This window comes from Lachnotalea sp. AF33-28 (genome assembly GCF_003477885.1).
Taxonomy (GTDB): Bacteria; Bacillota; Clostridia; order Lachnospirales; family Lachnospiraceae; genus AF33-28.
The window spans coordinates 288,358-403,700 of record NZ_QUEE01000003.1 but is presented as its reverse complement, the minus strand read 5'-3'; the positions used below and the strand labels follow the sequence as shown (position 1 = coordinate 403,700).

Sequence of the window (115,343 nt, the reverse complement as noted above, 5' to 3'; positions counted from 1 at the left end):
TGTGGCATCCCGCGGCTTCGCAGCGCACAGCTCGGGAGGAGGGACATCTCCCTCGCTTGGGGCTGTCGCCCCATGGCCCAACATTCACAAGCACTCTCCGATGAGCAAGCTCCCCGGAGAGTGCTTGTGAATGTTGGGCCGCGCTGCTCTCAGGAATACAAAAAAACTTCTTTCTCTTTTTGGTTATTTATAATATAATAGAGGATAAAGAATAGAGGGCTTGCTTCGGGGTGTGAAGCGGGCCTGATTAAGCAGGAGGATTGTTTATGGATTACAGGAATTTGTATGAAGAATGGCTTTCCAATGAATATTTCGACCAGGCTACCAGAGATGAACTCTTGAGTATCAAAGATGATGAGAATGAGATAAAAGAAAGATTTTACACAGAGCTTGAATTCGGCACGGCCGGCCTTCGCGGCGTGATCGGTGCCGGTTTAAACCGAATGAATATCTATACTGTGCGCAAGGCTACACAGGGTCTTGCGAATTATATCCTGAAGGTGGGCAAAGCGGAAAAGGGCGTTGCTATCGCATATGACTCCAGACGTATGTCGCCGGAGTTTGCGGATGAAGCTGCGCTGTGCCTGGGAGCTAACGGCATCAAGGCATATGTGTTTGAAAGCTTGCGCCCTACACCGGAGCTTTCCTATGCGGTCAGAAAGCTTGGCTGCATCGCCGGCATCAATATCACTGCCAGCCATAATCCGCCGGAATATAACGGATATAAGGTTTACTGGGAGGACGGCGCGCAGATCACCCCTCCTCATGATACGGGAATTATGGCAGAGGTGAAGGCTGTTACCGATTTTAATACCGTTAAGACGATGGACAAGCAGGCTGCGGTGGCCGCGGGACTCTACCAGGTGATCGGAGCGGAAATCGACGATGCTTATATCGCAGAACTGAAGAAACAGGTAAAGAATCCGGAAGCGATTAAGGCAATGGGTAAAGAGCTTAAGATCGTTTATACCCCCCTTCACGGAACCGGCAATATCCCTGCCAGAAGGGTGCTGAAAGAAATCGGGTTTGAAAACGTCTATGTGGTGCCGGAGCAGGAGCTTCCTGACGGTGAATTCCCCACAGTCAGCTATCCGAATCCGGAGGCGGCGGAGGCCTTTACTCTGGCTCTTGCTCTGGCCAAAGAAAAGGATGCGGACCTGGTGCTGGCCACCGATCCGGATGCGGACCGTCTAGGCGTATATGTAAAGGATACAAAGAGCGGTGAATATATCACCCTGACAGGCAACATGTCCGGCTGTCTGCTGGCGGAGTACGAAATCAGCCAGATCAAGGAAAAACAAGGCCTGCCTTCAGACGGCGCTCTGATTAAGACCATCGTTACTTCCAACCTGGCGGATGCGATTGCCAGCCACTATAATATACGTCTGATTGAAGTTCTGACCGGATTTAAATTTATCGGGCAGCAGATCCTGAATTTCGAGACTACAGGAAAGGGCACCTATTTGTTCGGATTCGAAGAAAGCTACGGCTGTCTGATTGGCACACATGCCAGGGATAAGGATGCCATCGTAGCGACTATGGCGCTGTGCGAAGCTGCTGCTTATTACAGGACACAGGGCAAGACTCTGTGGGATGCCATGATCGATATGTATGAGAAATACGGCTATTATAAGGATGCCGTTAAGTCCATCACCCTTAAAGGCATTGAAGGGCTGGCGAAGATCCAGGAAATCATGGAGACCTTAAGAAATAATACGCCTGAGCAGATCGGTTCCTATAAGGTGCTGTCCGCAAGGGATTATAAGAAAGACACGGTCCGCAACATGGAGACCGGCGAAGTGACCTCTACCGGCCTTCCCAGCTCCAATGTGCTCTACTATGACCTGCCGGACAATGCATGGCTGTGCGTAAGACCGTCCGGTACCGAGCCCAAGATTAAGCTGTATTACGGTGTAAAGGGAACCTCACTGGAGGATGCCGAGAAAAAATCCGACGAGCTGGGCGAAATGGTGGAAGCGCTGATCAAATAAGGGCGTTTTGAATTTCCTGTTTTATATGAATTATTGCATAAATAAAAAGCGTCGGCCGGATTCTCTTTTGATCCGGCTGACTTTGCGTCGCATGAAATATGCTGCTGCGCCTGTTTAATATAAAATAAAAGAAAACGGGTATCGTTACTGTTCACACGCTGCCGATAAAGCAGCGTATGAACAGTAACCGGGTATCAAAGAGGTGAAAGACGGTATTTACATGCGGATTCAGACATGTTATAATACATCACTGCATCCCATATGGCAGATGGACCGCAATTGGTTCGTATGCTAACAGATTTTATAACGATAGGAAGAGTGATACCGATGAGTAAAATTGAAAAGAATCTAACGGAAGGCAGTGTGGTGAAGCAGCTGATCCTGTTCGCGCTGCCTTTTATGCTGTCCAATCTGATCCAGTCCCTCTATAATGTGGCGGATATGTTGATCGTAGGCCGTTTCTGCGGCCCGGTGGGGATATCAGGCGTCAATATTGGGGGACAAGTCACGTTTCTGATGACCAATCTGGTGATTGGCCTCAGCGTGGGAGGCACGGTGGTGATCGCGCAGTTTTTAGGGTGCGGGGACCGCAAGGCGGTCCGGGAGTGCATCGGAACGCTGCTGACCTCCCTGATCGCGGCCGCAGTGCTGATGACCACTGTGATGCTTCTTGTTTCCGACCAGATCTTAAAGCTGATCCAGACGCCAGCGGAGTCCTTTGCCCAGGCCAGAAGCTATCTGGATATCACGATCATGGGAACTGTGTTCATCTTCGGCTACAATGCTTTAAGCGCGATTATGAGAGGCATGGGAGACAGCAAACGGCCGCTGTATTTCGTGGCCATCGCCTGTGTCTGCAACATATTTCTGGATCTGCTTCTGGTAGGTGTTTTCCGAATGGAAGCAAAAGGAGCGGCAATCGCGACCGTGGTCTCACAGGCCATCAGCATGCTTTTATGCATCCTGTACCTTAAGAAGGCGGACTTCATCTTCGACTTTAAGATCAGTTCCTTCTGCTTTAAAAAGGACAGGTTTGCAACTCTTATGAAAGTGGGGATTCCCACTTCTATCCAGAACATGATCACCAATGTATCCTTCCTGGTGCTGACCACACTGGTGAACGGATTTGGAGTGAGTGCCAGCGCAGCGGTGGGCGTGGTCGGCAAATTCAACAGCTTCGCGATACTTCCGGCTATCGCGGTGGGCTCCTCCATCTCAGCCGTAGCGGCGCAGAACATAGGCGCGGGAGAGGTGGAACGGGCCAGAAAGACCTTTCATATCGGCACTGCGCTGGCGATGGCAATCAGCCTGCCGATCTTTGTGCTCGCCAGGATATTTCCTGCGCAGATCATCGAACTGTTTGACAAGGACCCGGAGATGATAGCCTGCGGCGTCACCTATATGAAGAGCTTTACCTTTGACTACATCATAGCGCCCTTTGTATTCTGCTTAAACGGCCTGATCACTGGCGCGGGGCACACGACCTTCGCATCGGTCAACGGTATTCTGTCCGCACTGGGATTTCGTATTCCCTTCGCGCTGCTTTTTGGCATGGCGCTTGATATGGGCCTTTTAGGGATCGGCCTTGGTGCGCCCTTAGGCAGCCTCGGCGCCGCAGTCATTGCGGTGATCTATTATTTAAGCGGTAAATGGAAAACAAGCACCGTGGTGTAACGGACGCTCTATAGTTTGCCGCCCGGCCCGGCAGGCTTCGGGGCGGTAAGGTTTACGATGAAAATGCCCAGACATACGCAGATCAGGGCGGTCAGATTGGCCGGCGTCAGCACATTTTCATGAAGAAAAATGCCGGAGAGCAGCGTCCCGAACACAGGTGTCAGGAAGTTGAAGATCGATATGCTGCCCACAGGATGATACGTGATCAGCAGGTACCAGAGCGTAAATGCCGTGGCTGAGATAAATACCATATAAGCCAGCAGGAGTACGCCGAAGGGAGAGGTCAAGCGGAGGCGTCCTCCTCCCGCAAGGCCGGTCAGGATCAGGAGCAGCCCGCCTATGGACAGCTGCCAGCCGTTTAAAGAGACCGGCTCCATGCTCCCTTTCAGCTTTTTACAGATCACATTTCCGGCGGCATAGAGTCCGGCGGACAGAATCATGAAGCCTTCTCCGGAAAGGGTAAAGGAGAGGGCAAGTCCTCCTCTGGACAGATTCACCAGGATGACGCCGGCAAAGCCCACCGCACAGCCTATGAATTTGCGCAGCGTTACCTTGTCATCCGCAAAACAGAAATGAGACAGGATGACTGCGAAAAATATGTTCGTGGAGTTTAGAATCGCTCCCTTGGCGCCGGTCAGATGCGCGAGGCTGATGTAGTATAAAAAGTAAGAGGAGAAAGTCTGAAACAGGGACAGCAGGAGAACCCCCTTCAGATTGCTGCGGTCCGGCTGGATGAGCCTGCGGTTTAAAATGCGGGATACGCAGAGGGTGAGAAGACCGGCCAGAAAGAAACGGCATCCGGCAAACAGCAGTATGGAGAAGGTATCGGAGCTTTCGATGGAGAACATGGCATAGCCTGTTTTAACACAGGGAAAGGCGCTCCCCCAGAGCAGAGTGCATAAAATTGCGGCGGGGATGACAGCCTTTTTGCTGGTGAAAATTGTTTCAACTTTCCTGTTCATAACTTTTCTGCCTCCGTGACATAGGATATATCCCATTATTATAGCACCTGTATATCAGGCGGGCAAGCAGCACATAAATACTGTTTAAGGGTTATACGCAAGCAGGATGGCGCATACAATAGGTAATAAACATAAGTCAGGAAAATGCCTATGTATCGAAAAATAATGGTTCTTATTCTGGCCGTTATCCTGTGTCTGACCGGCTGCAGCAGCGCCGATAAGCCGGAGAAAACAGAAGATCTGGAATTTACGGTGGTGGCGGAGGAAGAAATCCCGCAGGAGCTGCGGACGCTGATTGACAGCAAGAAACAGTCGGAATTCCGGCTGACCTATTCCGACGCGGAATTCCTTTATCTCGTGGCGGGATACGGGGAACAGGCTACCGGAGGCTACAGCATCCAGGTGAAGGATATGTATCTGACAAAGGACGCGATCTACATAGATACGGAGCTTCTGGGGCCGAAGAAGGGCGAGGACGTATCGGCCACACCCTCCTATCCGTTTATCGTGATCAAGATACCGTACAGGGAGGAACAGGTCATCTTCGACTGAGCACATCAGCAACGGTGAAAGAGAGGGCAGCAGTGAATGCCGGAAACGGTAATCACTGCTGCCCTTTTACGTCCACCTGCCGGCCTGTGCCTGGCGGCAGGATGTGTCCAAATGTGTGCCGGGCGCACATCGCTTTTTCGGAAACGCTGTTTACAGATCGTCTTTCAATGCGCCGCTTTTGGCATAGGCCGTGCTTTTTGCCTCAAAGAAATCGGTCTTAATCAGGTTGGCATTGCTGTATTGGCTGACCCAGCGCATATTTTCCGGTTCATTGAGATTGCGTTCATAAATCGGCTCCAGATGCAGATTGCGGCAGCGCAGGTTGCCCAGATACTGTATATAGTCCGTCAGCATGCCGCGGGTCAGGCCCGGTATGGAGTCGCCTATGACATACTGCCCCCAGGCGATTTCCTGGCGGCAGCCTTCCGCGATCATGTCCCGGTAGAGGGACTCCTTATCCGGTGTGAACAGGGAAGGCTCTTCCCTGCGCAGTTCCGACAGGATATTGGAGAACAGCCACAGATGGGTGTTCTCATCCCGGTTGATATAGCGGATTTCCTGAACGGAGCCCGGCATCCTGCGGTTTCGGGCCAAGTTGTAAAAGAACATGAAGCCGCTGTAGAAATAGATGCCCTCCAGGATGTAATTGGCCACCAGCACCTTCGCGAGTGTCTCGGCTGAATGGTGTTCCTGGAATTCATTGTAGAGGCTGCCGATGAACGTGTTGCGCGCGAGCAGATGTTCATCCTCTTTCCACTGGTAGAGCACCTCCATGCGTTTCTGGGGCTCACAGATCGTATCCAGCATATAGCTGTAGCTCTGGCTGTGGACCGCTTCCTGAAAGGCCTGAATGGTCAGACAGAGATTGACCTCATTCGCCGTGATATAGCCTCCGATGGAAGGCAGGTTGGCGGTCTGGATGCTGTCGAGAAAGACGAGAAAGGACAGGATCTTATCATAAGCCCTGCGCTCATCCGCCGACAGGAGCATATAATCCTTTACATCCGCGCCCAGATTGATTTCTTCCGGTATCCAGAAATTGTTCATGGCCTGGCGGTACCAGCCTGAGGCCCATTGATATTTCATATTATTAAAATCGTTCAGATTGGTGGTGTTGCCGCCGATGATCCGGCGGCTGCCCGGATCGGTGTCCCCGTCCGGGTTGAATAAGAGCTTCTTTTTCAGTTCCATAACTCCTTCTTCTCCTGTTCCTGGTATATTTCCTGACTCACTTCCATCAGCTGGAGCATACTTCGCATTCCTCCACTTCCAGGCTTCTGGAACGGATATAGTAGACTGTTTTAACGCCCAGCTCCCAGGCCATCAGATATAGGTCCAGTATGCGCCGGAAGGTGTAGTCGTTGGTGATGTACAGATTCATGCTCTGCGCCTGATCGATGTGGCGCTGCCGCACGGCGCAGGCGCGCAAAGACCAGGTCTGATCGATGTAATGTGCATTTTTATATAGCCAGAAGGTGGACATGGACAGATCCGGCGCCACCCTGGGGAACAGGCCGTCTTTTTTCTCCTCCAGATAAAAGCGCTGCAGGACAGGATCGATGCCCGCGGTGGTTCCGGCGATTACGCTGGTGCTGCTTGTGGGCGCTACGGCCAGCAGATAGCCGTTGCGCATTCCGCGGGCCGCCACATCCTCTCTTAGGGCTGCCCAGCGGCCCGATGCATATCCCCTTTTGATAAAATAAGCGCCGGTCCGCCAGTCGCTGCCCTCAAAATACGGATAGCAGCCCTTTTCCGCCGCAAATTCACAGCTGGAGCGGATGGCGGCATAGTTGATTTCCTCCAGGACGCGGTCAGCAAACGCAAGATGCGCTTCCGACTCCCAGGCGATGCCCTGTTTAGCCAGCATGTGATGATAGCCGCTGATGCCCAGACCCACCGGCCGGTAGGCATGGCTGGTGAGCTTAGCATAAGGCAGGGGGAAAAAATTAAGATCGATCACATTGTCCAGCGCTCGTACCGCCAGGCGGGTGACGTCATGCAGCTCCTTAACATCGTTTACATCGATCTGGCCGAGACAGAGGCTGGCCAGGTTGCAGACTACGAAATCCCCCGGCCGGACAGCGGTGATGACTACGGTCTCGCCATCCGCGGTCTGTACGGTTTGAGAGATCTGCTCCATGGCGGAAGTATTCTGTGCGATTTCCGTGCACAGATTGCTGCAGTAGATGATCCCCTGATGGCCATTGGGGTTCATGCGGTTGACCGTGTCCCTGTTAAATGCGAAGGGCGTACCGGTCTCCGCAGCACTTTTTATGATCAGCCGTATCAGATCCTTTATGGGGATTACGCGTTTTTCGATGGCAGGGTCCTGCACGCATTCCAGATATCTTTTCTCCCATTCTTCCCCGAAGCTATCCTCCAGCGCATAACCTCTGGCTTTCAGGATCTCATGGGGACACATGAGGTACCAGTCACCCCCGATATTTTCTCTGGCCATTTTCCAGAAATAATCCGGATAGCAGACGGCAGGGAATACATCGTGGGCCTTCATACGGTCGTCACCGTTGTTGGTCCGAAGCATCAGAAATTCCGGCAGATCCCGGTGCCAGGCGTCCAGATAGACAGCCACGGCTCCCTGCCGCATGCCCAGCTGGTCTACGGCCACGGCGGTATCGTTGGCGAGCTTGATCCAGCGCAGCACGCCTCCTGCAGCCCCTGAAAAACCGCGTATATCGCTGCCGCTGGCGCGGACTTTGCCGAAATAGAGTCCCATGCCGCCTCCAAATTTGCTGACCTGGGCAAAATTGCCGATGCTTTGATAGATGCCGGTCAGGCTGTCGGGAACTGTATCGATGAAACAGGAGGACAGCTGATGATAGGGCTTGCGGGCGTTGGACAGGGTGGGCGTGGCCATAGTCACCTTCAGGGTGCTTAACATGTCATAAAATCCCCGCACCCATTCCAGACGGCGGTCAGTCTCCTGCATGGCCAGGTGCAGCGCGATACCCAGAAACATTTCCTGCACGGTTTCCAGGGGCTGATGGCCGTGGTCCTGTATGACATAGCGCTTCAGAAGAAGATCCAGTGAAGAATAGGTGAGCAGTTCGTCCCTGCTCTCCTCGATAAAGCCAAAGCTTGTATCGAGTTCTTCCGGAGTATAATTCTCCAGTATATACTGTCCGTAAAGGCCCTCTTTGGCCAGATAGCGAAGCTTGTCACTGAAGCGGCAGATGCCAAGGGCTTTTAGAACAGGCTGAAGCTCTGTTTTAAACTGCAGCATGCGAAAACGCGCCGCTATGAATTCCCAGCCCGGTGCCTCCTGGGTGGTAAGTTCTGCGGCGGCCTGCGCGAACAGCGCCGCCTGCCTTTCAGGCTCCCGTACTCCTTTGGCAAAGCTTTGCTGTTTTTCAAGCAGCTGACTTAGAGGGTAAAGGGACTGATCGAAGTCCCGTGATATTTTATTCAGCGTACACTCAATTGATAATTCCATATAAGTTCCTTTCACTGTTCAGCACACAGAGTATGCCTGCATGGCAATAGATACAGGGTATGACAGATCTCAAACCACTAAATATAGTGTTAGGAATTAAGAATAACACAATTAATAGTATTGTGCAACATTTTTTCAATATTATACCGGATGATCCGGCACAAGGTGTTACTGTTTTCAGCTGCCGTAAACCTCCCGCTGTCAGTACTGTTAAAATTTTACCGGATCTGATAGAATGAATACAGAACACTGCATGGAATTACAGCGCCGTTTATAAATTTTTGATGAGGAGGTATAAAATGAGAGACAGAGAACGTGCAAAGGCTGCCGCCAGGGAACTGGTGGCCAAAATGACACTGGAGGAACGGGCATCCCAATTGAGATATGATGCGCCTCCAATTAAGAGGCTGGGCATACCGGCCTATAATTGGTGGAACGAAGCGCTTCACGGAGTCGCAAGGGCCGGTGTGGCGACCAGCTTTCCCCAGGCCATCGGCATGGCGGCCGCATTTGATGAGGGGCTGCTTGAAAAAGTTGGGGACGCGGTATCCACGGAAGCCAGGGCGAAGTACAATGAATCCTCCAGGAGAGGGGACCGGGATATCTATAAGGGGCTGACCTTCTGGTCCCCCAATATCAATATCTTCCGGGATCCGAGATGGGGGCGCGGCCATGAAACCTACGGAGAAGACCCGTATCTGACCTCCAGGCTGGGCGTGGCTTATGTCAAAGGGCTGCAGGGGAACGGGGAGTACTTAAAAACAGCTGCCTGTGCCAAACATTATGCGGTTCATTCGGGGCCGGAGGGCCTGCGCCATCAGTTTGACGCAAGGGCCGGTAAAAAGGACCTCTATGAAACTTATCTGCCGGCTTTTGAAGCCTGCGTGAAAGAGGCCGGTGTGGAAGCGGTGATGGGGGCTTATAACAGGACTAACGGAGAGCCCTGCTGCGGCAGCAAAACGCTGATTCAGGATATCTTAAGAGGGGACTGGCGGTTCGAAGGACATTTCGTTTCGGACTGCTGGGCCATCAAGGATTTCCATATGAACCACGGGGTGACCGATACGGCGGAGGAATCTGCGGCCATGGCCCTGAAGGCAGGATGCGATGTGAACTGCGGCAGCACGTATCTGCATATCCTGAAAGCATATCAGGACGGGCTGGTGACGGAAGAGGACATTACCCGTGCGGCTCAACGGCTCTTTACCACCCGGTTTCTTCTGGGATGTTTTGATGAGACGGAATTTGACCGCATTCCCTATGAAGCGGTTGAGTGCCCGGAACATCTTAAACTGGCGCAGAAAATGGCAGAGGAAAGCATGGTGCTGCTTAAGAATGACGGAATCCTGCCGCTTAAAAAGGACGAGATCCGGACAATCGGCGTCATTGGGCCTAATGCGGACAGCCGGGCCGCTCTGATCGGGAATTACCATGGCACATCCTCCCGCTATATCACACTGCTGGAAGGCATCCAGGATGAGGTGGGGAGCGATATCCGCGTTTATTATTCCGAGGGCTGTCACCTGTTTCGCGACAGGGTGGAATCCCTGGCGTGGCCGCAGGACAGGATTTCGGAGGCGCTTACTGTGGCGGAGCACAGCGATGTGGTGGTTCTGTGCCTGGGGCTGGATGAGACATTGGAAGGCGAGGAAATGGACGGTGCAAACAGCAGTATGTGCGGGGATAAACCGGATCTTTATCTGCCCGGTCCGCAGCGTGAGCTTCTTGAGGCCGTATGCGGCTGCGGCAGACCGGTGGTGCTGTGCCTGATGAGCGGCAGTGCCATAGACTTAAACTATGCGGACAGCCATGCAAATGCGGTTCTGCAGCTGTGGTATCCCGGCGCGAGAGGAGGCAGGGCGGCCGCTGATATCCTGTTTGGAAACAGCTCGCCCTCCGGCAAGCTGCCCGTCACATTTTACCGCAGTCTGGAAGGTTTCCCTGATTTTGAAGATTACTCCATGAAGGGGAGGACTTATCGATACCTGGAGAAAGAGCCGCTCTATCCCTTTGGTTATGGATTAACCTATGGCAGGACTGAGATCCGGGACGTCCGTCCTGACGGGGAAGCATCGGAAACGGACGGACTGACGGTGCGGGGGGTGGCAGTTAACACCGGAAGATACGGAACGGATGATGTGATTCAGGCGTACATAAAGAATGAAGAGTCCGCATACGCGGTGCCAAACCACAGCCTTTGCGCATTTGTCAGAATCCATCTGGAACCGGGGGAAAGCAAACGCTTTGAGCTGCAGGTCCCTCCGACCGCATTTACGGTTGTCGATGAAGACGGCAGGCGGTTCGTGGACAGCCGCAGATTCCTGCTGTATGTCGGCACAGGCCAGCCCGACAGCCGGACGGAGGCGCTGACAGGGCAGAAAGCGTGTGCGCTTACGGTGCAGCTGCGCTGAAAATCCGCATAATCTCCTGTTTTTTGGCGCTGTAAACAGCGGGTCCGTTCAGATTCATGCATGGCTAACAAACAGGCAACATATATTAATAATAGCAAGCGTGACGAAACGGACATATAGGAGGTTAGAATGGAGCTAATAAAAAAGAATATTTACATGAATAAACTAAAGGGCAAAACAGTGACACAGATTACGCTGGATGACGATTTCAATGTACCCGACAGCAAGATGGATATGGAACAGATCATACTGGACCGGGGGGAACTGCAGCTGGACGAATCCAGACCGATGAACGATAAGGTGAGCCTGTCCGGAAAGCTGAAATTTGACGTGCTCTACAGCACGCCCGCATCCGGCAGCCTGGAGAGCATGAGCGGTGAGATCCCTTTTGACGAGCTGGTGAATATGGAGGAGCTGGAGGAGCGGGACCGCCTGCAGACGCAGTGGGAGATGGAGGATCTGACGGTGGAGATGATCCATTCCAGAAAATTAAGCGTCAAGGCCATCATCACATTTACATTGACAGCGGAACAGCTGTATGAAGAGGAGACCGCGGTGGAGGCCAGGGACATCGGTGAATTTGATTCGCTCAATAAAGAGCTGGATGTAACTCAGATCGCGATGCAGAAGCACGATACGTACCGGTTGAAGGAAGAGATTGAGCTGCCCGGAAGCAAGCCCAACATCAATCAGCTTTTGTGGAATCATGTGGAACTTAGAGGCATGGAGTGCCGGCCGCTGGACGGAAAGTTAAGCCTGCGCGGGGAGCTTTTGTTCTTTACGATCTATAATGGGGAAGAAGAGCATATACCGATACAGTGGCTGGAGAAGAGCATCGCTTTTTCCGGCGTGCTGGAGCTGCCGGACTGTGTGGAAGAGATGATCCCGGCCATCGATGTGAGGCTGGCTCACAGAGAGGTTACGGCCATTCCGGACTTTGACGGGGAAAATCGGGTGATCTCCCTGGAAGCCGTATTGGATCTGGATATCCGGCTCTATGAGGAAGTGCGCATCGAAATACTCAATGATGTGTATTCCCCGGTAAAGGAGCTGATCCCCACAGTCGGAACAGCATTTTTTGAATCCCTGTTGATGAAGAACACTTCCAAGAATAAACTTGTGGATAAACTTAAAATCAAAGGCGGGGATAAAGTCCTGCAGATCTGCCACAGCAACGGCAGTGTGAAGATCGATGATATCAGGGTGGTGGAAGACGGCATCGCCATAGAGGGGGCGCTCTGCGTCAGCCTGCTGTACATATCCAGCGATGACAGGGAGCCGATGCGTTCACTTAGGGGAGCAATCCCGTTTAACTACACGGTGGAAGCAAAGGGTGTAGAGGAATCCTGTGTATTCCAGCTCAAGCCCGGCCTCGAACAGCTCAATGCGCTGATGCTGGGCGGCGATGAAGTGGAGATAAAAGCGGTGATCACATTTGACGCGCTGGTATTGAAAAAAGTTGCGGAAGAGGTTATAACTGATGTGCGGGAAGAGGATCTGGATCTGGATAAGCTGGAGCGCATGCCTGGAATCGTGGGATATATCGTACAGCCCGGAGACAGCCTGTGGAAGATCGCTAAGCGCTTCTATACGACGATTAATTCCCTGAAAGCCACTAATGGGCTGACGGCTGATGAAGTTAAGCCCGGAGACCGGCTTCTGGTGATCAAACAGGTGGAGCAGCTTTGATCCGATTTATGACCAGCTGTTTATGTAAAGAGGCCTGGGAGCGGTATCACTGCTTCCAGCAGCCTCTCTCTATCATAAAGCACCGAAAGAAATCAGGCAGGCCGGCACTGCCAGTGTCAGGATAGAGAAGCTAAAGGAGACGTCAAACGTCTGAAATGGTATAAGAAATTTCGGTGCGGATTATCCGGCTTAAACAGACAGGCAGGATTTATCAGGCGATGTTTTGCTCTGATAATATAATATATGCGGGAGAACAAAAGAGTGAACTATACGTACATCCTAAAATGCAGCGATAAAAGCCTGTACACGGGCTGGACAAACAATCTGGACAAGCGGGTGGAAGACCACAACAGCGGAAAAGGCGCGAAATATACCAGATCCCGCCGGCCCGTTGTGCTGGCATATTATGAGCAGTTTGATACCAAAGAGGAAGCGATGCGCCGCGAGTGGGAGATTAAGAGGCTCACCAGGAAAAAGAAGCTGGCGCTGATTCAAAGTGCAATGTAAAGCGGGCGAAAGCATAAACTGCTTCCGCCCGCCTGGCTTACATCCGAATATTATATCTTTTCTACCGGTATCCAGATTTCACTGTAGTCATCCTCCGGATTTTCGTGTAATGGGGTATACAACTCGATATTGTAGTTGCCTGCAAACTTATACGCTTTGCAGGAAGGCAGCCATTCGCTCCAAATCTTTGTGTTCACTTCCTGCAGCGCTTTTGGCAGCGCGCCGCGGCAGGGAAATACGGCCCATGTGCCCTGCGGGAACACTCTGGTTTCATAGCCTTCCGGAACCTCATTCCACGGAAGATAGTTATCGGCAATCAGGTAATCAAAGTTTTTGCCGTCACTGTCCACACAAATCCCATACATGCCGCACACAGTCTTGTTTTCGCCGCTTGCAATGTGTTCCTTCCAGAACTTCGGGATTTCCTCATATGATGTTTCTGTGTTGAATCTGCGGGATCTTCCCATTACTGTAAACTGTGCCTTCTCTACGATCTTATACTCTAACATAGTTCCGCCCTCCAGCGTGAGTTTTATTTTCAGCGGTGCAAAAGAATTCAGCTTACTGCCTTTTTCTCTTGCTGCAGAAGGACTTATCCCATGAAACTTCGTGAATGCCCTGGTAAAACTGTCCGGCGAATCATAGCCATATTTCAGCGCCGCATCGATCACTTTTATATCGGTGGAACAAAGCTCCTGCGCAGCAAGTGTCAGACGCCGGTTCCTGATATACTCACCCACCGTAAATCCGCACAGCACATTAAATATTTTCTGAAAGTAAAAGCTTGATACATAAGCCTGATCAGCTATCTTATTAATGTCAATATCTTCTGTCAGATGCTCTTCAATGTATGCGACCGCATTGGTTATGCCTTCGTTCCAACCGTTCATGGGAGACCTCCTTCTTTGTCTGCTGTAAGTATATTATAGTGCCGGGAGCATATCACTGCCCGACAATGAGTGTCTTGTTGTGTCGGGTGTACGGCACGGTCCGCACCTTAGCTTCTGCGATAAATTATACTATATGTATGGATTAAATACCATCACTGCTTACAGTTGACGAAAATTTCCGCCATGGCAATCCGATATTATTAAAAAATGACTCCTCACTGCATACCGGCGGTGAGGAGCCTTACATTGTACAAAGACAGGTCTTTTACTGAGCAGTTACAGCGGCATATTGGCCACAAAACTGTACATAAGGATGAAATGGCATATGCTGCCGGCCATTACAAACAGATGAAAGATTTCGTGGGAGCCGAAGTTCTTATGCTTCCGGTCAAAGATGGGAACCTTAAGCGCGTAGATCACTCCTCCTACCGTATATATGATGCCTCCTGCCAGCAGCCAGCCGAAAGCCGCCGGAGACAGGGAATTTAAGATCTGCGTAAATGCCAGTACACAGACCCAGCCCATGCCGATGTAGAGCACGGAGGAGAACCACTTGGGACAGGTGATCCAGAAGGCTTTCACCAGGATTCCGGCCAGGGCGATTCCCCACACCAGAGCCAGCATGAGGGTTCCCATGCGGCCGGGGATAGCGATCAGGCAGATCGGGGTATAGGTCCCGGCAATCAGGATGAAGATCATCATATGATCCATTTTGCGAAGTCTGCGGTTCACTTTTTCAGAAATATCCAGAGTGTGGTAGATGGTGCTGGCTCCGTAAAGCAGAATCATGCTGATAATAAATACGGCCAGGCTTATCATGTGTATTTTGTCAGGATTCCCCGCTGCTTTTATCAGCAGCGGCGTGGCGGCAAAGATGGCCATAAGCCAGCCGATAAAATGAGTGATTGCGCTGCCCGGGTCCTTAATTTTTATTTTTGTGTTCATAGCTAAGCCTCCTTAAACAAGCCAAATTTCTGTCCATCTAAAGTTACCATATGGTAATAGATAGATAATACGACAAGTGGTTTTTAAAACTACATTTAAGATATAGATATATTACAATATATTGATATAAAAATCAATACCTGGTTTTATGATATATAAAATTTTATATTTTATTCCATGTTTGGAAGGGGAATTTATGGTATAATATTGACAGATATTATACCCGCGCTGATTTCCGTCTGCGAAGCAGACAATTTCCAAAGGAAATCATGCGCATCCCCCCGGAGGGGCCGTGCCAGCCTGCTGGCATGATTTAATATCGATGAACGCGGATTTATTTCGTATGATACAGCATCAGTCAGAAAGGAAGTGTTTTCCCATTGATTATTCAAAGTAAGAAAGTCTGGGTAATGGGTCAGTTCATCCCAGCTCAGATCAAAATAACAGAAGACAAAATAGAACGCATACAGCCTTATGCCACTGAACCTGCGGACAAGGATTACCAATCGCTGCGCCTGGTGCCGGGTTTTATAGATGTACATACCCACGGAGCATACGGCTATGATACCAACGAGCCTGACCCTGAAGGCTTAAGAAACTGGATGCGCCGCATCCCGGAAGAAGGGGTGACTTCAATCCTGCCCACCACAGTGACCCAGAGCCCGGTCGTGCTCACCGGCGCGCTGATGAACGTGGCTAAAGTTGTAGAAGAAGGCTATGAGGGAGCGCAGATATTGGGAATCCATTTTGAAGGGCCGTTTCTGTCCATGGAATATAAAGGCGCTCAGCCTCCCGAACATATCGCGGAGGGGACGCCTGCGGCGTTTGACCAGTACCAGAAGGCTGCCAGAGGCCTTATAAAGTATATAACGCTGGCGCCAGAGGAAGATGAAGACCTGGCTCTGACCCGATACTGCGCGCAGCACGGTGTGGTGGTAAGCGTGGGGCATTCCGGAGCGGACTATGACACCGCGGTCATGGCTATAGCAAATGGCGCAACCTCCATGACCCATGTGTTTAACGGCATGACCGGACTGCATCACAGGAAACCGGGCATTACAGGAGCTGCGATGCGCTGCCGGGATGTGTACGGAGAGATCATATGCGACGGCTGCCATATAGAGCTGCCGGTATTAAATACTTATTTTGCGGTGAAAGGCCGGGATTACGGCATCATGATCACCGATTCACTCTGCGCTAAGAACGGACCTAAAAAGGATTATGAGATAGGCGGACATCCCTATACGCTCTACGAGGACGGAAGCGCCCATCTGTCGGACGGCACCTTGGCGGGCAGCACGCTGATGATGAATCAGGGCTTAAGGATACTGGCAGAAGAGGCCATGGTGCCCTTTGATACGGCGCTGAACGCATGCACGATCAATCCGGCCAGATGCTTAAGGGTGGATGACAGAAAAGGCAAACTGTCCGCAGGATACGATGCGGATATCGTTGTGCTGCGGGATGATTACAGCGTAGAGCAGACTTACTGCCGGGGAAAGGCAATGCTGCGGCAGTAGAAACGGAGAAATAAATAAGGCGAAGGTCCCGAAACGCGAGGGACCTTCGCCTTTTGCTTATCCGGTTTGTGCAATCTAAAGAGCTTTTGCCGGACGTAAATTAATGTGTGTATGCAGTTTACCGGCGGTCCGGTTCGATCCGCACGGTCCGAATCTCCCAGGGTCTGAAATCCATGAGGATGCGGTTTCCGTCTGTCTCAATAGGCTCATTTACAGGACACTCCATAAAGTCCACGGCCGCCGCGGATTTCACGGAAAAATTCATGGTCAGAGCCGCCTTTTGGAATTCCTGGCTGTAGTTGATGAGCCGGATGTAAAGGAAGCCGTCCTGCATAAAATGGGTGGAGACCGCCACTGCGTTGTTTTCCTTTTCATATAAGGAAGCATAATGTATGTCATCAGCCGGCCGTCCGCAGATCGTAGTATTATAGTCTTTAAACAGCTTTAAGCTCTCCAGCGGACCGCCGGTAAAAAAGCGCAGGACAAAATTCCACTCGTAATCCTGAAATAGCTTTTTGCGGGCGATGCAGTGGGAGATGCTGCCGCCTTCACTGTCCCGCTTCAGCGTGATCCTTTGGGTACCGAAATTTAAAATGGTAAATCCGCTGCGGCCTTCACCGTCCGTCGTGCGCAGATAGGAGTTGGCGTAGATATCATCCAGCTTAGTTTGTTCCTCGCCGAAAGGATAATCCCGGAAGTAGCATGCCTCTTTAAGATTATGCCGGAATACGCAGTCCGCATTGACATTGAGCGCAGCTCCGGCAAAGAGATGCAGCTGAATCCGGATATCATCCGTGCGGTGATTGAGTGTGAGATCAGCCTCACAGAAAGCGGCAGGTGTTTCTGTAGTGTAGAGCTTAACCAGTCTGCAGCTTAGGCGCATACGGCTCTCATAGGCAGTTTGAAACAGCACTTCTCCGGTGATGCGCATCTGGGAACGCTGATCGGGACAGTGGCGGTTGCCGTCAAAGGCGAAGGTAAAGATCTGGTGGGCCGGGCTTAAGGCCGGGTAGAGCATGTCGTGCTCATTTTCCTTTCCGATGCTGCCGGAGAACGGCAGACAGGAGACAGTGACCCCGCCGACCTTATCTTTTATAATCACTTCCCAGCTTCCCGGCATCCACTCGATTGAGATCCGTTCGCTGCAGATCGAAACGGAACCGCTTTGTATGGTTGCAGGCTTCTGGAAAATGAGGTTGAGCCTGTAATCCTTATATCCGAAAGGAGGCAGTTCGTCCGTAAAGCTCACCGTACAGAAGGTTTGATCCGGGCTCTGACAGGTTACACAGTCCGGCTTAAATCCGTCCGGGTCGACGGCTTCAAGGCGCATTCCGTCCGGGCAGGTACCCTCCAACCGGATTTCAATGGGCTTTTGTCCCTTATAGCCGGAGAAGTTGTACACCCGTACCCAGGTGCTCTCTTCGGGCATACCGATCCTGCCGCCGAGCAGTTCACCGCATTGGCAGTCGATATCCGCATATTTTTTTACAACCAGCGAACCGGCGGTAGTCTGGATGCCGTTTTCATCAAACGCGCGGTATGCCCGGGCGCAGGAAGAGTCATGATTCTGCAGAATCAGTATGTCTTTCCAGCATTGCAGCAGCCGGTCTCCGTAGCCGTTTTGGTTCTGCGGATCCAGAAACCATTGCAGATTTTCCGCAGCCATTACATGTTTTTCAGTTCTGCGGTTGCAGGTCATAACGCGGTCGCCGTCGAACCCCCAGCCGCCTCCCTGATACCAGTCGTTGGCGTAATTGGACTCATCCAGCGGTATAAAAACCTCCTCGGGATGCATGCCGGGCAGCGCTTTTTCAAAGTACTCTCCGAGTGAAACGGGCTGCGCCCCCCATTTTGCAGCCTGCGCTATGGCTTTTTCAAACGGAAGCACGCCCGCGCCCCAGTCCATGCCGGGAACCCATATTTCCACCCATTGGAACAGAAGCGGATTTTCATACTGATTGGTCAGCCGGTTCTCATATTCGCTGTAATCCGCATATTGGCGGACACAGGAGACCATGATATCGTTGGCCGGAATCGTGGGCAGGCTGCTTCCGTCCAAACCCTTCCAGAGGATCATGGAACAGTTCATGGGCATGACCTGTCCGGAATTCTGGTTCTGCAGAGAAGCATACTGAAAGCCGCTTTTAAGCAGCAGCTGCGGCATTTGGGGATGAAACCACTGTTCTTCCACCAGGAAAGCCCTCACATCCGTATCCAGATATTTCTGAATGGTTTTTCTGCCAAGCGTCAGCTGACGGATGTTAAATTCCCATCCGTAATCCTGTCCCAGAGGCTGACCGTAGGTACCGCCTTCCACGGACGCCTTCCCTGCCGCAATATATTCCTTCAGACGGGCGACAGTCTCCGGCGCAATGCGGCTTAACACTTCATAAGTATAGGCATCCAATTCCATGGATGCTTTGACGGTCGGATATTCATCCGCCGCATCCAGCATTTTTTCAACGGTGTAAACGCTGGAAAACCCCTTTTCATATTTTTTCCCTGCATACCACCCCACCGGAAATGCGTATCCGATGCCGCCTTCTGTCCAGTGGTTGCAGAGAAAATAATAAAGTCTGTTGTCGTTTTTCATGGCCCCTCCAAATAAGTAATGCATAATTAATCCGAAATGTACTCGTGTAACATTTCCATTATATTGCACTGTCTCAGAAAAAACAATATACAAATTTTAGAGTTACCAATAAAGCAGCATATGACGGGCCAGAGTACGGTCCTCATCGGGATCCCTTGAAGCCCGCCGGTTCTTTTGCTGCGTAGTTTGCAGCATTAGAACCGCTGCGCGCTTCACGGAGCGAGAGCGTGTCCCGATGAGGACCGTACTCTGGCCCGTCATATGCGGTATGTTTACGGCAACTGTGAACTTGTAACCTGTTTTCTGCGCCGTTACGCTGTTTTGCAGTTCACACTTGCGCGCAGATCCCTCTTAAGCTATGATAAATGCAGGAAAGCCAGAGGAAAGGACAGGATACGAGTGAATACTGAGAAATTGGCCAAGCTGCTTGGAATATCCAGAGGAACTGTCAGCAGGGTGCTGAACAATCATCCCAATGTGAAGGAAGAAACCAGAAGGAGGGTGCTTCAGGCACTGGAACAGTACGACTACACACCCAATGAGACAGCCAGATCCCTGGTTATGAAGAAGGACTACCGCATCGCGGTAGCCGTATACTCGGAACCGGAGTTTTTCTGGAAACAGGTGGAATACGGAGTATCCGCAGCAGCCTGGGAGCTGAAGGTCAGAGGCGTGACGGTGGACTTTCTGAAGACCGATATAGAAAAACCGCAGGAACAGCTTGAGCTGCTCAAATCACTGCGGGAAAGAGGCTATCACGGTCTGGCGGTGGCGCCGAATGTGCCCGGGGTCATCGCAGACGAGGTGGAGCGCATGGGAGAAGACGGTTTTCCGGTGGCGGTGATCAATGCGCCTCTGCCGGGGGTGAGACAGCTCTGCTATATTGGCTGCGATTTCCTGCGTTCCGGAAGACTGGCCGGCGAACTCTTTCTGAAGATGATGGGAGGACAGGGACGGCTGGCCGCTCTGACGCTGAAAGAGCCGGTGGACGCCATAGAGCGGAGAATGGAAGGGCTGCAGCAGGCCCTTTCAAACCAGGATGCAGTAAAACTCACCCGGATTCTGAAGTTTGACAGAAGGCCGGAGAATGTATATGAAGAGGTGATGGAGCTGCAAAACGGTTCCGCACCTGCGGACGGCATCTTTGTCAGCATCGGAGCCCTGGAGCAGACCGCCAGAGCGGTGCGTGATTCCTGTACGGGTGGGGTGCCCTGTGTGATCGGATATGATCTGAATGAGGAGATAAGCGGATATATGGAGCAGGGACTGATTGCGGCATCGATTGGGCATGAGCCGTTCCAGCAGGGGTATTATGCGGTAAAGGTGCTTTATCAATATCTCAACAGCGGGACAGCTCCGGCTAAACCGGCACTGTATACCAAAAGCGAGGCAATATTTGCTGCCAATGCCGGCTGTTATCTCCAGAAACCGCTGGATATGGAGCTATAAAATAGAGTACTGACACAGTATCGCTATAACAAAACTGATATAAAAGCATGAATGCAAAAACATAAATGCAAAAAATAAATGCAAAAGCAAAACAGGCATGGCTCTGAGAGTGACAAAGCCATGCCTGTTTTATAGCGCGCCCGGTGGACGCACGTTTTTATTTTTAGTAGTTTTCTACCTTGCGTTCAAAATAAGCCTTGGGATGTGCACAGCAGGGGCATACCTCCGGAGCTTCCTCACCGTAGTGAATATATCCGCAGTTGCGGCATTTCCATCCCTTAGGAGCATCGCCCTTGAAGGTCTTGTCTTCCTGCAGGCTGGACAGAAGTTTCAGGTAACGCTGCTCGTGAGCCGCTTCCACCTTGGCAACCAGTTCGAATTTTAAAGCCAGATCCTCGAAGCCCTCTGCTCTGGCATCTTCCGCCATGCGCTTGTACATCTCGGTCCACTCGCCATTCTCACCGGCAGCAGCGTCCGCCAGATTTTCTTCAGGAGTTCCGATGCCGTGGATCTCTTTAAACCACATCTTTGCATGCTCCTTCTCCTGATCGGCCGTCTCCAGAAAGAGAGCGGACATCTGCTCGAAACCCGCTTTTTTAGCAGCAGATGCGTAATATGTATACTTGTTTCTGGCCTGAGATTCACCGGCAAATGCTTCCCATAAATTTTTTTCTGTTTTAGAACCTTCGTATTTGTTTGCCATAACTGTAACCCTCCAATATTTCAATTCATATTATGAGCTCATAGATCGCTCATAACGACACCGCGCAGCTGGACACATCATCCTGTGTATATGGGATTCCGGAATGCCTGTGTGCAGGCATTCCGAATAAGTAAATGATAAGACCGAATAGGATAAAAATTAACCGAAATATCTTTCAAGCAGGCCCTTGAAAGCTTTACCGTGGCGAGCTTCATCCCTTGCCATCTCATGAACGGTGTCATGGATCGCATCCAGATTGGCAGCTTTCGCGCGCTTAGCCAGATCCACCTTGCCTGCGGTAGCGCCGTTTTCTGCAGCAACTCTTAACTCCAGGTTCTTCTTGGTGCTGTCTGTAACGACTTCACCCAGCAGCTCTGCAAATTTAGCGGCATGCTCTGCCTCTTCGTAAGCAGCTTTTTCATAATATAAACCAACTTCCGGATATCCCTCTCTGTGAGCAACTCTTGCCATCGCCAGATACATGCCTACTTCAGAGCATTCTCCTTCAAAGTTCGCTCTTAAGTCTTTAATGATATCTTCGCTGACACCCTGTGCTACACCTACCACATGCTCAGCCGCCCAGCTCATATCACCGGCCTGCTCTGTAAATTTTTCCTTCGGTGCCTTGCAGATAGGGCAGAAATCAGGTGCAGAATCTCCTTCATGAACATAACCACATACAGAACATACAAATTTTTTCATTTTCGTTTTCTCCTTTACTTGATCCTCTTTTTTTATTTTGGGTGGCCGCCTGCCGGATGGCCTCCGGCGGCCGTCCACCTGTTTGCTTGGTTGTTAAAAATCAGTAATGATTACTGTTTTAATGTACCACACATGATCTGCAATGTCAAGCGTTTTTTTGGATATTTTTACTATTTACGCAATCAACACATTTTCCGTAAAATAGTGTGCTGTGACCTTGGATCTCACCATCATAAAACTTACCGGCCAGGTCATTCAGGCTGTCTACTGTATCCATGGGAATGTCGTCCACACGTCCACACTCTGAACAGATAAAGTGGTAATGCGGCCTAGTATCAGCGTCAAAACGGTCAACGCCGTCCCCGCAGCACAGTCTCTGGATCTCTCCGATGGAGGAGAGCAGCGACAGATTCCGGTACACGGTTCCCAGGCTGATATTAGGATATTGCTCCCGGATGGCCATATATACAGTGTCGGCAGTCGGATGGTCTTTGCGGGTCATTAAAAAGTTTTTAATCGACTCACGTTGTCGACTGTATTTCAGCATGGCACCCTCCTTATTAAAATAGTAATGATTATTGTTTCTGAAATTATAATAGCAGAGCAGGGGACGGATGTCAAGATTAAAAACAAAATTTTTAGTCAGCCGGTGCTGATGAGGAAAAGCAGACATCCGGCAGAACTTATTCCTAATCCAATCAGCCCCTGGGTAAGGGCCCGATTTTGGATTTCGTATTTCGCGCATCCGGATATCAGTATGCCAATTCCTGCGAATGTCAGTGAAATTCCGATCACTTTGAGCAATACTTTCCGCTGCGTATAGCGTTTCATTCTCAATTCGGCCTCCGCCGTTTCCGGACCGGCGGCCATCATTTTTATGAGCAGTTTATCTTTCAAATAATCATCTCTGGTATACGGCATATTCCATTTCCCTTCAAAAAGTGTACCTTTTGAACAGGATCTAACGGCGGACGATTTTTTCTTTGAAAAGCACAGAAAGTATAAACTATGCCTGAAATTCATTGCGGATCCGCTATTTATTTGATATAACGTACATAGAAAAGCAGCTGTCAAAAGGTACACCTTTTGACAGCTGCTTTTCTATGTATAGATATTATAACCGGTTTCAGCCGACTGCTGCACTGACGTCAGCGGTATTAAGCGGCCGTGCGGATGACGGCCGAAAAGGCGGAGGGTTCTGTCAGATTTTGTCTGCTCCGCGCGCGAGTATCTTGCGGAAATTGACGGCGAAGAGCACCACCGTGGTGAGCACCGCCAGGATATCCGAAATCGGTTCCGCGATGAACAGGCCGTTCGTTCCCAGACCTCCGATCATGGGCAGGATGATTGCCAGGGGGATCAGCAGTATGATCTTTCTAAGCAGCGCCAGGAACATGGAGATCTTAGCCTGACCCAGCGCGATAAAAGTCTGCTGGCAGGCCAGCTGAGCTCCCATGATCAGAAATCCGACCATATAAATCCTAAGCCCGTAGGTGCCGATGCGTATGATTTCCGCATCATTGCTGAAGAGCCTGATAAACGGTTCAGGAAACAGGATCAGTATGCCGGTGGCTATGACGGAAAAGGCGAGAGACGTCTTGAACATCAGGGAAAATGCCTTTTTCACACGGCCGTTGTTGCCGGCGCCGAAGTTGTAGCTTATGATAGGCTGTGCGCCCTGTGCGAGACCCTGCATGGGAAGAAACAGCATCTGGCTCACGCTGAAAAGGATGGTCATGGCCCCTACATAGAAGTCATTGCCGTATTTCTGCATGCCCGAATTAAAAGTGAGCTGTACGAGACATTCCGTGGCCTGCATGATGAAAGGAGCAATTCCCAGCGCGATGACGGGAAGGAGCACTCTTTTGGCTATATGCAGATGTTTCCTTCTTACGCGCAGGATACTTTTGCCGCTGCATAAAAAGGCGAGCACCCATACTGCTGAAACAGTCTGGCTTATGATTGTCGCGAGCGCGGCGCCGGCTACCCCCATATTCAGCACATATATGAAAATAGGATCCAGTATGATGTTGAGCACCGCGCCGATCAGTACCGTCATCATGCTGGTCTTGGCAAAGCCCTGGCAGGAAATAAACTGGTTCAGGCCCAGCGCGATCTGTACGGAGAGCGTACCGGCCAGATAGATGCCAAGATACTGGCTTGCATAAGGAAGGGTCTGGCTGCTGGCTCCAAACAGCATCAGGATAGGGTCCTTGGTAAAGTAAAATACGGCGCAGAGCACAATGGACAGGAGAAACAGGAAGAAAACAGAATTGCCCAGAACTTCTTCCGCTCCGTCATTATCCTTCTTGCCCATCAGGATAGCGGCCCGCGGCGCGCCTCCCATGCCTACCAGGCTGGCAAAGGCGGATATCAAAATAATGATGGGAAATGCGACTCCCAGACCGGCTAATGCGAGTGGGCCTGCCTCCGGTATCCTCCCGACATAGATTCTGTCCACCATGTTATAGAGAAGATTGACAATTTGTGCAAATACTGTGGGCAAAGCGAGTTCAAAAAGCAGTTTCCCAAGAGGCGCACTGCCCAGACGGTTGTTATCAGGTGACATAGTATACTACTTCCTTTCTTAATTAACCGGAGGAAATGATTGTTTCCGGCCCTTTTATTGCTTGTCCGCGCTTCATTCTAAAAGCGCATGATTATAATTATAGGTTTAAAAATTGGGCCTGTAAAGCGGTAAAAGCGGAAATGAAAATGAATATTATATGAAATTAAAAAAAATATATTAAATAGGTCCCCTCACGGGAAAATAAAATTATGTAACAAAATTGTGGCGGATTCGGGAAAAAGGTATTGACCTTCACGTATCGTGATAGTGTACAGTATAGTTAAGGGTTGACACAGACATCCCAAGCCGGCAGGAGGATATCGACAAAGCCCGGTACTGCTTTCCGTTTCGGATGCCGTACTTATAATATATAGAAAGTGGTGATGCAGAATGATGACTGTGAAACAGGTTTCTTCGTTGACGGGCGTCAGTGCGAGGACTCTTCAGTTTTACGATGAGATAGGCTTGTTTAAGCCGACACAGGTAACGGACGCAGGTTACCGCCTGTATGATGAGAGCGCTCTTGAAGAGCTCCAGCAGATACTGTTTTTTAAGGAGCTTGATTTTACACTGAAAGAGATAAAGATAATTATGGACGATCCGCAGTTTAATAAGGCTGCTGCATTTGAAAAGCAGCGGGAGCTGATCCGTATAAAACGCGATCGGTTAAATGCCTTGCTGGGGCTGCTGGATAAACTTTTAAAAGGAGAAAAGTGTATGGAGTTTAAGGATTTTGATATGAGTGAATATTTCCGCGTCTTAGCGGATTTCAAAAACACCCACACGGATGAAATCGTAAAACAGCTTGGTGACATGGAAAGCTTTGACAGGATGGTTGACGGCATGAAAAACCGTGAAAGCGAAATCGCCGAAATGGCTGTCAGGCAGTATGGAAGCATTGATAATTTTACACGGGCTATGGAAAATAATTTTGGAAATTTTCTGAAGAATGGCCCTGCAGTGGACAAAGCTCTGGTGGACAGCCTCATCAGAAGAACCGATGAGCTCACGAAAACGCTTACCTCTGATCTGACCTGTGATCCAGCATCCCCAAAAGTGCAGGAAGCGGTGGAAGAGCTGATCAATTTTACCAATGAAAGCAACAGGGGCATGGACATGGGGGCCGGTTACTGGCCGGCTATAGCGGATTCCTATATGACCAACCCTGCCTATATGCAGGTCAACGATCAGAAATACGGGGACGGCGCATCGCGGTTTATCGGACTCGCAATTAAAGCTTACCTGGAGAGGCAGTAGATCTGTGATATGACGGAAAGGCAGGGGTGGAGACATGTTTAAAATCGCGTTTAAAACAACGGCGGTGCAGCTTTTTCATAATCTTAGGGGGCTTACGCTGGTGCTGACCGTTCTGGTACTGGCGCTTTCCTTTCTGGGTATAAACGGTTTGGAGGTTCCGATCTGGGGCGGTTATTTCACTCTGTATGCCGTGAAATATATAAACCGTTATGAGGACCGGATCTGTTATATTCTGCCTGGATTTGACGGGCAGTACGGACGGTTCCTGAAATATAAGTATTGCAGCATCATGCTGATGAACCTGTTTATTTTGGCCCTGTTTTATCTCATCAGCTATCTCTTTCTTAACTGGGAGCCGGAGTCAAAATGGATATTCTGGAATCTGTTTTACTTCTATATGATGTTGATGGGTGTATACGGCGCCTTTGTAGGAGAATATAAATCGCTGTCCCACCGCATGCAGATCTGCTATTCCGTCAATATGACGGGCATGCTGTTTTTTATGATTGTGCCGGCCCTGCTGTGCCTGTTTACTATAGGGGATTGGGTCAGAAACGGGAGCATCATGATATCCATTGGCATACTGATATCGCTGATCACCCTGCTGTATGAGGAACGGCAGATACTGGCTGCGGTAAACGCGGAGGAATATCACCCTCAAAAAGGAGACGGAAGATGAACATCTTACTATCCAATCAGAGCAATACTGCGATCTATGAACAGATTGTCAGCCAGATGAAGGACGCGATTATCAATGGGGAGATACTTCCGGAGGAACCGCTCCCTTCCATCCGGGCCCTGGCGAGAGGTCTGCAGATCAGCGTGATCACCACGAAGAGGGCTTACGAGGAGATGGAACAGGAGGGGCTGATCTATTCGGTGCCCGGCAGGGGCTTTTACGTCTGCAGGCAGAACACGGATTTTCTCAGGGAGAAAAAGGTGCAGGAGATCGAGAAACAGATGCAGAAGCTGATCGCTGACTGCCGCCGTGCGGGCCTTAGCTGCGCCGATATGACGGACATGTTAGAGATACTGTACCAGGAAGACGGAACACAGGAGTGACGGATATGCTGGAAGTAAATGGGTTGACAAAGAAGTGGAGGCATTTCGCGCTGAAGGATGTCACATTCCGCATTGAGCCCGGGTGTATTATGGGGCTGGTCGGCAGGAACGGCGCGGGTAAAACAACGGCCATAAGAATGATTGTGGGCGGGTTAAAACCGGATAAAGGCGATGTCCGCATCTGCGGGTACGATCTTTTGAGGGAAGGGCAGCAGGCCAGGGACCGCATCGGTTTCATCCTGGAGGCCATGCCGTTTATTCAGGAATACACACTGGAGGAAAACGCCGGGTTTTTCGGGCCACTGTATTCTGTATGGGATATGGATACATTTAGACGCTGCCTCAAGAGATATGACCTCTCCCCTGATATGAGCGCTAAATCACTCTCACGGGGCATGCGGGTTCGGTTCCAGCTGGCATTTGCGCAGACACGGGAATGCAGGAGATGAACTGCTTCAACGGAGATCGAAATCCGATGGAGAGAAGAGCCGGCCTGTCCGATATCATGTATTATATGATCAAGAGACAGACCGTCAGCAATAAGGAGCGGGCAAAATGAAGAAAATAAGAAACAATTCCAATATCGGCGGGACAGAGTACAAAGAATCCGCCCTGGAGTCCGGACTGAAGGCTTTGGAGAATCGGCAGAATACCTGGATCGGGGTTTACGGTCTGCTGACATTTGTATATGGGATCACGCTTTTGTTTGTCACGTATTTTCCGGTAAGCTTTTTGCTGCAGTGGGTATTTTTGTGTCCACTGGGCCTGACCGTGCTGCGGCTGTGCCCGCTGTTCTTTTTCTGGAAGGATTCCAGGGGGGAGTCTATACCAGGGCTGCTGTGCTATTATCCGGCAGATAAGGGGCAGCTTAGAAGGATCTGGCTGGTGCGCAATCTTAGAGCCTGTGTTCTTACAACGATGTTCACCTTGATCCCCATAGGCGTTATGGCCGCCAGAAAGATCCCCCTCATATTTCTGTTCTGCATCCTCCTTTCTGCCGCCGGATCCTGGATCGGCGGCACGGGCCTGGCACTCTGTCAAAAAATAATCAATTAACTATTTCTTTTTTGAGGAATGTGGGGTATAATATCGACAGATATTATACCCCGCGCTGATTTCCTATCTGCTGCGGTATAATAGTCCCCCTAAGACAGAAGCCTGTTTTGCTATATTTCCACACAAACGGGCATCTTATATAAGAAGAACAAAACGGAGGTAATAATCATGTTGGTACCGGCAACGGAAATGCTGAAAAAGGCAAAAGCAGGACATTATGCGGTAGGTCATTTTAACACGAACAATCTGGAATGGACAAAAGCAATTTTACAGACTGCACAGGAACTGAATTCCCCGGTAATCATCGGCTGTTCCGAGGGCGCAGGAAAATACATGACGGGATTTAAAGTGGTAGCCGACATGGTGAAAGCCATGATCGAAGAGATGAACATCACGGTGCCCGTAGCGCTGCATCTGGATCACGGAACCTATGACGGATGCATGAAATGCATTGAGGCAGGTTTCTCTTCCATCATGTTTGACGGATCCCATTATCCGATCGAAGAGAATATTGCAAAGACTAAAGAGCTGGTTAAGATCTGTGCGGAAAAGGGCATGTCCCTGGAGGCAGAGGTAGGCGCCATCGGCGGTGAGGAAGACGGAGTAATCGGCAAAGGCGAATGCGCGGATCCGGATGAGTGCAAGATGATCGCGGATCTGGGTGTGGACATGCTGGCGGCCGGTATCGGCAACATCCATGGCAAGTATCCCGCTGACTGGCCGGGACTTAGCTTTGAGACGCTGGCAGCGGTCAGCGAAAAAGTTGGCGAGATGCCCTTAGTTCTTCACGGCGGCACAGGGATTCCGGAAGACATGATTAAGAAGGCAATTTCCCTGGGTGTATGCAAGATCAACGTGAATACGGAGTGCCAGCTGTCATTTGCAGAAGCGACCCGCAAATATATTGAAGCAGGCAAGGATCAGCAGGGCAAGGGATTTGACCCCCGTAAGCTGCTGGCACCTGGATTTGAAGCGATTAAGGCAACAGTAAAAGAGAAGATGGAATTATTCGGTTCCGTCGGTAAAGCCTGAAGATAAAACGGACACTTTAAAGCGCGGCGGCCAACAGGAGTACATCCTGTTGGCCGCTGCCGTATCGGTTAAAATTCATGAGTGCTTGCGCGCTGTGTCGCGTACAGCAAAACAGGAGTGGAACGGTTGAAGAAGAAAAAAGCCAAAGGCTCACTTATCGGCAATATCGTGCTGATCCTTGCGGTAGCGGTTTTCCTTTTTGCTGCCTGGCAGCTGGTCAGCGCATATATGGAATACAAGAAAGGCACCGACGAATATGACCGGCTGGAAAAGCTGGTGGAGATTCAGACTGAAGAACCGCAGCCGGGCAGCAGCGCCGTGCAGGCAACTGCGGATCCCGGGGAAAGCCAGCCGGAAACAGAAACGTCCTCCAGCGCAGAAGAAGCCCCCAGGCTTCAGTTTACCGGTGATCACAGCGAGTTGAAGGCGATCAACAGCGATTATGCCGGCTGGCTGTTTATGAACTCGGAGATCAGCTATCCCGTTGTGGCTGCGGATAACAATGACTATTATCTGACCCATACTTTTTACGGTACCAAAAACAAGGCGGGCACACTGTTTTTGGAAGCGGCTCTCCCCTATGGCATGCAGAGCAAAAATGTCATTATCTACGGACACAACCTGAAAAATGACAAAATGTTCGGCACCCTGATGAAATACCAGGAACAGAGCTTTTACGATGAACACAGGTATTTCCAGATATTTACCGAGTCGGGAACGATGACCTGTGAGATATTTGCGGCTTACACGACTACCGCAGTGAGCGATGCCTACACCTATGGATTTGGCAGCGATGAACTGTTTCTGGAGTACATAGATACGATGAAAGGATGGTCCGTGATAGATACCGGCGTAACGGTGGAAGCCGGCGATCAGATCGTGACATTGTCTACTTGCACGAATGTCAACGACGGCAGGTTTGTGGTTCAGGGCAAAGTGATAAAATGAAAAAAATGCTTGCAAAATCCGCGTATCTGATGTATTTTATTAAAAGTAGAGTGTAGATGAGCACAGTAAATAGGCGTTCCAGGTAACTTGGAATGCCTTTTTTTCACTAAGAAAATGCGCCCTATTAAATAAAAATGCTCCGCAGGCGGGATTCTTATTTAAATAGGAGAGAGGATAATCTTATGAGCGAAGTTATGAATGTAAGCGAAATGTTCGGCGAATATGTATTTGACCTGTCGAAAATGAAAGAACGGCTGCCCAAAAAGGTTTTTGCTGAAGTGAAAAGCATGATGGAGACCGGCGGGGAGATGTCCATCGAGACCGCGGATGTGGTTGCGAAAGCCATGAAGGACTGGGCGGTGGAGCATGGCGCCACCCATTATACTCACTGGTTTCAGCCGCTTACCGGCATCACGGCGGAAAAACATGATTCTTTCGTATCCTCTCCGGATGAAATGGGACGCATGATCATGGAATTTTCCGGAAAGGAACTGATCAAGGGCGAACCGGATGCCTCCTCCTTTCCTTCCGGGGGCTTGCGTGCGACTTTTGAGGCGAGGGGTTATACCGCCTGGGACTGCACGTCTCCTGCGTTTTTAAAAAAGGATGCTGTGGGAGTGACCCTCTGTATTCCTACCGCGTTCTGTTCCTATACTGGTGAAGCGCTGGATAAAAAGACTCCTCTGCTGCGTTCCATGGAGGCAGTCAGCGAACAGGCGCTGCGAATCGTGAGACTGTTCGGCAACACGGAGGCCACCAAGGTGACCGCATCCGTGGGACCGGAGCAGGAGTATTTTCTGGTGGACAGGGAGAAATACCTACAGAGAAAGGACCTGATTTATGCGGGGCGCACGCTGTTCGGGGCTCAGCCGCCCAAGGGTCAGGAGCTGGAGGATCACTATTTCGGCACCATCAGGGAACGCATCGGCGCATTTATGCATGATCTGAACCTGGAGCTTTGGAAGCTGGGGGTTCCTGCAAAGACACAGCATAACGAGGCTGCCCCCGCACAGCATGAGCTGGCCCCGATTTATGAGCAGGCCAATATTGCGGTGGACCACAACCAGATCATCATGGAGACTATGAAAAAGGTGGCGGGCCGCCACGGTCTGACCTGCCTTCTTCACGAAAAGCCGTTTGAAGGCGTGAACGGCTCCGGCAAGCATGACAACTGGTCCATTATAACGGATAACGGCGTCAATATGCTGGATCCGGGCAAGACACCCAATGAAAACATACAGTTTCTGCTGGTGCTGGCCTGTATCATGAAGGGTGTGGACACCCATGCGGATCTGCTGCGCCAGTCCGCTGCCGATGTGGGCAATGATCACAGGCTGGGAGCCAATGAGGCGCCGCCGGCGATCATATCCATGTTTTTGGGCGAGCAGCTGGAGGATGTGGTGAGCCAGCTGATTGAGACGGGAGAGGCCGCCACCTGCATTGAGGGCGGCAAGCTGGATACGGGCGTCCGTTCCCTGCCGGTCCTTTCCAAAGATGCGACCGACCGCAACCGGACATCGCCGTTTGCCTTCACCGGCAATAAATTCGAATTCCGCATGGTGGGCTCTTCAGATTCCATCGCAAGCCCCAACACCACGATCAACGCGATTGTGGCGGAAGCGTTCTGCGAGGCGGCGGATACGCTGGAAAAAGCCGATGATTTCGACCGTGCCGTGCATGATCTGATCAAGGAGTATATGACCAAGCATCAGAGAATCATCTTCAACGGTGACGGCTATTCAGAGGAATGGGTGAAGGAAGCCAAGCGGAGGGGCCTGCCCAACATCAAGTCCATGGTGGAGGCGGTGCCCAGTCTCGTAACCGAGAAGGCCGTACGGCTTTTCGAAAAGTTCGGCATCTTTACCAGGGCGGAGCTGGAATCAAGAGCTGAGGTGCTGTATGAGACCTATTCCAAATGCATCAATATCGAGGCGCTGACCATGATCGATATGGCTACCAAGCAGATCGTGCCTGCGGTAATTTCCTATACCACGGAGCTGGCGACTTCATTAAGCGCGGTAAGGGATGCCTGCGCAGAAGCGGATGTATCCGTGCAGAAGGAGATGCTGATTGAGGTGTCGTCATTGCTGGCCGAGATGAAGCGCGCACTGAAGAAACTGAAGGAAGTAACGGCAAAGGCCGCGGCCCAGGAAGAAGGCGAGGCTATGGCGCATGCTTATCATGATGAAGTTATGCCGGCAATGGACGCGCTAAGGGCGCCTGCGGATGAACTGGAAATGCTTGTAGACAAAGAATTCTGGCCGTTCCCGTCCTATGGGGATCTGATCTTCGAGGTGTAGGTATCAGTTAGAATAATAAAGTCACTCCCTTCCGAGTTATGGAAGGGAGTTTTTTCAGGTTAATTCTTCATTAATTCTTAATAATTCACATTCCTGTTCTTAATTTCTCCCGGATATACTTAGTTTCAGATGAAACAAAATGACGGGGCTCACCGGCAAGTGCAGCTGCAGGGGATGAACCGTTAAAAATAAGTCTCTTCTATGCTATAATAAAACATACCGTCGCTGATTGCTTCTAAATCATGCGAATCCCCGTCAGGGGGGCGGCAGGCTATTGCCGCGGTATAAACGGAAAGCGGGGTGATGATGATGTATGAAATATTAGTATGTGATGATGACAAGGATATCGTGGATGCCATTGAGATTTATCTGATGCAGGACGGATATCATGTGCTTAAGGCTTATGACGGGCTGGAAGCGCTGGCGATCTTAAAGAGCAGGCAGGTGCATCTGCTGATTATAGATATTATGATGCCTAAGCTGGACGGGATACGGGCCACGCTGAAGATACGGGAAACTTTGAGCATACCGATCATTATTCTGTCGGCAAAGTCCGAGGATAATGATAAGATACTGGGATTAAATATCGGTGCGGATGATTATATTACAAAGCCGTTTAATCCGCTGGAACTGACCGCCCGGGTGAAATCCCAGCTGCGTAGATACACGATGCTGGGATCCATGGTGGAGCCTAAGACACAGGTATATCAGACCGGCGGGCTGATGGTGGACGACGATAAGAAAGAGGTTACGGTGGACGGCGAACCGGTGAAAATGACGCCCCTGGAGTACAATATACTGCTTTTTCTTGTACAGAATGCGGGCAAGGTTTTTTCAATCAATCAGATCTATGAACAGATCTGGAATGAGGAAGCCGTCGCGGCGGATAATACGGTAGCGGTACATATCCGCCATATCAGGGAGAAAATAGAAATCAACGCGAAGGAGCCCCGCTACCTGAAGGTGGTATGGGGGATCGGATATAAGATTGAAAAGCTGATGTAGCGGAAATGGAGGCAGCTATGAAGGATAAAAACAGATTTTACCGCAGGCCGTATAAGGTGATCGCGGTTGTTTTACATGTGCTCTGTATTGCAGTGCTGATCGGCGGCGTGATCGCAGGCAGGCTGGTGATGGAGAAGGGATACGGAAATCCTGGCAGGATTTTAAGCCAGAAGGAAGATTATGAGAATACCAAGGAGTTCGGATACCGGTTCTATGATGACGCCCAGAGCGTGGTAGAGTTCACATGGATGAAGGAAATTTTTGAAACGAACGGAAACCTGGATATGTCAAAGCCGGCCCTGGTGGTTAAAAATACGGACGGCAGTACCAAGATATACAGCCTGAAGGACCTTGCCAGCGTGACGATGGAAGGGAATTATTATCCGGCGGGTGACGGCAGCAGTTACGGCAGCTATTACGGTTCGGCATACGATACAGGCGAAACTGTGGTGATACAGGGTGGCTCGGATTACAGCGACTATATGGATATGCTGGACGAAGAATATGAAAGCGTGCTGGAAGAGCTGGAAGAACTGGAGATGCAGGCCTCAAATTACACGGACGAGGAAATGGAAAACGAATATACCGCGATGATAAATGAGCTGTATAACAGACTGAAGAGCATAAGCGATGAGATGAATGAATACAGCAGCAATTATGAAAATACCTACGATAACTGGTATGGATACGGTTATGAGGGAGGAAGCTGGGAGACTGTCGAAGCGGTATGGTTTGTATGCAATCCCGACAATCCTCTGACCTATACGGAAGGAAATAAAGAGAATGTGTCCAGAAAAGCCAGCCTCTACTACTTTGAGAACAGGACGGCCGATCTTCTGAACCGCTATAATATGTTAAATGACCGGTTTATGGATAACCCCAGCAATCTGGAGTTTATCGTTAACGGTAGTCTATCCCTAAAAAACACGGCTCATACGGCGGAGGAGCTGCAGAGCACCGGCAGGTATGTGACCGTAACGGGTGACGGATCTTCTTACAGGCTGGATCAGAACCTCGGCAAATATCAGATGCAGCAGCTGGTACAGAACGCACAGCGCTATCATGTGCTGGAGGACAATAAGGGATCGGTCACTGTCGCTGTGAACACCTCCTTCGGTGCGGAAGATCTGTATGCAGATGCGGACCGGAGTATACGACAGCTGCGGGAAACCGTGAAGCTGTTCTGCATACTGGTTCCCATAGCGGCGTTTATGTTCCTTCTCACACTCATCTACATGATCCGGGGAGCGGGCAAGAATGTGAAGGCAGGGGAAGTAAAGACCAACTGGCTGGACGGATGGCCCCTTGAGGTGCTGCTGTTAGCCTGTGCGGGCGGGATCTTCATACTGGGCCTGATCACGCGGTATTACATCGGAAATTATATGTTCTATGGAAATTACGATCTCGTCCTTTTTACGGATTCGGCCCTTGGTCATGTGCTGGCGGTTTCCGTACAGCTTGTGCTGACCGGCGTCTGGTACCTGCTGGGCCTGACAACCGTATTGAGCCTGATCCGCAGAAAACGAAAAAAAAAATGGAATGCCGTCATCCTGCCATGGCTGTATAAACGGGCAAAAGAGGCATGCAGAGTATTATCTGTAAATACAAAGCTCTCTACACAGGTGCTGTTTCTGTTTTTGATCTGGACTCTGGGGGCGGCTGCTCTCACCGGTATTTTTGTGGCAGGAGTCTATCAGTACGGCTTTGGCTATAACGGGCGCTATCTGGGATATTTCTGTCTGGCCCTGCTGGCAGCGGGCCTCTTAGCCACTGCGGCGTTTCTGGTGAGAAAAGCCATCCAGCGTGACCGCATCCTGGAGGGAACCGGGCGCATTGCAAAGGGGGATGTGGATTATAAGCTGGATCTTGCGAAGCTTAGCGGAGGAGAAAAAGAGCTGGCGGATCAGATCAACCATATCAGCGACGGGCTGCAGACTGCGGTGGAGACGGCCATGAAGAGCGAGCGGATGAAAACCGAACTCATCACCAATGTATCCCACGATATAAAGACGCCGCTGACCTCCATCATCAACTATGTGGATCTCCTGAAGCGGGAGAATATCGAAGACGAGAAGGTGGGCCAGTACCTGTCCGTGCTGGAGCAGAAATCCAACCGCCTGAAGGTGCTGACGGAAGATCTGGTGGAAGTTTCCAAAGCCAGCTCAGGCAATCTGGCGCTGGAGATGGAGACTCTGGATTTCGTACAGCTGGTTACCCAGGTCAACGGGGAATTTGCCGAGAGATTCGGCGCGAAGGATCTAAGGATGATGGCGGATCTGCCCAACCAGCCGGTGTATATCAAAGCGGACGGCCGCCGTGTGTGGCGCATTTTGGATAATCTGTACGGCAATGTGGTGAAATATGCTCTGGAACACACGCGGGTATATATCAGTGTGGAGCCGGGCGGAAGCGGAGCCAGCGTATCCTTTGTAATTAAAAACATTTCCGCCACGCCCATCACCATGGATGCGGCGGAGCTGACTGAACGCTTTGTGCGCGGTGACCTGTCCCGTACCAGCGATGGCAGCGGGCTGGGTCTGTCCATAGCCAAGAGCCTGACCGAATTGCAGAACGGCAGCTTTGAAATCTATCTGGACGGTGATCTGTTCAGGGTGACGGTGACGTTCCCGGCGGTGAGCGAAAGCTGAGAACATGCCGGATGCCCATGTAGTTATTTAAAATAAGTCCCGCGGCGGCGCTCGAAAGCGTTAGCGCCGCGGGACTTATTGAGCTTCCTTGTAGGCTTCTGCCGCCGGATCACGGATTTCGTAGACCCTGTGCCATTCCTTGGTGTCATTATCCTTGACGGTTTCGCAGCGGTTGCGGTAGAGAAAGCGGACCAGCTGGTAGCAGTCCACCCAGATCTCACCGTTGCCCTCCTTCTGGGATTCATCAAAGATCAGCTGCAGGCCGAAATGCAGATGGGTTTCATCGATGTTGTTGGTGTTTTCTGTAGCGCTGTAGCCTGTGCGGCCCATATAGCCGATCACATCTCCTGCCTGCACCACACTGCCTTCCTGGAGAGACTGATTGTATGGGAAATTTTTTCGCAGATGGGCATAGTAATAATAGCGCCTGCCGTCAAAGCTTCGTATGCCAAGCCTCCAGCCGCCGTACTGATTCCATCCGATGCATTCCACATAGCCTGACTCGACAGCGACTATAGGTGTTCCCGTCTGCCCCATCATATCGTGTCCCAGATGCCGGCGCTTGTAGCCATAGCTCCTTGAAACCCCGAAATCGTCATAGTCGCTGTAGGGGAAATACTTGGCCACAGGGAGGAACCCCTTCAGGCCGTACCGGCTTTCCCATACTTTTTTTTCGGGAGCCGTCTCATCCGGAACTTCGATCTCGTATTCCCCCACTAGGCCGCCAAGCACCGCGGAATAGGCTTCCAGATAGTAGCTGTAGTATTTCATGTCCTTTGTGGTCTCTTCCATGGTGGTTTCTTTATTCATAATTTTGGATGCCAGGACGGCCATGTCCTGTGCGGCTTTCGTGCCCACCTCACCGCCGTGCTTCGCGCCGGCATAAGCCAATAGCTCGATCCAGTTAACCGGCGTATCGGAACTGTGGCTGTCCACGTCACAGGTGTATGCCGTATCCAGCGCCTCATAATCCACGTTGAAATCCACCCATTTTATGAAATCCTTTTTGACCTCATCCTCTGGTCCGGAGGCGGATTCATCCGTACTTCCGGATAGGGTGCTGCCGGATACGCTGCTGCCGGAAGCGGCTGCAGGATGTATATCATTGCTTAGATTTTGCCAGAGAATGATGAAAACCAGAAGGCCTAAAAGGATGGCCTCACAGGCTATGGCGTAGAGAATGCGGAATCGACCGGACATAAATGCTCCTGTTCTGCGGATGGGCCGCTGTGCTGCGGCCGGATGGTATTATGCTGCGAAAGCAACCTGCCGCAGACAATCCCGCGAGCGGGATTTCTTTTTATTTTATAGATATGCACGTGCATTAAAACAATATGCTTACAGAAAACCTTAATGATTTTGTTTTTACATTTAGTTGCAGTTGTTTCCATAATCATGTAAAATAAGAATAAGCAACTGACTATGAAAAGGAATTGTTATTTAATGGGAGTCTGGCAGCTCCCATGAGAAAATGAGGAGTATTATGAAAAAAATCATGTGTGTGCTGTTTGCCGCCATCATGATCTTTTCGCTGTCTTCCTGTATGGCAGGAAATAACAGGGAAACAGAATCCACCGATTTCCGGACAGAGACACAGACGGCAGAAACGACAGAAAGCATAACAGCAAGGACCACGGAGGAGGAAAATGCATCGGGTACGGAACTGGCTCTTATAACCGTTGCGGGCAGCATGGAGGATAATCCTTTCAATCATGGGGCCTGGGAGGGGCTTAAACAGTATGCCGCAGAGCATGGCGTGACAGCGGGGCATTATCAGCCCAAAGAAACGACGACGGCGTCGTATCTGCAAGCGATTGCGGCGGCGGTGGATAAGAACGCCCGGCTGATCGTCTGTCCGGGATCGCTTTTCGAAGACGCCGTAAGCCAGGCGCAGGAGAGATATCCCGACGTGAAGTTTATTCTGATCGATGGCGTGCCTGTCAAGACGGATGAGTCGGGTGAAACCAGGACCGCTGTCGCCGCCAATACCTACTGCATACGCTATGCGGAGGAACAGGCGGGCTTTCTGGCCGGGTATGCCGCGGTATTTGAAGGTTATACGAAGCTGGGGTTCATCGGCGGCATGAAGGTGCCGGCAGTCATCCGCTACGGCTACGGATTTGTACAGGGGGCGGATTATGCCGCCAAAGAGCTTGGCATAAAAAATGTGAGCATTAAATACAATTATACAGGTTCATTTGAGGCCACTCTGGAGACACAGGCCCTGGCCGCGTCGTGGTATCAGAGCGGCACTGAGCTCATCTTTGGCTGTGGGGGAGCGGTGGGGAGTTCCTGTATGGCTGCAGCTAAAGCCGCGGATGCCAAGGTGATCGGCGTGGATCTGGATCAGTCGGAACTGTCGGATACGGTCTTGACATCCGCGATGAAGGAGCTGCGCATACCGGTATACGATGCCGTAAAAGCATTTTATGAGGGTACCTTTCCGGGCGGGACCGTGCAGGTCTTTGACGTAAAGAACCACAGCATCGGACTGACTATGGACAATTCCGGATTTACGAAGTTCACTTCGGAGGATTATGAGCGGATCTGCCGGGTGCTGCAGGATAAAACCGTGCTTCCCGAATTGGTGACGGATGCGGACAGTGCGGAGATCCTGCCAGTGGAGATGGTGAAGATAGAAGAAATTGTACAGTAAAGGCAGATGAAAGGGCAGAAGCAGTTACCGATAGAGAGCAGAGGAATAAGAGAATGCAGATGGATATAAAGAAAACAGAACCGAAACTGATCTTTCGCACGGAAAGGCTGTATTTCAGAACGATGACACAGGAGGATTTCGGCCTCCTCTGCCAGATCCTGCAGGATGAAAAGGCGATGTATGCCTATGAGCATGCATTTTCGGACGAAGAGGTCCGGGAATGGCTGAACCGGCAGCTGGGCCGGTATGAGGAATACGGGTTCGGTCTGTGGATGGTGCACCGGCTGGATGACGGCGAGTTTTTGGGACAGGCGGGCCTTACCATGCAGGATGGCGGCGGCAGGCAGGTGCTGGAGATCGGCTATCTGTTTAAACGCGCGTTCTGGCATAACGGATATGCAACGGAAGCTGCAGCGGGGCTTAAGGAATATGCGTTTCGCGTGCTGGGAAGAGATGAGGTATATTCCATCATCCGGGACAGCAATGCGGCATCTCAAAGGGTTGCGGAAAGAAACGGAATGGAGGTTGCGGGTGCCATAGTAAAACATTATTATGGCATGGACATGCCCCACTATCTGTACTGCGTGAAGAAAAAAAATCGGAAGGTGCAGAAGATCGGAGGGGCGGACGGCCCTACCTCGGTCTTTGTCGGTCGGCCGGCGGGAAGAAAGAAAAAAGAGGAATTTACGGAATTTCTGGACAGGGCTGCCGCCTCTGTCAGGCCCTGCAGAAAAAGCATGGAAGAGGCGGCCTCCTATTTAGTGGATAAACACGGCGCCAAACCCTGGCCGCTCACTGTGAGACAGCTGCAGACACTTAAATCAAACGTGATCATGAACTGCTATGAGGGCGTTCTGAAGCGTCCGGAGCCGCTGAAAGAAGGTGCCGGTGAAAACGAGGTGCGTTCCTGGTTTGCCCAGGATACTTCCTTTGAACAGGCGGAGGCTTATCCCGCCGACAGGCTTAACCTGGATATGCGGGCCTGGCTGCTGCCGGACACCGAGCAGAAAGATGGGGGCGACATTTCTCCGGCAAAAGGGGAGGCTGTGAGCGAGGCGGGAGAGAAGACGGTAGTGGAGATGGAGATGAACTCCGGCTATGTCAGCCTGCGCAGCGGGAGTGAGGAGATCATGGATGATCTCACCCTGTTTCTCGGAGTGTCCCGTGAGGATATTGAGCACAGATCCCCGCGCTTTATTACCTATGCTGCGTTACTGCGCCGCAGAGGAGAGATCTGCTGACTGCCGGCACAGCTCGATGAAGTTGACGGCGGACCGGGTCAGATATTTGTTTTGATGATAGATGATGGAAAACTTACGCGATAGGGAAGCGTCTTTTAGAGGCTTTTCGATAATAACGCCCTCCTGCAGGGCGTTTTTTACGAGCAGATAGGGCAGTACGGAGATCCCCAGGCCCTGGGCGGCGGCATTGATGATCGACTGTGTGCTGATGCTTTCCCAGCTGGGAGACAGCGGGATCTGGTGGTAGGCCGCAATGCTCTCCAGTATATCCCTTCCTGCGCTGCCCTGTTCCCTAAGCAGCAGCGGACAGCTCTTCAGATCCTCCAGGCGAACCGTGTCCTGCTTCGCCAGGGGGTGGTCCGGACTTAAGATCAGACAGAGCCGGTCATCCATAAAAGGGATCTGCACCAATGCCGGAGAGGAAGGAAGCCCCTCGACCAGAGCGAAATCGATGCTGTTATCCGCGAGTTTCTGCTCTAGGGTGGCGGAATTATTGATAGAAACCGTCACCTGTATATCCGGATAAGTCCGGTTGAATCTGCGCACCAGGGGCGGGAGTATGCAGTTGCCGATGGTTACGCTGGAGCCGATGCGCAGGGCTGCAGAGAGATCCCAGTCGCGCACATTTTTCTCCATATCGTCAAACATGGATACGATATGAAGCGCATACCCGTAGAATTTGTTTCCGACCTCAGTGGCGTGAAGGCGCCGGGACATCCGGTCAAAGAGCCGTATGCCATAATATTTCTCCAGCTCGCTTATGGCCAGGCTGACCGAGGGCTGTGCCAGATGCAACTGGTCAGCTGCTTTTGTGATGCTCATATTCTGATAGACCGCAGCAAATATGCGCAGATGCCGTATTGTCATTTCTTCATCCTCCAATACATAATGAAAACATTATATAAAATATATAATAATACTATTTGCATTATATTACAACCGTGGCTATACTGTTATAGGAAAGAAAGTTTTACTGGAGGAACGAGATGGAAAAGAAAAAGAGTGAAGTGTTAAAAAAGCTGTTTTTATCCACGTTGTACCTTAGCACCTTTACCTTCGGCGGCGGTTACGTGATCGTGACCCTGATGAAGGATAAATTTGTGGATCAACTGCACTGGATAGATGAAGAGGAGATGCTGGATCTGATCGCCATCGCCCAGTCATCCCCGGGCGCGGTGGCTGTGAACGGAGCCATCGTGGTGGGCTATAAGCTTGGCGGGCTTCCCGGCGTTCTGGTAGCAACTCTGGGGGCGATCATACCGCCCATGGTGATCCTGTCCCTGGTATCTCTGTTTTACCAGGCATTCCGCACCAACTTTTTTGTAAACGCCATGCTTTCGGGCATGAAGGCCGGTGTGGGCGCTGTGATCGCCTCGGTCGTATATGATATGGGCGGAAATGTTGTCAAGACGAAAAGCGTGCTGTCCGTGCTGATCATGCTGGCCAGCTTTGTGGCCTGCTACTTCTTCCACGTCAACGTAGTGCTCATCATTGTGGCCGTTGCGTGCATCGGTGCGGTGCGCACGCTGGTAACTGAGAAGAGAAAGGGGGAGAAGGCATGACTTTGCTCAAACTGTTTTTAAGTTTTCTTCAGATCGGAGCGTTTAGCTTCGGCGGAGGTTATGCGGCCATGCCGCTGATCCAGAGCCAGGTGGTGGATCTTCATAACTGGCTGACAGTGGGTGAATTTACGGATCTGGTCACAATTGCCGAGATGACACCCGGCCCCATCGCCGTCAATGCGGCCACCTTTGTGGGAACCCGGATCGCGGGTCTGCCGGGAGCGCTGATTGCGACCGCCGGCTGTATCCTGCCTTCCTGTATTTTTGTGACCACGCTGGCTTTCATATATATGAGATACCGCAAACTAAGCCTTCTGCAGGGTATACTGGGGTCGTTGCGTCCGGCGGTTGTGGCGATGATCGCTAACGCTGGCCTCACGATTCTGATCTCCGCTTTTTTTGTCAGCGGTACGGCAAGTTTCGTGCTGTCGAACATCCAGTTCCGGTACATCGCATATTTTGCAGCCGCCATGGTGCTGCTGCGCAAGGTGAAGATGAACCCTATTAAGGTGATGGTGCTATGCGGCGTATTTGAGGTGGTATGGAGCGTAGGTGCGGAGCTGCTTGCGAGGTTATAGAGGTAAAGGGCACTTGATTTATCAGGTGCTCTTTTTTCATTCCATCCCCTTTTATAGGCAGCATCCCGATTTAGAAAGATTTGCATTTCTTATAAATTAATTACATTTTGTAAATTCGCTGTAAGTTTTGACGGTTCTTTGCTATAATGGTAGTTGTGTCTTTAAGCGCCGCTTCAGATGCGCTTAGGCGAATGACTGAATCAGGAGACATTGAATGAAAAAATTTTGGAGGCGGCTCGCGGACGCGATTCCTGTCTATGCGGTTCTGCCGCTGATATTCTGTTTTACTGTGAACTGCATTGTTTACTGGGGCACTGGCCTGATCGCCGGCCCTTTAAAGCATTACGACTTCACGCTGGCTTTTGACGAGATGGTGCCGCTGGTGCCGGGATTTATAACCGTATATCTGGGCTGCTATCTGTTCTGGGTGATAAACTATGTGTTGATCGGAGCGCAGGGGAAGGAGCACTGTCTCCGTTTTGTATCGGCGGATCTGATGTCGCGCCTGATCTGCGGACTGTTTTATCTGGTATTGCCCACGACCAATGTGAGGCCGGAGCTAGTTGGCGGCGATCTGTGGACGCAGCTGTTGGGATTCATCTATGCCATCGATAAACCGTTGAACCTGTTTCCGTCTATACACTGTGTGGTGAGCTGGTTCTGTTTTATTGGCATCCGCGGGAGGAAGAATGTGCCTAAGGCCTATCGCATACTTTCCTGTGTGCTGGCAATTCTGGTGTTTGTTTCCACCCAGGTGACAAAGCAGCATTATATCGTGGATGTGGTTGGAGCGGTGGCGATTGCTGAACTCACCTATTTTATCGGTTTTCACACTTCCCTGTACAGGGGACTGGCCGGCTTTTTTGATAAGATTACAGGGAAGGTCTTTGGACGGACGTATTTTGACAGCCTGCATGAGGAGAATGATGGAAAGTCCCGGGCGCTGGACGCCTGACTGGAGCAAACATGCGGTTGAAAGGGGTGTGTTGTGGGGAATAAGAAGAAAAATATTTTTAACCTGCTGTTTTTACTGCTGGTTTTTGGCTTGACTCTATACAGTGTGTTTCACGGAGAGGATCTGAGTGCGGTATTTTCCGCCGTTATGAAAACAGATATCCGATGGCTTGTACCTGCCATAGCGTGTGTGGTGTTTTTTATCTGGGGTGAATCCATCATCATACATTATCTCATGGGAACGCTTCATATTAAGACAAAAAAGCGTACCTGTTTTCTGTATTCCTGCGTGGGATTCTTTTTCAGCGGGATAACGCCGTCGGCAAGTGGAGGACAGCCTGCGCAGATTTATTATATGCGCAGGAACGATATACCGATTCCCGTCTCCACACTGGTACTGATGCTTGTAACTATAACCTATAAGTCCATACTGGTATTTATTGGACTCTTTCTGATGGTCTTTCAGCAGGGATTTGTGCATCAGTATCTCGGAAGCATCCTGCCGGTCTTTTATTTGGGCGTGGGCCTGAATGTATTTTGCTGTATTTTGATGCTGATTCTGGTCTTTCATCCCGCGCTGGCAAAAAATATTATGCTGACCTGCCTTAAGTTTCTGGTGAAGCTGCATATTATGAAGGATAAGCCAGAGCGGATGGAAAAACTAAGCAGCTCCATGGATATGTATAATGCCACCGCCGCATATCTGAAAAAGCATATCGGCGTGATCGTCAATGTGATCCTGATCACATTCGCACAGAGGGCGGCGCTGTTCTTTGTAACCTATTTTGTTTACCGTTCCTTTGGCCTGCACGGAGCGGGTATCTATAATGTGGTGATGCTGCAGGCTGTAATTTCCGTTTCCGTGGATATGCTGCCCCTGCCCGGCGGGATGGGGATCAGCGAGCAGCTGTTTCTGGCGATATTCGTTCCGGTGTTCGGCAGTGCGCTGCTTCTTCCCGCAATGGTGCTAAGCCGGGGGATCGCCTATTATGTACAGCTTTTGCTTTCCGCCTGTATGACAGTCGTGGCGCATCTGGTGATTGGACGCGTTCCCCGCAGGAAAGAGTCAGCTGTGGACGGATATATTAATTCTTAGAGAGAAAAGGGTATTGAGTATGATAGGATTTTATAATTATTCGGTAATATTGACATACGTAAGCCTGGCATCTTCCGTAATCGGGATGACACAGGCAATTCAGGCCAGATATAAGATCGCGATTTTCTGCCTGGCTTTTTCGGGGCTCTGCGATATGTTTGACGGTAAAATCGCGCGCAGGATGAAAAATCGGTCCGAGGATGCGAAGTCTTTCGGGATTCAAATAGATTCGCTCTGTGACATGGTTTGTTTCGGCGCATTTCCGGCGATGATCTGCTATCTGCTGGGTGTGCAGGGACCGCTGGGCATTGCCGTAATCGTGCTGTACTGCCTGGCTTCCGTGATCCGGCTGGCCTTTTTCAATGTGATGGAGGAAAAAGGGGCGCTGGTGTCTGAGGACGGGGAGAAGTTTTACCGCGGTCTGCCGATCACTTCCATGGCAATCGCCCTTCCGCTGATCTTTATGCTGCAGTTCTTTATACCGCTTAAGGCGTTTGTCGCCTGCCTTTACATACTGCTGCTGGTGGTCGGGATTTTATTTATCACGAATTTTAAACTGAAAAAACCGAAGAATTCACAGCTGGCGGTACTTGTGATCGTGGTTGCGGCCGCGCTGCTCATCATGCTGTTCTTTACAAGATATCCGATCCGATTCAGATGGAGGTTTCATCTTTGAAGTATATAGACAGACAGGGAAATAAAACAGAAAGCGACAGCGGGCAGGACCGTTTTCTTAAGAGGCTTTACACGAGTGCGGCGGGCCGCATGGCGCTTAAGATCATGGTGCGCCCCTGGGTTTCCAAAGCCGGCGGAAAACTCCTCAATACGAGATTATCTGCGCTTTTTATCGATCCCTTTGTGAAAAAGAATCAAATAGATATGAAGCAGTATGTCAGGAAGAGATACTCCTCCTACAATGAATTTTTCTGCAGGCAGATCCGGCCGGATATGAGGCCCATCGACAGGGAAACGGGAGTGCTCATCAGCCCCTGTGACGGCAAGCTGTCCGTATATCCTGTGGATGAACAGAGCCACTTCCTGATTAAATATACGGAATATACACTGCCCCAGCTGCTTAAATCGCGCCGCTTAGCCGGTATGTTTCGGGGCGGATACGCATGTGTGTTCCGTCTGACTGTAGATGATTATCACCGCTACTGCTATGTGGCGGACGGCATAAAATCTCCCGGCCGCTTTCTGCCCGGTGTGCTTCATACGGTGAATCCGGCGGCAGGCGATGTCTATCCGATCTATAAGGAGAATGCCAGGGAATACTGCATGCTGAAAACAAAAGAGTTCGGACCGGTCCTGATGATGGAAGTGGGCGCCATGATGGTCGGCCGCATTGTAAACACACCGGGGAGAGCCACAGTAAAGAAGGGGCAGGAAAAGGGGCACTTTGAATTCGGCGGTTCCACCATCGTAGTGCTGCTGCAGAAGGACAGGGTGCGGCTGGATGCCGATCTTCTGGATAATACGCGCGGCGGGTATGAGACCGTCGTAAAGATGGGGGAGAGGATTGGAATTGCAATGAAAGCGCAGCAAAACCGTCCTGCAGAGGATTAAAACCGGCAGGGTTTGATGAGAATTGTGAAGGAATGAGTAAGATTCACCCGTTCATTATATGTAATGGACGGGTTTTTTTACATAGGAAAGTTCTCTGAACTCTCCTATGTAAGCCCTCCGGGCAGGAACGCACTGCGGCGGAATGGAATGATGTCGCTGAAGCGGCCCGCCGCAGGCGGAGAATCCCACGAGCGGGATTCTTTTTTAACATTTTTACAAATCCGTGTTATAATAGCGATAGACATTATAAAGCGCCGGATTCTGTCTGCAAAGCGGACTGCATCCGCAGGGAATTGCGCGTATAATCTTAAATTTATAGCAGCAGGAAAGCGAGGTAGCGTATGAATCAGCAGGAAAGTCAGAATGTTATAGCGGATATACAGAAAAATATTGCCGCAGTCATCGTGGGTAAAGAGGGGATTATCAAATATCTTATGACTGCGATGATTGCGGGCGGGCATGTGCTTCTGGAGGATGTGCCCGGCACGGGGAAGACGAAGATGGCGAAATCCCTGGCCAGGTCCATAGACGCGAAGTTTAACAGAATCCAGTTCACGCCGGATCTGCTGCCTTCGGATATCACCGGGCTGAATATATTCAACCAGAAGGAGGGGGAGTTCCTGTTCCATGAAGGACCTGTCTTCTGCAACATATTGCTGGCGGACGAGATCAACAGGGCTACGCCCAGAACCCAGTCCAGCCTGCTGGAGTGTATGGAGGAACGGCAGGTGACCGTGGACGGTGTGACCAGAAAGCTGGAAGAGCCGTTTTTTGTAATCGCCACTCAGAACCCCATCGAGACGGCAGGAACCTTTCCGCTGCCGGAAGCACAGCTGGACCGCTTTTTCATGCAGCTTTCCATGGGCCTTCCCACGGCGGAGGAGGAGCAGCAGATCATGAACCGCTTCCTTCGCAACGATCCTCTGACGGATCTGCAGCCGGTCTGCACAGGCGAAACGCTGCGGGATCTGCAGCAGTCCTACCAGGAGATCTTCATACATCCCCTGCTGATCGAATACATACAGAAAATTTCTGCCGCCACCAGAAACGCTTCGGAAGTGGCTTTCGGGGTCAGCCCCAGAGGGACGCTGGCGCTTCTGCGCGCATCCCAGGCATTTGCGCTGGTGAACGGACGTGAGCATGTGGTTCCGGAGGACATAAAGGAACTGGCGGTTTCTGTTCTGGCACACCGCCTGGTTCTCCACGGAGGGGTTTCTGGCACTGCGCAGAACCGCAGGGTGATGGAAAAACTGTTGGATCAGGTTCCGGTGCCGACGGAAAGGTGGGAAAAGTAAAGTGCCTCTGTTTCTTGCCCTGCTGGGCGCATTCTTGCTGTATCAGATTCAGAAAGCTCTGTATTCCCGCTATTGGAGCAAAGGCCTCACGGTAGATATTAACTTTGACAGGAATGAGGTCACGGAGGGGGAATCCTGTGCTCTGACCGAGGTGGTCACTAACCAGAAGGCGCTGCCGCTTCCGGGGGTGCATATCAAGTTCCAGATCAGCCGGAACCTGCGGTTTACAAAGATGGAAAATACATCGGAATCGGATAAATACTACCGCAGTGACATATTCGCGCTGATGCCCTGGCAGCGGATTACGAGAACCCTGGATATTGCTGCTGAAAAAAGAGGATATTATCATCTGGGTCAGCTCAATATTACATCCACGGATCTGTTTCTGGAGGGCCTGATGGCCGAGAGCCAGGATTCCGTCACAGAACTCTATGTGTTTCCGGCCATGGCCGATCCGCAGAAAATAGCAGTTCCGTATAAGCAGATGACGGGCGCATATCTGACCAACCGCTTCTTTTATGAAGACCCCTTTGAGTTTAAGGGAATACGGCCGTACCAGTCCTATGATACGATGAACAAGATCAATTGGAAGGCATCCGCGCGTACCGGGGAGTGGAAGGTGAACCAGTACCATGATACAGTGAAGCAGGAGATCAATATCCTGCTGAATCTGGAGTCGGAGAGCGTATGGAAGTATTATGGGCTGCTGGAAGAGAGCATACGGCTGGCCCTGTCATTTCTGGTCCTCTTCAGCAAACAGGGTATCCCTACGACACTCACCACCAATGGCAGGGACATCGTTACCGGACGCCCGATTCAGGTGGGACAGGGGGCCGGTCCGGCCCATATCACACACTGCAGCCGCCAGCTGGCCAGAATTGACCTGGAGCAGACACCGGGAGACTTTACGGATGTTCTCGTGTCCTGGAAGTCGGACAACAATCTGGCGGTACTGATTTCCAGCAGCCAGAAACCGGAGCTGCAGAAGGCTGTATGGAAGAGTCTGGGAGGGCATGACCGTTTCAGCTGGGTGGTTGTGCTGCATCCCGATATGCCGCGTCAGGTGGAGGGAGCCGGTGCACGGGTATGCTTTGTGGAGGTGCCGTATGAAAAACGTTAGGCTTCTGAACCTGTTTCTTGGAATCGTAGAAGTCCTGTTTCAGTTCATCGTGGTTTACCCGCTGCAGGGATTCATATGGACGATGCTTTTTCATGAGAGCAGCATGACTTCCTATAATGCCGCGGTGCTTTTGTTAGCCGCATTTCTATTTTATACTATACGTAAAATATCTGCCAGGGTGTGGCAGTTTTTGCTGGGACATCTGCTGGCTCTCGGAGGAATGCTTTTGATACTGCCCGCATATCCGATGCAGATCATAACCGGAGTAAGCGTGGTATTTTTGTTTTTATTTTCGGTTACGGCCCGGTTCGCACGGGAATGGCAGACAGCGGATCAGCCCAAGCTGCTGCACTTGGGTGTTCTGGCGCTGGTGTATATTGGTGGATGGGCACTGAAGGATGCATCGCTGATGGGACAGTGTTTTGCCATGGCGCTAACGGCCTGTGTGCTGTATTTCCTGTACTGGCGTCTGATGGCATTGAAAGAATATGTGGAGAACAACAGAGACAGCGCCTATTTTCCTGAACGTCAGGTGAAGCGGGTAAGCCGCTCGATGCTTGGTATATATACCCTGCTGATGACCGGCTGCATGATCCTTCTGTCCATAGTGCCGGCGGGTCCATGGGTAGGTTCCCTGGGAAAAGGGCTGCTGGCGGCGCTTCGCTGGTTTTTCGGCCTTTTTCGCGGCTGCGGGGCAGAACAGAATGAGGAGCCTCTTGCGGAAACCAGTCCTGTGGAGGATATGACAATGCCTCCTGTGGAGGAAAATCCGGGTTCTCCTATATGGGACTGGCTTTGGAAGATCTTTTCTACACTGATTCTGCTTCTGGTAGCGGCAGGATTAGTTTATCTGATTGTCCGTCTGTTCGCGCGGCTGTATCAGAGCTTCTACCACAAGGATGACGGGGACGGGGACCACAAGGAGTTTATCCGGCCCACAGACCGCACGGATAAGGTGCGCCGGGAGACGAAAGCCGGACTTGGATTTGGAGGGACGCCATCGCAGAAGGTCCGCCGTATTTACCGCAAAAAAATACTATCCCTGAAGAGGCGGGATCAGGAACTGAAGGAGTCCCTGACGCCGAAGGAGCAGACGGAGGAAGTTGCATTAACTGATGCTAAGGAGATGCTGGATCTCTATGAGAAGGCCAGATATGGGCGGGAAGAGTGCAGTAAAGAGGATACAAAACGCATGAAGGAGTTAGCTTCGGGCGGGAAAAATTAAAGCAGATTCTTTACGAAATCTGAATGCCGGATTCATTGACTTTGCTGTGTCAGTATGATATTGTAAAACCGGTTTTACTTAAGGGATAAACGCATAAAATATACCGGCATTAAGGAGAGCAGGCATGGATTTTTTATTTGAGGGGATTATGGCTGTAACGTGGAAACAGATTGTCATGTACGTGATAGGCATTCTTCTGATCTGGCTGGCGGTCAGAAAAGAGTATGAACCGTCGCTGCTGCTTCCCATGGGATTTGGAGCGCTTCTGGTAAATCTTCCGATGACAGGTGTACTGGATCAGGTGCTCCAAGGGGGGATCGAGTCAAGAGGAATCATAACCTGGCTTTTTGACGTCGGAATCAGCGCTTCGGAGGCGATGCCAATTCTGCTATTTATCGGTATAGGGGCGATGATTGATTTTGGGCCGCTTTTATCCAATCCGGTTATGTTTTTGTTTGGCGCTGGCGCTCAATTCGGAATATTTGCTGCGATCCTGCTGGCGGCCCTGCTGGGATTCGATTTAAAGGATGCGGCCACGGTCGGAATGATCGGCGCTGCGGACGGTCCTACCTCAATTCTGGTGTCGCAGATTTTAAAGTCCGACTACATCGGCCCGATTGCGGTCGCGGCCTATTCCTATATGGCGCTGGTTCCGATTATCCAGCCGATGGCCATTAAGCTGGTAACCACTAAGAAAGAACGCAGGATTCATATGGATTACAGTCCCGGCGCTGTCAGCCGGCGTATGCGCATCGCATTTCCGATTGTAGTCACGCTGATCGTTGGTCTTGTGGCGCCGCAGTCGGTAGCGCTTGTGGGATTCCTGATGTTCGGCAATCTGATCCGTGAGTGCGGTGTGCTTGGAACCATGTCAAATACGGCGCAGAATGTTCTGACCAATCTGATTACGCTGTTATTGGGCATCACTATTTCTTTCAGCATGCAGGCGGAGAGGTTTGTGACGGTTCAGACGCTCATGATCATGGCAATCGGCTTGTTCGCATTCGTAATGGATACGATCGGCGGCATTCTATTGGCTAAGGTAATCAACCTGTTCTTAAAGAAAAAGATTAATCCGATGGTAGGAGCGGCTGGGATCTCAGCCTTTCCGATGTCCTCACGCGTGGTCCAGAAGATAGCCATGCAGGAAGACCCGACGAATATTATACTGATGCAGGCGGCCGGAGCGAATGTATCGGGTCAGATTGCCTCGGTTATTGCAGGAGGCCTGATTGTCAGCCTGGTAACAGGCATGCTCTGATAGGGGGGAGGAAGCCGAAATGTTTGGGAATGTAAATATGGATACTGTTATGGATGCACTGACGATCATGTGGAGAGGAATGGGCGGAATCTTTGTTACGATCCTGATCATAATGATCTGTGTGTTTGTAATGAAAGAGCTGGGAAAGACGGGTAATAAAAAAGAAGAGGATATGGAGTGAGTAATTTTGTGAGAGCTGTCGGGAAATTGACAGTCTCAGATAGAGAGGGGGTCTGCCGCGTCGGTGCGGCAGACCCCTCTATTCTTTCATAGGTAAAATATTTGAAATTCAGAGTTCCAGTTTGAGCAGCTCTTCAGGGTGTTCGATGATTCTGTCCGCCTCACATTCTTCCAGCTCTTTTCGGGGCCGGAATCCCCAGGTCACCCCAACGGTAAAGATTCCGGCATTATGGCCGGTCTGCATATCCGTATTGGTATCCCCAACGTAAACACATTCGTCCGCGTCCACGCCCAGGGTTTCCAGTATCCGGAATACGCCTTCGGGAGAGGGTTTTCTGGGAAGGCCGGGCTGTTCGCCCAGAATATAGTCAAAATATCCTTCACCGTAAATTTTATTGAGCACGGATTCGGCATAGGGCTGGGCCTTGTTGGTGCACACAGCCAGCATTACGCCATAAGCCTTAAGAGAATCCAGAGCCCCGGGAAGTCCGGGATAGGATTTTACACCGTAGGTGCAGCCTTCCTGGAATTCCAGACTGTACATCTTCATCAGTTCGTCCAGTATTTCTTCACTGTAAGCGCCCCCTGCCTTTAAAGCCCGCTTCAGCATCTGGCGGGCGCCGTCCCCCGCGAAGCTGCAGAAGTTCTGCTCGGGCTGTTCCGGCAGCCCCATGCGCCGCAGGCACAGATTGACCGTATGGGCCAGGGAAGCAACCGTATCGCCCACGGTGCCGTCCAGGTCGAATATGATCAGTCTTTTCATAGCTCGTTCTCCTCTCCGGCTTCGGCCTCTTCTTCCTTGCTCTCGGGAAGATACATGTGAACCCAGCTGATTCTGTTCTTATCCACAGCATCCACCACATAGATAAATCCGTCGGAGGTGACGGTTTCCCCTACCTCCGGCAGACGGTCCAGCAGGCCGATGATATAGCCGCCCAGTGAATCGTAATCCTCTGATTCCAGATCGGTTTCCAGCATATCGTTTAAATCGTCCAGCTTCATGGAGCCTTCCACCAGGTATTCCCGATCCCCCAGTTTCTGGATGCTTTTGGCCTCCTCCTCGTCATATTCGTCGCGGATCTCGCCGACGATTTCTTCTAAGAGGTCTTCCAGAGTGACCATCCCGGCGGTGGCGCCGTATTCATCCAGCACGATAGCCAGATTGATGGAACTGGTTCTCATATCCACGAAGAGTTCGGATGTTTTTTTATGCTCATAGGTATAGTAGGCTTCCCGCAGGAAATCTTTTACGCAAAACGGTCCGGTTTTGTCATAGAGCAGCAGATCCTTAATGTTGATCAGACCGATCACGTTGTCCGTAGATTCCTCATATACGGGCATCCTGGTGTACATGTTTTCACGGATGGTAGCGATCACCTCATCATAGGAGGCGTTTACGTCTATAAAAGTCATATCGATGCGCGGTATCATCACATCCTTTGCGAGAGAATCGCCGAAATCCACCACGTTATTGATCATTTTGCGCTCTTCACTCTCAATGACGCCCTCCTGATGGCTCACATCCACGATAACACGCAGCTCGCTTTCCGTGATCGCGCTGGACTTTTTATTAGGATCCACGCGCATAAGGCGCAGAAAGCCGAGAGACAGTTTATTAACGATCACGATCACAGGGGTCAGCACCACCATGAGACCATGTATGATACCGGCATAGCCCAGAGCCATGGTATCAGCATATATTGTAGCCATAGTTTTAGGAGAAATTTCACCAAAGACAAGAATCAACAGGGTCAGAACACCGGTCGCAATACCCGCTCCTGCGCTTCCCCATAACCTGGTCGCAAAAACTGTAGCCAGAGAAGAGGCGGAAAGGTTTACAATATTGTTGCCGATTAAGATTGCGCTCAACATTTTACCCTGGTCACCAACGACCTTCAAAAATGTGGCGGCGCGTGAGTCGCCCTCGTCAGCCAACGTTTTCATTCGTATTTTATTGGCGGTTGTCAGGGCTGTTTCAGCTGATGAGAAAAAAGCCGACAGAAAGATAAGGATTAATAAAGTAAGCAACTGTATGACGTCACTCGAATCCAAAAAAAATCAACTCCCATTTTGTATAGTATAGTTTATTGCCGAAACAGGGGGTTACGTTGCAAAATCCCTGTTGCAATTAAGAAAAAGTTTACAGCATGTACAGACAAAAGTCAAGCGAAGCGGGCATAGTAATGCATTAATAGTTGCTGTTCACAGTTACCGAAAAATTCCCGCGTAAGAGAGGGCAGGGTATGGTCCTCATTGGGACCCGCTCTCGCTCCGTGAAGCGCGCAGATCGTCACCAACCGCCAGGTTGATGACCTGCGCGCACATCAGTGCGCTTCCTTGTGCGAGCTTCAAGGGATCCCTATGAGGACCATACCCTGCCCTCTCTTACGCTGCTTTATCGGCAGCCGTGAACAGTAACGTATGGATAGGTAACTGTAAACAGCGCATCTATGGGAAAACCGTATTAATTGGATACATCGGCAGGACATCGCAGCGCATTAATAGAATTATGCCCCGGTTATGATAATATTTTAGATAACTGTTCATGTCTGAATTGGGCGGGACATAATAATATAGAAGAGAGCGGTGCGGAAAGGAAGGTTTTATGGTATGAATAAAAGATCCGGAGTTTTTGTTACGGTGCGTTCACTGATCGTCAGTTACATATTTACGGCTGCAGCCCTGTTTTTGCTGGCGTTGCTGCTGTATAAACTGAAGCTGCAGCAGCAGATCGTGTCGGCCGGAGTGATGGTGATCTATGGGCTGGCCTGTTTCCTGGGAGGTTTCTTAAGCGGCAAGGGCATGCGCCAGCAGCGATTCGTCTGGGGACTGATTTCGGGGCTGTGCTATTTTGCAGTTCTGTTTATCGTTTCACTGATCATCAGCCACGGTCTCTATCACAGCGCGCTTACTACTGTCCTGGCAGCGGCGATCTGTCTGGGAGCGGGCGCCATAGGCGGAACGATAAGCTAAACGAACTGTTAGTTAAAAAAGTCTTTAAAAAAGCAGTGAGTTGTGCTATACTGACTTTGATTTATCTGTAAAAGAACACATGAGGAGGGAAAGTCCATGAAACATGTAAAGACATTGAATACAAATACACTGAAAAACAGTGTAAAGAGAGGCGGATGCGGCGAGTGCCAGACCTCCTGCCAGTCAGCCTGCAAGACATCCTGCACCGTAGGAAACCAGACCTGCGAGAACAGCAACAGATAGTAGTTTAAGAGAAAGATCGAAATGCGGAGGTGTTGCAAGATTCCATCCGGAGTTTTGCAGCACCTCCTTGTTGAGGTCTGATATGCAAAGTGAGGGAAATTTTTGTGATCCACCAGTATAAAAACAACGGATACAATATCGTGCTGGATGTCTGCAGCGGCGCGGTACATGTGGTAGATGATGTGGTCTATGATGCCATTGCGCTTTATGAGGACCATACCCCTGCAGAGATTGTAGAGAATCTGACTTCGAAATATCAGGAGGACGACGTTAGAGAAGCTCTGGAGGAAATCGAAGAGCTGAAGAAACAGGAGCTTCTGTTTACGGAGGACACCTATCAGGAATATATTACCGATTTTAAGAAAAGGCAGACGGTGGTAAAGGCGCTTTGCCTCCATATCGCCCATGACTGCAACTTGGCATGCAGATACTGCTTTGCCGAAGAGGGGGAATATCATGGCCGCCGCGCGCTGATGAGCTTTGAAGTGGGCAAAAAGGCGCTGGACTTTTTAATCGCCAATTCGGGAAACCGCAGAAATCTGGAAGTGGATTTCTTCGGCGGAGAGCCGCTGATGAACTGGGATGTGGTGAAGCGTCTTGTGGAATACGGCAGATCCCAGGAAGAAAAATTCAATAAAAATTTCCGATTTACCATCACCACCAACGGTGTGCTGTTAAACGATGAGATCATGGAATTCTGCAACAGAGAGATGGGCAATGTGGTGTTAAGCCTGGACGGGCGCAGAGAGGTCAATGACCGGATGAGGCCGTTTCGAAACGGTAAGGGCAGCTATGACCTGATTGTTCCCAAGTTCCAGAAGTTTGCGGAGAGCCGGAATCAGGACAAGTATTATGTGAGAGGCACCTTTACCAGACATAATCTGGATTTTGCAAAGGATGTGCTCCATTTTGCGGATCTGGGATTTAAGCAGATCTCCGTGGAGCCTGTGGTTGCGCCTGCCGATGAGCCCTACTCCATCCGTGAGGAAGATATCCCGGTGATCCTGCAGCAGTATGACGAGCTGGCGAAGGAGTACATAAAGCGGAAAAAAGAGGGAAGAGGCTTTCAGTTCTTCCATTTTATGATCGATCTGAATCAGGGCCCCTGCGTAGCCAAGAGGCTGTCCGGCTGCGGCTCCGGCACGGAATATCTGGCAGTTACCCCGTGGGGGGATCTGTATCCCTGCCATCAGTTTGTGGGAAATGAAGCGTTTCTGCTGGGCAATGTGGATACCGGGGTCACCAACACGGCGGTCAGGGATGAATTCAAACTCTGCAATGTATACGCGAAGGATAAGTGCCGCGAATGCTTTGCCAGGTTTTACTGCAGCGGAGGATGTGCGGCCAATGCCTTCAACTTCCATGGCAGTATCACCGATGCGTATGAGATCGGCTGCGAGATGCAGAAGAAACGCATTGAATGCGCGATTATGATAAAAGCTGCTTTGGCGGAGGATGCTTCCTCACAGGCAGAGTAAACAAGGAAGCTGTCATCAGACTTCATCCGATGACAGGAAAGAAAAGGAGACTGTAAACATGAAGAGCTATGCAAAGGGACAGAAGTCCAAAGGGGTGATGAAGCTCATAGCCGCCATTCTGGTGGTGGGCTTTTTCACATATGTAGCGATTGCGGGATTGGGTAAAAATGCGTCCGGCAGCGCTTCTGACATCAAGCTGGGCCTGGATCTGGCCGGCGGTGTCAGCATCACATATCAGTCGGTGACGCCTGATCCGTCCTCCACGGATATGAAGGATACGGTCTATAAGCTGCAGCTTAGGGCGCAGACTTACAGCACCGAAGCAGAAGTTTATCAGGAAGGCGCGGACCGCATTAACGTGGATATCCCCGGGGTATCCGATGCCAACGCGATCCTGGAGGAACTGGGACAGCCCGGTTCACTGGAATTTAGGACAGAAGACGGTGAGGTTGTGCTGACCGGCGTGGACATCAAGAACGCGCAGGAAGGCATGTACAAGAACCAGAGCGGCAATACGGAATATGTGGTTCAGCTGACATTAAATGAGGAGGGAGCCGAGAAATTTGCTAAGGCTACCGAAGAGAATATCAATAAAAGAATCTCTATTATTTATGACGGCAAAGTGGTGAGCAGCCCTCAGGTCAAGAGTGCGATCACCGGCGGCGAAGCACAGATCGACCAGATTTCCAGCTATGAGGAAGCCACTACGTTAGCTTCCACCATCCGTATCGGTGCGCTGCCCCTGGAACTGAAGGAGATCCGCTCTAACGTCGTGGGCGCAAAGCTGGGTGAAGAGGCGATCAGCACCTCCCTGCTGGCAGGCGCCATAGGTATGGGATTGGTTATGATTTTCATGATCTGCCTGTATTTCATACCGGGTCTGGCGGCCTCCATCGCTCTTACGCTCTATACCGCGCTGATGGTATTTCTGTTAAGCGCTTATCAGATTACGCTGACGCTGCCCGGCATCGCCGGTATCGTGCTGTCCATCGGTATGGCCGTGGACGCCAACGTAATTATATTCTCACGTATCAAAGAAGAGCTTCTGGCCGGCAAAACAGTGGAATCAGCCATGAAGGAAGGATTTTCCAAGGCGCTGTCGGCCATTGTGGACGGCAATGTGACCACATTGATCGCGGCGGGCGTGCTGTACTGGATGGGATCCGGCACGGTGAAGGGCTTTGCCCAGACTCTGGCTCTCGGTATCCTTTTATCCATGTTCACGGCTCTGGTGGTGACCAGATTTGTGCTGAAGGCGCTGTATCAGGCCGGAATCCGTGATCCGAAGTTCTACGGACTGACGAAGAGAGCCAAAAACAGAGAATTCAAGGTGATTAACTTCCTCGGCAAGAAAAATATCTGCTTTATCTGCTCTGCCGTTGTGATTCTGGTGGGTGTGGGCGCGCTTATCTTCAACAGCACCAAAGGGACCGCATTTAATTACAGCCTCGAGTTCCGGGGAGGAACCTCCACAAATGTCACATTTAATGAGGACCTGTCCTTAAACCAGATCTCCAGCGATGTGGTGCCGCTGATCTCTGAAGTGACCGGAGATAACGATATCCAGACACAGAAGGTGGCGGGAACCAATCAGGTTATTATAAAGACCAGGACCTTAAGCGTAGAAGAGAGAGAGCAGATCACCGAGAAGCTGGTGGACAAGTATGGAGTGGACGGTGAACTGATCACTGCGGAGAGCATTTCCGCTACGGTCAGCAATGAGATGAAGCAGGACGCGGTCCTAGCCGTAGCGATTGCCACGGTAGCGATGCTGATCTATATCTGGCTGCGTTTTAAGGACATTAAATTTGCGACCAGCGCTGTAATCGCGCTGATTCATGATGTTCTGGTAGTGCTGACTTTCTATGCAGTTGCCAGATGGTCTGTGGGCAATACATTCATCGCCTGTATGCTGACGATCGTGGGATATTCCATCAACGCCACCATCGTGATCTTCGACCGAATCAGAGAGAACCTGAAGCAAAAGAAGAGCAAAGAGGATATAGCGGATGTGGTCAACTTAAGCATCACACAGACCCTGACCAGATCCATCAATACCTCCCTCACCACGTTTATCATGGTGTTTGTGCTGTTCCTGCTGGGAGTGAGCTCCATCCGCGATTTCGCGCTGCCGCTGATCGTAGGCATCGTATGCGGAGCATATTCTTCCGTATGCATCACAGGCGCTCTGTGGTATATCATGACCAAGAAGTTTGTAAAGAAAGCGGATTAATTATATTAAATTGAATGAAAAAGGCACCGCTGCCTTCCCCGGATTTTATGCCGGAAGGCAGCGGTGCCTTTGACTTTGATGACGCCTGTATCAGTGCACATATCCTTCAGGTAATTCCTGCGGTATAACCGCTTTGCAGGAATCCCTGATTTTAAGTTCCGGATGAAGCAGCATGACGCCGATCCCGCATCCGGATATCATCTGTTCCAGCATGGCCAGCGCGCAGCGTCCCAGGGCCTGCCGGTCCTGGCGCACCGTGGTCAGAGGAGGCGCCAGGTAGCGGGCGATGGGCAGATCGTCAAATCCTACCACGCTCATATCCTCCGGCACCCTCATACCCATGCGGTAGAGTTCGGATATGGCGCCGGACGCGATCAGATCACTGGTGCAGATCACAGCGGTGGCACCTCTTTCTATAAAGTCGTGCAGATACTTTTTTGCAGTCTCCGGTTCATTGAGACCGCTGCCGCAGAGGAGGGGGTCTGCCTTAAGGCCGTGGCAGCGCATGAAGCGTTCAAACGCTTCTCTGCGCCGGATCTCCACAAAGGAATCGTCAAAACCGCCCAGATACGCGATCCGCCTGTGTCCCAATGACGTCAGATAATCCACCACCAGCTGCATGCCTTCACTGTTATCGGTGCCCACATAGCAGGTCATGGGATGGCCGGGCAGGTAATTATCCAAAAGCACGGTAGGGATGCTGATTTCCTCGATCTGCTTTAAATAGGTGTCATTTAAGTCAAAACCCAGCAGAAATGCCCCATCATAACCGTTCTGCCGCATCAGGCTGCTGCAGGACTGCTTTTGCTGAAAAAAATCGTCCACCGCGATGACGGACACCTCACAGTTCTGTTTGGCCGCCGCCAGACGAAAGCCCGCGATCACCTCATAGCCGAAGCCGTGAATGCTTTCGTAAGCCATATTTTCCACCATGACGCATAGTCTGCGAAGGGCAGCGTCCTTTTTTCTACGGTGTATGTATCCCATTTCCATGGCGGTGTCCAGCACGGTCTGCCGCATCTCTTCACTGATATCGCTGGCGCCGTTCAACCCTTTGGAAACTGTGCTGATGGAAACACCCAGCCGGTCCGCTATCTCTTTTATCGTCGCCATACTCTCTCCTTTTTTACTGTCACCAACCGAAGGTCGATGACCTGCGCACACATCAGTGTGTTTTCTCTATACTGTCACCAACTGTAGGTTGGTAACCTGCGTAACTTCAGTGCGCTGCTTTTTACCGACTATTTTCGAAAATATACTGCTGTTCTCTGCTATTTACTATAACATTTTTTTGATGTACTGTAAAGAAGCATATATTTATGCACAAAACAGGACGCTTGTATTCGGATAATATGGCCAATTTTGCAGTGAGGGCCTGGCTTTGCATTGACATACCACCGCCCGGCTGGTAAGATAGAGATAATAATATTTTCGAAAATTTTCGAATGACTATGACTGGGGGATCAGAGGATGATGACAACCACATTAAAAAGAGGTGCGGGCATTTTGCTTCCGGTAACAGCACTTCCGTCGCCGTACGGTATCGGGACTCTCGGAAAAGAAGCATATGAATTTGTGGATTTTTTAAAGGAAGCGGGGCAGTCCTTCTGGCAGGTGCTGCCGGTGGGCCCTACCAGCTATGGAGACAGTCCTTACCAGTCTTTTTCCGCTTTTGCCGGCAATCCCTATATGATCGATCTGGATGCGCTGATTGAAGAGGGCATTTTGGACCGCGGGACAGTGAATGACCGATTCTGGGGAAATGACCCGGTACGGGTTGCATATGACGTGATGTTCCAGAACCGATTCACGGTGCTTCGGGCGGCCTTTGCAGCCAGCCATCTTGAGGAGGATGAGGATTACCGGAATTTCTGCGCTGCACAGGCCTTCTGGCTGGAGGATTACAGCCTGTACATGGCCTGCAAGACACATTTCGGCAATCAGGAATGGCCGCTTTGGGACAAAGATATCAAGTTCCGCACATCGGAAGCTGTGGCAAAGTATTCACAGCTTTTGAAGGAGGATATGGAATTCTGGAAATTCTGCCAGTATAAGTTTTATGGACAATGGGAAAAACTGCGCCGGTATGCCAATGAAAGAGGCATCAGCCTGATCGGAGATGTGCCGATCTATATGGCGCTTGACAGCGCCGATGTCTGGGTGAATCCGGATCTGTTCCAGCTGGATGAAAACCTGACGCCGATCAAGGTAGCCGGCGTTCCTCCGGACGCGTTTTCCGATGACGGTCAGCTGTGGGGCAACCCGCTGTATGATTGGGATGCCATGGATGCGGAAGACTTTGAATGGTGGTCACGCAGGATTGGGGCGGCTTCCGTACTTTATGATGTGGTGCGTTTTGACCATTTTATAGGTGTGACACAGTATTATACCATTCCCTTCGGAAGCAGTGACGGTAAGAACGGTGAATGGAAGAAAGGCCCGGGGCGCAAACTTGTGGATGTGATCCTGAAGGCGGCAGGGGATACGAAGGTGATTGCAGAGGATCTGGGAGTCAGTGTGCCGGAGGTGAAGCAGCTGCTTGCGGATACGGGCCTGCCGGGGATGAAGATCATCGAATTTGCCTTTGGCGGCGGTTCTGACAATGAGCATCTGCCCCATAATTATGCGAGCAACTGTGTGGTTTACGGTGGAACCCATGATAACGAGACTCTGAAGGGATATTTCCTGGGCTGTTCCGACTGGGAGAGAGGATACGCTTGCCGTTATATGGGTGTCTCAAATCCCAATGATATAGACGCGATCGTCAGCGCGGTATTTCGGACCGCCTACAGCAGTGTGGCCAGCGTGGCGATATTCCAGGTCCAGGATGTGCTTCGGCTGGATAACTCCGCCCGCATGAACCATCCTTCCACGATCGGCGGCAACTGGAGCTGGCGGCTTCGTAAAGGGCAGCTGGGAGACCGTGAGAAGCAGATGCTTCGGGATCTGGTGAATCTGTATGGCAGATAGAGATGGGAAAATGTGGGGCAAGTTGCACAAAAGGGTATTCCAGTAAATGTAAGAAATATTTGTGAAATATAACACAAATTGTTCACAAAAAAGTAACGAAATGTCTATTGAAGTAAATGCAGTTGTATATTACTATAGCCTTAAGACAGAACGCTGTATCCGCAGTGAAAATCCAAAAATATCCGCTTTTTATATGGTAGATAAAGCCGGGGAGACGAAGCCGGCCAGGGAGGAAACAGGATGATAGCGATGACAGGGAATGGGAAACAGGAGATGAGAGAAATGGACAAAAAGGAAGGCACGAAGAGAAATTCGGCTCCTTATGAACTGTCAGAGCAGCAGTTTGAAGATGAGAGTTCCGTATTGAATTATTACAGGAACCTGCTGCGGCTGAGAGAGGAAAACCCTGAAATAGTCAAAGGCGTAGTATCCTGCATGAAAGATATTGCTGATCAGCATGTCAGCATAATGATAAAAACATGGCATAACAGCCGGATTTTGATCGTCATGAACGGGAGCGCCCAAAAACGGCGGGTTGTACTGCCGAAAAAGGATTATGGCTATGAGAGGATGAAGGGGACGCTGTCTACCTCCGGAGAAGAGGCGGTTCTGGAGGATGAGATGCTCACCATACCGGAGTATGGGATTGTGGTGCTGAAATGATCTGCGAGGCCCGGTGGGCTTTGTAAGTGGACTTTGTGTGGTAGAACCGGCGGCATGCGTTTGATATGCCGCCGGTTCTGTCTTTAAATCGGTTTTCTCGCATAAATACTGGCAGAATGCTGAATCGTATTTGAAGTATCCATTTCTACGAACTTTTCTACTGAAAATCCGGCTGACTGCAATTCTGAAATATATCCGTCTCTATCATTAGCTCTTGCCGGAACAAGCGGCACCATAACTTCTATATCACCATCACCTGTATCCACCCTGCGGGGTAAGGGTGTTTCATAGTCACTGCCGGTAATGTTTAACCATTCTTCATATGAATTGACAGCGGATTTTACTGTTTCCTCTTTATGATTGCCGTTTATATAGGACTCCCTATAAAAAAGCATAGGTGATCCAGGTTTAAGAGATAAAAATGCGTTTTTTAAATAGGATGTTCTGTCTTGGTCGGTGACAAGCATATGAAAACCCATGCAGTCAAGTGCAGCATCGTAATTCTCGCCTGCAGTCTCCTTAACCATATCAAGTATATCTATTCGTGCGTTCGGATAATTCTTTAAATTTTCCTTAGCCTTCAAAACAGCAGAAGGGGCGATATCAACTCCGTGATAGTTACAACCAAGCTCTGATAGTATAATTCCCCCTGCCCCTTCGCCACAGGCAAATTCTATAATACTTTTACCCGTTAAATGATTGGCGGTTACCCATTCTTTGAGCGCATTAAAAAGCTCCTGATCATCCGGAGAATGTCCCCAACGCTCTGCTCCGGCTTCAAATACAGCCCTGTATCTTTTTTCATAAGCTAAATAATAAGGCTGTTGTTCCACTTAATTATCCCCTCCTGCATTTGCGTTGAACAAAACCTGCAATGATCTGTTGAGCAGTTCCTCCCTCTCAAAATATATGCTCTGTCCCACCGGCTGCAGCACGGTCTGTCCATCCGAGTAAACGGCCGGAGCCTGTGGTGCCAGTTTGTCCCCATCTACCGTGACCGCATCTTTGGTTTCTGCGCCCAGCAGCAGATCCCCATGCCAGTAAGTACAGCTTCCTTCAGGAGTTTCTTTGCTGACAGTTCCGCGCTTTTGCAGACAGATCGGGTACACCAGCCGGACATCGCCGCAGCCCAGAACCGAAACGGTCAGATAACCGTCTTCCCAGACAGCGGGCACTTCCCTGCCGCGCACCTGCAGGTGCAGTGCATCACGGTCCGCGCCTTCAGGGATATAGAAGTAAAACTTATGAAGTCCCTGGCAGCCGGATATGCGGATGCTTAAATGGCCTTCTCTGGGGAGGCCGGACCGTACCGTAAGCCGCGCATCCGCCAGCTCATACTCGCCGCTGAAACAGCCTGCGATATAAATCCGGCTGCCATCCTCCAGCACGGAGTGAAGGGCTGCTTTTGTGAGCCCTTCGGCGCCTCTCATGCTGCAGCACCAGCAGGCTTCATAGTGATTTCTCTGGGCGCGTAGAAACGCGCCGGCAGGTCCCGGCCCCGCGCAGTCATCGCAGCCGAAACCGCCGTTATTCCTCTGCCCATGGCCCAGCGCATTATAATAGATCCGGTGTGCTGTCTGAAGGTAAGCAAGCTTTCCTGTCTCCTTCCAGAGCTCAAGAGCCACCAGATAGGAATCGACGATGGCGCAGGGCTCAGTCCACAGCGGGCGGCCGAACCAGTTGAAGTTGGCATAATTTTCGGTCATGCCATGTTTCATGTAAAAATCAAAGAAAGAAATAACGAAATCCAAAAGCTCCGTTCGCTCGGTGCACTTATAAAAGCGGATCAGGCCTCGGCATGCGGAAAGAGAAGCGTGGGTCTGCATGGAAGCCTTCATAAAGTCGATGCGGCAGAAGGCTTCGAACATTTTCCATAGAAGGTCTGCCACCCGCTCATCTCCGAAGATGCTGTAATACTGGCTGAGCGCATCCATGGACATAAAGGCGCATCCGATATCTGTGGAGAGATGCCAGCCGTAAACGACATTGCCGCCAATGCGGCCGGAAGCCTCACCATCCATGCTGCGCATAGCCGGATCTGTAGGGTAGTTTTTATACAGAGGCCGGACAGGCAGATACAAATTTTCTACAATTTTCCTGGCCATTCGTTCACTTCTTTCGCTGCCGGTCCACAGATAATGCTCCAGCAGTCCCCGAAGCAGCCAGTTATGGCCGGACAACTGCTGTTCATCCGCTTCACCGTCAGGAAGAATTCCTTTCAGATAGCCCTTCGGGTTCATTTCCTCCTCCAGCTTATCCAGAATTTCATCCAGATAGGCTGCCTTCTGCCCGGTGGTGCGGGACAGCAGGACAAGGGCCAGAACGGTTCTGCCTTCCCAGTCCCCGGCCCATCCATTTTTCTCAATTTCAAACAATACATCCGGACGGTACTCTGTATCCTCCAGTCTGGCAAAATTTTTCGCCAGCCTGAATCCCAGTTCTCCCTCCGCTTTCACTCCCTCATAAGCAGGAACTCTCATCATAAAATCTCCTCCTCGTCTACTGCCACCAGCCAAAAGCTGATGATCTGCGCGCACTTAAAGATCCGCATATTTCCATAATACCTCAAAACACTCTGTCAGTAAAGAACTACAAAACTTTCATCCCTTCACAGCACCCGCCGTAATCCCTTCGATAAAAAAGCGGTTCATGAACAGAAACACGGCGACCATCGGAAACAGCACAAATGTACAGGGCGATAGCACAATCCTTTATGTTCATGCCGGCGTGCATATGAGACAATAATGCCAACAGCAAAACAACTTGATATGTGCCGTAAATGGCGCAGGAATGGAGGAAGTTATGGGGAAGAAATCAGTCAGAAGAATGACGGCGGCCGTGCTGGCGGCGCTGCTTCTTGCTGCCGCAGGTCTTAGCGGCTGTTCCGGAAAAGACGCACAGAATGGGACTGCCAAAACGGATGGGACCGCACAGGCAGGTCCTGCCGGAGAGACACAGGCGGAGAGCACGGCCGGAACGGAGGCTTTGGGCGGGACATTCAGCTACCTGATGCACAGCAAGTTTGTAACATGGCTCAATGATCTGGAATGGTACACTTATGTTCCGGAGAAGACAGGGGTGACGGTGGAATTTGTGGAAGGACCTTCTGAAAATGATGACTACTATTCCGATGTGGATCAGAGGATGATCAGCAAGAGCTTTCCTGACGCCGGGATCGTAAAGCTTGCCCAGGCCAATGTCTACGGCGAGCAGGGCGCATTTGTGGATCTTAAGCCCTATATCGAGCAGTATGCGCCCAATATACAGAAGTATCTGGAGGACCATCCCGGCTATGCGGCGCTGGTGACCAGTGAGAACGGAGCGATCTACGGCCTGGCCAATGAGACTCCCACATCGGCGGATGTGGTGGCCTACAGGACCGATCACTTCAAGGAAGCCGGCATTGAAAAGATACCTGGAACCATCGATGAGTTTACGGAAGCCATGCGCACGCTGAAGGCTTATTACGGCGCCAAGGACTCCAACTATTATCCGCTGTCCGGCAGGGATCAGCTGCTGCGCTTTATGCCTTATTTTGAAGCATCAGCAGGTTTTGAGGGCGGTACTGCCCACGGCAACTACTATACCAGCAGCGCTTACGGATACGATCTTAAGGCCGAAGGCTTCAAACAGATGGTGGAATGGTATCATACATTGTATGCGGAAGGCCTGATCGATCCGGAATGGGTAAGCGGGGCTATTTCCGAGGAACAGTGGGAGACCAGTGTGCTGACCGGAAAGAGTTCCATCTTTACAGACGGTTATACGAGGCCGGCATGGTTTATGAACAACTCGGACAAGACGACATACCCGGAGTACGATCTGAATGTAATCCCGTACATGAAGACGGTAAACGGCAACACCACAAAGATGACGGCCAAACTGCAGTATGATGAGAGACGGTGCATGGCTATTAATATAACCGCTGAGGACAAGGCGCCGATGATCATGAAGTATCTGGATTTCTTCTTCTCTGAAGAGGGACAGACTCTGGCAAACTGGGGTGTGGAAGGCGTCAGCTATGAAGTGGCGGACGGCAGGAAGCAGTATCTGGTGGATTATACCCAGGAAGAGCAGAAGCCTGCGGGCACCAAGAAATGGTCCTTCCTCACCGACCAGCTGACCTTTATTAAGCCGATTGACAACGAAGCGTTTTATTCCTATAACACGGAATTTACCACCGATATCGCGTTAAGCCTGTTTACAGAGGATAATCTGGCGCAGCGCTGGAACATCATCTACAGCACGGATCAGACGAAGGAGATCTCCAACCTGGTATCCATCGTCAATGAAAGCATGAATTCCGGTGTGCTGAAATTCATCAAGGGTGAGAGAAGCATGGATGAGTGGGATGCGTTTCTGGCTGAGATGGACGGTCTGGGCTATGACAGAATCGTGGAGATTGAACAGGAAGCCTACGACGCCATGTATAAATAAGCATAGAGGCGGGAGAGTTAAGCGCCCCGGGCGCGCGCCGGGAGAGGGACAGGGGCAGCCCTGCCCCTCATATTTTTCACCCAATGCCGCAAGATAGAGAGGAAATCGAATGGAGAACATTAAGACCAAACAAAGCAGAGGGAAACGTCTTCTGCAGTATATCAGAAAAAACCGGCTGATCTATCTGATGATGATCCCGGCTTTGGGCTGCTGGCTGCTGTTTAAAGTGGGCCCTTTGTTCGGGATGGTGATCGCGTTTCAGGATTACAGTCCATTTAAGGGAATTCTGGGCAGCCCGTTCATCGGGCTGGAGAATTTCATGCGCATATTCAAAGAGCCTTATATGCTCACGCTGATCCGCAACACGGTGCTGCTGGCGCTGTATACGCTGGTCTTTTCCTTTACGGTGCCGGTGGCCTTCGCCCTGTTTCTAAATGAACTGAAGAACAGTCTGGTAAAAAAGGGCGTGCAGTCCATCAGTTTTCTGCCCTATTTCATATCGTCAGCGGTCATGGTCAGCATCCTTTATACGATGGTGTCGCCCACCACAGGCGTAATCAACATGATGCTGGTGAAGCTCGGCATGGAACCGATTTATTTCATGGCACAGCCGGGATGGTTCCGGCCCCTGTACGTGATTTTGCAGATCTGGCAGACCTGCGGTTATTACGGAATCATCTATATGGCGGCCATCATGTCCATAGACCCGTCCATTTATGAGGCGGCCAGCGTGGACGGAGCCAGCCGATGGCAGAAGATGATGAAGATCACGCTGCCGGGCATTAAGACCACCGTGGTGGTCATGCTGATCGTAGCTGTGGGCAACATCTTTTCCGTTGACCTGGACAGAATCCTCCTGATGTACAATCCCAGTGTTTATGAGACGGCGGACGTGCTGCAGACTTATGTATACCGCTTAAGCTTCCAGTCCACGGGTTTTCCGGATTACGGCTATGCAACCGCTGTCAATATGGTGAAATCAGTCATCGCGTTCCTTCTGGTGATTCTGACCAATAAGCTGTCAAAAAAATACGCGGAAACCCGTCTGTTTTAGAAAGGAAAAGCAGGATGAAAAGAAAACACAGAAAAATAAAGCTGTTCGATGTGGTAAACAGCATTGTGATGATCCTGATCGCTCTGGTCTGCGTCTATCCGTTTCTCTACATCTTTTTCCAGTCGGTCAGCGACGGGTATTCCCTTGTAAACGGTGAAGTGGTATTTTTTGCCAAAGGATGGAATCTGGAGGCCTATAAATACATATTCCAGAACACGAACTTAAACATTATGCAGGGATTCCGCAATTCCGCCGTTTACACGGTGCTGGGAATGCTCTTCGCCCTGGTTATGACCTTTATCCTGGCTTATGTGCTGACCAGAAGAAGCCTGAAGGAGAGGTTTGCAATCCGCAAGCTGCTGGTGCTTTCCTGGGTATTTGAGGCGGGCATCATCCCCACCTATATCCTGTTCAGCAAGCTTGGCTTTGTGGACAATCCGTTAGCTATGGTGATCCCCAACGCCATCAGCACTCAGTACCTGATGATTACCATGTCCTTTTTTAACGGGATACCTGAGGAACTGGATGATGCCGCCTATGTGGACGGAGCCAACACCTTCCAGATCCTTTGGAAGATCTATGTGCCGCTGTCCAAAGCGATCATTGCCACCATCGGCATGTTCTATGCGGTCATGATCTGGAACCAGTATCTGTTCCCGCAGATTTATCTGAAGAATCCTAAATATTATACGATCCAGCAGATCCTGAAAAATGTGGTGATCAGCGATGACGGGGGAACCAGAACCTTTCCCACAGTGATACAGAATGGGGTGCTGATCAATCCCCAGAATCTGAAGGCAGCGACGGTATTTATGGCCATGCTTCCCATCGTGTGCGTGTATCCGTTTGTACAGAAGTATTTTAAGAGCGGTATACTGATCGGATCGGTGAAGGGATGACGGCGGCAGGAGACGGACTGTTTGCGCCTGTGCTGCGGCGGCAAACGGATGAGGAGATTTAAGGGCGGCACAGAAATGAGGAAGATACATTGACTTGTTATGGCGTGATTGCAGATGATTTGACCGGGGCCATGGATGCCGGTGTACAGATGCTGGAGCAGAATTATGTGGTGCGGGTGGCGTTTGATATCCACAAGCTCCCGGAATGGGAGAGTCAGTCGGATGTCATCATCATGAGCACCGAGAGCAGAAATGTCCCGATGGAGAAGGCCTACAGCCAGGTTTTGGCAGCCCTTGAAGGGTTTCGGCAGCAGGACTGCCGGCTGATTTATAAGAAGATAGATTCTACCCTTCGGGGCAATATCGGCGCGGAGCTGTTGGCCGTTCTGGAAAGCGGACAGGCGGACTGCGTGGTCATAGCGCCGGCCCTTCCCTTTAACGGCAGGACCACTGTAAACGGCGTACACTATGTATACGGATCGCCGTTAGAAAATACGGAGCTGGCCAAGGATCCTTACGCACCGGTGTACGAATCGGAGATTTCCATGATAATCCAGGAGCAATATCCGGCACAGGTTGGTATGATAGACATCAGGACGATCCGCAATGGCGCGGAGTCCGTATCTGCGGGGATAGAAGAATGCGTTGCCCGGGGAACGCGGCTTCTGGTGGCGGACACCATCGACGACGGAGACCTGCGCAGCATCGTGCAGGGAAGCGCTCTCTATAGGGGACGGCTGCTCCTATGCGGATCTGCCGGACTCTTCAAGCATATCGAACAGCTGGGCAGCATACGGGCTATGGGTATGCATACAAAGCTGCATCTGCCACGCAGGAAGCGCAGCGCTCCGGTGCTGGTGCTGTCAGGCAGCCCGGCCAGAATGTCCAAACTGCAGATTAAAAGGTTTGAAGAGTCCTGTGACCGTTCCTATGTGCTGCGGGTGAACGTGGCACATCTTGCTGGCGGGGAGACGGAATACAGAGAGGCCTGCGCCGATGCGGCCCGCATTACTGCCGCTAAGCTGAAGGAAGGATGCCATGTGGTGGTGGACGCTTCCGGGGACAGCAAGGAAAATATTCTTAATTACTATCAGGATAACTGGCAGGAGCTGCAGGCTGTGAGAAAAAAAGTGCTGGGATTTTTAGGCGAAATGGCTTTAGCGGCGGCTGATGCGGTGGGCCTTAGGGGATTGGTGCTTTTTGGCGGTGACACGGCGGTAGCGGTCACGAGGAAACTGGGAGCCGGCGGGATTGAGATCACAAGAGAAATTGAGCCCTATATTCCTCTGGGAGTTCTGATTGGCGGGGAACATACCAATGTGCCGGTAGTCACCAAATCCGGCGGCTTTGGCAGGGAGGATTCCCTGGTTTCCATAGTGAAGAAGCTGGAGCAATGACGGCGTCTGCGGTTTGAGGCAATAGGACAGGATGGGAGAATACATATGGAAGATGGGAAGCTGGTTAATAAAAAACCGCTGGTAGCTTTGACTTTGGGTGATCCGGCCGGTGTGGGGCCGGAGATCACGGTAAAACTCCTGGGCGGTCACTGGATACACGGTGTATGCAGGCCTTTGGTGATCGGAGATCTGTGTGCGGTAAAAAGGGCTATGGAGCAGACCGGCATAAGGCTTAGGATACACCTGACAGATGACCCGGCAGGCGGTATTTATGAGGATGGCACTTTGAACCTGATGGATCAGGGCTGTCTGACCGGTACGGATTATCCGATGGGGGCGGTGGACAGCCGCTGCGGAGACGCGGCCTTCTGCTATGTGAAGAGGGCGATCGAGCTGGCACTGGAGAAAAAAGTGGACGCCAATGTTACGGCTCCGCTAAACAAAGAATCCATGAATCTGGCGGGCCATGCTTTCTCCGGACATACGGAAATCTATGCGCACTACACAAATGTAAAGGATTATGCGATGCTGCTGGCATACGGCGGCATGAGGGTAGCCCATATCAGCACGCATGTGTCCCTTCGTCAAGCCTGCGGCCTGGTAAAAAAGGAACGGATCTTGAAGGTGATTGATCTGTCTGTTCAAACCTTGAAGCAGCTGGGGATTGACCGGCCGAGGATCGCTGTGGCGGGCCTGAACCCGCACTGCGGGGAAGGCGGGCTGTTCGGCACGGAAGAACTGGAGGAGATCATCCCTGCGGTAAAAGAGGCTGCCAAGCGCGGATTAGATGTCTGCGGACCTGTGCCGCCCGATACGGTGTTCTGCAAGCTGAAAGGGGGACAGTATGATCTGTGCATCTGCATGTACCATGATCAGGGGCATATTCCCGTTAAGCTGGCCGGATTTGTCTGGGAAAAGGGAGAAACACAGGGCGCGGTGAACGGCATAAACATGACCCTTGGACTTCCCGTCATACGCGTATCCGTAGATCATGGAACAGCATTTGATATCGCGGGCAAAAACCTGGCGTCCGAGGCGTCCCTGGCCGAGGCGGTGGAATACGCGGTTAAGATGGTCTGCTCCGGATCTGGAAATTTATAAGGCTTTGCCAGACAGAAAAATTATCAGCTTTCATCATTCGGCTGAGAATCTGAAACCCATCCAGTTTTGCCGGACTGTAAGGGAAGGACCGATGGAGGCCGACCACAGCGTCACCCATCTCTTCTATCTTTATTTTATACTGGATGGAGACGGATGGCTCGACGGCAGGGACGGCGTGGAAGGACGGCGTGCGGACTGCCGGTTTGGGAAGGGCGATATCCTGTGCCTGTATCCCGGCGTTTCGGGAACCTTCCACTTTGAAGGAAGGCACAGCGAGTGGTGCTGGCTGTCCATCGAGGTCGGCAACAATAGGGAGTTTGGCCGTTGGAAGGAAATGAGCGGCCAGATTACCGTGCTGGAGGGCGGCATACGCCCGGAGGTGGGGGACCTCCTGGAGCTTCTGAATGATGAAACGCTGGAAGAGAGAGGAAGCGCGTACAGGGTGATGGGGCTCTTGTACACGCTGGTAGATGCGGTGTTCGCCCAAACACTGCGGACACAGTTAAAGGAGCTGTCGGGTTCCGGGGATTTGGAATCCGTTACAAGGGCGGTGGAGTATATCAACCTGAACTATTACCATAAGATCGATGTGGACAGTATATGCAGGTACGTGAATTACAGCCGCTATTATTTTTCACGCAGGTTCAAGGAGATGCAGGGACTGTCCATCACCGAGTATATCAATAAGGTGAGGCTGGACCGTGCGGTGTATCTGTTAAGCCATACAGATCTGAACATCCTTCAGGTGGCGAAATCGGTTGGGTTTGAAGACCCCTATTATTTTTCAAGAAGATTTAAAAGCTATACGGGCATCACGCCCAGCGCTTTCCGGGAAAACTGCCGCAGCTGACTGCGGTGCCCGAAAGAGGAAACGCCGGGTGCCGATGCAGAAACGGAGACAGTATGAGTTATATACCACAGGGAATAATTGTAGCCATGACCACGCCGATGACGGCAGATGAAAAGCTCTGCGAACAAGAGCTTAGAAACCAGGTCAGGAGGTATATAAATACCGGGATACATGGACTGTTCTGCCTGGGGACCAACGGAGAATTTTATGCTTTAAGCTGTGAAGAGAAGCTGAGGGTGATGGAGGTCGTGCTGGAGGAGAACAGGGGACGGCTGCCTGTATGTGTGGGGACGGGATGCGTGACCACAAAGGATACGGTTTTTCTATCGCAGAAAGCCCAGGAACTGGGGGCTGATGCTGTATCCGTGGTTACGCCTTATTTCGGAGAGGTGAGCCAGAAAAAGCTGGTGGAGCATTATAAGGCTGTGGCTAAGAGCATCGATATCGGAGTTATTCTTTATAACATACCTGCCAGGACAGGCTGCAGCATATCCCGTCAGACACTGGAGACTCTGGCAGGGGTGGACAACATCATAGGAATCAAGGATTCAAGCGGAAATTTTGACAATACCCTGCAGTATCTGGAAGCTACCGGCAGAGAATTTCCGGTGCTGTCCGGCAATGATTCGCTGATCCTGTCCACGCTGACGGCGGGCGGAGCCGGCGGCATTGCGGGCACCGCAAACCTGTTCCCCAATAAACTGGCGTCCATCTATGACAGCTGGAAGGCAGGCGATCTTAAACAGGCGGTGCTGATTCAGGACGGGATCCGGGCTATCCGGGACTGCATGAAGCTGGGCAATCCAAATACGGTGATTAAACGGGCGCAGAATCTGCTGGGATGGCCGGTAGGACCGGTAAGAAGCCCTTTTGGAGGGGATTATGAGGCTTGGGACGGACGCATAGCGGATGTACTGGATCAATACTATAAAGACTGGAATTAGATGTCCGTTATAAAAATGCGGATACAAAGCGGAGGTGGACTATGTCAGCGATACTGGAGATGCCGAAAAAGGTTGTGGAAGGACTTGGCACGGTCAATGTGCTGCCGGAGCTTTTATTGGAGAACGGCATAAGGAGCGCCGGAGTGATCTCTGATCCGGCGGTGATACATCTGGACTGTGTGGAGAAGGTGCTGGCACGGATAGAAGAAAGCGGCTGCAGCGTAAGGATTTATGACCGGATCTATGGGGAGCCGGATTTCGAATCCATAAACAGGCTCTGCGGCAGCGAAGCGCTGAGAGGATGCGGCGCGGTGCTGGCATTCGGGGGCGGCAGCGTGATCGATACGGCAAAGCTTTACTGCGCGATTGCGGTGAATCCGGAGTTTGCGCGCAGCCCGGAGAATCCCGCGCTGATAGAGAAGAAAGGCCTGCCGCTGTTCGCTGTTCCCACAACGGCGGGAACAGGGGCGGAGGCCACGCCCAATGCCATCCTGTATCACAGGCAGAAGAAACAGAAGATGGGCATCGTAAGCCGTAAGATGATCGCTGATACGGTGATTCTGGACGGAGAGATGACCGCCGGCCTGCCGAAGGCGCTGGCTGCAAGCACCGGCTTTGATGCGCTTTCCCATGCCATGGAGAGCTTTGTCAGCAAAAAGGCGAATCCGTATTCCGATATGTTTGCGCTGGAAGCCATGCGCCTGATCTTTAAGAGCCTGGTTCCGGCCTGCAGGGATAATCTTGCGGATGCCCGGCAGGATATGCTGCTGGCGTCGTTTTATGCCGGCGTATGTCTGGTGACGGCTTCCACGCATGTTGTACATGCCATGGCCTATCCGCTGGCCGAGGAGTATCATGTGCCCCACGGTAAGGGGATCGCTGCGCTGCTCGTTCCGGGTATGGAGGAAATAAGAAAAAGCGCCGGAGAGAGGATGGAGCACATCGCAAGCCACTGTCTGATAAAGGAAAACGGAGCCTGCCCAAAAGACGGAGCCGGACGCCTCATAACGGCGATGCGGGATATACAGCAGGAGTTGGGCATGGACTGCGGCCTGGCGCAGTTTGGTGTGAAAGCGGAGGATTGCGGACGGATGGCAGAGAAGGCGCTGGAAAACCGGAGGCTGTTTGACAACTGTCCGGCGGATTTATGCCTTGCGGATGTGGAGAGGATTTATAGAGGGATGCTTTCCTAGTTAGACGGCGGGAGGAAGGAAGATGGGTGAAGAACTGATACGGTGCCATAACAGACAGAAGGCGGATATACGCTTTCAGGACGGGGGGCTGCCCCATGTGCCGGGTGTGAAAAATATTCAGGTGGTCAGGGCCTGCAGAGAATCCGATGAGGAGGTATACCGGTGGACTTATAACCACGCCCCGATGCTGGCTTACTGGCGGAGACGTTTCTTTCTGGAGTATCTCTCGGATCCGGTAAGCGAGCATGTGCCACCCTCCAGGACTCTGCTCGTGACCTCACATGACGGCATTGGCTGGGGAAAACCGGAGGTGGTATTTCCTCCCCTTCGCGTTCCGTTTGATCCTTACTGTGGGCCCGGAAGAGACCGGGTTGAAGAAAAATATAAAGGGAAAGCCTGGGACTGCGTCATGCACCAGCGCATGGGATTTTATGTATCCGGTGAGGACCGGCTGCTGGTCCTTGGCTTTTACGGGTTTTCTTCGGATCCGGACACCGCTCCCAACAACGGATACGGGCTGGGACGGGTGGTCCGGGAGATCTATGAGGATGGGAGTTTTTCCCCGGTCTGCTTTCTGCGCAGAAATGACAGGAGCGGGTACGGAGGATATGAAGGAGCGGTATTTCCTGATTACCGGATGAGCAAAGATGCGGGATTTCGCAGAGCCTGTGAAGAGCTGCTGGATAACCGGCTGATCCGTCAGCAGTGGTGGGAGGAAGAACGGCTGGACGAGGAATTTTTTGGAAGCAGGGGAGGAAAGGCTATATCCTCTTACAGCCTGCCTGACGGCCGGGTGATGGCGGTTTTTAAAGAATCCATGGCCTGTCTGACCGATCAAAACGGAAACGAATGGTCACAGCTTGTGCGTTGTCCCACCCTGGAAACCTCCACGGGCAAGGTGTGGGGGCAGCGGACGGAGGACGGCCGTTATGCGCTGTTTTATAATCCGAGTACGGACGGAGCCCACCGCTGGCCTCTGGCCGTGATCACCGGAGAGAATGGCATGGATTTTGACGGCCTGATGGCCGTCACGCCGGAGGTTTCTCCCTGCCGCTATGAGGGTCTGCTTAAGAATCTGGGGCCACAGTATGTGCGCGGCATATGTGAGTGGAATCCGAATCCGGAAGATAAAGGGATATGGCTGACCTACAGCGTCAATAAGGAGGATATCTGGGTCTGCCGGGTCCCTGTGCCCGTATCCGGTTCCCTGCCGAAAGATGTGGAGGAAATCCTGACGCCGGAAGCAGCAAATCAATGGAATCTGTACAGCCCGGTCTGGGCAAAAGCTGTATGTGTCCCGCATCCGGAGGATGGACGCCCCTGCATCCGCATGGAGGATTTTGATCCTTACGACAGGAGCAGGGCGATGCGTATTTTTCAGGCGGGGCAGCGCATCGGCATCTCGGCGTGCGTACGGGTGGACAGCGCAACAGAAGAAGCCGGGCTGGTGTTAGAGCTGCAGAATGACAGCGGCGCGGCGCCGGTGCGGGTGCGGTTTGGAGGTGACGGCTTTATCTATGTGCGCTCCGGGGGCCGTGAGGATAAATTCAGCGGTTACACGGCCGGGGTGTGGATAGAATTGAACCTTTTCGCCGATTGTGTGGAAAACCGGTTTGAATTTTCTGTCGGCAAAGCGCAGCCGGAGCGCCGGGAGTGTTTTCGCTTCAGCCAGTCCGTCGGCAGCATTTCGCGTGCACTGTTTACTACAAAGGCGGCGCTTTACCGCAACAGTCTGGAGGACAGCGGCAGGTATAAAACACTGGGAGATCTGCCGGTAGATGTGCGCCGGGAAAAGGGAGCTGTATGCTGGATCCACCGCTTTCGGGCGGTGAGCCGGGAGAAGCGGAGCGATTGAGCACACTGCGAGTGACGGAGGAAGAGACGGTGAAAAATGCGGGAAAGAAAACAGAGGGCGGCAGATGGTTTTGCGAACAGATGGCTCATCCGCCCGCTTCCTGCCGCTCTCTGCCGTTCTGGTCGTGGAACGGCAGGATGGAGGAAGAAGAAGTCCGCCGACAAGTGAACCTGCTTTATCAGGGCGGTGTCGGCGGATTTTTTATGCATGCCCGGGAAGGGCTGGAGATAGAGTATATGGGAGAGAGGTGGATGAGCTGTATTCTGGCTGCGGTGCAGGAAGCAAAACGTCTGGGCTTGGAGGCATGGCTGTATGATGAAGACCGCTGGCCCTCCGGCGGCGCTGCGGGCAGGGTCTGCGCCCAGGGACAGGATGCTTACCGGTGCAAGGGGCTGACGATGGAGGTCTGCGGCCAAAAGCCGGATGCGCAGGACAGAAAATGTGGACCGGAAGGAAGGCTTTTGGCTGCCTATGCTGCCTCCGTCAGCGATGACTCCCCTATGGAGCTGAACAGTTACCGAAGGATCCCTGTCATAAACGGAAAGCCTGCCGACATTCCAGCGGGAGTGGAGGGAACACTGTTACTGCTGCGGGAGGAGGTCAGCGCGCCCCATGAATGGTTCCATGGGGAAGCGCCGCCGGACTTCTTGAATCCGGATGCGGTGGACTGCTTCATCAGGGAGACCCATGAACGGTATAAGACGCTTCTGGGGGATGAATTCGGCGGTGCGGTGAAGGGGATTTTTACGGATGAGCCAAGTCTTGCGGACCGGAGGGCTGCTTTTTCACCGGTAAGAGGATGGATGCCCTGGACTTGGGGAATGGAGCGGGAGTTTGCGGACGAATTTGGCTATGACCTGCTGGATGCCGCTCCCGGACTGTATTTTCGGGTGGAGGGGTACAGGAAGGTGAGGCATGATTATTGGAAACTGATCAGCATGCGCTTTTCACGGACCTATTCCGGCCGGATCGGCGCATGGTGCGAAGAAAACGGGATTTCCTATACCGGCCATTTCCTGCAGGAGAATAAGCTGGGCCTTTGTACCCGGGTCAACGGAGCTGTGATGCCCCATTACCGCTGGCAGCAGGTGCCGGGCATCGACTGGCTGGGAGAACAGGCGGAGGAATATGTGACCGTGAAACAATGCGCCGGCGTGGCTGCGCAGATGGGCAGGAAAACTGTGCTGACGGAGACATATGCCGGCACCGGATGGGAATTCACGATGGAGGGGCAGAAGTGGGTCGGGGATTTTCAGTTTGTGCTGGGAGCCAACCGGAGGTGTCAGCATCTGGCTTTTTATTCATTAAAAGGGATGCGCAAACGGGATTACCCGCCCAGCTTTCATTATAATAATACCTGGTGGGAGAGAAATCGGGCGGTGGAGGACTATTTCGCCAGGCTGAGCTTCTGTCTGACGCTGGGAGAAGCGGTGAGGGATCTGCTGGTGCTGCATCCGGCCTCCACCGCCTGGAGCATGCTTGGCACGAGTCCTTACGGAAATCCGGTGAGAAGGAATGAGCGGGATGTGCCGGCCGTGGATGCTCTCGGTGATGCATTTAATGACCTTTTAAAAACGCTGTGCGGCCGGCATTATGATTTCGACCTGGGGGATGAGCTGATCCTCAAGGATCTGGCCGCCGTCAGCAAAGCGCGCCTTCAGGTGGGGAGGTGCCGCTACCGCGCAGTGCTTGTTCCGCCGATGGATACAATGCTGGAAAGCACGTGGGAGCTTCTGGAACAATATGAAAGGGCCGGAGGCGCGCTGATATTTATGGAGCCCGTCCCCTTCCTGTCGGAAGGCAGGCCTGCGGGCGGCAGCTTTCGGCTTTTGACTGACGGCCGCAGCGTAAAAAGTGTAGAGAAAGCGCTGATATTGCTGGAGCGGCTCTGCCCGAGGAGGATCTCCGTTACAGGCACGGACGGAAAGGAAGCGGAGCAAGTGCTGTATCAGCTGCGCCGCATAGAGGACGGCTGGATTCTTTTTTTGGCAGACAGCCGGCAGCCGGAGCCTTCTAAGAAACGCATGGAGAGATCACGGAATGCTGAATGCCAGCAGGAGGAAACTCTATATCGGCCAGAGCGGCTCTGCGTTTGCCTGCCTGGAATCACGGGTGTAGCGGAGCGATGGGATCTGGTTGAAGGCGCGCCTGTTTGTGTGCAAGAGGTTCAGACGGAAGGCGGGAGCCTGAAAATGGGTTTAAATCTGGGACCGGCGGACAGCGCGCTGTTTTTGATCCACGAACAAAAAGCTGCAAAAGTGGCCGGGTGTTTGGGGAAAACCTCTGCGGATCTCGCCCGAACTGTGCATAAGTTTCCGGAGATTTGTCCCATAGAAGCGGACGCCCCCGGCCTGCTGGTCCTGAACCGCTGCATTTACCGCGTGGAGCAGGATGCATGGTCGGAAGAGACAGAGGTGTGGAGAGCGCAGAAGGAGATACGGGAGAGGCTAGGGATGAGGCCGACGGATCAGAACGGAATTGAGCAGCGCTACCGCTGGGCGGGCCTGCCCCACATGAATGATGGGACGCCGGTGGAACTGGAGTTTTGCTTTGAGATTGAAGAGGTGCCAAAGAAAGCGTTTCTGGTGCTGGAGGATCCGGAGATTTTTGAGATATTCTGCAACGGCGTCCGGGTACTGACGGAGCCGGAAGGCTTCTTTTTGGACCGGGCATTTGTAAAGATACCGCTTTTGGATCTGAAAGAGGGGGATAACAGGCTGCGTCTGACCTGCTGCTATACAAACGGTACGGAACTGGAAGACTGCTATCTCCTGGGGGATTTCGGCGTGAACGAAAGACGGCATCTGACCAAGATGCCAAAAAGCCTGCAGCCCGGAGACTGGACGAAGCAGGGACTTCCCCATTACTGCGGCAGCATATCCTACTGTTACCATTTTGAGTATCATGATGCCGTTTCCGAAAGGCGGCTGTTTTTCCGTATCGGAGATTTTGCGGGGGCCTGTGCGGCTGTGACCGTAAACGGCAGGCTTCATGAGGTGCCCTGGAGGTCCGCCGGATATTTTGAGGTGACGGATGAACTGGCGGAAGGGGAGAACCTGATCAAGGTCAGAATCTACGGAACCCCGCGGAATATGCTGGGCCCCTTCAGTGAATATGAAAAGGGTGCGAAACCTGTGGGCTGCGGTGCGTTTCATCCGGCCGCCGGTAAGAAACCGGATGAAACAGGGTCGTCCCGCGGCAAAGGGGGCGGTAGGACGGGGCAGTATCAGCTGGAACCCTATGGCCTTATAACCCCCTGCTGTCTGGAAGCTTTATCACTTCTCTGAAAAATCTAAATCATATCTTGTTCCGTGCGAGAACAGGGTGCCGTCTGTGAGCTGGATGCATAGGATAACGGTGTTTTCATCGTCAAAATTATTGTGCCCGTTATCAATCCAGTCCTTAAACACATGCCGCAGCTTCACTGCGATATCCCTGTTTTCGCTTTTGCCAAACCAGCCGAGATTCATTCCTTTTCCATGAGCGCTGAACCAGTCTCCCGAAACCGCTGTGTTAGGGTTAGCCTCAATCTGCTTCATCTTAGCAGATTTCGCATATGTGATCACATAAAATTTACCGTCTTCGTAGTAGCTGTTTACCGTTCTTACACTGGGGATGCCATCAGTCACAGTGGCTAAGGCGATTAAAGTATCACGGCCGAAGCGTTCCTTTAGTAGTTCCTGCGCTTTTTCCGGTATAGATCCGTTCATATGTGTTCTCCTCTTAAACTGTCACCAACCGAAGGTTGATGACCAGCGCACACTTCAGTGTGCTTCCTCTTAAACTGTCACCAACCGGAGGTTGATGACCTACGCACACTTCAGTGTGCTTCCTCTTAAGTTACAGTCATATCGTTTCAGTAACACCCTGGCGTGCCTGGCTATTCTGTAAGCATTTGACCGCAATGATGCCGGCGATCAACAGGATCGGGAAGATGATTGTGGACAGGATACCGGCCTTCAGGTTATCGGAAAATAGGGCGGAGAGCTGACCCACCACGGCCGGCCCGCCGGCACAGCCCACATCTCCGGCCAGCGCCAGGAGTGCGAACATGGCTGTGCCGCCTCCCGGGATGCGTTTGACCGCGAGGCTGAAGGTGGAAGGCCACAGTGAGCCCACTGAAAAACCGCACAGCGCGCAGCCGAGCAGCCCGATGACCGGAGACGGGGAGAAGGAGATCATCAGATAGCTGGCCACACAGAGAATGCCGCTGGCAAACATGATCCTCTCAAGGTCGAAGCGGTCGCTGTATTTTGCCGCTAAAATCCTTGCTATGCCCATCAGCAGGGCAAAAGCGCAGGGGCCAGCCAGATCCCCTATATTCTTGCTCACATGCAGGGCTGATTCCGCAAAGGCGGATGCCCACTGACTCACTGCCTGTTCGCTGGCGCCCGCGCAGATCATGAGGATCACGATGATCCAGAACATCTTCATGCCTGCCAGATCCCGTATTCTGGCTCCGCCACCTTCCTCTGTGAGAGTGCGTATCGGCACCAGCATGAAATAGACCGCATTGAGCAGAGGAAGGACAGCCCATATGATGGCCAGAAACTGCCAGTTCCCGATCCCTGCAGCCGCAAAAAATACGGTGGAAAGGATCACCACGCCCATGTGGCCCCAGCAGTAAAAAGAGTGCAGCAGGCTCATGGCCGCTTCCTTGCGGTCCGTCGGACAGGCTTCAACAATGGGACTGATCAGTACCTCGATCAACCCGCCTCCGATAGCGTATAGGACTACAGCCGCCAGAAGACCGGCGAAGCTGTTGGAAAGGATCTGCGGCAGCACAGCCATTGCGATCAGCCCGGCGCCTGCGCACAGGTGGGCCGCTACGATGCACGTCCGATAGCCGATTTTGTCCACAAATTTCGCTGACAGAAAATCTACAATCAGCTGTATGCCGAAATTTAACGACACCAGCAGGGAAATCTTCCCCAGCGATACCCCGTAGCTTTTCTGGAATGTCAGAAACAGCAGGGGGGCGAAGTTGTTCACGATGGCCTGGGTGATGTATCCCAGATAGCACGCATTTAACGTGTGTTTGAAATTATGTCTGATCTTCATTGTTTTACCCGCCTTATTACACATATGCTTCCTATTATAAAGAATTCGGGTGGGCTGTCAATCCAAAATAAAAGATTAAGGGGCGATTTCCAGAGCAACCTCCATCATGTCCCGGAAGGAGGTCTGGCGTTCGTTTGCCGAAAGGGATTCTCCGGTAAAAATATGGTCGGAAACGGTCACGAGGCAGAGCGCCTTTTTGCCGCAGCGGGCCGCGTTCATATAGAGCCCTGCCGCCTCCATCTCCACAGCAAGGCAGCCCATTTTCTTCCAGGCTTCATTGACATTGAAATTGTCATTATAGAACACGTCAGAAGATACCAGATTGCCCACTTTATACGATATCCCCCTGCTCTCGGCTGCATGGACCGCACTGCGCAGCAGGCCGAAATCCGCCACCGGCGCAAAGGCGCCTGGCAGGCCAAACTGGGAAGCGTAGTTGCTGTCGGTGCACGCGCCCATTCCCATAACAAGGTCATGCACCCTTACATCGTCGGACAGCCCTCCTGCGGAACCGATGCGGATAATCTGTTCCACGCCATAAAAATGAAACAGTTCGTAGGAGTAAATACCGATGGACGGGATGCCCATGCCGCCTCCCATGACCGAAACTTTTTTCCCGTTATAGGTTCCTGTAAAACCGAGCATATTGCGCACAGTATTGAAACAGGTCACGTCCTGCAGATAATTCTCTGCCACAAATTTCGCGCGCAGCGGGTCGCCGGGCATTAAAACGGTTTGTGCGATATCTCCATTTTTGGCCTCGTTGTGTGGTGTAGGTGTTGCTGTCATAGTGATCCTCCTTCCTGTCACCAACCGTTAGGTTGATGACCTGCGCACGCCTCTGCGTGCTGCCTCTTTTTCTGTCACCAACTAAGGGCTGATGATTTACGTACACATCCGTGTGCTTTCTGTTTTTGCTGATTCAATCAACACTGCTTTCATTATAAAGGAAAGCGTAGCGGAAAGAAAGGCAGTCTGCGTAAATTATAAGTGTGAAAATTTTATAAATCCCTTGAAATTGCGCTATACTTCCGATATACTGGTAATACTGGTTAAATGGTTATTTTCGGATAAATTCTTAAGGTTGGTCGAACGAATGTATAAATTGCTCAAAAAAGACGGCCGCGCGAAACGCGCCGAATTTCATACGGTTCATGGTGTGATACAGACGCCTGTGTTCATGAATGTGGGCACGGTGGCCGCCATTAAGGGCGCTGTCTCCACAGCGGATCTGGAAGAGATCGGCACACAGGTGGAACTGTCCAATACGTATCATCTCCATGTGCGCCCCGGCGATCACATCGTGAGGCAGCTGGGCGGCCTTCATAAATTCATGTCCTGGGACAGGCCCATATTGACGGATTCCGGAGGCTTTCAGGTGTTTTCCCTGGCAGGCTTAAGGAAGATTAAAGAGGAAGGCGTTACCTTCCAATCCCATATCGACGGACATAAGATATTCATGGGGCCGGAGGAGAGCATGCAGATACAGTCGAATCTCGCATCCACCATCGCCATGGCATTTGATGAATGTGCTCCCCATCCCTGCACCAGAGAATATATGCAGAATTCTGTAGAACGGACCACCCGGTGGCTGCTCCGCTGCAAGGCGGAGATGGACAGGCTGAACAGTCTGCCCGATACCATTAACAGGCAGCAGATGCTGTTCGGCATCAATCAGGGTGGCACGTTTGAAGACATCCGTATTTGGCATGCGAAGGAGATCTCGCAGCTTAAGCTGGACGGATATGCGGTGGGCGGTCTGGCTGTAGGGGAATCCCATGAAGAGATGTATCACATACTGGATGTCACGGTTCCGTTCCTGCCGGAGGACAAGCCCACTTATCTGATGGGAGTAGGAACTCCTGCCAATATATTGGAAGCCGTGGACCGCGGCGTGGATTTCTTTGACTGCGTGTATCCCACCAGAAACGGCCGTCACGGCCATGTCTACACCAATTACGGTAAGCTGAATCTGTTTAATGCCAAGTATGAGCTGGATGACCGCCCCATTGAGGAAGGGTGCCAGTGCCCGACCTGCCGCAGATACAGCAGGGCTTATATCCGCCACCTGCTAAAGGCGAAGGAGATGCTGGGAATGCGTCTGTGTGTGCTGCATAACCTGTATTTCTACAATCACCTGATGGAAGAGATCAGAGGTGCCATTGATGCAGGCTGTTACGGTGAATTCAAGCAGCAGAAGCTGGCAGGATTTGCGATGGGCGGACAGAAATAACGGAAACATACCGGCGGTAAATAAGCAAACCGCGGGATGAAAAACCTGATGCGAAAACAGCAGATATGGTTTGTATATAACAATGATTTTAGGAGGATTTTAAAATGAATTTTATTGCATTGACAGGCACTGAAGGTGCAGCTTCAGGCGGTATGGGAATCGGTTTCTGGGTGATCTACATTGTAGCGATCATCGCACTTATGTACTTCATCGCCATCCGCCCCCAGAAGAAGCAGCAGAAGAAACAGCAGTCATTGGTGAACAGTCTGGAAATCGGAGACAGCGTGCTGACTACCAGCGGTTTTTACGGAGTGGTGATCGATATCACAGAGGACACCGTGATCGTAGAATTCGGCAATAATAAAAACTGCCGTATCCCCATGCAGAAATCCGCAATTACGGATGTGGAGAAGGCAAACGCCGAGTAATTAAAATGACAAAATGAAGACAGCTCCCTGCCGGCGGGAAGAGAAGGATGTAATCAATGTTCATCTGCTGGATAAGGGGCTGTTTTTTGATATGCGCAGAAAATTTACAGTCCCGCATACATCCGCCTGTTTCGGTGCGAACCTGAAGTGAACATGAATTTCCTGGGAGGTTCGCACCTGAAAAAGACGGAAATAAGTGCTTTTCGGTGATGCGAAATGGACGAAATATGGGAAAATGCAGAAATAATTGTGCAATATGATTGAAATTGTGGTAAGATGGTTCTATGAAATATGGTTATATTTGCGGTCGCCGTCCCTGCGACGGCGTGGATTGAAATCGTTAATTAATTCCAGATCTGTAGTATTTAGAAGTCGCCGTCCCTGCGACGGCGTGGATTGAAATGCAAATAGTTGATGGGCAACCGGCCGCGACGGGGTCGCCGTCCCTGCGACGGCGTGGATTGAAATCTCCTCCGGCAGGCGTTCCAGCCAGTAGGCCGTTGGTCGCCGTCCTTGCGACGGCGTGGATTGAAATATCGGTTCCGTAGAACTCCAGGTCATGCTGCGCAAGTCGTCGTCCCCGCGACGGCGCTGATCGAAGTGGTAGCTGAGTGGAATAATTTTGAAAAGAATCTGTTAAATAGGAAAAGGCGTGGGGAGAATACTTTACGCCTTTTCTTTTGGTATCTTTACCAGTAGTAATGAATGAAACACTTGGTAATAATACAGTATTTTCAGATATAGGCAGAAAAAATGGAATATCCTTCAGTACTAATCGGATATACGACAGGGGACAGGGCACCAAAGTAGATGTGATGTTTGATCGTGATACAGTATGGCTGACGACAGCACAAATGACGTATATTTTTCAAAGGGTCAGGAGCGTAATATTGGAATATATAAAAAATAGCAAATTTTCGTGTTTTTCTAAACCTGCTCCATGTAAACGAATAGAGAGTGGAAAGCCTGATAGATGGAGCAGGTGTGGGACTTTTTAACTTGTTCTTTTGAAAATTTTGCATTTTGGATTTATTAATCTCCGCCCAAGATCCCGCCCGGATTATATAGTGGACCTTAACAAGCTATATAGAGGGTTGACGAGAAATCTTTAGATAAAAGTAGAAATCCTTTCAAATAAAATTACATGCTCATATGTATGTTGTAACAAATGATAATAGAATTGTTGGAACTAGCTCAATTAGTAGTTTTTGGGGCAGTGAAACAGAAAGTATTTTGCTTACAATTTTTGTTTTGCCAGAGTATCATGGAAAAGGTATAGGTACTTTAATTATAAAAACCTTAGAACAAGATGAGCTTTTTTTAAGAGCAAATCGCATAGGAATACCATCATCTAAAACGGCATGTGAATTTTATGTAAAAATGGGCTACCATTATAAAAATGGAGAGAAAATACTTGACGAAGAGGGACATTATAGAATGGAAAAGTTCCGTTAGTATACAATGAGCATAGCATTCACGAGGTAGGGATAATCGCAGTAAGCATAGGAAGAAGGTGCCCTCTTCCGAAAAATAACTCGTTAGAAAGTATTCTCAAAACCTAATTGTTTTTGACAGGTGGTTATGCACGAGGGTATCCCAGATGATAAACTATGCGGTGGCAAAAGGTGCTGCCAAAACATATGAAGAAGCTAATTTAACTATTTTGGGGAAATATTTAATGCCTAATTGCTTGTCAGATTTAGGAGAATGTGGCATGTATGACTTTTGTAAATTGGTGAAACAAGCTAATGGAGTTCCCGTCTTAGCGCATCCGGGATATTTAAATAGACAAAATCCGGATAGATTTGTTGCTATGCCCATACAGTATAATAAAGACAAATCGGAAAAGCCCCGTAAAATCAAGGCTTAACAGTCGTAAGGAACTATAAGTCTTGTGGTTCGGGCAGAGAACGGTGTGACCGTGAAGGTCACGCCGTTTTTCTGCGTCCAAGGGTAGATTCTGCAATCATGGGTTCTGCCAGTACGGGGATTTCCACCTCGTCTACGAAGTTGAAGATGATCTCCACCTGCTGTCTGCGCTTGCCGCCAGACTTGTCCGGTGCGTGGATGATGATCTTCTTAATGTACTCGTTGACAATCGTCTGCGTCAGCTCTGTGACATCCACATACTTTTTCGTCAGCGCAATGAAAGCGTCCAGATCGTTGCCCATTGTTTGACGCTGCTCGACCCATTCCTCTGTTGTTTCAATTTCGAGCTTTAACCGTTCCTGTTCTGTCTCATAATCAGCAGTCATTTTCTTGTACTTCTCTTTGCTGATCTCACCGAGAGCGTAGTCCTCATAGAGCCGGGACATGACCACATCAAGATTAGCAAGGCGTTTTCTTGCCTGCTCCACGCGCTTCTGATCTTCCCGAATGTCCCGTTCCTGATCGGCGCGACGGTAATGCAGCCATTCCTCCTGAAAGCCATCCACGTCGCCGCGAATGTACTCGTTGACCGCCTGAATCCGTTCCAGCACCAATTCCCGCAGTACATCCTCGCGGATATAATGTGCTGAATAATCACCGCGCCCACTCTTGTATTTGGAACAGACGTAGTGATCCTGCTTGCCCTCAAAGCTCTTGCAGGTGGCAAAGTGGAGCTTGCCACCGCAATCTGCACAATACAGCAGCCCGGAGAACAGCCCCTGCCGTTCCGCTTTTGCAAGGCGGCGCTTGTTTTTGCGCAGCTCCTGTACTCTGTCCCATTGTGCCTGAGAAACGATTGCCTCCTGTGTATCCGGTACGATGAACATATCCTTCGGATCATTGGGAATCCGCTTTTTCAGCTTGTAGGACTTGGAGTAGGTCTTGAAATTACAGGTGCAGCCGGTGTATTCCTGCCGTTCCAGAATCCCGACGATGGATTGATCCTTCCATCGTCGGGATTCTGGAACGGCTTTCCCTTGCGGCTGGCATACAGCGCTTTGGTCGTGAGAACCTGATCCCGTTCAAGAATCCGGGAAATCTGCTCCGGGCCTTTGCCGTCGATGCAGAGGTCAAAGATGCGCTTGACAACCGGCGCGGCTTCCTCGTCCAGAATCCACTTATCCTTGTCGTTCGGGTCGCAGCGGTAGCCGTAGGGCGGCTTGCCGAGATGCTTGCCGCTGGTGCCGCGCTGATGCAGGCTGATACGGACTTTCTTGGAGGTATCGCGCGGATACCACTCGTTGAACAGGTTACGGATCGCGGCAAAGCCCTCTCCGTCCCCGCGCTGGCTGTCCACGCCGTCATTGACGGCAATGAACCGCACATCGTAGCTGGGAAAGATGATGTCGGTGTACTGGCCTACGGTCAGATAGTCACGGCCAAAGCGGGACAGGTCTTTGCAAAGCCAGCAGCCTACCAATCCCTGCTTTACCAGTTCAAAGCCCTCCTGTACGCCGGGGCGCTGAAAGTTCGTGCCGGTATAACCGTCGTCCACCAGAATTTTCAGGTTTGTGTAGCCATGATCCTGTGCGTATTTGGTTAAAAGCTCGCGTTGATTCTGTATCGAATTCGACTCGCCCTCCAATTTATCCTCATTGCTGAGGCGGCAGTAGAGTATCGTAATTTTTTGCTGATCCGTCATAACGTCCTCCTTCACGTTCGGGTCAGCCGACAGAATCGGTGTGCTTATATTTATAGTACCATAGTTTTGTGTCGCTGTCATTAACAAGCCACCTCCCGGTCAGAAAAAATGAGCCGTTTTACCTTTTGGGTAAGCGGCTCATTTCCGTCACAAAGGGTTTCGACGGTGTACCATGTGTTGCCGATCTTGCGCTCGACTGTCCCACAGAAGCTGCTGCGCCCAGACCAGTATTTTTCGCACTGTTCCAGAAAATCAGCGGGCGGCTCACAGGCATAATCAAAACAGCTTTCAATGTGGATGAACCTGCAAAGCTCGATCACTTCTTCGGGCGTGCCGGTCATAACGGCGCGGTTGATCTTTTCAATATTGATGACTTTTTCCATAGGCAATTCCTTTCTCATAATTCCTGTTCGTTTTTGCGGCTGTAGTTTTGCTTCTCAGGGGCAGGCTGCTCCTGCACATGGTGCAGATTGTGAAGCACAGACCGCTGTTCATCCGGGTGCGGCTCACCCAGCAGTTCGGATACATCCCGGTCAGCCTGATGGAAGCGGTCGTAGTCATAGTTCTCACCGAAGGTGTCCTTGACCTTTTCACGCACGGCTTCGATCATTTCGCCGCGCAGTTCCATGCGGGCGGCGTACAGTTCGGCTGCGTCAACGGCTTTCGCCTGTTCCTGCAATGCGCAGAATTTTTCCACTTCGGCATCCATGCTGTCTGCGGCTTTTGCCGCAATGGTTTCAAGCCCCGCTTTGTTGGCGGTCATAGCGTCAAGACGTTGCTTAACCTCCTTCATGCCCTCCGGGTCTGTTTTGTCAAACCTAGAAAGCAGCATGGACAGCTCGGATTTCAGTTCTTCCATGTCCTCGGTGACAGCAGCCAGCTCCCGTTTGATTTCCCCACGGCGCAGAAAGCTCGTTGGGCTGAGTGCTTTCAGCTCAGCGGTCAGCGTCTTTTTCTGCTTGGCTTTCTCCCGCAGGAATCGGCGTACTTCAAGAAACCGTTCATAAGACGGCTGGATTTCCTGAATCCGTGCGTCCAGCTTTTTTGCCGCGCCGGTGTGGTAGAGCCACGAATACCGCAGCAGCAAAATGCCCTTGCGGGCTGTTTCCAGAGCCTTGGCAAGGGCTGGTACGGATGCCATAATCGTGTTTTTCAGCTTTGTAATCTCGTCGCGGATTGTGCGGATAAGTTTATTCTGCTCTCGTATCTGCCGGTTGAGTTCGCAGCGGTCAGAGACGATTCCTTTGCGCTCCAACGCCTGCGCTGCCACCCCTTCATGGATGGTGGGAATCTCATCAATACCCCGTGCAGCGTTGCTGCGGTGGTCAATGCGTTCCTCCCGCCCGGCGCGTTCCAGACAGCGGTTGGACACATCTGCCCATGCTGCCCGCCATGCCGTAAGCTGTTCTTCGCTGTTCCAGTGCTCGGAGATAGGGTTCTGCCTGCCATAGCGGGTGCTTTTGGGATGCTTGTCAGCCCGGACAAGCCCCTGCGTCTCGGCAGCAGACGGCGTCATATACACTTTCTTCTTACCGACCTTGTAGGGATATTGTTTCTCCCAGCCTTCGTTCTGTGCCGTCCGGAACTCGGCGGCAGTAAAACCGCGTTCCTCGCCGTTTTTCATGCAGAGATATTCTTTCTCAGTCTTGTACTGCCACTTGCCCTGTTCATCCAGTGGACGCACCGTCAGCAGAATGTGGGCGTGGGGGTTGTGACCGTCGGTGTCGTGAATGGCAGCGTCGGCGCACATCCCGTCTGCCACAAACTGTTCTTGTATGAACTCCTGCAACAGCTCGATTTGCTCCCCGCGGGATAGCTCCACAGGAAGCGCAACCACAAACTCACGCGCAAGGCGGCTGTCCTTGGCTGTCTCTACTTCCTCCACGGCGTTCCATAGTTTTTCACGATCCTGCCATTCCTGCGGGGCGTATTCTGGCAGGAACACTTCTTGCCAGACAAGCCCCTGCTTTTTCGTGTAGTCGTGCTGTATCCCGTCGTAATCGTTATACAGACGGGAGCAGCTCAGATACGCGGAAGCAGCCACAGCGGAGCGCCCCGTGCCCCGGCTGACTACCTTCGCTTCCAGATGATAAATCGCCAAACGTTCTCCTTTCTGCCTGCGCACAGGCTTGTTTTTGTTTCTTTTTTGCAAAAAGAAAAGAGTGTCGGCATAATCGACACTCTATCTGCGTCAAAGCTGCCGGTGGCAGGTTTGCGCAGGCGGTTGGATAAATAGCGGCGCAGAGTACGGCAGAATTTGTTCAATCGCGCAGACGATGACAGCAGCACTCGCAGGTGCTGTGGCATTGTCTGGAGGCTTCCGCAGAAGCCGCAATCCCCCTCGGAGAGCGCACGATGCCGTAAGGCATACCACCGCCTGTTTTACAGGTGGTGAGTAAGTGCGCCCTTAGGAACTTAGCCTCCGGTTCTGTCCGTAGTTTCGTTACTGTCCACCAGTCTCTCGGCTAAGTATCCTTCCATCTCAGATAAAGCTATCGCCCGCACTTCCGGCAGCACCTTTTCCAGAATGGCACCCTCCTGAATGAGTCTGCGCGTTCTCGCTTTGCGCTCCTTGACCCTATCCCGCGCCTGCGCTTCCTCCAATCGGTGCTGCGCCTGCAACAGCTTCTTTTCCGTATCTGTCATGTGAACACCCCCCTCACTTCCGTCTTTGCCAGACGATTTCATAACCCAGCGCGTCGGCAAGCTGGACGGCTTCGACATAGCGCAGGGATTCCCGCTGGAGCTTGTTTGAAAGGTTAGAAACGCTGTCAGACCAGCCGTGTTCATCCCGCAGCAGATCAACGACCTCCTGCATGGTCATTCCCTGACGAACGATGTACGACTTGATCTCATTTCTCAGATTGGATTTCATCAATTTTTTACCTCCATGTTTTCGTGATATTGGTTTTTGAGTAAGTGAACTGTGTGCGCTTTGCGGTGAATAATCTGCCGTGCCGCAAATCCACTCAGATTTCTGCCCGTGATGCCCTGTTCATAACAGCACCTTACCGGTTTCATCGTTCTGTGTGAGAGCATACGGAGTGGAAAGAAACGCCGCAGTCCGATGCAGTGGCTTCACGTTTCGATAAATCACTGGATGGTGCATCGTGTCCGGTTTGCGGCGAAAATCTTCACGAATTGCACAAGCATTGATTTTGAAGCCGCTAAATTGAGCCGCCGGTGTACGGCTCGGTACGGCAAAGCCGACTTGTGTACGCTTCTGTACGCGGGTTTTGCGTACCAGCCGCCGATTTGGCGGCAGATTTTACACTCTACCGTGAAATAATCTACGGCAAGCACAAGCAAAAGCGGTTTTTAAGAATGGAATCAAAAACAGCCGTACAGAGTGTACGGCGTGTACGGCAATTTTGAAGTCCGGTTCTCATTTTTAGTACGGCGGCGGATTGACTACCTCAATGCCCACAAAACCCCGTACCCGCTTGCCGCCGACGTGGACATTGTTGGTGGCTTCCACGTTGTAAAGCAGCTCGTTTTGTGCAAGCTCAGAGCTGACACGGTTGGCAGACATGGGCTTCCGCGCGTTATCGTCGCACCATCTTGTGTAGGCTTCATAGATTGCCTTGGAGCTGGCCTCGCTGTCTGCCCGAAAGCGGATATAGCCCTCGGATTGCAGAAACTCGATCACATTGTTGCTGCTGCGCTTGACCGTCTCCATGTTCTCTCTGGCTTTGCCCGAAATGCTGAACTGATAGTTGTTCCCGATCAGCCGGTGCAGCCCCTCCAAACACCAGAGGAAGATACCCTCCTTTTCCCGCAGCAGCTTGTCCACCAGAAACGGATCGTCCGCTCTGCCTGCGGGGCGGTCTTTGGTGGTCAGCACGATCTGGCGGCGAAAGAAACCGTCGGATTTGTCGTGCAGGGCGGTCAGCGCACCGTTTCCGAAGCAGAGGAAGCGCACATAAAGCTGACTTTGATAGCTCTGAATCCCCTTGCGTTCCATGTCCATCTTGCACTCCGAAGTTACGATGGATTTGATATAATTCGTCTTGGGCAGGGCGCTCATATCCATATCATCGTCCACTATCAGGAGCTTGTTCTCCAAATCCGCACGGCTGAACCGGTTGCTCTCGACCTTCTGGATGCTGGTGGTATTCATGCTGTCGCCCAGCAGCGAGCGCATGACAAGTCCGATGCGGCTCTTGCCCTCGCCGCCCTTGCCGATGAGCATGAGCATTTTCTGTCCCTTTGTGGTTGGCAGCAGGCAATAGCCGAGAAATTCCTGCAAGGTGGGAATGTCCTCCGCTTGCAGCAGCTCCGGCAAGAATTGCAGCCACTTTTTCGGGGTGGGTGCGTTTGGATTATAAGCGACGCTCAAGCGGTTGTTGCAATAGCTCTTGTCGCTGGTGAAGCTGCCGTCCATGAAATACGTTCCGTTGGCAACATGGATGCGGTCCGTCTCAATGGGCAGCGGCGGTGAATACGCTTGCAGCTTGATGCTGGCAAGGAGATTTGTCACGATTTTAGACAGCCCGGAGGTCAGCACACCGGAGATTTCCTCCAGAATGAGATTGCCGATCTGCCCTTCGTCCTCAATGAGACCATCCACGGTGAACAGCCGCCCGCGCACACATTTCATGGGATGCTTCTCCAAAAACCGCTGGCAGAACAGCACTTCATTGATGTGCCTGCCGTCGTACCAGTCAGGCCACGCCTGCGGTGTCGTTGTCATTTTCGTCCTCCTTGTGAATTTTCTCTAATCTCCGTCGCAACCTGTCCAGTTTTCCGTCTGCCATTTGGTGCTGAACCACTTCGGCACGTTCAAAAGAATCGCCAGCACACAGAATATCCAGATAGTATTCCGTTTCATCGAGTTTGCGGCAGGCTTCCACAAATCGTGCGTGAACAGGCTCATCGGGAGATTGCGGCGCATACCGCACCTTCCAGTCCCGCAGCACACGGGCGTAATCGGACAGAACAGAAAAGCACAGCCGCTCGTTTTCCATGAGCTGCTGTGCCTCTGTTTTCTGTCTGCGCTTTTCAAGAATTTTCTTTGTCGGCGGTCTGTCCGTGTCAATGCCGAAGTCTGCCGCAAGCCGCTGGGCGGCTTCGTAAAGCGGCAGATCAAAAAAGTTTGCGGCAAAGTCGATCACATCCCCATGTGCGCCGCAGGCAAAACAATAAAAGTGGTCGTCTGCCACATACAGGCTGGGATTCCGGTCGTTGTGAAAGGGGCAGAGGGCTTTGCCCTGCCGGTTGACAGATACCCCGTACCGTTCCGCAGCTTCCCGACAGCTCACGCCATACTTGACGTTTTGAAAAAGGTTCATGCTGTATCCTCCGTAAAATAGATTCAAGAGAAGGTTTTCTTCCCTCTCTGTCTGTTTTATGTTCGGATTCGTAAATAACAGGCGGATGGCATGACAAGTTCATTTCAAAAAACATGACAGGTCTTTCCACGTTCATATTCTCGTGGTATAATGAAAATAGAAAAACGTGACAGGAGGACGCAGTATGGCACAGGAGCTTATCAGCCACAAGGTTTTATCTTTGGATTTCTGGCAGGATACCGTGACCTACGCGGGCAGCGTCATGCCGACCGGAACGATCGGCTGCGCGGTATTGAACATTCCCGACGAAACGATCACGCGATTGGACGCGCCGTGCAAGATCCTGAATCAACTGCTGACCGGCATTGGCTTAAAGAATGTAGATATGCAGCTTCTCCCGAAAGCGCAGGAGGCGGGACGGGCTATCATTCACGAGCTGCACGATGTCCAGCCGTTTTCCCATTTGGACAGAAAGCAGTTTGAGGATTATCTCATGCAGGCATTTTCTGAGAAAGCATTTGCCGAGCTGAACGAGTATTTACAGCTCCCGATGGAACAGCAGGCAGTCAGTAATATCACAGGGGCGCATCCCTTGGCGGCGCTCCTGATCCGCGTCATTCCTGTGCTGGGGCATCTGAGCTATTCCCTGCGGCAGTACAAAATGACCTTGACTGCATTTGCGGAGTTTCTGCAAGAAAACACCGAAATACGAACGCCCACCGGGTATGCTGCCGCATTCGGGCAGTTTTTCAGGGAGAACGCCACCTTGGAGGAAAGCAATCCCTCGTGGATGGCGCTGACCAATGCGACGGTGCAGTATGTTCCCGCGATCCGTCCCGGCAATGCGGAAGCACAGCTCGTCAAGCGGATGCACTTTGTATCCTTTGTCGGGATGTTCCGCGCCGATCTTTTTGAGGGGTTATGCGTCGGACACGCACCGAGAAAATGCGCCGTCTGCGGGAAATGGTTTCTGACTACTGACGCGCGGCACACGAAATATTGCAGCGGCTACGCGCCGAACGACAAGCGCGGGCGCACATGCCGTCAGGTTGGGAATCTTCGCGGACGGGAGCAGCGGGAGCTTGCCCCTGACCACCCTATCAAGAAAATCTATACAAAGCGGTTCAACACGATCACGCAGTATCTTGGGCGCGGCACGCTGGACGAGCAGACTGCCGCCGTGATGAAAGCACTTGCAAAAAGTAAGCTGGAAAAGGCGCTGCAAGACAACAACTATGCACAGGGCAGCTACGCCGCCGAAATGGAGCAGGCGGCTCTGTTGGCAGAAGCAAAGATGAATTGGAAACAGTAAGCGCAATTCACAGCGGAGGGAGGTGCAGATATGAATGATAATCGTGACAAGCAGATGTCGCAGCTTTCGGACTGGATATGGGACTTGAACGGCTATGCGGCAAAAGTGCCGTTCTATAACGCCGACGATCTGACCATGCGCGAAGTCCAGAACGTCTTTCAGCTTGACCCGGAACCGCCGCAAATGGAGCTGAACGACTACATACGCGAAGCTGTCCGGAAAAGAGATTTATCCTACTTTTCCTTCTTCCTGCACCACTTTGAAAAGCGGCTGAATGGCGTGATCTACCGTTTTCTTACCCGCAACGGATATGACCGCTATGACCCGGCGCGGTTTCTGGACTACAAGCTGGAAGTTTTGCAAATGCTGCTATACTGTCTGCCAAAGTTCGACCCGGAGCAGGAAACGGAGTTTTTGAAATATGCGAAGCATTATATTCAGGACGGGCTGCTGTTCTGCCGTATGATGGGAGAAGCCGGTTCCTTTGCCAGCCTTGCGGAGTACCGACGTGTACGTCAGATCGGCGCTATCTACAACGGTTCAGGCAAGAAATGCACAGAGGTCGTTTCCGAGTTTGCCGCCCAAAGCGGGTACAAGGATGAAAGCGTATCCGCGGATGAGCTGCTGACCATTGCCCGGCGCAACCGCAGCATTGTTTCCCTCTACCGCACGGAGCAGGATGAGGACGGCGAAGAAACCGACGAGGATGTGACGCGCGACGATAGCTGGAACTATGCCGACATCCTCTGGAAAGGGATTCAGGCAAAGACGGTTGCGGCGGCATTTGAACAGCTATCCTACAAAGAGCAATGGTATCTGGAAAAGCGGAACGCCATCTGCATGACCTGCGGGCGCGTCAGTCCTTTGTCCACGCAGTCTACCTTTGAGGACTTGGCTGTGGATTTCGAGGGTACAACCGCCAGTGGCGCGGAGCGATTCTACCGGCGAACGCTTGACAAGCTGCGCCTGAAGCTGCTGGAAAGCGGGTATATCCATACCGTGACGCTGAAGCAGACCGAGTGCCGAAAAAAGAACAAAAAAATAGCCGCCGCTGTCTACCTGTATCAGGTGGACAACGACGGCGAATGGGGCGAAATTCGGTTCGATTTTGAAAAAGGCACGGCTGAGATCGTAAAGCTGGCGGATTGGGACACGATGAAGTCAAACGTTTTTGCAAAAACGGCGATACGGTTTGTTCAGGGCTTACCGGAAGAGAGGCTGCTGAAATCCGTGGTCGTGCCGTTTGAGTCGGAGACTTTGGGAAAATAAATCGTCGGAGGTACGCATTATGCCAAAACCGAAATGGAATTTGAATACCATTTACATATCTGAGCGACTTCAGGAGAGCCTGCGGCCCATCTCCCGCTGCGCCATGACCACGGTGGTCGCGCCCATGGGCTACGGAAAGACCACGGCGGTAAACTGGTATCTGGAGGAGCGCGCTAAAGCAGAGACACTGCACATCATCCGCATCAGCGTATACTCTGGCAACCTCGCCATCTTCTGGAAAAGCGTACAGGAGGCGTTTGCCCGCGCGGGATTTCCTCTCCTGCGGGAATATCCTTGCCCCACGGATGCAGCGGGCGGTGGACTGCTGGTGGATGACCTCTGCCATGCGTTGGTGGGAGAAACATCCTGCTACATTTTCATTGACGATTTTCATCTGCTGACGGACAGACGCGCCTCGATGTTCCTCTGTATGCTGGCAAACCGCCTGCCCATCAATGTGCATTTGATCGTTGCAAGCCGCGACCGCTTTCTGCCCGCTGCGGAGACGGTGCGGCTGGGGGCAAGGGTCTATCAGATCGGCACGGAGCAGCTGCGCCTGAACCATACGGAGCTTGCCATCTATGCCCACCGCTGCGGCACGGAGCTTTCCGAAGCGCAGGTTGAAAGTCTCCTCTATTCCAGCGAGGGCTGGTTCTCCGCCGTGTACCTGAATCTGCGAACGCTCTCCGAGCGCGGCGCCCTGCCCAACCGCAATTCCGACATCTACGCCACTTTTACCGCCGCCATGATCGATCCGTTGGCGAAAAAGCAGCGGGAGTTTTTGGCGGTCATGGGACTTGCTGATGAATTCACCATCGAAATGGCGCAGCGGATCACAGGCGACGCAGAGGCTGGGAAAATTCTCTCTATGCTGACCGAGCAGAATGCTTTTGTCACGCGACTGCCGGATGGCGCGACCTATCGCTTCCACCACATGATGAAGGAGTGCGCTGAGCGGTGCTTCTTGGCAATGGAAGCTGAAACACGGCGGATCTATTGGGAGCGCTTCGGCCTCTGGTATGAGCAGCACCGGCAGTATCTCCATGCCATTGCAGCCTACCGCAAGAGCGAAAATTACGACGCGCTGCTGCGTGTCATCCGCAGCGATGCGGGCATTTTGCTTGCGTCGCTGAAGCCTGAGGATGTGCTGGAGGCGCTGGACAAATGCCCCGCCGAAACGCTCAAAGCCTATCCCTTCGCCATTCTGGTGCTGATGCGCCGGATGTTCACATGGCGTCAGATCCCGAAAATGCTGGAGCTGAAGGCACTGCTGCTGTCAGCTATTGAGGAGCACCCGGAGCTTTCCGAAGAAGAACGCGGCAACCTGCTGGGCGAATGCGACCTCATTCTGAGTTTTCTCTGCTACAATGACATCAGCGCCATGAGCCGCCTGCACCGCAGCGCCAGCGCGCAGATGTCCCGCCCCGCCATCAGCATCCAGAATAGCGGCGGCTGGACCTTCGGCTCGCCGTCCGTTCTGATGATGTTCTACCGCGCGCCGGGAGAGCTTCAAAAGGAACTTGCCGAAATGGACGAGTGTATGCCCCATTACTATAAGGTCACCAACAACCACGGGCAGGGTGCGGAGACCATCATGCGGGCAGAGGCACTGTTCTGTCAGGGCCGTTTCACCGATGCGCACATCGAGCTGGAGCGTGCCTACGCGCAGGTCAAGGACAACGGGCAGATCAACATGGAACTCTGCTGCAATTTTCTGCTGCGGCGGCTCTCGCTGCATACCGATGTGGAGCAGCGGTATTCCTTTGCGGAGCGATACGCGGCCCTGCTGCGCCATCACGATGCATCGTGGATCAACTTCTGGAGCGCCACCAGTGCTTACTACCATGCGCTGCGGGGCGAAACGGACAAGATCCCGGAGATTTTTTCGCAGCACCGGCTCTCCGCCGTCAATATGCTTGTGCCGGGCAAGCCCATGATGGAAATGATTGAAAATCAGGTGTATCTTGCCCAGGGCGCTTATGCCAAGGTAGTTGGGCGCAGTACAGAGCTGCTTGCCGTATGCGATGGGATGCACTACGCGCTGGTTGCGCTGCATATCCGCATTCAGACTGCTGCGGCGTATGAGATGCTGGGAAAAACCGAGGAAGCGCACGCACTGCTTGCGAAGGCGCTTTCCGATGCCGCGCCGGACGGCTTTGTGATGCCGTTCGTGGAAAACTATGGCTATTTGGAACAAATGCTAGCGCGGGAAATCCGGAACGGCCTTATCACGCGGATCATCGAGCTGGGGGAAGCGGCAAAGGGGCGAAAAGAGGAAAGCGCCCGACCTCCGGCGTTCGCCGCGCTGACGCAGCGGGAATTTGAAATCGTAACTCTGATAGCACAGCGGCTATCCAACCGTGAGATCGCGGAAAAGCTCCATCTCTCCGAGGGGAGCGTCAAACAATATGTGAATCAGATCTATTCCAAACTTCATATTGAGGGCGATACCCGGACCAAGCGGAAGCAGCTTGCCGGGCTGCTCAGGGAAAAGACCTAACCTTTGGTTAATGGTTATCCCATCGCATCCACCGTACAATGTTTGTACGGTGGATTTTTATTTTCGCGGAAAGGAGGCATGCACTTGAACCGAAGGTATCTCACAGCCGTCACACCGCTGCCCGACCATGTTTTGCAGATCGATTTTGTGTCCGGAAGCCGGCTCCTGCTGGACATGAAGCCGTATCTGGATAAGATCCGTTTTCGCCCGCTTGCAGATGCGCGGGTGTGGAACAGCGCTGTGACCAACGGCATCTTTGTCCGCTTCGGCGATGTGGAGCTGAGCCATGATGAGATATTGTCTATGGCGGAACAGGAACATTAACGCAGTTGATCTGAAAAAGGAGAAGAAAATGATGAAACACGTAAATAAATATCTGTCTCTTGCATTGGCTCTGGTGCTGTGCTTGAGTCTTGCCGCCTGCGGCGAGAGCAACGAAGACTACGGCGATGACGGCAGCGACTACAATTTATACGGCGTTCCGGATTCCTTTGAGGGGCTGGTCAAGGACAGCGAACAGATGGCGAACCTGTATATCTACGGCGGCGCATGGACGGGCGAGGACGGCGGCACGCTGATCGTCGCCAACAACGATGAGGGCGACGAGGTGCGCTTTGCGCTGTACGACGCCGGCGAAGAGCTGACTGCCAGCGGCTTCATCCAGTTCGTGCCGGACTATGACTACGACTATTTCTACAACGAGCACGACGGCGTGGCCTACCGCAGCTGGTTCGACGAGGTCGGCGCGCTGTATGTGGCCGAGCTTGGCACATTTACGAAGGTGACCGGCGATGCGCCGGGCGAGAACACCGGCGACATCGATTTTGAGATGATGGCGGGCATCTGGTATCTGGACGCCGAGGCGGATGCGCGCAGCATCCTTGTGTTTGACGAAAACGGCGGCTGGGAGCTGCTGGAGCGTCCCGGCGGCGACGGCGATCCCACTACGGTGGACAGCGGCACTATCGAGTTGGCACCAGAGGACGCCGAAGAGATGTATCTCGCTGTTTCCGACCTATATGACCAGGTGGTCTATGAATTCACCCTCCTCGACCATGACACGGTGCGCTGGGGCAGCGAGTTCGAGTTTTATCAAAAAATGGCATAGCGGCTGCGGGAAGGAGAGAGGGATGAAAAAGCAACTTGTCCTATTCCTGACGCTGGCATTGTGCCTGGGCTTGACCGCCTGCGGCGACACCGAATCTGACGATACGCAAAGCGGCTATGAAACCGTCATGGATATGGAATTTCTCGACGGAATGTGGAGCATCGACGGCACTGCGAAGTTATACTTTAACAGTACGGAGGGCTTTTACGCCTACCGCACCCGCTGGGGACTCGGCGGGCGCGGAGAATTCGAATTGTCCGAAGCGAGCGGCCGACCGATGATCTACTTCAACGGCTTTCTCTACAATTTTCTCCTGCGCGACGACGGCGTGCTGCTGCCGAATCAGAACGGCGAGGGCAGCGGATTCGCCATCCACCGCCACACCTTTCTCCGCGACGATGAGGCAGAGATCATCGAATGGGATAAAAGCAACTGGGACGGCATGTGGCAAAACGCGTTGGGCGAGACCATCGTCATCGACTCGTCGCTCATGCAGTACATCGCCTGCTCGCCGGACTATTCCATGAGCGGCACCATGAACGACGAGGGTGAGGGCATGGGCCTCTACCTCTATGATAACGGGACGCGCGCCTATCTCTGCCCCAGCGACGACGGCAACAGCTTTACCCTCTCCGCCGATCGCTTCGGCCGCTACGGGGACGATCAGCATTTTGACGGCGTCTTCTACCGCGATGCCGACTTCTACGCCTACACAGACATGGAAAATGCGGAGTTTTATGAAGACGAATACTCTACCTTCTATGTCTGGTACTACGACGGCGTGAACCGCTACCTGTTGGGCAACGATTACACCATCGGCGACGATGGCCTCGCCTACCACGATGAAGACGGCCTCGTCTATCCTGCGGGCTGGATTCCGGAAGAACCGTACGATCCCGCTGTTGACTGGGGTGCAAACTGGATGGACAACTGGGACATCTGAAGCCCCGCGGAAGAAGGAGAAAAATGAAATGAGGCAACGAAGACCCCTTTTGATGTTCGCCCTGGCGCTGCTCTGTCTGAGCCTTGCCGCCTGCGGTGCGAAGCAGTATCCCATGCAGATCACCGTGGTGAACCGCAGCACCTACCCCATCGCGGATATCCGCATCAGCCTTAACCCGGAGGAGGGCTGGGGCGAAAACCGCCTGGAGACCACGCTGGAGGAAGGCGAAAGCGCTGGGATCGACCTAGGCGAGTACACGGAAGAACAGCTGAGCGCAGGCTTCCACTTTCAGTTCTACGGGGAGGGCGGCCAGCCCGTCAACCCGGACTACGATCCCAGTTCCCCTACCTTTTTTGAAAACGGCGACTTCCTCATTTTCTCGCCGCCGGATCTCAGCATTGCCCTCTTCCTGGACACCGCTTACGACCGGGAGACCTACGACCAGAAGATCGCGGAGCTCTACGCTGCGGACGGCGACGGCCGGGGCGATGTAATCCCGCAGGACGGCATCCCGGTTTTGATGGGTGGCGCACTGCCCTTTACCAATATGCAGAACCTGCTTTCTGAGAACCATGACGACGGCACCTACCGCTATGAGGATATCACCGAGGACGGGCAACTCCTTGTGGTCAATACGGCGGAGCAAAGCTGCTTTGTTCCGGATGTGCAGGAGCTGGACGATTATCTGACAGCCTGTGCTCTGTCTTTAAGTGATGCGGATACCTATGAGCTGTTGTCCGCCGAAGAAAATGAGGAATACAGCAAAAATTTAAGCTATCCGGTTTACATCGTAACCTATACCGCCGGCGAGAACGAAGACACCCGGGAATGGACCGTATTTGTCATGGACACCGACATTTGTACCTATCTTTACGGCTTCTGCGCGCCCCCCGATGCTGCGGCGGATATGGGTGAGACCTATCAAAATATTTTTTCGCAGTTGTATTTGAGCGATGAAGAATGAGGAGGAATGTCACATGAAGAGAAAAAAGCCATATCTTCTGGCAGGACTGGTATTGCTACTTTTCCTGCTGTGCACAGCCTGCGGCAATACGGAGGGACAAATCGCCCCGCAGGACGACCCCAACGAGGGCCTGGGAGGCGGTCTCAGCGAGGACACCGTCAACGACTTCAGCGGCTTCGAAGGTATCTGGCTGGGCGAAGCGAACAACGACTACGACTCCATGGAGTTCGATGCCGAGGGCAACTGGACCCTCTACCTCAGCGGTGAAGTGGTGGATGACGGCTACCTCCGCTATGAGCCGGAGTGGGAGGCCATCTATGCCTACAGCAACTTAGACGATTCCGGCAGCCTCATCGTCATGGAGGACGGCCAGCTCTACAGCGCCGCTTACGGCTACTTCAACCCCGGCGAAGGGATGGAGTACCTCTGGTATGAGGACGCCGGCCGTCTCACCGAGGACGACGAGCCCGATCCCTCGGGGGACGAGGTGCCCGACTGGAACGGCCGTTTGGACGGAGACCCGGACTCCTATTGGAGCTGGGATTCCGACCTCTGCCAGCGGAATGTCTCGGAATTTGAGGGCATTTGGTACTATGACGGCAACCTCTCGGCTGAGACCTATATCATCATCGACGGTAATGGAAACTGGAGCTATTACCAGCGCGCTCCCGGCGCTGAGCCTGCGGAAATGGACTGCGGAGTTTTCACCTACTCCATGGACGAGGTGAGCACCTATTATGCGGACTCCACCATGTATGACGGCGTTTCTTACCGGGTCTTTGAGGTTGACGAGGACTCTCTGGTCTGGGGCGATGAGGGCGTTTACTACATGATGGAGTGATGGAAAGGAAGGAGAACCATGAAGAATCGATGGAAACATATTTTTATCCCTGTGCTGGCCATGGCGCTCTGCCTGAGCCTTGCCGCCTGCGGCAATTCTGACGATGTCGCGGGAGAGGACTGGCGCACCACCGGCGTGGTAGTCGGCAGCGGCACTATCACCCACGACAGCGAGAGCGTAGACGTGCTGGTGACCGCAGACCCCAACAGCGCCGCCTTCTACCGGGATCAGGAGGAGCAGGTGCTGTTTGACAGCGTGGCTTTTCCCGAGACTATCGAGGACATCAGCAGCAGCGCCTTCCAAATCTCCTTCGACGATCAGAACGGGGACGAGGAGAGCGACGTACTGGTGGAGATCGGCCATGAGGACATGAGCAATACCACCATGCTCTGGCTGTGGGACCCCCAGGAGCGCTATGTCTATCAGCCGGATTACTCCAGCTTCCATGTGCCCGGGGTGGCCGGGCCGGAGGAGCTGATTGCCCCCTATGTGGGACTTTGGGAGTATCAGGGGGAAAACCTATGGCTGCGCATCCGCGAGGATGCCACATGGGAATTTGTGAACGACCAGGACGATGTCATCGAATACGGTACGCTGTGGGTGGACGAAAACGGCGTGACGCTCCACTTTGACGGCAGCGGCGACACCCTGCAGCTGGACCGCACCGTCAGCGGCGACCTTATCGACAGCGTGAACGGCGGCACGCTCCTTCCTGTGGAGGGCATCCAGTCCAGCGAACCCTACTTTACAAGAAACGGCCTTGAGATCAACGCCGCCGTGGAGAGAGGGACCTTCCTGCTGGAGGACGGGGTGTGCAGCTACTCCGGCCTTGGTGACGGCTATAACACCGGCGACTGCTATTGGGAGATCACAAAAAACGGAGACTACACCCATGACGGCATCCGTGAGCTGCACTTCGACGCCATCTGCTACATCCCCGAGGGCTCCATTCCCTACTTCGACCAACAGTACATCACCAATACTGACAGCGAGCTGTACGACTTCTACACCGGCATGTGGCTCACCACCGCAACGGCCTACGGCAACAGCCAGCGGGGCGACAACTACTATCTCCACACCGTCAGCTGGCAGGGGAACAGCTATCTCATTGAATTCGCCTACTCCACCAACTGGCAGTACAACGTGGGGGACTGGGCGCAGGTCCTGACCAAGAGCTACGCCGTCTATCTTCCGGAGGACTATGACGGGCTGGTCTTTGCCGCCGAGGCGCAGCCGGACAACTATAAAGACAGTGCCAAACGTATGCAGCTGGACAGCATTTCCCCCGAAGCCTCCCTCATGGACATCGACACGGTGGACCCCTACCGCAGCCTGTATTTCAGCCTTTGCTACTAAGGAGGGACAGCTATGCGAAAGAAACGCAATGATTTTGACGCGGTGGGCGTTGAGCGGATGACGGACGCCGAGCTGTCAAAGAAACTGGGAGGCTATCAGAGAACGGAGAGCATCAGCATATCGCTGGGCGTTTTACTGGTGATCGCCGGGTGTATTTCAATGTTTATACAGCATGACCCCATTTTGGTCTGCGCTTTGGCGTTCCCCGGCGTGGCACTGTTCCTGTTGGTGGCAAAGCCCGCCCAAACGAAGAAAAAAGCCCTGATGCAGCAGCAGCTGGGCAGCTTCTTCCGCACGGAGCTGACAAAAGCCTTCGGTCCGGAGCCGGAGCCTGCCACCCTGCCCATCGACTGGGCGTACCTGAAGGCGGCGAAGCTGTCGGCGGTCGACTTTACAGAGTGTACCGTGACGGACTTCCACGAGGGCGAGCACAAGGGGCTGCGGTTCTCCGCCGCCAACGTGGAGCTGCGCCGCACGGTGGAAGAAAAGTCCGGCCCCGACAACGACAACTGGATGACCCGAACCGAGACGCTGTTCCGCGGCATCGTGGTCCGCTGCAAGGACATCTGTGACCCGACGCTGGACATTGCCCTGAACGATATGTTCCAGGAGCGGAAGAAGGACGACATCACCGACCCTGCCGCCTTCCGGAAGCACTTTGCCGCTCACACGGCGGATGGCCGGGAGGCGGACGATCAGGTCACACCGCAGCTGCGTGACCTGGTACAGAAGCTGGAGGCATCTTCCAGAACTTCCAAGCTGTGCGGTCTTATTCTCCGTGACGGCGATCTGACGCTGGCTCTGAACACCCGGTATGTGTTTGCGGGCGTTCCGGAGTGGCTGGATCTGCGGGACATCGACGGCATCCGCAAGTGGTTCACCGCCTCGCTGACCGGTATGGGCAATCTGCTGGATCTGATAACGGAAAGCCCCGCCCTGACCGGCGGGATGGAATAAGGAGAAGAATATGGCAGAACAGAAAACGAACATGACAGATGAACAGTTGGCGCAGGAGCTGCGCAAAAGCAAGGGCGGCAAGCTGGGCGGCAAGATTCTTTCGCTGCTGGGCGGGGTGATCGCTGTGGCGGGTATGATCCTGGGCGGCAACCTTGTGCTGGTTGTCATCGGCGGCGTGGTTCTCGGCCTGGGGCAAATGGTGCAGGGCAAGTCCAAGGAGCAGGCAGGCCGGCAGACCTTCGACTCCATTGCTCCGGACATCGTGGGCACTGCCTTTGAAAACGTACAGATGAACCCCGTTCCTCCCCTTTTGGACGCAAACGACACCAATATTCCCCTGCCCAGCCACACCCATTGCAGCGGCAGCGGGTATATCCGCGGAACTTATCGCGGCCTGACCACGGAGCTGTGTACCGTCCGGCTGACGGAAGTCAGCGAGTTTCAGCGGGAGGAGACCGGCCTGTGGGAAAAGAACGAGCAGGAGGTCTACACCGGCCAGTGGATGCTGTGCCAGCTGAACCGGGAATTTCCCACATGGCTGACCATCTGGCCGCGGGACAGACTGGATAAGCTGTTCAGCTCCAAAACCATCCAAACAGGGAATGAGGGCTTTGACAAGCGCTTCAATCTGAGCAGCGACGATGAAGCGGCGGCTCTGCGCATCCTGTCCCCCGGCCGGATGGAGCGGATTCTGGCGCTGGCGGATTCCTCCATCGGTAAATTCGCCGTGAATCTCAACTCGGATGGCAGGCTGTATATCGCGGTTCACAGCGGACACGGCTTCTTTGATATCGGCAAAGGCCATGAGAATCCGACGCAGCTGCGGAAGCGCTTTGCCCGCGAACTGAAATGGTTCACGGATATGATCGACGCATTTCGCGACGTGTAAAGGAGGTGGACAGTATGCCTCTTTGGCTCGCTGCGGCGCTGCTGGTACTGTCGCTGTCGGGGATTTTTCTCTCCCGCCGTTACTTGCGGAAACCGCTTCAATCAGTCTGCGTCATCCTCTGCGTCCTGCTGGCAGCAGCCTGCGCCGCTTATATCGGACTGACCCTTCTGTTTGTGGATGCGGTACAGAACCAGCCGCCGGTATCGTAAAAAGAGATCCCCGCCCATAGCGGCAGGAAGGAGAACATATGAAGAGTATCAAAGTTATCGTGATCGGTTTCATTCTTGCGATAGCGCTTGTGGTATGGCCCGTAGAATATACGCGGAATATCACAGCAGGAACCGGCTTTCTTCTCGGGGGTGTGCTGGCAGCCTGGCTCGGGATTCGCCGCCGGAAAGGCGCACGGAAGGAATACGAGGATGATGTGCGGCGGTACACAGGCACCACGATGATGAAGGTGGTATGGATCGAGGATTCGGTCGTTGAAAGGTGGGAGCACCAGGAGGACGGCAGTGATCGGCTGCGCCGGGAGACGTACTATCTGCCGACCTATGAGTACACAGTGAATGGCACGACCTATCGGTACTCGAGCCGTCAATCGCTGTCCGGCAAGCGGGATCTGGGGCGGCAGGTGGTCGGATACTATGACCCGGCTAAGCCTGAATGCATTACTGAAAACAGACCCCGAAAGCCTGTTTTCGGCGGAGCTTACTGCTTTTTGTGGACTGCGTTTCTGCTGTTTTTCGGGATCATGACATTTACCGGTCAGGTCGCCTTTTCCTGATGCCAGGCATGTATAACCACTGCGATCAGGGATACAGTTCCGGAACAACCGTCTGCGCGGTAGAGCGGAATAACAAAAAAATTGAAGCAAAAAGCGAAGGCACCCAGAATGCCTTCGCTTTTTTGCTTCTGTTCTGCACACCTGAAACTGTCAGCTAACAGTTAATAAGTGATTTAGTTCCTTATCGCTGTTAAATCAAGGGATTGAGCGGTTTGTCTTTATTCTTTTTTCATTTATTTTAAATCAAAAATCGGCCCAAAACAAAGGAGCAGAAAGAGAGATGTTACATTAACGACAAAAGCGAATTATAGCAAAGAAAGGGGAAAAAATTGTACCGCGGTCGCAAATTGCACTTCCCTAAAATACACTTAAACTACTTTAATGATATCATTTAGCATTCGGGTGTAACTTCAAAAACATTCTTTACTTTTACGCCCAAACGAATTACAATAAGAGCACGAAAGTAAGGTGATACTATGACCAGCACAGAAACATTAAATAAGTTGCTTCAAGAAAATAATGGATATTTAAAAACGTCGGATGCGGTGGCCGCCGGAGTTTCGAGAACTGTTCTCGGAGATTTTGTGTGTAAATATGGGCTTGAACGTGTTGCCCACGGCTTATATATGTCCCAAGACGCTTGGGAAGATGGACTGTATGTAATTCAGGTGCGCTATCCGGAAGCGGTATTCTCTCACGAAACAGCTCTTTATCTTCTGAATCTTGCCAACCGTGAACCCTCACCATTTTCTGTTACTTTGAAAACAGGCACAAACTCGGCAGGATTATCGAAGCAGGGTATCAAGGTTTATAAAGTAAAAGAGGAGCTTTTCGGGGAAGGCATTGTGGAAGTGCGCTCACCATCGGGTAACACAGTAAGGGCTTATAATGCCGAACGCACAATCTGCGATTTATTTCGCAGCCGCCGGTATATTGAAATTCAAGATCTGCAAGAGGGAGTTAAAACATATATTCGTTTGAAGGAGAAGAATATCCCATTGCTTATGCGGTACGCTAAAGCCTTTTCAGTGGAGAAAACTGTTCGTCAGTATTTGGAGGTGCTTTTATAATGATACACACATCACGCCAATTGAAAGCTCTTGTTCGCAACATCTCCAAAGGAGACAGTGGCAAGGCACAGGTTATCATCCGCAATTATGTAATGGAGCGTTTTCTGGAACGACTTTCCCTCTCACAATACAGAAACATTATGATTTTAAAGGGCGGTACTCTGGTAGCTGCTATGGTTGGGCTGGACAATCGTTCAACTATGGATGTAGACGCTACGCTAAAAAATCTGCCGCTGAACGAAGATAACGCAAGGAAGATTGTCGAGGAAATTACCGCAATACACATTGAGGACGGTATGATTTTTGAAATCAAAAGCGTGACGCCGATTATCCCGGCATTCGTATTATGCTTGATACAGCTATTGAAACGATGCATACCCCGCTAAAAATCGACTTTTCTACCGGTGACGTAATAACACCGCGTGAAGTGTCCTATTCATTCCGGCTGCTGTTTGAGGAACGTACTATCTCCATTCTTGCGTATAATCTGGAAACGGTGCTGGCGGAAAAGTTAGAAACCCTTCTTGCCCGCGGCACAGCCAATACCAGAATGAGAGATTATTACGATATTTATGTACTTACCAACACACAGGAGCACAACATTGATAATGCCACACTCAAAGAGGCGTTTGTCAACACCAGTGCGAAGCGCGGCTCAATTGGGTTATTGTCTGACGTACATTTGATTTTGAAGGAAGTAGCTGAAAGCATCGTATTGATCGACCGTTGGAAAAATTATCAGCGCAAATTTGATTATGCAGCCGATGTACTGTGGGCTGACGTGATGGAATCGGTCAGCTGCTTAGTTGAGATTGTGAAGTAAGAAAATGTATAAAATCAAGAAAGTAATTAAGGCCATCTATATCGAATCCGATATGTGCTAATATTGTAGCAAAGTGTTATCACGAGCGGTTGTATCAAAATTCATAATATTTCGGAGTTCGATGAAAAGATAGAACATTACTGATTGGCAGGTTTTTAGTTCCTCTCATCAATAAAAACTGCCTACCCCATGATGCTGTCCGCAATCAGTATTATTTCCGTCTGGCTGATGCCAGGTTCTGCAGTGATGATATATTCAATGATACCGGTATCCCAGTAGAGAATATTGCCTTCCTCTTCCGAATAAAGGGCGCTGTATATACCGTGTATGATAATTTCTTCCAGAGGCAGGGCGTCCGGATTAAAAACAGCCCGTCCCGGTATTTTAAGAAAATACCGGATAGTGATGTCAGCATCCCCATTGATATAAGTGAGTTCTTTGGAATCCCTGTTCTCATATACATGGGCAAAGACATATCCGTCAGGTAAGAATGTCGGCTCGTGCATCTGATAAGCTGCCATGTCGTCGCTTATAATGCCTTCTAAATTAAAATGTCCGAAATAGCCTGCGGCGGGGCGTATAGCCCTGTTTACCGCAGGTGCTTTATTCTTTGCGGCAAAACATCCACCTGCCGTAAGCAATCCTATGATCAGCAGTATTCCAACGGCATAGTTTAATAAGTTTTTCATCTGCAGCACCTCCTGCACTGTCACCAACCGCAGGTTGATGACCTGCGCACACTTCAGTGTGCTTTCATTGCACTACTTTACCATATATGTGAAAGATTGAATATAGTATATAACTATAAATTGCAGTAATCATTTTCATAGATATATGATTATTCTGTTATATCAATGTCGGATATTATAAATTGAGGTTATATCCGCGATTCCAATCTAATATGCCAAAATCCCCTTAAAATTAAACACAAACCTTGAAAACTGCCCGGAAATGCGATACTATAAAATTTACCTATCCGCATTAAGCGGCATAATTGCCTCGGGAGAACGGTTTCGGAAGCCCCAATGAGGACCGTACTCTTCCCCGCTTGCGTGGGAAGTTTACGGTAACTGTGAATAGCAACAAAAAAGTCCAGCGAGGAGGAAAAAGCATGAATTACCGTATTGCAGTCATTCCGGGAGATGGAATAGGTCCGGAGATAGTGGCGGAAGCCAGAAAAATTCTGGATAAGGTGGGCGAAGTTTACGGCCACAGTTTTACATATACAGAGGTGCTGATGGGCGGAGCCTCTATTGATGTGCATGGCGTACCTCTGACCGATGAGGCTCTGGAGACAGCCAAAGAAAGCGACAGCGTTCTGCTGGGCGCGGTGGGCGGCAACGTGGGAAACAGCAGGTGGTACGATGTGGCTCCCAATCTGCGGCCGGAGGCAGGGCTCCTTGGTATACGCAAGGGGCTGGGTCTGTTTGCCAACATCCGCCCCGCATATCTCTATAAGGAACTTAGCGAGGCATGCCCCCTGAAAAAGGAACTGACCGGCGACGGCTTTGACATGGTAATCATGCGTGAGCTGACCGGCGGCCTCTATTTCGGAGAGCGTTATACAAAGGAGGAAAACGGCGTCAGAAAGGCTGTGGATACCCTTGTCTATGATGAGAATGAGATCCGGCGTATAGCCGTTAAGGCATTCGATATCGCCATGAAGCGAAGAAAAGAAGTGATCAGCGTGGATAAGGCCAATGTGCTGGATTCTTCCAGACTGTGGCGCGCTGTGGTAGAAGAGGTGGCTAAGGATTATCCTGAAGTGAAGCTCTCCCATATGCTGGTGGATAACTGCGCGATGCAACTCGTGATGAATCCAGGCCAGTTCGACGTGGTGCTGACCGAGAATATGTTCGGAGATATCCTGTCTGACGAGGCCAGCATGATCACCGGTTCCATCGGGATGCTGCCAAGCGCCAGCTTAGGTTCCACAAAACTGGGCCTGTATGAGCCTAGCCACGGTTCCGCGCCCGATATCGCGGGACAGAACAAAGCAAACCCCATCGCCACGATCCTGTCGGCAGCGATGATGCTGCGCTATTCCTTTGACCTGGATCAGGAGGCAGACGCGGTGGAGGCTGCGGTGCAGAAGGTGCTTGAGGACGGATGGCGCACCGGCGACATTTATTCGGAAGGCTTAAAGCTGGTCGGCACAAGAGAGATGGGCGACCGGATCGCGGACAACATTGGCTGATCCGCGGTATTAACATATAATGCGAGAGACGGCCTGCGGCAGCACCGTGCCCCGGGCAGTCTTATATACCGCACAAAGCATTTACAGCCGGATTCCTGATGAAACAGGAAAGTGTGCCTGTGATAAAACGCTTTGCGGGCGGGATCCTTATTATAACATATAAATGCGGTGCAGAAAGAGGCGGCATATGAAAAGCGACGCAGTAACAAAAGGCATACAGCAGGCTCCCCACAGATCCCTGTTTAACGCGCTGGGCATGACAAAGGAGGAGATGGACAGACCGCTGGTCGGCATCGTGAGCTCCTATAATGAGATCGTGCCGGGCCATATGAATCTTGATAAAATTGTTGAAGCTGTTAAGATGGGCGTTGCCATGGCGGGCGGAACCCCCATCGTGTTTCCGGCCATCGCAGTATGTGACGGCATTGCCATGGGACATATCGGCATGAAATATTCCCTTGTGACGAGGGATTTAATCTGTGATTCCACGGAAGCCATGGCGCTGGCGCATCAGTTTGACGCTCTCGTCATGGTTCCCAACTGTGATAAAAATGTGCCGGGCCTTCTGATGGCAGCGGCAAGAATCAACGTTCCCACGGTATTTGTCAGCGGAGGCCCCATGCTGGCAGGACATGTAAAGGGAGAGAAGAGAAGCTTATCCAGCATGTTTGAGGCGGTGGGCTCCTATACAGCGGGCTCCATGTCCGCGGAGGATGTACAGGAATATGAAGAGAAAGTCTGCCCCACCTGCGGTTCCTGCTCCGGCATGTATACGGCTAACAGCATGAACTGCCTGACTGAGGTGCTGGGCATGGGACTGCGCGGCAACGGCACGATACCAGCCGTGTATTCCGCCCGACTCCGTCTGGCCAAACACGCGGGCATGAAAGTCATGGAGCTGCTTGAGAAAAATATCCGCCCCAGAGACATCATGACCGAGAAAGCCTTCTTAAATGCGCTGACCGTGGATATGGCGCTGGGCTGCTCCACTAACAGCATGCTGCATCTGCCAGCCATCGCCCATGAGGCCGGCGTGGAGCTGAATGTGGATATCGCTAACGAAATCAGCGCCAGAACTCCAAATCTCTGCCATCTGGCGCCGGCCGGCCATACCTACATAGAGGAACTCAACGAAGCGGGCGGCGTATACGCCGTCATGAACGAGCTCAACAAGAAAGGCCTGCTGTATACCGACCTGATGACTGTTACCGGGCAGACGGTGGGCGAAAATATAAAGGACTGTGTAAATAAGAACACCGAGGTGATCCGCCCTGTGGAAAATCCGTACAGCCAGACCGGAGGTATCGCAGTGCTCAAGGGCAATATAGCGCCGGATTCCGCGGTGGTGAAGCGTTCTGCTGTGGCGCCTGAGATGATGAAGCATTCCGGCCCTGCCAGAGTGTTCGACTGTGAGGAGGATGCCATCGCCGCCATCCTGGGAGGCAGGATCGTATCCGGGGACGTGGTAGTGATCCGCTATGAAGGTCCCAAAGGCGGCCCGGGCATGAGGGAGATGTTAAATCCTACCTCCGCTATCGCCGGCATGGGACTCGGCTCCGAAGTGGCCCTGATCACGGACGGCCGTTTCAGCGGCGCTTCCAGAGGCGCTTCTATCGGCCATGTATCGCCCGAAGCGGCGGTGGGAGGCCCGATCGCGCTGATTGAGGAGGGGGATATCATTGACATCGATATCAATGCGAATTCCCTCAATGTGCGCCTGACAGATGAGGAGCTGGCGGCCAGAAAGGCAAAATGGCAGCCCAGGGAGCCCAAGGTGACCACAGGCTACCTGGCCCGCTATGCGAAGCTGGTAACCGGTGCGAACAGAGGCGCGGTGCTGGAAATCTGATCACTGGGCACAACAAAGGCACAACAACAATGAGAAGTGAGGGAAATCAATATGCAGTTGAACGGTTCGGAAATCATCATCGAATGCCTGAAGGAACAGGGAGTGGATACCGTATTCGGATATCCGGGCGGCGCCATCCTGAATCTTTATGACGCGTTGTATAAGCATTCCGATGAAATTACACATATACTGGCCAGCCATGAGCAGGGCGCGAGCCATGCGGCGGACGGTTACGCCCGTTCCACCGGCAAGGTGGGCGTATGCTTTGCCACATCGGGCCCCGGCGCCACCAACCTTGTGACCGGCATCGCCACCGCATCCATGGACTCGGTGCCCATTGTGGCCATAACCTGCAACGTGACCACCAACCTGCTGGGCAAAGATTCTTTTCAGGAAGTGGATATTTGTGGTATTACAATGCCCATCACTAAGCATAACTTTATTGTGAAGGATGTAAACGTACTGGCGGATGTGGTGCGCAAGGCATTTAAGATCGCAAAGAGCGGCCGGCCCGGGCCGGTGCTGATCGACGTTACCAAGGATGTGACGGCGGCCATGGCGGAGTATACGCCGAAGGTTCCGGAACCGGTGGAACGGAAAGTCAATACCATCCGTGAAAAGGATATCGCCACCGCTTTGGATATGATAGAGAAAGCCAGGAAACCTTACATATTCGTCGGCGGGGGCGCGGTGATCTCCGATGCATCGGCGGAGCTTGCAAAATTTGTCCGGCTGGTGGACGCGCCGGTGACGGATTCACTGATGGGCAAGGGAGCCTTTAACGGTGAAGACCCTGCCTATACGGGCATGCTCGGCATGCACGGCACTAAGACATCCAACCTGGGCGTCACGGAGTGCGATCTGCTCATCGTGGTGGGCGCCCGCTTCAGCGACCGTGTCATCGGAAACGCCAGCAAATTCGCAAACAATGCCAGAATACTGCAGATCGATGTGGATCCAGCGGAGATCAACAAAAATATCCTCACCCACGCGTCGATCATCGGCGACATCCGCTGCGTCCTTGAAATCCTGAATAACAGGCTCAAAAAGCAGTCCCATCCCGAGTGGATGCAGCATATACAGCAGATGAAGGAACAGTATCCTCTCGCTTATAATAAAGATGCTCTGACCGGTCCCTATGTGGTGGAAAAGATTTATGAGATCACCGGCGGTGACGCCATCATCGCCACAGAGGTAGGACAGCATCAGATGTGGGCGGCGCAGTTCTTCAAATATAAAAAGCCCCGGACTCTGCTGACTTCAGGCGGCTTGGGAACCATGGGCTATGGCCTGGGCGCATCCATAGGAGCCAAGATGGGCAACAGAGATAAGCTGGTGTTCAATATCGCCGGAGACGGATGCTTCCGCATGAATATGAATGAAATCGCCACCGCCACAAGGCACAATATTCCCATAATTGAGGTGGTCATCAACAACCATGTGCTGGGAATGGTCCGTCAGTGGCAGAACCTCTTCTACGGCCAGAGATACTCCGCAACTACCCTGAACGATGGTGTGGATTTTGTAAAGCTTGCCGAAGCGATGGGAGCAAAGGCCTACCGCGTTACGAAGAAGGAAGAGCTGGAGCCGGTGCTTAGGGAGGCGATCGCCCTCAATGTGCCGGTGCTGATCGACTGCCAGGTGGACTGTGATGACAAGGTATTTCCGATGGTGGCGCCGGGTGCTCCCATACAGGAAGCTTTCAATGAGGAAGATCTGGAGGCGGGCAGGTGCTGATCAAAGACCCAAGGGTCTCGTAAGCGCTCCCGGCTGTAAAATGAGCGTGTTTGAAATAAAACACGCTCAAAAAAGCCCTTGAGTGTTTGCCATACGCAGACATCTGTAATTTCCTGCAAATATTTCTTGACGAATACCGGCCAGGAAGGTACAATGGGAAACAACATTACGCTTTACCGATTTACCAGAGTAAATTATAAGGTGATATTTAAGTAGGAGGATATGAGCTATGAGCAGAGTTTACAATTTTTCAGCGGGACCGGCTGTGCTGCCGGAAGAAGTTCTGAAAGAAGCGGCGGAGGAGATGCTGGATTACAGAGGCTGCGGCATGTCTGTGATGGAGATGAGCCACCGTTCCAAGATGTTTGAGCAGATCATAGGCGAGGCGGAAGCCGATATCCGTGATCTGATGGGCATACCGGACAATTATAAGGTCCTGTTCCTGCAGGGCGGCGCTTCTCTGCAGTTTGCCATGATCCCGATGAATCTGTTTAAAAACCGGGTGGGCGATTACATCATCACCGGCCAGTGGGCGAAGAAGGCCTATCAGGAAGCTTCTAAGTACGGAAAAGCCAACGCCATCGCATCCAGCGCGGACAAAACATTTTCCTACATACCGGACTGCTCCGATCTGCCCGTGAGCCCCGATGCCGATTACGTGTATATCTGCGAGAACAACACGATCTACGGAACGAAATTCAAAACTCTGCCCAACACAAAGGGAAAAACATTGGTTGCGGACGTATCCTCCTGTTTCCTGTCCGAGCCCGTGGATGTTGAAAAATACGGAATGATCTACGGCGGCGTACAGAAAAACATCGGACCGGCCGGCACCGTGATCGCCATCATCCGGGAAGACCTGATCACCGAAGATGTGCTGCCTGGCACTCCCACCATGATGCAGTATAAGACCCATGTGGATGCGGGCTCTATGTACAATACACCGCCCTGCTACGGCATCTATATGTGCGGCAAGGTGTTTAAATGGCTGAAAGCCAAGGGCGGTCTGGAAGCGATGAAAGCCCATAATGAAAAGAAAGCGGCCGTTCTGTATGATTTCCTGGATCAGAGCCGGTTATTTAAGGGTACGGTGGTTAAGGAAGACCGTTCTCTGATGAATGTGCCTTTTGTGACAGGGGATGAGGAGCTGGACGCGCTGTTTGTGAAAGAAGCGAAGGCCGCCGGTCTGGAAAATCTGAAGGGACACCGCACGGTGGGCGGCATGCGCGCCAGCATCTACAACGCAATGCCCATTGCCGGCGTTGAAAAGCTTGTGGATTTCATGAGCGATTTTGAAGCGAAGCACAAATAAAAACAAAATATATGCAACAGTTTAGACAGCCGTCTGAACTGTTACAAAAAAACAGAATGGTGGGTATGAGCGATGTATAAGATTAACTGTCTGAATCCGATTGCGAAGGTTGGCACGAAGCTGCTGACCGACAACTATACAATGACCGATAATTTTGCGGAGGCGGATGCCGCGCTGGTGCGCAGCGCCAGCGTTCACGAGCTGGAGCTGCCCGATTCTCTGGAAGCGATCGCCAGAGCCGGCGCCGGCGTCAACAATATACCGCTGGACAAATGCGCGCAGAAGGGCATTGTGGTGTTTAACACGCCCGGCGCTAACGCCAACGGCGTAAAGGAGCTGGTGATCGCCGGCATGCTGATGGCATCCAGAGACCTGGTTGGCGGCGTCAAATGGGTAGAAGCGAATAAAGACGATGAAAACATCGTAAAAGACGTGGAAAAGGCTAAAAAGGCTTTTGCCGGCGGGGAGATCAAGGGCAAAAAGCTGGGAGTGATCGGCCTGGGCGCCATCGGCGTGCAGGTGGCCAATACCGCGATCAATCTGGGCATGGATGTATATGGGTATGACCCTTATATTTCCGTGGACGCGGCATGGAAGCTGTCACGCCACATCATCCACATCGAGTCCCTGGACGCGATTTGTGAGAACTGCGACTTTATCACGATCCATGTGCCCGCTCTGCCATCCACGAAGGGCATGATCAGTGAGGACGCTCTGTCTAAGATGAAGGACGGCGTGGTGGTATTGAACTTCGCCAGAGATGTGCTGGTGGATGAAGATGCCATGTGCAGGGCGCTGGAGAGCGGCAAGGTGAAGAAGTATGTGACCGATTTCCCGAATCCCAAGTCAGTTCATATGAAGAATGTGCTTGTGCTGCCGCATCTGGGCGCGTCTACGGAGGAATCCGAGGATAACTGCGCGGTAATGGCGGTGCAGGAGCTGATGGATTATCTGGAAAACGGAAACATTAAGAATTCCGTGAATTATCCCGCCTGCGATCTGGGAGACCGCAGCGGTACCCGTCTGGCCATATTTAACAGAAATGTGCCCAACATGATCGGCCAGTTCGCGTCCACTTTAGCGGAGGCCGGCATCAATATCCCGTCCATGACCAATCAGAGCAAGGGTGACCTGGCATATACGCTGATGGATGTGGAAGGCGACGTTACAGATGCAGTTCTGGATAAGCTGATGGCGATACAGGGCGTATTTAAAATCAGAGTGATCAAATAGGAGGCTGCAATGGCGATTGTAAAACCATTTTGCTGCGTGAGGCCCGCTGTTTCTGTGGCGGATCAGGTGGCGGCGCTGCCGTATGATGTCTATAACAGGAAGGAGGCCTGCCAGGCTGTGGCAGGCCACCCTCTTTCTTTTTTAAATATTGACAGGCCCGAGACGCAGTTTGATGAAAGCGTGGACATCTATGCCGATTGTGTATATGACAGGGCCAGACAGCTCCTGGATGCGAGGATGGCCGACGGCACCTTTGTAAAGGATGCGGACAGCTGCTATTATATATATGAGCTGACTATGAACGGCAGAGTCCAGACCGGCATCGCCGCTTGTTCTTCGGTGGACGATTACTTAAACCAGATCATACGCAAACATGAGAACACCAGGGCCGACAAGGAGCTGGACCGCATACGCCATGTGGATGCCTGCGACGCGCAGACCGGTCCCATATTTCTTGCCTACCGTTCCAGGAAGGGAATCAACGATCTGATCGCGGAAGCCAAAATGAAGGCCCCGCTCTATGACTTCACCTCGGAGGACGGGGTGCGCCATGCAGTCTGGAGAATCAGTGATTCCAATACGGTCCGGGATCTGGAGCGCGAGTTTGAACAGGTGCCGAATACCTACATTGCGGATGGGCATCACCGCGCGGCATCAGCCGTGAAGGTGGCGGTG

Annotated in this window: 102 protein-coding genes and 1 pseudogene (1 of these 103 running past the window's edge); 73 read left to right on the top strand and 30 right to left on the bottom strand. The window is 51.9% G+C overall.

Going from position 1 to position 115,343, the window contains the following annotated elements; all coding sequences use genetic code 11:
- Nucleotides 1–266 precede the first annotated feature (266 nt).
- Together DWZ56_RS06405 and DWZ56_RS06400 are read left to right on the top strand one after the other, a co-directional pair.
- Complete coding sequence (locus DWZ56_RS06405) at nt 267–1,991, top strand: phospho-sugar mutase (RefSeq protein ID WP_118555548.1); 1,725 nt, start codon at nt 267–269, stop codon at nt 1,989–1,991.
- 327 nt (nt 1,992–2,318) lie between these two features.
- Nucleotides 2,319–3,665: an MATE family efflux transporter gene (locus DWZ56_RS06400; RefSeq protein WP_176928575.1), complete on the top strand. Its 1,347-nt coding sequence runs from the start codon at nt 2,319–2,321 to the stop codon at nt 3,663–3,665.
- An 8-nt stretch (nt 3,666–3,673) separates the two neighbouring features.
- On the opposite strand, the gene DWZ56_RS06395 is transcribed toward DWZ56_RS06400, so the two are convergent.
- The gene (locus DWZ56_RS06395; RefSeq protein WP_158584473.1) at nt 3,674–4,627 is read right to left on the bottom strand and encodes a DMT family transporter; all 954 of its coding nucleotides are present in this window, start codon (nt 4,625–4,627) and stop codon (nt 3,674–3,676) included.
- A gap of 150 nt (nt 4,628–4,777) precedes the next feature.
- Here DWZ56_RS06395 and DWZ56_RS06390 point away from each other — a divergent pair, with 150 nt between their 5' ends.
- Nucleotides 4,778–5,179: a protease complex subunit PrcB family protein gene (locus DWZ56_RS06390; protein ID WP_118555546.1), complete on the top strand. Its 402-nt coding sequence runs from the start codon at nt 4,778–4,780 to the stop codon at nt 5,177–5,179.
- 150 nt (nt 5,180–5,329) lie between these two features.
- On the opposite strand, the gene DWZ56_RS06385 is transcribed toward DWZ56_RS06390, so the two are convergent.
- On the bottom strand, nt 5,330–6,370 hold the full coding sequence (locus DWZ56_RS06385) for a ribonucleotide-diphosphate reductase subunit beta (protein ID WP_118555545.1): 1,041 nt from the start codon (nt 6,368–6,370) through the stop codon (nt 5,330–5,332).
- A gap of 46 nt (nt 6,371–6,416) precedes the next feature.
- Nucleotides 6,417–8,630 (bottom strand): ribonucleoside-diphosphate reductase subunit alpha, encoded by a 2,214-nt coding sequence (locus DWZ56_RS06380; RefSeq protein ID WP_118555544.1) that lies wholly within the window; start codon nt 8,628–8,630, stop codon nt 6,417–6,419.
- Between the two features lie 299 nt (nt 8,631–8,929).
- Between DWZ56_RS06380 and DWZ56_RS06375 the strand changes: the two genes are divergently transcribed.
- The 3 genes from DWZ56_RS06375 to DWZ56_RS06365 all read left to right on the top strand — a co-directional run bounded on the left by DWZ56_RS06375 (nt 8,930) and on the right by DWZ56_RS06365 (nt 13,237).
- Entirely contained in the window at nt 8,930–11,041 is a 2,112-nt protein-coding gene (locus DWZ56_RS06375) for a glycoside hydrolase family 3 C-terminal domain-containing protein (protein WP_118555543.1), read from the top strand.
- Nucleotides 11,042–11,170: 129 nt separating this feature from the next.
- A complete protein-coding gene (locus tag DWZ56_RS06370) occupies nt 11,171–12,730 on the top strand; it encodes a DUF3794 and LysM peptidoglycan-binding domain-containing protein (RefSeq protein ID WP_118555542.1) in 1,560 nt (519 codons plus the stop codon).
- Nucleotides 12,731–12,991: 261 nt separating this feature from the next.
- The gene (locus DWZ56_RS06365) at nt 12,992–13,237 is read left to right on the top strand and encodes a GIY-YIG nuclease family protein (protein ID WP_118555601.1); all 246 of its coding nucleotides are present in this window, start codon (nt 12,992–12,994) and stop codon (nt 13,235–13,237) included.
- A gap of 50 nt (nt 13,238–13,287) precedes the next feature.
- On the opposite strand, the gene DWZ56_RS06360 is transcribed toward DWZ56_RS06365, so the two are convergent.
- Complete coding sequence (locus tag DWZ56_RS06360; RefSeq protein WP_118555541.1) at nt 13,288–14,127, bottom strand: AraC family transcriptional regulator; 840 nt, start codon at nt 14,125–14,127, stop codon at nt 13,288–13,290.
- A gap of 276 nt (nt 14,128–14,403) precedes the next feature.
- Complete coding sequence (gene trhA, locus DWZ56_RS06355) at nt 14,404–15,072, bottom strand: PAQR family membrane homeostasis protein TrhA (RefSeq protein WP_118555540.1); 669 nt, start codon at nt 15,070–15,072, stop codon at nt 14,404–14,406.
- Nucleotides 15,073–15,452: 380 nt separating this feature from the next.
- Here trhA and nagA point away from each other — a divergent pair, with 380 nt between their 5' ends.
- Nucleotides 15,453–16,592, top strand: a complete 1,140-nt coding sequence (gene nagA / locus DWZ56_RS06350) for an N-acetylglucosamine-6-phosphate deacetylase (RefSeq protein WP_118555539.1) — start codon at nt 15,453–15,455, stop codon at nt 16,590–16,592.
- 118 nt (nt 16,593–16,710) lie between these two features.
- On the opposite strand, the gene DWZ56_RS06345 is transcribed toward nagA, so the two are convergent.
- Nucleotides 16,711–19,185, bottom strand: a complete 2,475-nt coding sequence (locus DWZ56_RS06345; protein ID WP_158584472.1) for a glycosyl hydrolase-related protein — start codon at nt 19,183–19,185, stop codon at nt 16,711–16,713.
- A 399-nt stretch (nt 19,186–19,584) separates the two neighbouring features.
- Here DWZ56_RS06345 and DWZ56_RS06340 point away from each other — a divergent pair, with 399 nt between their 5' ends.
- Complete coding sequence (locus tag DWZ56_RS06340; protein ID WP_158584471.1) at nt 19,585–20,634, top strand: LacI family DNA-binding transcriptional regulator; 1,050 nt, start codon at nt 19,585–19,587, stop codon at nt 20,632–20,634.
- 163 nt (nt 20,635–20,797) lie between these two features.
- Here DWZ56_RS06340 and rbr read toward each other — a convergent pair whose 3' ends face one another.
- From rbr to DWZ56_RS06315, 5 genes are all read right to left on the bottom strand, one after another.
- Nucleotides 20,798–21,337 (bottom strand): rubrerythrin, encoded by a 540-nt coding sequence (gene rbr / locus DWZ56_RS06335; RefSeq protein ID WP_118555536.1) that lies wholly within the window; start codon nt 21,335–21,337, stop codon nt 20,798–20,800.
- A gap of 159 nt (nt 21,338–21,496) precedes the next feature.
- Nucleotides 21,497–22,039, bottom strand: coding sequence for an NADH peroxidase (locus tag DWZ56_RS06330; protein ID WP_118555535.1), 543 nt, complete (start codon nt 22,037–22,039; stop codon nt 21,497–21,499).
- 145 nt (nt 22,040–22,184) lie between these two features.
- Nucleotides 22,185–22,586, bottom strand: coding sequence for a Fur family transcriptional regulator (locus DWZ56_RS06325; protein ID WP_118555600.1), 402 nt, complete (start codon nt 22,584–22,586; stop codon nt 22,185–22,187).
- A gap of 95 nt (nt 22,587–22,681) precedes the next feature.
- Nucleotides 22,682–22,960 (bottom strand): hypothetical protein, encoded by a 279-nt coding sequence (locus DWZ56_RS06320; RefSeq protein ID WP_118555534.1) that lies wholly within the window; start codon nt 22,958–22,960, stop codon nt 22,682–22,684.
- A 280-nt stretch (nt 22,961–23,240) separates the two neighbouring features.
- Entirely contained in the window at nt 23,241–24,608 is a 1,368-nt protein-coding gene (locus DWZ56_RS06315) for an MATE family efflux transporter (protein ID WP_118555533.1), read from the bottom strand.
- A 390-nt stretch (nt 24,609–24,998) separates the two neighbouring features.
- Between DWZ56_RS06315 and DWZ56_RS06310 the strand changes: the two genes are divergently transcribed.
- The 11 genes from DWZ56_RS06310 (at nt 24,999) to DWZ56_RS06265 (ending at nt 35,916) form a co-directional block, all read left to right on the top strand.
- Complete coding sequence (locus tag DWZ56_RS06310) at nt 24,999–25,865, top strand: MerR family transcriptional regulator (protein WP_118555532.1); 867 nt, start codon at nt 24,999–25,001, stop codon at nt 25,863–25,865.
- 34 nt (nt 25,866–25,899) lie between these two features.
- Nucleotides 25,900–26,544 carry a hypothetical protein gene (locus DWZ56_RS06305; RefSeq protein WP_118555531.1) on the top strand — a complete coding sequence of 215 codons (645 nt, stop codon included), beginning with the start codon at nt 25,900–25,902 and terminating at the stop codon, nt 26,542–26,544.
- Nucleotides 26,541–26,927, top strand: coding sequence for a GntR family transcriptional regulator (locus tag DWZ56_RS06300; protein ID WP_118555530.1), 387 nt, complete (start codon nt 26,541–26,543; stop codon nt 26,925–26,927). Before DWZ56_RS06305 ends, DWZ56_RS06300 begins: the two co-directional genes overlap by 4 nt.
- Nucleotides 26,928–26,932: 5 nt before the next feature.
- Complete coding sequence (locus DWZ56_RS06295; RefSeq protein WP_118555529.1) at nt 26,933–27,376, top strand: ATP-binding cassette domain-containing protein; 444 nt, start codon at nt 26,933–26,935, stop codon at nt 27,374–27,376.
- Nucleotides 27,364–27,486, top strand: coding sequence for a hypothetical protein (locus DWZ56_RS23300; RefSeq protein WP_279220277.1), 123 nt, complete (start codon nt 27,364–27,366; stop codon nt 27,484–27,486). Before DWZ56_RS06295 ends, DWZ56_RS23300 begins: the two co-directional genes overlap by 13 nt.
- On the top strand, nt 27,483–27,983 hold the full coding sequence (locus tag DWZ56_RS06290) for a hypothetical protein (protein WP_118555528.1): 501 nt from the start codon (nt 27,483–27,485) through the stop codon (nt 27,981–27,983). Before DWZ56_RS23300 ends, DWZ56_RS06290 begins: the two co-directional genes overlap by 4 nt.
- A 168-nt stretch (nt 27,984–28,151) precedes the next feature.
- The gene (gene fba, locus DWZ56_RS06285) at nt 28,152–29,015 is read left to right on the top strand and encodes a class II fructose-1,6-bisphosphate aldolase (protein ID WP_118555527.1); all 864 of its coding nucleotides are present in this window, start codon (nt 28,152–28,154) and stop codon (nt 29,013–29,015) included.
- A 126-nt stretch (nt 29,016–29,141) separates the two neighbouring features.
- Entirely contained in the window at nt 29,142–29,963 is an 822-nt protein-coding gene (gene srtB / locus DWZ56_RS06280; protein ID WP_158584470.1) for a class B sortase, read from the top strand.
- Nucleotides 29,964–30,145: 182 nt separating this feature from the next.
- Nucleotides 30,146–32,263 carry a glutamine synthetase III family protein gene (locus DWZ56_RS06275; RefSeq protein WP_118555525.1) on the top strand — a complete coding sequence of 706 codons (2,118 nt, stop codon included), beginning with the start codon at nt 30,146–30,148 and terminating at the stop codon, nt 32,261–32,263.
- A gap of 309 nt (nt 32,264–32,572) precedes the next feature.
- Entirely contained in the window at nt 32,573–33,268 is a 696-nt protein-coding gene (locus DWZ56_RS06270) for a response regulator transcription factor (RefSeq protein ID WP_118555599.1), read from the top strand.
- A gap of 17 nt (nt 33,269–33,285) precedes the next feature.
- Nucleotides 33,286–35,916 (top strand): sensor histidine kinase, encoded by a 2,631-nt coding sequence (locus DWZ56_RS06265; protein WP_158584469.1) that lies wholly within the window; start codon nt 33,286–33,288, stop codon nt 35,914–35,916.
- A gap of 75 nt (nt 35,917–35,991) precedes the next feature.
- Here the strand turns inward: DWZ56_RS06265 and DWZ56_RS06260 are convergent, their stop codons facing one another.
- Entirely contained in the window at nt 35,992–37,116 is a 1,125-nt protein-coding gene (locus DWZ56_RS06260) for a M23 family metallopeptidase (RefSeq protein WP_118555523.1), read from the bottom strand.
- Between the two features lie 283 nt (nt 37,117–37,399).
- On the opposite strand from DWZ56_RS06260, the gene DWZ56_RS06255 reads away from it, so the two are divergent.
- Together DWZ56_RS06255 and DWZ56_RS06250 are read left to right on the top strand one after the other, a co-directional pair.
- Nucleotides 37,400–38,572 (top strand): BMP family lipoprotein, encoded by a 1,173-nt coding sequence (locus DWZ56_RS06255; RefSeq protein WP_243095104.1) that lies wholly within the window; start codon nt 37,400–37,402, stop codon nt 38,570–38,572.
- 59 nt (nt 38,573–38,631) lie between these two features.
- On the top strand, nt 38,632–39,813 hold the full coding sequence (locus tag DWZ56_RS06250; protein ID WP_176928203.1) for a GNAT family N-acetyltransferase: 1,182 nt from the start codon (nt 38,632–38,634) through the stop codon (nt 39,811–39,813).
- Here DWZ56_RS06250 and DWZ56_RS06245 read toward each other — a convergent pair.
- The gene (locus tag DWZ56_RS06245) at nt 39,784–40,680 is read right to left on the bottom strand and encodes a LysR family transcriptional regulator (protein WP_118555522.1); all 897 of its coding nucleotides are present in this window, start codon (nt 40,678–40,680) and stop codon (nt 39,784–39,786) included. The two genes, DWZ56_RS06250 and DWZ56_RS06245, sit on opposite strands and share 30 nt — an antisense overlap.
- Before the next feature lie 119 nt (nt 40,681–40,799).
- On the opposite strand from DWZ56_RS06245, the gene DWZ56_RS06240 reads away from it, so the two are divergent.
- The 11 genes from DWZ56_RS06240 (at nt 40,800) to DWZ56_RS22690 (ending at nt 50,651) form a co-directional block, all read left to right on the top strand.
- A complete protein-coding gene (locus DWZ56_RS06240) occupies nt 40,800–41,375 on the top strand; it encodes a chromate transporter (protein WP_118555521.1) in 576 nt (191 codons plus the stop codon).
- The gene (locus DWZ56_RS06235; RefSeq protein WP_118555520.1) at nt 41,372–41,953 is read left to right on the top strand and encodes a chromate transporter; all 582 of its coding nucleotides are present in this window, start codon (nt 41,372–41,374) and stop codon (nt 41,951–41,953) included. Before DWZ56_RS06240 ends, DWZ56_RS06235 begins: the two co-directional genes overlap by 4 nt.
- 214 nt (nt 41,954–42,167) lie before the next feature.
- Complete coding sequence (locus tag DWZ56_RS06230) at nt 42,168–42,908, top strand: phosphatase PAP2 family protein (RefSeq protein WP_118555519.1); 741 nt, start codon at nt 42,168–42,170, stop codon at nt 42,906–42,908.
- A 33-nt stretch (nt 42,909–42,941) separates the two neighbouring features.
- Nucleotides 42,942–44,003, top strand: coding sequence for a lysylphosphatidylglycerol synthase transmembrane domain-containing protein (locus DWZ56_RS06225; protein WP_118555518.1), 1,062 nt, complete (start codon nt 42,942–42,944; stop codon nt 44,001–44,003).
- Between the two features lie 19 nt (nt 44,004–44,022).
- Entirely contained in the window at nt 44,023–44,679 is a 657-nt protein-coding gene (locus tag DWZ56_RS06220; RefSeq protein WP_118555517.1) for a CDP-alcohol phosphatidyltransferase family protein, read from the top strand.
- Nucleotides 44,676–45,569, top strand: coding sequence for a phosphatidylserine decarboxylase (locus DWZ56_RS06215; protein ID WP_118555516.1), 894 nt, complete (start codon nt 44,676–44,678; stop codon nt 45,567–45,569). The genes DWZ56_RS06220 and DWZ56_RS06215 overlap by 4 nt, the downstream gene beginning before the upstream one ends.
- 341 nt (nt 45,570–45,910) lie before the next feature.
- The gene (locus DWZ56_RS06205; protein ID WP_118555514.1) at nt 45,911–46,864 is read left to right on the top strand and encodes an AAA family ATPase; all 954 of its coding nucleotides are present in this window, start codon (nt 45,911–45,913) and stop codon (nt 46,862–46,864) included.
- Nucleotide 46,865: 1 nt separating this feature from the next.
- On the top strand, nt 46,866–47,984 hold the full coding sequence (locus DWZ56_RS06200; protein ID WP_118555513.1) for a DUF58 domain-containing protein: 1,119 nt from the start codon (nt 46,866–46,868) through the stop codon (nt 47,982–47,984).
- The gene (locus DWZ56_RS06195) at nt 47,971–49,209 is read left to right on the top strand and encodes a hypothetical protein (RefSeq protein ID WP_118555512.1); all 1,239 of its coding nucleotides are present in this window, start codon (nt 47,971–47,973) and stop codon (nt 49,207–49,209) included. Before DWZ56_RS06200 ends, DWZ56_RS06195 begins: the two co-directional genes overlap by 14 nt.
- Nucleotides 49,210–49,333: 124 nt before the next feature.
- A complete protein-coding gene (locus tag DWZ56_RS06190; protein WP_118555511.1) occupies nt 49,334–50,470 on the top strand; it encodes a sodium ion-translocating decarboxylase subunit beta in 1,137 nt (378 codons plus the stop codon).
- A 19-nt stretch (nt 50,471–50,489) separates the two neighbouring features.
- Nucleotides 50,490–50,651 carry a hypothetical protein gene (locus DWZ56_RS22690; protein WP_158584468.1) on the top strand — a complete coding sequence of 54 codons (162 nt, stop codon included), beginning with the start codon at nt 50,490–50,492 and terminating at the stop codon, nt 50,649–50,651.
- Between the two features lie 108 nt (nt 50,652–50,759).
- Here the strand turns inward: DWZ56_RS22690 and DWZ56_RS06185 are convergent, their stop codons facing one another.
- Both DWZ56_RS06185 and DWZ56_RS06180 read right to left on the bottom strand, forming a co-directional pair.
- Nucleotides 50,760–51,413 carry an HAD family hydrolase gene (locus DWZ56_RS06185; RefSeq protein ID WP_118555510.1) on the bottom strand — a complete coding sequence of 218 codons (654 nt, stop codon included), beginning with the start codon at nt 51,411–51,413 and terminating at the stop codon, nt 50,760–50,762.
- Nucleotides 51,410–52,702: an HlyC/CorC family transporter gene (locus tag DWZ56_RS06180; RefSeq protein ID WP_118555509.1), complete on the bottom strand. Its 1,293-nt coding sequence runs from the start codon at nt 52,700–52,702 to the stop codon at nt 51,410–51,412. The genes DWZ56_RS06185 and DWZ56_RS06180 overlap by 4 nt, the downstream gene beginning before the upstream one ends.
- A 558-nt stretch (nt 52,703–53,260) precedes the next feature.
- Between DWZ56_RS06180 and DWZ56_RS06175 the strand changes: the two genes are divergently transcribed.
- The 4 genes from DWZ56_RS06175 (at nt 53,261) to secD (ending at nt 57,577) form a co-directional block, all read left to right on the top strand.
- A complete protein-coding gene (locus DWZ56_RS06175) occupies nt 53,261–53,623 on the top strand; it encodes a TIGR04086 family membrane protein (protein WP_118555508.1) in 363 nt (120 codons plus the stop codon).
- A gap of 96 nt (nt 53,624–53,719) precedes the next feature.
- Entirely contained in the window at nt 53,720–53,866 is a 147-nt protein-coding gene (gene scfA / locus DWZ56_RS06170; RefSeq protein WP_118555507.1) for a six-cysteine ranthipeptide SCIFF, read from the top strand.
- 104 nt (nt 53,867–53,970) lie between these two features.
- Nucleotides 53,971–55,344, top strand: a complete 1,374-nt coding sequence (gene scfB, locus DWZ56_RS06165; protein ID WP_118555596.1) for a thioether cross-link-forming SCIFF peptide maturase — start codon at nt 53,971–53,973, stop codon at nt 55,342–55,344.
- Between the two features lie 58 nt (nt 55,345–55,402).
- Nucleotides 55,403–57,577 carry a protein translocase subunit SecD gene (secD, locus tag DWZ56_RS06160; RefSeq protein WP_118555506.1) on the top strand — a complete coding sequence of 725 codons (2,175 nt, stop codon included), beginning with the start codon at nt 55,403–55,405 and terminating at the stop codon, nt 57,575–57,577.
- A gap of 90 nt (nt 57,578–57,667) precedes the next feature.
- On the opposite strand, the gene DWZ56_RS06155 is transcribed toward secD, so the two are convergent.
- Nucleotides 57,668–58,690, bottom strand: coding sequence for a LacI family DNA-binding transcriptional regulator (locus DWZ56_RS06155; protein WP_118555505.1), 1,023 nt, complete (start codon nt 58,688–58,690; stop codon nt 57,668–57,670).
- Nucleotides 58,691–59,047: 357 nt separating this feature from the next.
- Between DWZ56_RS06155 and malQ the strand changes: the two genes are divergently transcribed.
- Nucleotides 59,048–60,547 carry a 4-alpha-glucanotransferase gene (malQ, locus tag DWZ56_RS06150; RefSeq protein ID WP_243095102.1) on the top strand — a complete coding sequence of 500 codons (1,500 nt, stop codon included), beginning with the start codon at nt 59,048–59,050 and terminating at the stop codon, nt 60,545–60,547.
- 240 nt (nt 60,548–60,787) lie between these two features.
- Nucleotides 60,788–61,210, top strand: a complete 423-nt coding sequence (locus DWZ56_RS06145) for a hypothetical protein (RefSeq protein WP_118555504.1) — start codon at nt 60,788–60,790, stop codon at nt 61,208–61,210.
- A gap of 83 nt (nt 61,211–61,293) precedes the next feature.
- Here DWZ56_RS06145 and DWZ56_RS06140 read toward each other — a convergent pair whose 3' ends face one another.
- Both DWZ56_RS06140 and DWZ56_RS06135 read right to left on the bottom strand, forming a co-directional pair.
- Nucleotides 61,294–62,043: a class I SAM-dependent methyltransferase gene (locus DWZ56_RS06140; RefSeq protein WP_118555503.1), complete on the bottom strand. Its 750-nt coding sequence runs from the start codon at nt 62,041–62,043 to the stop codon at nt 61,294–61,296.
- Nucleotides 62,044–63,693, bottom strand: a complete 1,650-nt coding sequence (locus tag DWZ56_RS06135; RefSeq protein WP_118555502.1) for a beta-L-arabinofuranosidase domain-containing protein — start codon at nt 63,691–63,693, stop codon at nt 62,044–62,046. It abuts the gene before it with no gap.
- A gap of 319 nt (nt 63,694–64,012) precedes the next feature.
- Here DWZ56_RS06135 and DWZ56_RS06130 point away from each other — a divergent pair, with 319 nt between their 5' ends.
- The 10 genes from DWZ56_RS06130 to DWZ56_RS06085 all read left to right on the top strand — a co-directional run bounded on the left by DWZ56_RS06130 (nt 64,013) and on the right by DWZ56_RS06085 (nt 78,227).
- Complete coding sequence (locus DWZ56_RS06130) at nt 64,013–65,647, top strand: extracellular solute-binding protein (protein ID WP_118555501.1); 1,635 nt, start codon at nt 64,013–64,015, stop codon at nt 65,645–65,647.
- A gap of 109 nt (nt 65,648–65,756) precedes the next feature.
- Nucleotides 65,757–66,701 carry an ABC transporter permease gene (locus DWZ56_RS06125; RefSeq protein WP_118555500.1) on the top strand — a complete coding sequence of 315 codons (945 nt, stop codon included), beginning with the start codon at nt 65,757–65,759 and terminating at the stop codon, nt 66,699–66,701.
- Between the two features lie 14 nt (nt 66,702–66,715).
- Complete coding sequence (locus tag DWZ56_RS06120) at nt 66,716–67,600, top strand: carbohydrate ABC transporter permease (protein ID WP_118555499.1); 885 nt, start codon at nt 66,716–66,718, stop codon at nt 67,598–67,600.
- Between the two features lie 89 nt (nt 67,601–67,689).
- Nucleotides 67,690–68,997, top strand: coding sequence for a four-carbon acid sugar kinase family protein (locus DWZ56_RS06115; protein ID WP_118555498.1), 1,308 nt, complete (start codon nt 67,690–67,692; stop codon nt 68,995–68,997).
- Between the two features lie 45 nt (nt 68,998–69,042).
- Entirely contained in the window at nt 69,043–70,098 is a 1,056-nt protein-coding gene (pdxA, locus tag DWZ56_RS06110; RefSeq protein WP_243095100.1) for a 4-hydroxythreonine-4-phosphate dehydrogenase PdxA, read from the top strand.
- Between the two features lie 4 nt (nt 70,099–70,102).
- Entirely contained in the window at nt 70,103–70,948 is an 846-nt protein-coding gene (locus DWZ56_RS06105; RefSeq protein ID WP_158584467.1) for a helix-turn-helix transcriptional regulator, read from the top strand.
- Between the two features lie 53 nt (nt 70,949–71,001).
- The gene (dapA, locus tag DWZ56_RS06100; protein ID WP_118555496.1) at nt 71,002–71,892 is read left to right on the top strand and encodes a 4-hydroxy-tetrahydrodipicolinate synthase; all 891 of its coding nucleotides are present in this window, start codon (nt 71,002–71,004) and stop codon (nt 71,890–71,892) included.
- Nucleotides 71,893–71,933: 41 nt separating this feature from the next.
- The gene (locus tag DWZ56_RS06095) at nt 71,934–73,085 is read left to right on the top strand and encodes an iron-containing alcohol dehydrogenase (RefSeq protein ID WP_118555495.1); all 1,152 of its coding nucleotides are present in this window, start codon (nt 71,934–71,936) and stop codon (nt 73,083–73,085) included.
- A gap of 22 nt (nt 73,086–73,107) precedes the next feature.
- Nucleotides 73,108–74,940, top strand: a complete 1,833-nt coding sequence (locus tag DWZ56_RS06090) for a six-hairpin glycosidase (RefSeq protein ID WP_118555494.1) — start codon at nt 73,108–73,110, stop codon at nt 74,938–74,940.
- Entirely contained in the window at nt 74,889–78,227 is a 3,339-nt protein-coding gene (locus DWZ56_RS06085; RefSeq protein ID WP_118555493.1) for a glycosyl hydrolase, read from the top strand. Before DWZ56_RS06090 ends, DWZ56_RS06085 begins: the two co-directional genes overlap by 52 nt.
- On the opposite strand, the gene DWZ56_RS06080 is transcribed toward DWZ56_RS06085, so the two are convergent.
- The 3 genes from DWZ56_RS06080 to deoD all read right to left on the bottom strand — a co-directional run bounded on the left by DWZ56_RS06080 (nt 78,216) and on the right by deoD (nt 80,790).
- Nucleotides 78,216–78,650, bottom strand: a complete 435-nt coding sequence (locus tag DWZ56_RS06080; RefSeq protein WP_118555492.1) for a pyridoxamine 5'-phosphate oxidase family protein — start codon at nt 78,648–78,650, stop codon at nt 78,216–78,218. The genes DWZ56_RS06085 and DWZ56_RS06080 overlap by 12 nt on opposite strands.
- Before the next feature lie 136 nt (nt 78,651–78,786).
- Complete coding sequence (locus tag DWZ56_RS06075; RefSeq protein ID WP_118555491.1) at nt 78,787–80,001, bottom strand: MFS transporter; 1,215 nt, start codon at nt 79,999–80,001, stop codon at nt 78,787–78,789.
- Nucleotides 80,002–80,076: 75 nt separating this feature from the next.
- On the bottom strand, nt 80,077–80,790 hold the full coding sequence (gene deoD / locus DWZ56_RS06070; protein ID WP_118555490.1) for a purine-nucleoside phosphorylase: 714 nt from the start codon (nt 80,788–80,790) through the stop codon (nt 80,077–80,079).
- A 307-nt stretch (nt 80,791–81,097) separates the two neighbouring features.
- Here deoD and tgt point away from each other — a divergent pair, with 307 nt between their 5' ends.
- From tgt to DWZ56_RS22610, 4 genes are all read left to right on the top strand, one after another.
- Nucleotides 81,098–82,234, top strand: coding sequence for a tRNA guanosine(34) transglycosylase Tgt (tgt, locus tag DWZ56_RS06065; protein WP_118555593.1), 1,137 nt, complete (start codon nt 81,098–81,100; stop codon nt 82,232–82,234).
- A gap of 104 nt (nt 82,235–82,338) precedes the next feature.
- Nucleotides 82,339–82,662 (top strand): preprotein translocase subunit YajC, encoded by a 324-nt coding sequence (yajC, locus tag DWZ56_RS06060; RefSeq protein ID WP_118555489.1) that lies wholly within the window; start codon nt 82,339–82,341, stop codon nt 82,660–82,662.
- A gap of 1,152 nt (nt 82,663–83,814) precedes the next feature.
- Nucleotides 83,815–84,117, top strand: coding sequence for a GNAT family N-acetyltransferase (locus DWZ56_RS06055; protein ID WP_118555488.1), 303 nt, complete (start codon nt 83,815–83,817; stop codon nt 84,115–84,117).
- 145 nt (nt 84,118–84,262) lie between these two features.
- Complete coding sequence (locus tag DWZ56_RS22610; RefSeq protein WP_147369392.1) at nt 84,263–84,532, top strand: hypothetical protein; 270 nt, start codon at nt 84,263–84,265, stop codon at nt 84,530–84,532.
- 58 nt (nt 84,533–84,590) lie between these two features.
- Here DWZ56_RS22610 and DWZ56_RS23050 read toward each other — a convergent pair whose 3' ends face one another.
- From DWZ56_RS23050 to DWZ56_RS06015, 8 genes are all read right to left on the bottom strand, one after another.
- Nucleotides 84,591–85,514, bottom strand: coding sequence for a DUF4368 domain-containing protein (locus DWZ56_RS23050; RefSeq protein WP_243095113.1), 924 nt, complete (start codon nt 85,512–85,514; stop codon nt 84,591–84,593).
- Nucleotides 85,448–86,233 carry a recombinase family protein gene (locus DWZ56_RS23045; protein ID WP_243095098.1) on the bottom strand — a complete coding sequence of 262 codons (786 nt, stop codon included), beginning with the start codon at nt 86,231–86,233 and terminating at the stop codon, nt 85,448–85,450. The genes DWZ56_RS23050 and DWZ56_RS23045 overlap by 67 nt, the downstream gene beginning before the upstream one ends.
- An 80-nt stretch (nt 86,234–86,313) precedes the next feature.
- The gene (locus DWZ56_RS06045) at nt 86,314–86,634 is read right to left on the bottom strand and encodes a hypothetical protein (RefSeq protein WP_243095096.1); all 321 of its coding nucleotides are present in this window, start codon (nt 86,632–86,634) and stop codon (nt 86,314–86,316) included.
- Nucleotides 86,631–88,334 (bottom strand): MobQ family relaxase, encoded by a 1,704-nt coding sequence (gene mobQ / locus DWZ56_RS06040; RefSeq protein WP_118555487.1) that lies wholly within the window; start codon nt 88,332–88,334, stop codon nt 86,631–86,633. The genes DWZ56_RS06045 and mobQ overlap by 4 nt, the downstream gene beginning before the upstream one ends.
- Nucleotides 88,335–88,648: 314 nt before the next feature.
- Nucleotides 88,649–88,879 carry a DUF3847 domain-containing protein gene (locus DWZ56_RS06035; protein ID WP_118555486.1) on the bottom strand — a complete coding sequence of 77 codons (231 nt, stop codon included), beginning with the start codon at nt 88,877–88,879 and terminating at the stop codon, nt 88,649–88,651.
- Between the two features lie 13 nt (nt 88,880–88,892).
- Nucleotides 88,893–89,108 (bottom strand): DUF6471 domain-containing protein, encoded by a 216-nt coding sequence (locus DWZ56_RS06030; RefSeq protein WP_112090998.1) that lies wholly within the window; start codon nt 89,106–89,108, stop codon nt 88,893–88,895.
- Between the two features lie 516 nt (nt 89,109–89,624).
- Nucleotides 89,625–90,926, bottom strand: a complete 1,302-nt coding sequence (locus DWZ56_RS06020) for a DNA primase family protein (protein ID WP_118555485.1) — start codon at nt 90,924–90,926, stop codon at nt 89,625–89,627.
- The gene (locus DWZ56_RS06015; protein WP_118555484.1) at nt 90,898–91,524 is read right to left on the bottom strand and encodes a CHC2 zinc finger domain-containing protein; all 627 of its coding nucleotides are present in this window, start codon (nt 91,522–91,524) and stop codon (nt 90,898–90,900) included. The genes DWZ56_RS06020 and DWZ56_RS06015 overlap by 29 nt, the downstream gene beginning before the upstream one ends.
- A gap of 184 nt (nt 91,525–91,708) precedes the next feature.
- Here DWZ56_RS06015 and DWZ56_RS06010 point away from each other — a divergent pair, with 184 nt between their 5' ends.
- The 15 genes and pseudogenes from DWZ56_RS06010 (at nt 91,709) to DWZ56_RS05940 (ending at nt 106,340) form a co-directional block, all read left to right on the top strand.
- Nucleotides 91,709–92,836, top strand: a complete 1,128-nt coding sequence (locus tag DWZ56_RS06010) for a DUF6076 domain-containing protein (RefSeq protein WP_118555483.1) — start codon at nt 91,709–91,711, stop codon at nt 92,834–92,836.
- 30 nt (nt 92,837–92,866) lie between these two features.
- Nucleotides 92,867–94,105, top strand: coding sequence for a hypothetical protein (locus DWZ56_RS06005; RefSeq protein ID WP_118555482.1), 1,239 nt, complete (start codon nt 92,867–92,869; stop codon nt 94,103–94,105).
- Complete coding sequence (locus DWZ56_RS06000; RefSeq protein WP_243095094.1) at nt 94,080–96,605, top strand: LuxR C-terminal-related transcriptional regulator; 2,526 nt, start codon at nt 94,080–94,082, stop codon at nt 96,603–96,605. The genes DWZ56_RS06005 and DWZ56_RS06000 overlap by 26 nt, the downstream gene beginning before the upstream one ends.
- 84 nt (nt 96,606–96,689) lie before the next feature.
- The gene (locus tag DWZ56_RS05995; protein ID WP_158584466.1) at nt 96,690–96,929 is read left to right on the top strand and encodes a DUF2442 domain-containing protein; all 240 of its coding nucleotides are present in this window, start codon (nt 96,690–96,692) and stop codon (nt 96,927–96,929) included.
- 28 nt (nt 96,930–96,957) lie between these two features.
- Nucleotides 96,958–97,713, top strand: coding sequence for a hypothetical protein (locus DWZ56_RS05990; protein ID WP_147369391.1), 756 nt, complete (start codon nt 96,958–96,960; stop codon nt 97,711–97,713).
- Nucleotides 97,714–97,735: 22 nt separating this feature from the next.
- Nucleotides 97,736–98,656 (top strand): hypothetical protein, encoded by a 921-nt coding sequence (locus DWZ56_RS05985; RefSeq protein ID WP_118555478.1) that lies wholly within the window; start codon nt 97,736–97,738, stop codon nt 98,654–98,656.
- Between the two features lie 28 nt (nt 98,657–98,684).
- Nucleotides 98,685–99,620, top strand: coding sequence for a hypothetical protein (locus tag DWZ56_RS05980; RefSeq protein ID WP_147369390.1), 936 nt, complete (start codon nt 98,685–98,687; stop codon nt 99,618–99,620).
- Nucleotides 99,621–99,633: 13 nt separating this feature from the next.
- The gene (locus DWZ56_RS05975) at nt 99,634–100,461 is read left to right on the top strand and encodes a hypothetical protein (protein WP_118555476.1); all 828 of its coding nucleotides are present in this window, start codon (nt 99,634–99,636) and stop codon (nt 100,459–100,461) included.
- Nucleotides 100,462–100,479: 18 nt separating this feature from the next.
- A complete protein-coding gene (locus tag DWZ56_RS05970; protein ID WP_118555475.1) occupies nt 100,480–101,817 on the top strand; it encodes a hypothetical protein in 1,338 nt (445 codons plus the stop codon).
- 12 nt (nt 101,818–101,829) lie between these two features.
- Nucleotides 101,830–102,774: a hypothetical protein gene (locus DWZ56_RS05965; protein WP_118555474.1), complete on the top strand. Its 945-nt coding sequence runs from the start codon at nt 101,830–101,832 to the stop codon at nt 102,772–102,774.
- Between the two features lie 10 nt (nt 102,775–102,784).
- Complete coding sequence (locus DWZ56_RS05960) at nt 102,785–103,663, top strand: DUF3137 domain-containing protein (RefSeq protein ID WP_118555473.1); 879 nt, start codon at nt 102,785–102,787, stop codon at nt 103,661–103,663.
- 14 nt (nt 103,664–103,677) lie between these two features.
- Nucleotides 103,678–103,872, top strand: coding sequence for a hypothetical protein (locus DWZ56_RS05955; RefSeq protein ID WP_118555472.1), 195 nt, complete (start codon nt 103,678–103,680; stop codon nt 103,870–103,872).
- A gap of 38 nt (nt 103,873–103,910) precedes the next feature.
- Complete coding sequence (locus tag DWZ56_RS05950) at nt 103,911–104,447, top strand: DUF3592 domain-containing protein (protein ID WP_118555471.1); 537 nt, start codon at nt 103,911–103,913, stop codon at nt 104,445–104,447.
- Nucleotides 104,448–104,923: 476 nt separating this feature from the next.
- Nucleotides 104,924–105,517, top strand: a complete 594-nt coding sequence (locus DWZ56_RS05945; RefSeq protein ID WP_118555470.1) for a type IV toxin-antitoxin system AbiEi family antitoxin domain-containing protein — start codon at nt 104,924–104,926, stop codon at nt 105,515–105,517.
- A pseudogene (locus DWZ56_RS05940) lies at nt 105,517–106,340 on the top strand (nucleotidyl transferase AbiEii/AbiGii toxin family protein). The gene DWZ56_RS05945 and the pseudogene DWZ56_RS05940 overlap by 1 nt, the downstream one beginning before the upstream one ends.
- Nucleotides 106,341–106,522: 182 nt before the next feature.
- On the opposite strand, the gene DWZ56_RS05935 reads toward DWZ56_RS05940, so the two are convergent.
- Nucleotides 106,523–107,029 (bottom strand): DUF4367 domain-containing protein, encoded by a 507-nt coding sequence (locus DWZ56_RS05935; RefSeq protein ID WP_118555469.1) that lies wholly within the window; start codon nt 107,027–107,029, stop codon nt 106,523–106,525.
- A gap of 422 nt (nt 107,030–107,451) precedes the next feature.
- Here DWZ56_RS05935 and leuB point away from each other — a divergent pair, with 422 nt between their 5' ends.
- The 6 genes from leuB to DWZ56_RS05905 form a co-directional block, all read left to right on the top strand.
- On the top strand, nt 107,452–108,537 hold the full coding sequence (gene leuB, locus DWZ56_RS05930) for a 3-isopropylmalate dehydrogenase (RefSeq protein WP_118555468.1): 1,086 nt from the start codon (nt 107,452–107,454) through the stop codon (nt 108,535–108,537).
- A gap of 187 nt (nt 108,538–108,724) precedes the next feature.
- Complete coding sequence (gene ilvD / locus DWZ56_RS05925) at nt 108,725–110,386, top strand: dihydroxy-acid dehydratase (protein ID WP_118555467.1); 1,662 nt, start codon at nt 108,725–108,727, stop codon at nt 110,384–110,386.
- Between the two features lie 51 nt (nt 110,387–110,437).
- Nucleotides 110,438–112,123, top strand: coding sequence for a biosynthetic-type acetolactate synthase large subunit (ilvB, locus tag DWZ56_RS05920; RefSeq protein ID WP_118555466.1), 1,686 nt, complete (start codon nt 110,438–110,440; stop codon nt 112,121–112,123).
- A gap of 229 nt (nt 112,124–112,352) precedes the next feature.
- Nucleotides 112,353–113,435 carry a 3-phosphoserine/phosphohydroxythreonine transaminase gene (gene serC / locus DWZ56_RS05915; RefSeq protein ID WP_118555465.1) on the top strand — a complete coding sequence of 361 codons (1,083 nt, stop codon included), beginning with the start codon at nt 112,353–112,355 and terminating at the stop codon, nt 113,433–113,435.
- A gap of 72 nt (nt 113,436–113,507) precedes the next feature.
- Nucleotides 113,508–114,668: a phosphoglycerate dehydrogenase gene (locus DWZ56_RS05910; RefSeq protein WP_118555464.1), complete on the top strand. Its 1,161-nt coding sequence runs from the start codon at nt 113,508–113,510 to the stop codon at nt 114,666–114,668.
- Nucleotides 114,669–114,677: 9 nt separating this feature from the next.
- Nucleotides 114,678–115,343, top strand: partial view of a DUF1015 domain-containing protein gene (locus DWZ56_RS05905; RefSeq protein ID WP_118555463.1) — the 5' portion only. 570 nt of this gene lie beyond the right edge of the window; only the first 666 of its 1,236 coding nucleotides appear in the window; it begins with the start codon at nt 114,678–114,680; its stop codon lies beyond the right edge, outside the window.

Excerpts from the sequence above, each read along its gene's own strand:
- DWZ56_RS06405 (WP_118555548.1), top strand. The coding sequence starts at position 267 with ATGGATTACAGGAATTTGTATGAAGAATGGCTTTCCAATGAATATTTC.
- DWZ56_RS06400 (WP_176928575.1), top strand. The coding sequence starts at position 2,319 with ATGAGTAAAATTGAAAAGAATCTAACGGAAGGCAGTGTGGTGAAGCAG.
- DWZ56_RS06395 (WP_158584473.1), bottom strand. The coding sequence starts at position 4,627 with ATGAACAGGAAAGTTGAAACAATTTTCACCAGCAAAAAGGCTGTCATC.
- DWZ56_RS06390 (WP_118555546.1), top strand. The coding sequence starts at position 4,778 with ATGTATCGAAAAATAATGGTTCTTATTCTGGCCGTTATCCTGTGTCTG.
- DWZ56_RS06385 (WP_118555545.1), bottom strand. The coding sequence starts at position 6,370 with ATGGAACTGAAAAAGAAGCTCTTATTCAACCCGGACGGGGACACCGAT.
- DWZ56_RS06380 (WP_118555544.1), bottom strand. The coding sequence starts at position 8,630 with ATGGAATTATCAATTGAGTGTACGCTGAATAAAATATCACGGGACTTC.
- DWZ56_RS06375 (WP_118555543.1), top strand. The coding sequence starts at position 8,930 with ATGAGAGACAGAGAACGTGCAAAGGCTGCCGCCAGGGAACTGGTGGCC.
- DWZ56_RS06370 (WP_118555542.1), top strand. The coding sequence starts at position 11,171 with ATGGAGCTAATAAAAAAGAATATTTACATGAATAAACTAAAGGGCAAA.
- DWZ56_RS06360 (WP_118555541.1), bottom strand. The coding sequence starts at position 14,127 with ATGAACGGTTGGAACGAAGGCATAACCAATGCGGTCGCATACATTGAA.
- trhA (WP_118555540.1), bottom strand. The coding sequence starts at position 15,072 with ATGAACACAAAAATAAAAATTAAGGACCCGGGCAGCGCAATCACTCAT.
- DWZ56_RS06345 (WP_158584472.1), bottom strand. The coding sequence starts at position 19,185 with ATGAAAAACGACAACAGACTTTATTATTTTCTCTGCAACCACTGGACA.
- rbr (WP_118555536.1), bottom strand. The coding sequence starts at position 21,337 with ATGGCAAACAAATACGAAGGTTCTAAAACAGAAAAAAATTTATGGGAA.
- DWZ56_RS06330 (WP_118555535.1), bottom strand. The coding sequence starts at position 22,039 with ATGAAAAAATTTGTATGTTCTGTATGTGGTTATGTTCATGAAGGAGAT.
- DWZ56_RS06325 (WP_118555600.1), bottom strand. The coding sequence starts at position 22,586 with ATGCTGAAATACAGTCGACAACGTGAGTCGATTAAAAACTTTTTAATG.
- DWZ56_RS06320 (WP_118555534.1), bottom strand. The coding sequence starts at position 22,960 with ATGCCGTATACCAGAGATGATTATTTGAAAGATAAACTGCTCATAAAA.
- DWZ56_RS06315 (WP_118555533.1), bottom strand. The coding sequence starts at position 24,608 with ATGTCACCTGATAACAACCGTCTGGGCAGTGCGCCTCTTGGGAAACTG.
- DWZ56_RS06310 (WP_118555532.1), top strand. The coding sequence starts at position 24,999 with ATGATGACTGTGAAACAGGTTTCTTCGTTGACGGGCGTCAGTGCGAGG.
- DWZ56_RS06305 (WP_118555531.1), top strand. The coding sequence starts at position 25,900 with ATGTTTAAAATCGCGTTTAAAACAACGGCGGTGCAGCTTTTTCATAAT.
- DWZ56_RS06300 (WP_118555530.1), top strand. The coding sequence starts at position 26,541 with ATGAACATCTTACTATCCAATCAGAGCAATACTGCGATCTATGAACAG.
- DWZ56_RS06295 (WP_118555529.1), top strand. The coding sequence starts at position 26,933 with ATGCTGGAAGTAAATGGGTTGACAAAGAAGTGGAGGCATTTCGCGCTG.
- DWZ56_RS23300 (WP_279220277.1), top strand. The coding sequence starts at position 27,364 with ATGCAGGAGATGAACTGCTTCAACGGAGATCGAAATCCGATGGAGAGA.
- DWZ56_RS06290 (WP_118555528.1), top strand. The coding sequence starts at position 27,483 with ATGAAGAAAATAAGAAACAATTCCAATATCGGCGGGACAGAGTACAAA.
- fba (WP_118555527.1), top strand. The coding sequence starts at position 28,152 with ATGTTGGTACCGGCAACGGAAATGCTGAAAAAGGCAAAAGCAGGACAT.
- DWZ56_RS06275 (WP_118555525.1), top strand. The coding sequence starts at position 30,146 with ATGAGCGAAGTTATGAATGTAAGCGAAATGTTCGGCGAATATGTATTT.
- DWZ56_RS06270 (WP_118555599.1), top strand. The coding sequence starts at position 32,573 with ATGTATGAAATATTAGTATGTGATGATGACAAGGATATCGTGGATGCC.
- DWZ56_RS06265 (WP_158584469.1), top strand. The coding sequence starts at position 33,286 with ATGAAGGATAAAAACAGATTTTACCGCAGGCCGTATAAGGTGATCGCG.
- DWZ56_RS06260 (WP_118555523.1), bottom strand. The coding sequence starts at position 37,116 with ATGTCCGGTCGATTCCGCATTCTCTACGCCATAGCCTGTGAGGCCATC.
- DWZ56_RS06255 (WP_243095104.1), top strand. The coding sequence starts at position 37,400 with ATGAAAAAAATCATGTGTGTGCTGTTTGCCGCCATCATGATCTTTTCG.
- DWZ56_RS06250 (WP_176928203.1), top strand. The coding sequence starts at position 38,632 with ATGGATATAAAGAAAACAGAACCGAAACTGATCTTTCGCACGGAAAGG.
- DWZ56_RS06245 (WP_118555522.1), bottom strand. The coding sequence starts at position 40,680 with ATGACAATACGGCATCTGCGCATATTTGCTGCGGTCTATCAGAATATG.
- DWZ56_RS06240 (WP_118555521.1), top strand. The coding sequence starts at position 40,800 with ATGGAAAAGAAAAAGAGTGAAGTGTTAAAAAAGCTGTTTTTATCCACG.
- DWZ56_RS06235 (WP_118555520.1), top strand. The coding sequence starts at position 41,372 with ATGACTTTGCTCAAACTGTTTTTAAGTTTTCTTCAGATCGGAGCGTTT.
- DWZ56_RS06230 (WP_118555519.1), top strand. The coding sequence starts at position 42,168 with ATGAAAAAATTTTGGAGGCGGCTCGCGGACGCGATTCCTGTCTATGCG.
- DWZ56_RS06220 (WP_118555517.1), top strand. The coding sequence starts at position 44,023 with ATGATAGGATTTTATAATTATTCGGTAATATTGACATACGTAAGCCTG.
- DWZ56_RS06205 (WP_118555514.1), top strand. The coding sequence starts at position 45,911 with ATGAATCAGCAGGAAAGTCAGAATGTTATAGCGGATATACAGAAAAAT.
- DWZ56_RS06195 (WP_118555512.1), top strand. The coding sequence starts at position 47,971 with ATGAAAAACGTTAGGCTTCTGAACCTGTTTCTTGGAATCGTAGAAGTC.
- DWZ56_RS06190 (WP_118555511.1), top strand. The coding sequence starts at position 49,334 with ATGGATTTTTTATTTGAGGGGATTATGGCTGTAACGTGGAAACAGATT.
- DWZ56_RS22690 (WP_158584468.1), top strand. The coding sequence starts at position 50,490 with ATGTTTGGGAATGTAAATATGGATACTGTTATGGATGCACTGACGATC.
- DWZ56_RS06185 (WP_118555510.1), bottom strand. The coding sequence starts at position 51,413 with ATGAAAAGACTGATCATATTCGACCTGGACGGCACCGTGGGCGATACG.
- DWZ56_RS06175 (WP_118555508.1), top strand. The coding sequence starts at position 53,261 with ATGAATAAAAGATCCGGAGTTTTTGTTACGGTGCGTTCACTGATCGTC.
- scfA (WP_118555507.1), top strand. The coding sequence starts at position 53,720 with ATGAAACATGTAAAGACATTGAATACAAATACACTGAAAAACAGTGTA.
- secD (WP_118555506.1), top strand. The coding sequence starts at position 55,403 with ATGAAGAGCTATGCAAAGGGACAGAAGTCCAAAGGGGTGATGAAGCTC.
- DWZ56_RS06155 (WP_118555505.1), bottom strand. The coding sequence starts at position 58,690 with ATGGCGACGATAAAAGAGATAGCGGACCGGCTGGGTGTTTCCATCAGC.
- malQ (WP_243095102.1), top strand. The coding sequence starts at position 59,048 with ATGATGACAACCACATTAAAAAGAGGTGCGGGCATTTTGCTTCCGGTA.
- DWZ56_RS06145 (WP_118555504.1), top strand. The coding sequence starts at position 60,788 with ATGATAGCGATGACAGGGAATGGGAAACAGGAGATGAGAGAAATGGAC.
- DWZ56_RS06135 (WP_118555502.1), bottom strand. The coding sequence starts at position 63,693 with ATGATGAGAGTTCCTGCTTATGAGGGAGTGAAAGCGGAGGGAGAACTG.
- DWZ56_RS06130 (WP_118555501.1), top strand. The coding sequence starts at position 64,013 with ATGGGGAAGAAATCAGTCAGAAGAATGACGGCGGCCGTGCTGGCGGCG.
- DWZ56_RS06125 (WP_118555500.1), top strand. The coding sequence starts at position 65,757 with ATGGAGAACATTAAGACCAAACAAAGCAGAGGGAAACGTCTTCTGCAG.
- DWZ56_RS06120 (WP_118555499.1), top strand. The coding sequence starts at position 66,716 with ATGAAAAGAAAACACAGAAAAATAAAGCTGTTCGATGTGGTAAACAGC.
- pdxA (WP_243095100.1), top strand. The coding sequence starts at position 69,043 with ATGGAAGATGGGAAGCTGGTTAATAAAAAACCGCTGGTAGCTTTGACT.
- dapA (WP_118555496.1), top strand. The coding sequence starts at position 71,002 with ATGAGTTATATACCACAGGGAATAATTGTAGCCATGACCACGCCGATG.
- DWZ56_RS06095 (WP_118555495.1), top strand. The coding sequence starts at position 71,934 with ATGTCAGCGATACTGGAGATGCCGAAAAAGGTTGTGGAAGGACTTGGC.
- DWZ56_RS06090 (WP_118555494.1), top strand. The coding sequence starts at position 73,108 with ATGGGTGAAGAACTGATACGGTGCCATAACAGACAGAAGGCGGATATA.
- DWZ56_RS06085 (WP_118555493.1), top strand. The coding sequence starts at position 74,889 with ATGCTGGATCCACCGCTTTCGGGCGGTGAGCCGGGAGAAGCGGAGCGA.
- DWZ56_RS06080 (WP_118555492.1), bottom strand. The coding sequence starts at position 78,650 with ATGAACGGATCTATACCGGAAAAAGCGCAGGAACTACTAAAGGAACGC.
- DWZ56_RS06075 (WP_118555491.1), bottom strand. The coding sequence starts at position 80,001 with ATGAAGATCAGACATAATTTCAAACACACGTTAAATGCGTGCTATCTG.
- deoD (WP_118555490.1), bottom strand. The coding sequence starts at position 80,790 with ATGACAGCAACACCTACACCACACAACGAGGCCAAAAATGGAGATATC.
- tgt (WP_118555593.1), top strand. The coding sequence starts at position 81,098 with ATGTATAAATTGCTCAAAAAAGACGGCCGCGCGAAACGCGCCGAATTT.
- yajC (WP_118555489.1), top strand. The coding sequence starts at position 82,339 with ATGAATTTTATTGCATTGACAGGCACTGAAGGTGCAGCTTCAGGCGGT.
- DWZ56_RS06055 (WP_118555488.1), top strand. The coding sequence starts at position 83,815 with ATGTATGTTGTAACAAATGATAATAGAATTGTTGGAACTAGCTCAATT.
- DWZ56_RS22610 (WP_147369392.1), top strand. The coding sequence starts at position 84,263 with ATGATAAACTATGCGGTGGCAAAAGGTGCTGCCAAAACATATGAAGAA.
- DWZ56_RS23045 (WP_243095098.1), bottom strand. The coding sequence starts at position 86,233 with ATGACGGATCAGCAAAAAATTACGATACTCTACTGCCGCCTCAGCAAT.
- DWZ56_RS06045 (WP_243095096.1), bottom strand. The coding sequence starts at position 86,634 with ATGAGAAAGGAATTGCCTATGGAAAAAGTCATCAATATTGAAAAGATC.
- DWZ56_RS06035 (WP_118555486.1), bottom strand. The coding sequence starts at position 88,879 with ATGACAGATACGGAAAAGAAGCTGTTGCAGGCGCAGCACCGATTGGAG.
- DWZ56_RS06030 (WP_112090998.1), bottom strand. The coding sequence starts at position 89,108 with ATGAAATCCAATCTGAGAAATGAGATCAAGTCGTACATCGTTCGTCAG.
- DWZ56_RS06020 (WP_118555485.1), bottom strand. The coding sequence starts at position 90,926 with ATGACAACGACACCGCAGGCGTGGCCTGACTGGTACGACGGCAGGCAC.
- DWZ56_RS06015 (WP_118555484.1), bottom strand. The coding sequence starts at position 91,524 with ATGAACCTTTTTCAAAACGTCAAGTATGGCGTGAGCTGTCGGGAAGCT.
- DWZ56_RS06010 (WP_118555483.1), top strand. The coding sequence starts at position 91,709 with ATGGCACAGGAGCTTATCAGCCACAAGGTTTTATCTTTGGATTTCTGG.
- DWZ56_RS06005 (WP_118555482.1), top strand. The coding sequence starts at position 92,867 with ATGAATGATAATCGTGACAAGCAGATGTCGCAGCTTTCGGACTGGATA.
- DWZ56_RS05990 (WP_147369391.1), top strand. The coding sequence starts at position 96,958 with ATGATGAAACACGTAAATAAATATCTGTCTCTTGCATTGGCTCTGGTG.
- DWZ56_RS05985 (WP_118555478.1), top strand. The coding sequence starts at position 97,736 with ATGAAAAAGCAACTTGTCCTATTCCTGACGCTGGCATTGTGCCTGGGC.
- DWZ56_RS05980 (WP_147369390.1), top strand. The coding sequence starts at position 98,685 with ATGAGGCAACGAAGACCCCTTTTGATGTTCGCCCTGGCGCTGCTCTGT.
- DWZ56_RS05975 (WP_118555476.1), top strand. The coding sequence starts at position 99,634 with ATGAAGAGAAAAAAGCCATATCTTCTGGCAGGACTGGTATTGCTACTT.
- DWZ56_RS05970 (WP_118555475.1), top strand. The coding sequence starts at position 100,480 with ATGAAGAATCGATGGAAACATATTTTTATCCCTGTGCTGGCCATGGCG.
- DWZ56_RS05965 (WP_118555474.1), top strand. The coding sequence starts at position 101,830 with ATGCGAAAGAAACGCAATGATTTTGACGCGGTGGGCGTTGAGCGGATG.
- DWZ56_RS05960 (WP_118555473.1), top strand. The coding sequence starts at position 102,785 with ATGGCAGAACAGAAAACGAACATGACAGATGAACAGTTGGCGCAGGAG.
- DWZ56_RS05955 (WP_118555472.1), top strand. The coding sequence starts at position 103,678 with ATGCCTCTTTGGCTCGCTGCGGCGCTGCTGGTACTGTCGCTGTCGGGG.
- DWZ56_RS05950 (WP_118555471.1), top strand. The coding sequence starts at position 103,911 with ATGAAGAGTATCAAAGTTATCGTGATCGGTTTCATTCTTGCGATAGCG.
- DWZ56_RS05945 (WP_118555470.1), top strand. The coding sequence starts at position 104,924 with ATGACCAGCACAGAAACATTAAATAAGTTGCTTCAAGAAAATAATGGA.
- DWZ56_RS05935 (WP_118555469.1), bottom strand. The coding sequence starts at position 107,029 with ATGAAAAACTTATTAAACTATGCCGTTGGAATACTGCTGATCATAGGA.
- leuB (WP_118555468.1), top strand. The coding sequence starts at position 107,452 with ATGAATTACCGTATTGCAGTCATTCCGGGAGATGGAATAGGTCCGGAG.
- ilvD (WP_118555467.1), top strand. The coding sequence starts at position 108,725 with ATGAAAAGCGACGCAGTAACAAAAGGCATACAGCAGGCTCCCCACAGA.
- ilvB (WP_118555466.1), top strand. The coding sequence starts at position 110,438 with ATGCAGTTGAACGGTTCGGAAATCATCATCGAATGCCTGAAGGAACAG.
- serC (WP_118555465.1), top strand. The coding sequence starts at position 112,353 with ATGAGCAGAGTTTACAATTTTTCAGCGGGACCGGCTGTGCTGCCGGAA.
- DWZ56_RS05910 (WP_118555464.1), top strand. The coding sequence starts at position 113,508 with ATGTATAAGATTAACTGTCTGAATCCGATTGCGAAGGTTGGCACGAAG.